At 58.9% G+C, this 115,343-nt stretch carries 93 protein-coding genes (1 of these 93 running past the window's edge); 60 read left to right on the forward strand and 33 right to left on the reverse strand.

The genetic code is table 11. The features are described from left to right. The first annotated feature begins 567 nt into the window (after window positions 1–567). Window positions 568–3,159 (forward strand): aryl-sulfate sulfotransferase, encoded by a 2,592-nt coding sequence (locus ABEA58_RS04825; RefSeq protein WP_345549374.1) that lies wholly within the window; start codon window positions 568–570, stop codon window positions 3,157–3,159. 223 nt (window positions 3,160–3,382) lie between these two features. Here the strand turns inward: ABEA58_RS04825 and ABEA58_RS04830 are convergent, their stop codons facing one another. Genes ABEA58_RS04830 through ABEA58_RS04840 form a run of 3 tightly spaced genes read right to left on the reverse strand, consistent with a single transcriptional unit; the run spans window position 3,383 to window position 7,030 of the window. Beyond that, complete coding sequence (locus tag ABEA58_RS04830; RefSeq protein ID WP_345549375.1) at window positions 3,383–5,347, reverse strand: prenyltransferase/squalene oxidase repeat-containing protein; 1,965 nt, start codon at window positions 5,345–5,347, stop codon at window positions 3,383–3,385. 13 nt (window positions 5,348–5,360) lie between these two features. After that, entirely contained in the window at window positions 5,361–6,509 is a 1,149-nt protein-coding gene (locus ABEA58_RS04835; protein WP_345549376.1) for an MvdC/MvdD family ATP grasp protein, read from the reverse strand. 44 nt (window positions 6,510–6,553) lie between these two features. Continuing rightward, on the reverse strand, window positions 6,554–7,030 hold the full coding sequence (locus ABEA58_RS04840; RefSeq protein WP_345549377.1) for a hypothetical protein: 477 nt from the start codon (window positions 7,028–7,030) through the stop codon (window positions 6,554–6,556). 812 nt (window positions 7,031–7,842) lie between these two features. Between ABEA58_RS04840 and ABEA58_RS04845 the strand changes: the two genes are divergently transcribed. From ABEA58_RS04845 to ABEA58_RS04855, 3 genes are read left to right on the forward strand one after another with little or no spacing between them, the layout of a single operon-like run. Then, entirely contained in the window at window positions 7,843–8,415 is a 573-nt protein-coding gene (locus tag ABEA58_RS04845) for a TetR/AcrR family transcriptional regulator (protein WP_345549378.1), read from the forward strand. Between the two features lie 12 nt (window positions 8,416–8,427). After that, window positions 8,428–9,612 carry an efflux RND transporter periplasmic adaptor subunit gene (locus tag ABEA58_RS04850; protein WP_345549379.1) on the forward strand — a complete coding sequence of 395 codons (1,185 nt, stop codon included), beginning with the start codon at window positions 8,428–8,430 and terminating at the stop codon, window positions 9,610–9,612. 24 nt (window positions 9,613–9,636) lie between these two features. Then, window positions 9,637–12,687 carry an efflux RND transporter permease subunit gene (locus ABEA58_RS04855; RefSeq protein WP_345549381.1) on the forward strand — a complete coding sequence of 1,017 codons (3,051 nt, stop codon included), beginning with the start codon at window positions 9,637–9,639 and terminating at the stop codon, window positions 12,685–12,687. 23 nt (window positions 12,688–12,710) lie between these two features. On the opposite strand, the gene ABEA58_RS04860 is transcribed toward ABEA58_RS04855, so the two are convergent. The 3 genes from ABEA58_RS04860 to ABEA58_RS04870 all read right to left on the reverse strand — a co-directional run bounded on the left by ABEA58_RS04860 (window position 12,711) and on the right by ABEA58_RS04870 (window position 14,373). Next, complete coding sequence (locus ABEA58_RS04860; protein ID WP_345549383.1) at window positions 12,711–13,541, reverse strand: pseudouridine synthase; 831 nt, start codon at window positions 13,539–13,541, stop codon at window positions 12,711–12,713. Window positions 13,542–13,684: 143 nt separating this feature from the next. After that, on the reverse strand, window positions 13,685–14,089 hold the full coding sequence (locus ABEA58_RS04865) for a YchJ family protein (RefSeq protein ID WP_345549385.1): 405 nt from the start codon (window positions 14,087–14,089) through the stop codon (window positions 13,685–13,687). Between the two features lie 149 nt (window positions 14,090–14,238). Then, window positions 14,239–14,373, reverse strand: coding sequence for a hypothetical protein (locus ABEA58_RS04870; protein WP_345549387.1), 135 nt, complete (start codon window positions 14,371–14,373; stop codon window positions 14,239–14,241). Window positions 14,374–14,739: 366 nt separating this feature from the next. Here ABEA58_RS04870 and ABEA58_RS04875 point away from each other — a divergent pair, with 366 nt between their 5' ends. The 3 genes from ABEA58_RS04875 to ABEA58_RS04885 all read left to right on the forward strand — a co-directional run bounded on the left by ABEA58_RS04875 (window position 14,740) and on the right by ABEA58_RS04885 (window position 18,935). Then, window positions 14,740–15,531, forward strand: a complete 792-nt coding sequence (locus tag ABEA58_RS04875) for a hypothetical protein (RefSeq protein ID WP_345549389.1) — start codon at window positions 14,740–14,742, stop codon at window positions 15,529–15,531. Between the two features lie 256 nt (window positions 15,532–15,787). Then, on the forward strand, window positions 15,788–17,194 hold the full coding sequence (locus ABEA58_RS04880) for a M14 family metallopeptidase (RefSeq protein WP_345549391.1): 1,407 nt from the start codon (window positions 15,788–15,790) through the stop codon (window positions 17,192–17,194). 286 nt (window positions 17,195–17,480) lie between these two features. Beyond that, window positions 17,481–18,935: an aminotransferase gene (locus ABEA58_RS04885; protein WP_345549393.1), complete on the forward strand. Its 1,455-nt coding sequence runs from the start codon at window positions 17,481–17,483 to the stop codon at window positions 18,933–18,935. 14 nt (window positions 18,936–18,949) lie between these two features. Here ABEA58_RS04885 and ABEA58_RS04890 read toward each other — a convergent pair whose 3' ends face one another. Then, window positions 18,950–19,867: a LysR family transcriptional regulator gene (locus ABEA58_RS04890; RefSeq protein WP_345549394.1), complete on the reverse strand. Its 918-nt coding sequence runs from the start codon at window positions 19,865–19,867 to the stop codon at window positions 18,950–18,952. A 442-nt stretch (window positions 19,868–20,309) separates the two neighbouring features. Here ABEA58_RS04890 and ABEA58_RS04895 point away from each other — a divergent pair, with 442 nt between their 5' ends. The 9 genes from ABEA58_RS04895 (at window position 20,310) to ABEA58_RS04935 (ending at window position 32,186) form a co-directional block, all read left to right on the forward strand. After that, entirely contained in the window at window positions 20,310–22,763 is a 2,454-nt protein-coding gene (locus ABEA58_RS04895; protein ID WP_345549396.1) for a TonB-dependent receptor, read from the forward strand. A gap of 265 nt (window positions 22,764–23,028) precedes the next feature. Then, window positions 23,029–24,954 carry a glycoside hydrolase family 3 protein gene (locus ABEA58_RS04900; RefSeq protein WP_345549398.1) on the forward strand — a complete coding sequence of 642 codons (1,926 nt, stop codon included), beginning with the start codon at window positions 23,029–23,031 and terminating at the stop codon, window positions 24,952–24,954. A gap of 141 nt (window positions 24,955–25,095) precedes the next feature. Further along, on the forward strand, window positions 25,096–26,562 hold the full coding sequence (locus tag ABEA58_RS04905) for an amidase (RefSeq protein ID WP_345549400.1): 1,467 nt from the start codon (window positions 25,096–25,098) through the stop codon (window positions 26,560–26,562). Window positions 26,563–26,633: 71 nt separating this feature from the next. Further along, the gene (locus tag ABEA58_RS04910; protein WP_345549401.1) at window positions 26,634–27,440 is read left to right on the forward strand and encodes a putative hydro-lyase; all 807 of its coding nucleotides are present in this window, start codon (window positions 26,634–26,636) and stop codon (window positions 27,438–27,440) included. Between the two features lie 16 nt (window positions 27,441–27,456). After that, window positions 27,457–28,263 carry a 5-oxoprolinase subunit PxpB gene (pxpB, locus tag ABEA58_RS04915; RefSeq protein ID WP_345549403.1) on the forward strand — a complete coding sequence of 269 codons (807 nt, stop codon included), beginning with the start codon at window positions 27,457–27,459 and terminating at the stop codon, window positions 28,261–28,263. Then, the gene (locus tag ABEA58_RS04920) at window positions 28,256–29,362 is read left to right on the forward strand and encodes a 5-oxoprolinase subunit C family protein (protein WP_345549404.1); all 1,107 of its coding nucleotides are present in this window, start codon (window positions 28,256–28,258) and stop codon (window positions 29,360–29,362) included. The genes pxpB and ABEA58_RS04920 overlap by 8 nt, the downstream gene beginning before the upstream one ends. Next, window positions 29,352–30,311 carry a glutamate cyclase domain-containing protein gene (locus ABEA58_RS04925; protein WP_345549406.1) on the forward strand — a complete coding sequence of 320 codons (960 nt, stop codon included), beginning with the start codon at window positions 29,352–29,354 and terminating at the stop codon, window positions 30,309–30,311. The genes ABEA58_RS04920 and ABEA58_RS04925 overlap by 11 nt, the downstream gene beginning before the upstream one ends. After that, window positions 30,308–31,417, forward strand: coding sequence for an alanine racemase (gene alr, locus ABEA58_RS04930; protein ID WP_345549408.1), 1,110 nt, complete (start codon window positions 30,308–30,310; stop codon window positions 31,415–31,417). Before ABEA58_RS04925 ends, alr begins: the two co-directional genes overlap by 4 nt. Window positions 31,418–31,451: 34 nt before the next feature. Next, window positions 31,452–32,186, forward strand: coding sequence for a 5-oxoprolinase subunit PxpA (locus ABEA58_RS04935; RefSeq protein ID WP_345549409.1), 735 nt, complete (start codon window positions 31,452–31,454; stop codon window positions 32,184–32,186). Between the two features lie 235 nt (window positions 32,187–32,421). Here ABEA58_RS04935 and ABEA58_RS04940 read toward each other — a convergent pair whose 3' ends face one another. The 5 genes from ABEA58_RS04940 to ABEA58_RS04960 form a co-directional block, all read right to left on the reverse strand. Further along, window positions 32,422–33,093 carry a C39 family peptidase gene (locus ABEA58_RS04940; protein WP_345549410.1) on the reverse strand — a complete coding sequence of 224 codons (672 nt, stop codon included), beginning with the start codon at window positions 33,091–33,093 and terminating at the stop codon, window positions 32,422–32,424. Window positions 33,094–33,161: 68 nt separating this feature from the next. Continuing rightward, a complete protein-coding gene (locus ABEA58_RS04945; protein WP_345549412.1) occupies window positions 33,162–34,154 on the reverse strand; it encodes an N-acetylmuramoyl-L-alanine amidase in 993 nt (330 codons plus the stop codon). Beyond that, on the reverse strand, window positions 34,133–34,717 hold the full coding sequence (locus ABEA58_RS04950) for an NlpC/P60 family protein (RefSeq protein WP_345549413.1): 585 nt from the start codon (window positions 34,715–34,717) through the stop codon (window positions 34,133–34,135). The genes ABEA58_RS04945 and ABEA58_RS04950 overlap by 22 nt, the downstream gene beginning before the upstream one ends. Further along, window positions 34,714–36,972, reverse strand: a complete 2,259-nt coding sequence (locus ABEA58_RS04955) for a M1 family metallopeptidase (RefSeq protein ID WP_345549415.1) — start codon at window positions 36,970–36,972, stop codon at window positions 34,714–34,716. The genes ABEA58_RS04950 and ABEA58_RS04955 overlap by 4 nt, the downstream gene beginning before the upstream one ends. Then, window positions 36,969–38,147 carry an MFS transporter gene (locus ABEA58_RS04960; RefSeq protein WP_345549416.1) on the reverse strand — a complete coding sequence of 393 codons (1,179 nt, stop codon included), beginning with the start codon at window positions 38,145–38,147 and terminating at the stop codon, window positions 36,969–36,971. Before ABEA58_RS04960 ends, ABEA58_RS04955 begins: the two co-directional genes overlap by 4 nt. Window positions 38,148–38,947: 800 nt before the next feature. Between ABEA58_RS04960 and ABEA58_RS04965 the strand changes: the two genes are divergently transcribed. Genes ABEA58_RS04965 through ABEA58_RS04975 form a run of 3 tightly spaced genes read left to right on the forward strand, consistent with a single transcriptional unit; the run spans window position 38,948 to window position 42,282 of the window. Continuing rightward, a complete protein-coding gene (locus ABEA58_RS04965) occupies window positions 38,948–40,348 on the forward strand; it encodes an SH3 domain-containing protein (protein WP_345549417.1) in 1,401 nt (466 codons plus the stop codon). A gap of 11 nt (window positions 40,349–40,359) precedes the next feature. Next, a complete protein-coding gene (locus ABEA58_RS04970; RefSeq protein ID WP_345549418.1) occupies window positions 40,360–41,454 on the forward strand; it encodes a dipeptide epimerase in 1,095 nt (364 codons plus the stop codon). A 36-nt stretch (window positions 41,455–41,490) separates the two neighbouring features. Further along, on the forward strand, window positions 41,491–42,282 hold the full coding sequence (locus ABEA58_RS04975) for a MurR/RpiR family transcriptional regulator (RefSeq protein ID WP_345549419.1): 792 nt from the start codon (window positions 41,491–41,493) through the stop codon (window positions 42,280–42,282). Window positions 42,283–42,433: 151 nt separating this feature from the next. Here the strand turns inward: ABEA58_RS04975 and ABEA58_RS04980 are convergent, their stop codons facing one another. Next, window positions 42,434–43,879, reverse strand: a complete 1,446-nt coding sequence (locus ABEA58_RS04980; RefSeq protein ID WP_345549420.1) for a transglutaminase-like domain-containing protein — start codon at window positions 43,877–43,879, stop codon at window positions 42,434–42,436. A 187-nt stretch (window positions 43,880–44,066) separates the two neighbouring features. On the opposite strand from ABEA58_RS04980, the gene ABEA58_RS04985 reads away from it, so the two are divergent. The 10 genes from ABEA58_RS04985 (at window position 44,067) to ABEA58_RS05030 (ending at window position 57,323) form a co-directional block, all read left to right on the forward strand. Continuing rightward, window positions 44,067–45,644 carry a serine hydrolase gene (locus tag ABEA58_RS04985; RefSeq protein WP_345549421.1) on the forward strand — a complete coding sequence of 526 codons (1,578 nt, stop codon included), beginning with the start codon at window positions 44,067–44,069 and terminating at the stop codon, window positions 45,642–45,644. A gap of 24 nt (window positions 45,645–45,668) precedes the next feature. Next, window positions 45,669–46,718, forward strand: a complete 1,050-nt coding sequence (locus tag ABEA58_RS04990) for a S66 peptidase family protein (protein WP_345549422.1) — start codon at window positions 45,669–45,671, stop codon at window positions 46,716–46,718. 125 nt (window positions 46,719–46,843) lie between these two features. Continuing rightward, the gene (locus ABEA58_RS04995) at window positions 46,844–48,238 is read left to right on the forward strand and encodes a Na+/H+ antiporter NhaC family protein (RefSeq protein WP_345549423.1); all 1,395 of its coding nucleotides are present in this window, start codon (window positions 46,844–46,846) and stop codon (window positions 48,236–48,238) included. Window positions 48,239–48,253: 15 nt separating this feature from the next. Continuing rightward, window positions 48,254–50,176, forward strand: a complete 1,923-nt coding sequence (locus tag ABEA58_RS05000; protein ID WP_345549424.1) for an aminotransferase class I/II-fold pyridoxal phosphate-dependent enzyme — start codon at window positions 48,254–48,256, stop codon at window positions 50,174–50,176. Window positions 50,177–50,241: 65 nt separating this feature from the next. After that, window positions 50,242–50,922: a M15 family metallopeptidase gene (locus ABEA58_RS05005; RefSeq protein ID WP_345549425.1), complete on the forward strand. Its 681-nt coding sequence runs from the start codon at window positions 50,242–50,244 to the stop codon at window positions 50,920–50,922. Between the two features lie 45 nt (window positions 50,923–50,967). After that, window positions 50,968–52,176, forward strand: a complete 1,209-nt coding sequence (locus ABEA58_RS05010) for an exo-beta-N-acetylmuramidase NamZ family protein (RefSeq protein WP_345549426.1) — start codon at window positions 50,968–50,970, stop codon at window positions 52,174–52,176. 2 nt (window positions 52,177–52,178) lie between these two features. Then, entirely contained in the window at window positions 52,179–53,369 is a 1,191-nt protein-coding gene (locus tag ABEA58_RS05015) for an acyltransferase family protein (protein WP_345549428.1), read from the forward strand. A gap of 3 nt (window positions 53,370–53,372) precedes the next feature. Then, the gene (locus tag ABEA58_RS05020; protein WP_345549429.1) at window positions 53,373–54,797 is read left to right on the forward strand and encodes an FAD-linked oxidase C-terminal domain-containing protein; all 1,425 of its coding nucleotides are present in this window, start codon (window positions 53,373–53,375) and stop codon (window positions 54,795–54,797) included. Beyond that, complete coding sequence (gene glcE, locus ABEA58_RS05025; RefSeq protein WP_345549431.1) at window positions 54,790–55,866, forward strand: glycolate oxidase subunit GlcE; 1,077 nt, start codon at window positions 54,790–54,792, stop codon at window positions 55,864–55,866. Before ABEA58_RS05020 ends, glcE begins: the two co-directional genes overlap by 8 nt. After that, on the forward strand, window positions 55,866–57,323 hold the full coding sequence (locus ABEA58_RS05030; protein ID WP_345549433.1) for a heterodisulfide reductase-related iron-sulfur binding cluster: 1,458 nt from the start codon (window positions 55,866–55,868) through the stop codon (window positions 57,321–57,323). Before glcE ends, ABEA58_RS05030 begins: the two co-directional genes overlap by 1 nt. Window positions 57,324–57,596: 273 nt before the next feature. Here ABEA58_RS05030 and murQ read toward each other — a convergent pair whose 3' ends face one another. The 3 genes from murQ to ABEA58_RS05045 form a co-directional block, all read right to left on the reverse strand. Continuing rightward, the gene (gene murQ, locus ABEA58_RS05035; protein ID WP_345549435.1) at window positions 57,597–58,547 is read right to left on the reverse strand and encodes an N-acetylmuramic acid 6-phosphate etherase; all 951 of its coding nucleotides are present in this window, start codon (window positions 58,545–58,547) and stop codon (window positions 57,597–57,599) included. Window positions 58,548–58,686: 139 nt separating this feature from the next. After that, complete coding sequence (locus tag ABEA58_RS05040) at window positions 58,687–59,565, reverse strand: glucosamine kinase nucleotide-binding domain-containing protein (RefSeq protein WP_345549437.1); 879 nt, start codon at window positions 59,563–59,565, stop codon at window positions 58,687–58,689. Continuing rightward, the gene (locus ABEA58_RS05045; protein WP_345549439.1) at window positions 59,562–61,136 is read right to left on the reverse strand and encodes a sodium:solute symporter; all 1,575 of its coding nucleotides are present in this window, start codon (window positions 61,134–61,136) and stop codon (window positions 59,562–59,564) included. Before ABEA58_RS05045 ends, ABEA58_RS05040 begins: the two co-directional genes overlap by 4 nt. 197 nt (window positions 61,137–61,333) lie before the next feature. Here ABEA58_RS05045 and ABEA58_RS05050 point away from each other — a divergent pair, with 197 nt between their 5' ends. The 4 genes from ABEA58_RS05050 (at window position 61,334) to ABEA58_RS05065 (ending at window position 64,102) form a co-directional block, all read left to right on the forward strand. Beyond that, complete coding sequence (locus ABEA58_RS05050) at window positions 61,334–62,209, forward strand: SIS domain-containing protein (protein ID WP_345549440.1); 876 nt, start codon at window positions 61,334–61,336, stop codon at window positions 62,207–62,209. A 366-nt stretch (window positions 62,210–62,575) separates the two neighbouring features. Continuing rightward, entirely contained in the window at window positions 62,576–62,878 is a 303-nt protein-coding gene (locus ABEA58_RS05055) for a hypothetical protein (protein WP_345549441.1), read from the forward strand. A 365-nt stretch (window positions 62,879–63,243) separates the two neighbouring features. Beyond that, window positions 63,244–63,585: a helix-turn-helix domain-containing protein gene (locus ABEA58_RS05060; RefSeq protein ID WP_345549443.1), complete on the forward strand. Its 342-nt coding sequence runs from the start codon at window positions 63,244–63,246 to the stop codon at window positions 63,583–63,585. Window positions 63,586–63,700: 115 nt separating this feature from the next. Next, the gene (locus tag ABEA58_RS05065) at window positions 63,701–64,102 is read left to right on the forward strand and encodes an MAPEG family protein (RefSeq protein WP_345549444.1); all 402 of its coding nucleotides are present in this window, start codon (window positions 63,701–63,703) and stop codon (window positions 64,100–64,102) included. A gap of 85 nt (window positions 64,103–64,187) precedes the next feature. Here ABEA58_RS05065 and ABEA58_RS05070 read toward each other — a convergent pair whose 3' ends face one another. The 3 genes from ABEA58_RS05070 to ABEA58_RS05080 form a co-directional block, all read right to left on the reverse strand. Further along, window positions 64,188–64,502, reverse strand: coding sequence for a YebG family protein (locus ABEA58_RS05070; protein WP_345549445.1), 315 nt, complete (start codon window positions 64,500–64,502; stop codon window positions 64,188–64,190). A gap of 576 nt (window positions 64,503–65,078) precedes the next feature. Next, window positions 65,079–65,699 (reverse strand): LysE family translocator, encoded by a 621-nt coding sequence (locus ABEA58_RS05075; RefSeq protein WP_345549447.1) that lies wholly within the window; start codon window positions 65,697–65,699, stop codon window positions 65,079–65,081. After that, window positions 65,699–66,355 carry a DUF924 family protein gene (locus tag ABEA58_RS05080; RefSeq protein WP_345549448.1) on the reverse strand — a complete coding sequence of 219 codons (657 nt, stop codon included), beginning with the start codon at window positions 66,353–66,355 and terminating at the stop codon, window positions 65,699–65,701. The genes ABEA58_RS05075 and ABEA58_RS05080 overlap by 1 nt, the downstream gene beginning before the upstream one ends. A 93-nt stretch (window positions 66,356–66,448) precedes the next feature. Here ABEA58_RS05080 and ABEA58_RS05085 point away from each other — a divergent pair, with 93 nt between their 5' ends. The 4 genes from ABEA58_RS05085 to ABEA58_RS05100 are packed head-to-tail and all read left to right on the forward strand — an operon-like array spanning window position 66,449 to window position 68,570. Then, window positions 66,449–66,745, forward strand: a complete 297-nt coding sequence (locus ABEA58_RS05085; protein WP_345549450.1) for a hypothetical protein — start codon at window positions 66,449–66,451, stop codon at window positions 66,743–66,745. A gap of 39 nt (window positions 66,746–66,784) precedes the next feature. Beyond that, entirely contained in the window at window positions 66,785–67,636 is an 852-nt protein-coding gene (locus tag ABEA58_RS05090) for a DUF6249 domain-containing protein (protein ID WP_345549451.1), read from the forward strand. A gap of 12 nt (window positions 67,637–67,648) precedes the next feature. Then, complete coding sequence (locus ABEA58_RS05095) at window positions 67,649–68,203, forward strand: sigma-70 family RNA polymerase sigma factor (protein WP_345549452.1); 555 nt, start codon at window positions 67,649–67,651, stop codon at window positions 68,201–68,203. Continuing rightward, complete coding sequence (locus ABEA58_RS05100; RefSeq protein ID WP_345549454.1) at window positions 68,196–68,570, forward strand: hypothetical protein; 375 nt, start codon at window positions 68,196–68,198, stop codon at window positions 68,568–68,570. The genes ABEA58_RS05095 and ABEA58_RS05100 overlap by 8 nt, the downstream gene beginning before the upstream one ends. A gap of 320 nt (window positions 68,571–68,890) precedes the next feature. Here ABEA58_RS05100 and ABEA58_RS05105 read toward each other — a convergent pair whose 3' ends face one another. Next, window positions 68,891–69,373 carry an LEA/WHy family protein gene (locus tag ABEA58_RS05105; protein WP_345549456.1) on the reverse strand — a complete coding sequence of 161 codons (483 nt, stop codon included), beginning with the start codon at window positions 69,371–69,373 and terminating at the stop codon, window positions 68,891–68,893. Window positions 69,374–69,493: 120 nt separating this feature from the next. On the opposite strand from ABEA58_RS05105, the gene ABEA58_RS05110 reads away from it, so the two are divergent. Then, window positions 69,494–70,669 (forward strand): dipeptidase, encoded by a 1,176-nt coding sequence (locus ABEA58_RS05110; protein WP_345549458.1) that lies wholly within the window; start codon window positions 69,494–69,496, stop codon window positions 70,667–70,669. 250 nt (window positions 70,670–70,919) lie between these two features. Here the strand turns inward: ABEA58_RS05110 and maiA are convergent, their stop codons facing one another. Then, window positions 70,920–71,621 (reverse strand): maleylacetoacetate isomerase, encoded by a 702-nt coding sequence (gene maiA, locus ABEA58_RS05115; protein ID WP_345549459.1) that lies wholly within the window; start codon window positions 71,619–71,621, stop codon window positions 70,920–70,922. 384 nt (window positions 71,622–72,005) lie between these two features. Here maiA and ABEA58_RS05120 point away from each other — a divergent pair, with 384 nt between their 5' ends. The 7 genes from ABEA58_RS05120 to ABEA58_RS05150 all read left to right on the forward strand — a co-directional run bounded on the left by ABEA58_RS05120 (window position 72,006) and on the right by ABEA58_RS05150 (window position 81,678). Beyond that, on the forward strand, window positions 72,006–72,503 hold the full coding sequence (locus ABEA58_RS05120) for a MarR family winged helix-turn-helix transcriptional regulator (protein WP_345549460.1): 498 nt from the start codon (window positions 72,006–72,008) through the stop codon (window positions 72,501–72,503). Between the two features lie 32 nt (window positions 72,504–72,535). Next, window positions 72,536–73,726, forward strand: coding sequence for an amino acid aminotransferase (locus ABEA58_RS05125; protein ID WP_345549461.1), 1,191 nt, complete (start codon window positions 72,536–72,538; stop codon window positions 73,724–73,726). A gap of 146 nt (window positions 73,727–73,872) precedes the next feature. Further along, window positions 73,873–75,240, forward strand: a complete 1,368-nt coding sequence (locus ABEA58_RS05130; protein WP_345549463.1) for a class II 3-deoxy-7-phosphoheptulonate synthase — start codon at window positions 73,873–73,875, stop codon at window positions 75,238–75,240. Window positions 75,241–76,160: 920 nt separating this feature from the next. Further along, window positions 76,161–77,201, forward strand: a complete 1,041-nt coding sequence (locus ABEA58_RS05135; RefSeq protein WP_345549465.1) for a glycosyltransferase family protein — start codon at window positions 76,161–76,163, stop codon at window positions 77,199–77,201. Beyond that, window positions 77,198–77,890 carry a YrbL family protein gene (locus tag ABEA58_RS05140; RefSeq protein WP_345549466.1) on the forward strand — a complete coding sequence of 231 codons (693 nt, stop codon included), beginning with the start codon at window positions 77,198–77,200 and terminating at the stop codon, window positions 77,888–77,890. Before ABEA58_RS05135 ends, ABEA58_RS05140 begins: the two co-directional genes overlap by 4 nt. Window positions 77,891–77,903: 13 nt before the next feature. Further along, entirely contained in the window at window positions 77,904–78,956 is a 1,053-nt protein-coding gene (locus tag ABEA58_RS05145; protein WP_345549468.1) for a glycosyltransferase, read from the forward strand. 487 nt (window positions 78,957–79,443) lie between these two features. Further along, window positions 79,444–81,678 carry a M3 family metallopeptidase gene (locus ABEA58_RS05150; RefSeq protein ID WP_345549469.1) on the forward strand — a complete coding sequence of 745 codons (2,235 nt, stop codon included), beginning with the start codon at window positions 79,444–79,446 and terminating at the stop codon, window positions 81,676–81,678. A 318-nt stretch (window positions 81,679–81,996) separates the two neighbouring features. Here ABEA58_RS05150 and ABEA58_RS05155 read toward each other — a convergent pair whose 3' ends face one another. The 3 genes from ABEA58_RS05155 to ABEA58_RS05165 all read right to left on the reverse strand — a co-directional run bounded on the left by ABEA58_RS05155 (window position 81,997) and on the right by ABEA58_RS05165 (window position 84,570). Continuing rightward, window positions 81,997–82,485 carry an Lrp/AsnC family transcriptional regulator gene (locus ABEA58_RS05155; protein ID WP_345549471.1) on the reverse strand — a complete coding sequence of 163 codons (489 nt, stop codon included), beginning with the start codon at window positions 82,483–82,485 and terminating at the stop codon, window positions 81,997–81,999. A 746-nt stretch (window positions 82,486–83,231) separates the two neighbouring features. Then, window positions 83,232–83,942: a ChrR family anti-sigma-E factor gene (locus ABEA58_RS05160; protein WP_345549472.1), complete on the reverse strand. Its 711-nt coding sequence runs from the start codon at window positions 83,940–83,942 to the stop codon at window positions 83,232–83,234. Window positions 83,943–83,949: 7 nt separating this feature from the next. Beyond that, window positions 83,950–84,570, reverse strand: coding sequence for a sigma-70 family RNA polymerase sigma factor (locus ABEA58_RS05165; RefSeq protein ID WP_345549473.1), 621 nt, complete (start codon window positions 84,568–84,570; stop codon window positions 83,950–83,952). Window positions 84,571–84,751: 181 nt separating this feature from the next. On the opposite strand from ABEA58_RS05165, the gene ABEA58_RS05170 reads away from it, so the two are divergent. The 8 genes from ABEA58_RS05170 (at window position 84,752) to ABEA58_RS05205 (ending at window position 91,570) form a co-directional block, all read left to right on the forward strand. Then, window positions 84,752–85,189 carry a nuclear transport factor 2 family protein gene (locus tag ABEA58_RS05170; protein ID WP_345549474.1) on the forward strand — a complete coding sequence of 146 codons (438 nt, stop codon included), beginning with the start codon at window positions 84,752–84,754 and terminating at the stop codon, window positions 85,187–85,189. 3 nt (window positions 85,190–85,192) lie between these two features. Continuing rightward, a complete protein-coding gene (locus ABEA58_RS05175; protein ID WP_345549476.1) occupies window positions 85,193–85,978 on the forward strand; it encodes an SDR family NAD(P)-dependent oxidoreductase in 786 nt (261 codons plus the stop codon). Further along, window positions 85,969–87,219, forward strand: a complete 1,251-nt coding sequence (locus ABEA58_RS05180) for an NAD(P)/FAD-dependent oxidoreductase (RefSeq protein ID WP_345549478.1) — start codon at window positions 85,969–85,971, stop codon at window positions 87,217–87,219. The genes ABEA58_RS05175 and ABEA58_RS05180 overlap by 10 nt, the downstream gene beginning before the upstream one ends. After that, entirely contained in the window at window positions 87,219–87,992 is a 774-nt protein-coding gene (locus ABEA58_RS05185) for a DUF1365 domain-containing protein (protein ID WP_345549480.1), read from the forward strand. Before ABEA58_RS05180 ends, ABEA58_RS05185 begins: the two co-directional genes overlap by 1 nt. Further along, window positions 87,989–89,272, forward strand: coding sequence for a class I SAM-dependent methyltransferase (locus ABEA58_RS05190; RefSeq protein ID WP_345549482.1), 1,284 nt, complete (start codon window positions 87,989–87,991; stop codon window positions 89,270–89,272). Before ABEA58_RS05185 ends, ABEA58_RS05190 begins: the two co-directional genes overlap by 4 nt. 23 nt (window positions 89,273–89,295) lie before the next feature. Beyond that, on the forward strand, window positions 89,296–89,829 hold the full coding sequence (locus tag ABEA58_RS05195) for a DUF2878 domain-containing protein (RefSeq protein ID WP_345549484.1): 534 nt from the start codon (window positions 89,296–89,298) through the stop codon (window positions 89,827–89,829). A 258-nt stretch (window positions 89,830–90,087) separates the two neighbouring features. Next, a complete protein-coding gene (locus ABEA58_RS05200) occupies window positions 90,088–90,789 on the forward strand; it encodes a hypothetical protein (RefSeq protein ID WP_345549486.1) in 702 nt (233 codons plus the stop codon). A 481-nt stretch (window positions 90,790–91,270) separates the two neighbouring features. Then, the gene (locus ABEA58_RS05205; RefSeq protein ID WP_345549488.1) at window positions 91,271–91,570 is read left to right on the forward strand and encodes a glycine zipper family protein; all 300 of its coding nucleotides are present in this window, start codon (window positions 91,271–91,273) and stop codon (window positions 91,568–91,570) included. Between the two features lie 686 nt (window positions 91,571–92,256). Here ABEA58_RS05205 and putA read toward each other — a convergent pair. After that, window positions 92,257–95,403: a bifunctional proline dehydrogenase/L-glutamate gamma-semialdehyde dehydrogenase PutA gene (gene putA, locus ABEA58_RS05210; RefSeq protein WP_345549489.1), complete on the reverse strand. Its 3,147-nt coding sequence runs from the start codon at window positions 95,401–95,403 to the stop codon at window positions 92,257–92,259. 140 nt (window positions 95,404–95,543) lie between these two features. Here putA and ABEA58_RS05215 point away from each other — a divergent pair, with 140 nt between their 5' ends. From ABEA58_RS05215 to ABEA58_RS05230, 4 genes are all read left to right on the forward strand, one after another. Further along, window positions 95,544–96,053 carry an Lrp/AsnC ligand binding domain-containing protein gene (locus tag ABEA58_RS05215; protein WP_345549491.1) on the forward strand — a complete coding sequence of 170 codons (510 nt, stop codon included), beginning with the start codon at window positions 95,544–95,546 and terminating at the stop codon, window positions 96,051–96,053. Between the two features lie 85 nt (window positions 96,054–96,138). Beyond that, window positions 96,139–97,047, forward strand: a complete 909-nt coding sequence (locus tag ABEA58_RS05220) for a DMT family transporter (RefSeq protein WP_345549492.1) — start codon at window positions 96,139–96,141, stop codon at window positions 97,045–97,047. 41 nt (window positions 97,048–97,088) lie between these two features. Beyond that, the gene (locus ABEA58_RS05225) at window positions 97,089–98,246 is read left to right on the forward strand and encodes an acyl-CoA dehydrogenase family protein (RefSeq protein ID WP_345549494.1); all 1,158 of its coding nucleotides are present in this window, start codon (window positions 97,089–97,091) and stop codon (window positions 98,244–98,246) included. Between the two features lie 475 nt (window positions 98,247–98,721). Beyond that, window positions 98,722–99,171 carry an OsmC family protein gene (locus tag ABEA58_RS05230; RefSeq protein WP_345549495.1) on the forward strand — a complete coding sequence of 150 codons (450 nt, stop codon included), beginning with the start codon at window positions 98,722–98,724 and terminating at the stop codon, window positions 99,169–99,171. Window positions 99,172–99,281: 110 nt separating this feature from the next. Here the strand turns inward: ABEA58_RS05230 and ABEA58_RS05235 are convergent, their stop codons facing one another. Continuing rightward, window positions 99,282–100,787 (reverse strand): flavin-containing monooxygenase, encoded by a 1,506-nt coding sequence (locus ABEA58_RS05235; RefSeq protein WP_345549497.1) that lies wholly within the window; start codon window positions 100,785–100,787, stop codon window positions 99,282–99,284. A 1,299-nt stretch (window positions 100,788–102,086) separates the two neighbouring features. On the opposite strand from ABEA58_RS05235, the gene ABEA58_RS05240 reads away from it, so the two are divergent. Further along, window positions 102,087–103,766: an NAD-dependent malic enzyme gene (locus ABEA58_RS05240; RefSeq protein ID WP_345549498.1), complete on the forward strand. Its 1,680-nt coding sequence runs from the start codon at window positions 102,087–102,089 to the stop codon at window positions 103,764–103,766. A gap of 209 nt (window positions 103,767–103,975) precedes the next feature. On the opposite strand, the gene ABEA58_RS05245 is transcribed toward ABEA58_RS05240, so the two are convergent. The 7 genes from ABEA58_RS05245 to ABEA58_RS05275 all read right to left on the reverse strand — a co-directional run bounded on the left by ABEA58_RS05245 (window position 103,976) and on the right by ABEA58_RS05275 (window position 114,036). Further along, window positions 103,976–104,797 (reverse strand): SDR family NAD(P)-dependent oxidoreductase, encoded by an 822-nt coding sequence (locus tag ABEA58_RS05245; protein ID WP_345549499.1) that lies wholly within the window; start codon window positions 104,795–104,797, stop codon window positions 103,976–103,978. Between the two features lie 245 nt (window positions 104,798–105,042). Then, window positions 105,043–106,251: an efflux RND transporter periplasmic adaptor subunit gene (locus ABEA58_RS05250; protein ID WP_345549501.1), complete on the reverse strand. Its 1,209-nt coding sequence runs from the start codon at window positions 106,249–106,251 to the stop codon at window positions 105,043–105,045. Between the two features lies 1 nt (window position 106,252). After that, entirely contained in the window at window positions 106,253–108,631 is a 2,379-nt protein-coding gene (locus ABEA58_RS05255) for an ABC transporter permease (RefSeq protein ID WP_345549502.1), read from the reverse strand. Window positions 108,632–108,852: 221 nt separating this feature from the next. Next, a complete protein-coding gene (locus tag ABEA58_RS05260) occupies window positions 108,853–109,569 on the reverse strand; it encodes an ABC transporter ATP-binding protein (RefSeq protein ID WP_345549504.1) in 717 nt (238 codons plus the stop codon). Between the two features lie 114 nt (window positions 109,570–109,683). Continuing rightward, window positions 109,684–111,042, reverse strand: coding sequence for an MgtC/SapB family protein (locus tag ABEA58_RS05265; RefSeq protein ID WP_345549505.1), 1,359 nt, complete (start codon window positions 111,040–111,042; stop codon window positions 109,684–109,686). A 517-nt stretch (window positions 111,043–111,559) separates the two neighbouring features. Beyond that, window positions 111,560–112,060: a transcription elongation factor GreB gene (greB, locus tag ABEA58_RS05270; protein ID WP_345549508.1), complete on the reverse strand. Its 501-nt coding sequence runs from the start codon at window positions 112,058–112,060 to the stop codon at window positions 111,560–111,562. 14 nt (window positions 112,061–112,074) lie between these two features. After that, the gene (locus ABEA58_RS05275) at window positions 112,075–114,036 is read right to left on the reverse strand and encodes a S9 family peptidase (RefSeq protein WP_345549510.1); all 1,962 of its coding nucleotides are present in this window, start codon (window positions 114,034–114,036) and stop codon (window positions 112,075–112,077) included. A gap of 250 nt (window positions 114,037–114,286) precedes the next feature. Here ABEA58_RS05275 and ABEA58_RS05280 point away from each other — a divergent pair, with 250 nt between their 5' ends. Both ABEA58_RS05280 and ABEA58_RS05285 read left to right on the forward strand, forming a co-directional pair. Continuing rightward, entirely contained in the window at window positions 114,287–115,141 is an 855-nt protein-coding gene (locus ABEA58_RS05280; RefSeq protein ID WP_345549512.1) for a beta-keto acid cleavage family enzyme, read from the forward strand. A gap of 119 nt (window positions 115,142–115,260) precedes the next feature. Next, a protein-coding gene (locus ABEA58_RS05285; protein ID WP_345549514.1) for an alanine/glycine:cation symporter family protein crosses the window boundary here: on the forward strand, window positions 115,261–115,343 show its 5' portion. Its footprint extends 1,396 nt past the window's final position; the window shows 83 of its 1,479 coding nt (coding positions 1–83); the start codon lies at window positions 115,261–115,263; its stop codon lies beyond the right edge, outside the window.

Below are 115,343 nucleotides of genomic sequence, written 5' to 3' on the forward strand. Positions count from 1 at the left end.
GCTCGGTATATTAATGATTTTTACAATCGTAAACGGCTGCATTCCGCATTAAATTATCAGTCCCCGATTGAATATGAGCGAATAGCAGCGTAAAAGATGGTGTGTCCGTTTTATCGGGGCAAGATCAGTGCGATTGTGAAAATGGTCAATTCCAGGTTGGTATGTATGGCAAATCTTAGATGGTTTCCGTTGTCAGAGGGTTAGAAGGCGGATAGGTCATAAGGCAGTGGTCTTCACGGAAAGGTGCGTATCGTATCATTTTTGAAGATGGAAAGTGAGATGCCAAATCTAAATGAGTCTGCTAGAAAAAATAGTAATCCAAATGGTAAATCTATTCTTGGTCATGACTATGTCAAGGGGTTGGTTGAAAAGGTGAAAGTGGGGAATATTGTTCGTATCAATTTTAGATTTTCTTCAGGATATCCACTCTGGTGAAATTACAGATAGGCCAGCTTAAGAGTAATCAGTCGTAATTGAATGGCGATTTCTGTATTCATCATTGATTGTGGTTTCTTTATGTGGTTGAGGAAGTTTAATTCCATTAGCAACATTTAAAGGAGTATTTTCGTGCTCAGGGAAGCGATCGGAAGATTTACATTGCTGTTCTTTATCAGTGTCTTTGTACTGGCGGGCTGTGGTGGAGGTGGTGGGTCTGCTGGTGGAAGTGACGATGCGGGGGCAGGTGGCGATACGGGCGGGTCGGAAGAGGCGGTTCCGCCATCGGCAGATGATCTCTCCGTTGGATTCACGCTGACAGCTCACGCAAGCAATGTGTTAATGGTGAATGCCAGTGTCACCACGGATGAAGTCTCCGATGTGTCCATCCGGTTTGAGTCAGAACAGACTGCGGTGCGCGAGACAGCTGTGTCCCAGTCTTCAAAGAATCACGATATTACCGTGGTTGGGTTAAGGCCCAATACGACTTACCTATTTAGCGCGGTGGTCAGGCTTGAGTCAGGAGAAACCATCACCAGCCAACCGTTGTCATACACGACTTCAGCCATCCCCTTCGCAGTACCAGATATGACCTTGGTCACGTCATCGGATCGTAGTTACGATGGTGTTACTTTTTTCGCGGTCGCAGAGTCAGATGCACAATTTATAGGCGTCGATGAATCCGGCATTCCGGTCTGGTATTTCCATAACGCCGACGTTCCCATGCTGGGCAGCTCACCTGCACTCAAATATCTGGGTGATGGCCGCCTGATGCTGATGTTGAGCCGTGAAGTGTGGGTTATCGATATGGCGGGTAACATTCTGTCCACGTACCAGTTGCCCAATTACCATCACGAAGCCACTATTCTACGCAATGGCAATATTATGGTGCTCACTAATGAGTACCAGGAGTTTAATGGCAATAAGCTAAAGGGCGACCGGATAAGGGAATATACTATTGCAGGTGCGCTCCTTTGGGAGTGGTCAAGCTTTGAACACCTCGATACTGATCGCTTTCCCGGTGCACTCTCAACCCGCATTCTGGAGGACGGCTCTTATGACTGGAGCCACTCTAACACTCTGTTTGAACAAGAGGATGGATCTATACTGCTCTCTGTTCGCAACCAGAGTTGGATTATTAATATAGATCACGATAGTGGGGAGATTAACTGGATACTGGGGAGCGCCGAAGGCGTCACAAGAGAATCCCTGCAGAATAAGTTTCTCACGCTCACCGGTGGCAGCTGGATGTCGGCGCAGCATACCCCGCTACAGTCGATTGACGGAGATTATTTGATTTACGATAACCGCAATGAGTCTGACTTTCCGGGCAGTACCTATAATAGTCGCGCCGTTAAATTTGAAGTCGATCTGGATAGTGGTAGCGCAACGCAAACCTGGGAATATGTAGTCGACAAATATACTCAGGCGATGGGGGATGTGGATGAGCTGCCGAATGGCAATGTTCTGATTACGGCAGGCGGTCCTGGGAGTAATGACAATGCCCATTTAATTGAGGTGTCGGCCGATAATCCTTCCCAGACCCTGTGGGAGTTGCATATAAACAACGCGACGATTTACCGGTCTGAGCGCGTTGGTTGGAACGACTTCCTTACCTTACATAATGCCGATGACTTGGATTGGAAGTTATCCGGAAAAATTACCGGCTTGCACTCGAATGGGTTATCCCTTAGTGATGGCTATGAGATGTTGTCACTGCCTGCGGGCGCGACGTCTTTTGAGTTTTCAAAGTCTCTGTCCGATGGTGAGCAATACCATGTGCAAATCATCAGTGAGCCAGAAAATCACAGCTGCATATTGGAGAATGCATCAGGCACAGTAAGTCAGAATTCGCAAACTGTTACTGTTCGCTGCAATGACTTTACTGTGAATGCGGATCTAACGCACCTGCCTATTGGCGATACGCTGATTTTTCAGCGCATACAGGGAGACGATGAGCCTGAGGTTGGCAAGTTGTGGCTGTGCCGTCTGCCGGAGGACGGGGCCGGTGCGGCGCCCTCCAGCGACTGGACCAATGCAGACGGTTCATGGAATTACATCCTCAAACCCCAGGTCGAAGGGGAGAATTACTACGATAGTGAACTCACGGTAACCCTAGATGGTGCGGGTAAGCGCATCATCACGGGCAATGCCCTGCCGACTACGCCTACCGGTACCTTTCCAGTCGAGCGCGGTACCACGGCATTTGAATACGATAAAAATCCCAATGAAATATCTTCGCATCAGGTTGAGATCATTTTTGATGCCATTCCCTCTGTGAACCCCAGGCCCAGCTGTGTTGGTTTTGGCGCGACCGGTATTTCACTGACCGGTGCGCCGATTTACCAGGGGTCGTCAACTGTTGGCACAGATGCATCAGCCTTTGAAATGCTGGACATGAGTGGTGGCCATACTGATGGTACAGAAACCTACCACTATCACTTCGTGGCCCAGCCTGTGCTTGAGGCGTTGGACCCCGACGATGGCGGTCACTCACGTTTGATGGGTTATATCCGCGATGGCTTTGGTATCTTTGGTCCTAGAGGGGAGGATGGTGAAATCCTGACATCGGCGGATCTGGACGAATGTCACGGCCATAGCCATGAGATCGAGTGGGATAATGAAATTCGTGAGATGTACCATTACCACTGGACATACGATTTCCCGTACAACGTGGGGTGTATTAAAGGTACGCCTCAGGACTTGGGTATCAATAGTAATTAAAGTTAAACAGTGGGGGAGCATAGTTAGACTTCAACGAGTGAAGGGAGGAGGGCAACTTTCATGCTCTCTTCTCTGGTAATCCGTCAGGGGGTTCGTCTCAATAGGGCATCGTTTTACGGCTAGATGATGCTGACTATTTTTTCAGCTATTCGGCTAGCTCGACGCAATTGTGAGCGAGAAACGATAAGCGATGAGTCTATTCATTACTGGCTCTCTACAGGGTTTATTCAGGCTCGAGCTCTGGTGCGGAGTGCACTATGGCTGACAATATGGTTGCTGATGAATAGACACCGCTAATCTCTGAGTATAAGGCCCCTGAGTTGGGTGTGTTCCATGGTTCATCGATTTCAGGCAGTGTCACTCGCAGTGCCGGAACGGTTGGCCAGAGCCCATTCGCAAGTTGGTTGTCCAAAAGAAATTCGGTAGCCAATGACGCAATATCCTGTCTCCGGTGAGCGGTAGAGAGCTCGAGTAAATATGCGGCATCAAGTGCAGAACGGCATTCATAGCCAGAACTTATCTTTGTTCTGCTCCATGAAAAGTCAGGTGGGGGAGTATTTAGAGTCTTCGAGGTTCTTGCCCAGGCCGCTGCGGTATACCAGCGCAAATCCCACCAGAATGCTGGCCAATTACCATCTTGAAGCCTGTCCAGTTCGACCCGCTGTAAAGCCATCGCGATTGCTGGCTTTACTGCATGGTTTGTAACAGATGGGGCTAGAGCCTGGATCGCAAGTGGTGTCACATCCGGGTGTGAATTACACCAGCTGTGCAGGCTCGGTATATCGTCGGTACGTTGGAAGGTTGAAAAGCCCCCATCGCTATTCTGAAACTCTAAAAGTTTACTGAGGATTTCCGGGTCAATTTCTCCCTTGACAGTTTCAATAAGTAGGATGGCATGCGCCGTTGAGTCGGCATCCACCGGGGACTGATCGTTGTAACCCCAGCCCGGGCGATTTTTTTCCAGCAAATAGTCACATGCTTTGTTGGTGGCTGTGGTTATATGATTGTTATTCCAGTTCTTGGGAAGCTGGCTCAATCGATAGGCGATATGAGCGGTCACCCAGTCGTCAGCTTTGCCGATGCCATCCACCTCGAAGTCGCTCCAAGAACCATCGCTATTTTGTTGCTCGAGAACCGCTGACAGAGCAGTTTGGACCGTCTTGGTTAATTTGTCCGTGTTGTTAAAAGAATTGCGACTGGTAGTAAATCTGGACCTGCAAAAAGTCGAGCCAATGCGGTGAGAGGTCATTCCAGAGGTGTAAGAAAAATAGTGGGTGATCGATGTTTTTTTATCGGTTAGCCTGATTGATAAGCTGTGATCTTGCATCTCAAGGCCAGCACTCATGGCTTTTTTTCTCAAGTCATCAATTGTGCCTTTTAGTGGTTGCTGGTAATCAGTTTTCTGATTTTGCGATAAGGCTTCGGGTGTTAACTCCAGCTTTAGGTACAGGAGCTCCCCACTGCCGCCAATCGCAACCCCCCATCCAAATGACTTGGCCGGGGCAGATATTTTAGTGTGTGTCGCGCAATAATCTTTAGCTTGATTTGCCGCGCTTTTTCCAAGAGGCTCGCAAATATACTCTATGAGGTCATATGACAAAGGTATGTTGGAGCTGAAGTAGAGTAAGTAACTGGTCTGCCTGCCAAGTCGCTTTGAAACCCCGATTAGGGTGCTGAATGATTTTACCCTCTCCACCAGTTCCGCAGAGCTATCGGTAAGTTTAGGTCCCCAAATGCCCGCTTGTCGGAGCGCTGATGGCAGTTCCCCCGATGCCCCTTCCTCTGTGGTTCCGACATATAAGCGAAATTCCGGCTGGTCTTTACCGAAGGCTGATCCGAGCGAAATTTGCCATTTGTCTCTTATATGCCCCGAGCCATCACCCAATATCTTGAGTTGTTCATTCGCCTCCACTCCTGCAGTTCCTGCCTGTGTCAATATATTGGACAAGGTATCTCTGCAACACTTGCTTCCTGGCTGTGTGGCTATTCTCAGTCTTTCGGGCGATTCACTATCCAGCGATACTAAAACCCCCAGTTCTGTGCCGCTCAGAGGGGAAAAACTCTCAAAGTAGGTGTTCTCCAGTAATTTCGCCAGCCAACCAGTGGTTGGAGGCGCCCCCAAGGCTCTGGCGCTTTCACTGATACAGCGGCTTACTCTTCTGGCAAGGTCTTGATCTTTGGCAAACATCGTGGGTCCATGTCTATATCACACGATTCCATTCCGTTGGAATTCTATGGCTAAGGTATGGGGCCGAGACTGTAGAAAAATGACTCATTGTCAGCGGCTCAAGTGATGTAGCATATCGATGCTCTGGACCTTCAACGAGTAGCCGTGCCCAGGCTTCGGAAATGGGGTGCTCAGATTCAAGCTCCATATCCAGCCACTGGCCAGAAGGGTTAACCTCCAGGAAATAGGGCGTGCCTTCGCCATTGACTTTGAAATCATAGACGCCAAACGTCAGGCCAAGTGCTTTGTGTAGTTGTAGGATTTTGCTTTCTATCGACTTAGGGCATTTACAGGGCCACATTCTTACGCCTTCTTCCATCCTTATATCGACTGAGTCAAAGTCGCCTTCATGGCTCCGCCACTCAGAGGAAAATATGCTGTTCCCAATCACAGCAATACGCAAATCGGTGCCACCTGTAATCCGCTCTTGAAAGGTTGTTGGTGCAAACTTGATTTCATGGCCCATTCTTTGAATATCAAATGATGTCAGTAGTCTGGTCGGGATGCCAAGGGAGGTGGCGCTGGCAGCATGTTTGTAGACAATCTGCTTACCTTGTTTCCATAATTTGTTGGCGAACCCTTCGATGAGCTTCTTGTCGCTCGAGATGATTGTTTCGGGAACCATTAGGCCATGTTTTTTAGCCATCCATATTTGATAGGGCTTTCTGTCCGCTTCTTCTTCACGATCAATATTGTTGTAGGTTGGGAGCGCAGAGAATAGTGCTTGAGATACGGACGTTGCAGTGCGTGAACAGAAAGTGTGAATTTCATCCGCAGTAACTTCCGGATGTATTTCAACAGCTCTTGGTCGCCGCCACCAAACCCCTGTGATTGAATCGCTGCTAACCCGTCTTGTATGTTGGCCAATATCAGTACGAATTTTATCGAGTAGCTTGCCAGCTGAGGCGCCAATGCTGCCTGCCAGAGGGGGGGATATCCCAAGATCTATCTCGCAGCTTTCTTTATCCAGTAGCCAGTTGATGGATGACGCTATGGGGTATGTCGCTATGTCAAACACAGTACATTCGACGTTTTGCTGATATAGCTGTGAAATTCTATCTTTCACAGCTATTGCATGAGCGTCGTCATAGGGGGCGATGATTAATACATTTTTCTTATTCAAGGTCCTATCCCGTCGTTTTTAAAGCGGTGTCTTGCTGCGGGTTACTATTTTCTGTCGGTGGTGGTTTTGTCATCATTGATCCAACCCCAGAACATCGCCCGGCATCGGGTATGAAACGTGCCAACTGTGCGGACTCCATAGCAGGCAAGATGTTCATCTGTGGCAACAGCAGGGGGCAGGGCATAAACAGCTGAGGGTTGTTCTTCTTCAGTTGAAAGGCCGCCGAGGCCAAATGGTCGGGCACAGCTATCACCACTGCCCGTGCCTTCGCTGGTCATGGTCAGGCGGGCCACTCTGGGTTGAAAGGTGGCCGAGATGGAGCAGTCAGGTTTTACCACTATGCGTATATAGGATCTGCCTGTGATCTCATCGGCAGCTTCCTCCAGGCTTTCAATATCTTCTTTTCTGATATCTACCACTAACCCCGGGTGCAGCTGAACTGAGATATGGCCTTTGTCTTTTTTAATCACGGAGCCTTCAAAAACGATGGGTTCTCCACTGATAAACTCACTGAGTTCCATTGCAATACCTCTTAAATAGGTTGAATTTGGTGATGGATGGGGTGGGCTCTCATCAGGCTATAAAGCGTTGGCTAAGTGTAGAAGAGTTGTGGTCTGACCTTATGGACAAGGCGTGTGTTGTGTTGTTTGTGCCTGTGTGGTGCTATTGCAGTTTGTCAGGCCGGTTGGTCAGTTATGAGCAACCGGCTGGGCGAACATGAAGCGACACGGATCGTGAATTGGCGCGTTGTGGATTTTCGCTTTGCTCGCCAGCTTTGCCGGTGCTTCTGTGTGTCTTCTAAAAGGCGCTGCGAATAGGCATTGCGAATAGCCGTTGCGAAAGGCGCTGCGAATAGCCGTTGTGAATCGGGCACATAGGGCGGGAGTGTGAATGCCTGCCAGTGGGGTTTGGGGCTGCCTGACCCGCGCTTTTCTTATTCTGTTGTATTGCTCAGCCGTTTATCGTCCCTGTTGCCGCCCCCTGCTCACATGGGATCTGCTGAATCACTGATCTGGCTGTTTTCTGGTCATCTGTTTCCCTCCAACCGCGCGGTTGCGTCCTTATTGGTGCTCTGCAACCGCTATTGCTGCCCTGCAACCGCTATTGCTGCCCTGCAACCGCTGCCTCGTTTAAAGACCCACTTTTGAGCGGGCGGCTTACTGTAAGAACGCTGTCACAAGCAATGCGATCGAGCGTGTGAAGGGCAGGGCCTGCCATTGCGCTCGCGCAACGCGGTTTTGGCGCGAATTTCCCCTCTGCTGACGCTATCTGAGCGGCCTTTCCTAGCTGCCTCGGTTGACCGCTTCGTCCGCGCTGCTATCATACCGTCCAGTTGGTTGGTTTTGACTGGAAGTCTCAGGAGAGTCACATCGCTAGGATCGATAAAGACACCATCATCCGCGCGGCGGAAGAGGTGGTGCGCGAGCGGGGGGCACGCCGGCTGACGCTGGATGCGGTGGCCGCCCAGTGTGGTTTGAGCAAAGGCGGCCTGTTGCATCACTTCCGCACCAAGCAGGCGCTGCTGCAGGCCATGCTGGAGTCGGCGATTGGTGCTGAAGCCGATCTGACCGCTGAATATTCGGTTGCGGGTGGCGAGACCAGCGGCCCGCTGGCATCCCGAATCTGCTCCGCTTTCGACATGATGGAGGACGACGAGGGCCTGCCCCGCGCCCTGATTGCGGCCGTGGCTGAAGATCCCGCATTGCTGGAGCCAATCCGGGCCCGGGAGCAAAGGGTCCGCGAGGAATTGGCGGAGAACTGCAGCGATCCCGATCTGGCCCTGTTGCTGCTATTGGCCACGCGCGGCCTCTTTTTCGGGCGGGTGCTGGGTGTGCTGGAATCCGGCGATCCCATTTTCCAGCGCCTGCGCACACGCCTGCTATCCCTTGCGGCCAACCTCGATTGAGGTCAGCCGCGGATGTCTTTTATTTCCCGTTCGAGTTTCTGGATATTGAATATGCAACATCCCGGTCATTCCCGTTTGACTCTGGTTTTACTGCTCGCTCTGACAGTGGCGCTCGCCGCCTGCTCGGATTCATCGGGCGACGATCAGCCGGCTGAACGTGTCTGGCCGGTAAAAATAGCCTCTGTTGCCGGTGCCGAGGAAATGTCTGCCCGTCAATTTGCCGGGCGGGTAATAGCGGTACAGACCCTCGACCTGTCATTTCAGGTGGGCGGTAAGCTCAAGGAGATGAAGTTCAGCGAAGGGGAGATTATTCCCAGGGGTAAGTTGATCGCAGCGCTGGATGATCAGGATTTTCGCCGCCGGGTGAGGGAGGCCACGGTGAATCTTGAGCTGCTGGCCAAGACTTTAGAGCGGCAGCGGGCACTGAAAGCGCGCAATGTGATTTCGGCCCAGCAACTGGACGAAACCCAATCCAACTACGATCTGGCAAAAGTGGCGCAGGAGAATGCCGAACAGGATCTTGCCTATACCCGTCTTACTGCGCCCTTCGATGCGCTGGTGACGCGCCAGCTGGTGGAAAATTTCACCAATGTGCAGCGGGGTGAAGGCGTTGTGCGTTTACAGGATGTGTCGGAAGTGCGCGTCCAGGTGTCTGTGCCGGAAAAACTGCTGGCCACAATCGATGCGGCCCATGTGGAATCGATCAGCGCGAGCTTTGATTTCCTGCCGGGCCGGGAATTTCCCCTGCAATATCGCCAGCACCAGGCCGAGGCCGACAGCGTGACCCAGACTTATGTCGTCGAGCTGGGTATGCCGCGCCCGCAAAATGTTCAGGTGCTGCCGGGCATGACCGCGCGGGTGAAGTTGCGGCTCAAGCAGGATCAGGATGCGCTGCGGGTGCCGCTGGCGGCCGTACAGACCAATGCCGATGGCACACCCTACGTGTGGCAAATCAACAGTGACCAGAGTGTTTCCCGTGTTGCCGTTGAGCTGGGGGGCACCGATGGCTCCTTTGTGGAAATCAATAATGGACTGCAGCCCGGCAGCAGGGTGGTTGCCGCCGGTGGGCAGCACCTCTATGAGGGGGCCCGGGTGCGCGACTATGCGGTTAACACAACGACCAATACGGCGCCTAACAACGCAGTAAACAATACAGATAAAAACACCGGTCAAGCGGGTTCCGAGAGCGGGCAGTAAGGCAGTTTTGCAGGGGGAGTCACGGTGAAAATTTCTGAAGTTTTTATCCGTCAGCCGGTCTACAGCTGGCTGCTGATGCTGACCTGTCTCTTGGGCGGTCTATGGGGAATAACCGATATCGGGCGGCTGGAAGACCCGGCGTTTACCATCAAGGAAGCGCGGATTTTTACCGCCTATCCGGGAGCCAGTGCCCGGCAGGTAGAGGAGGAGGTGACGGAAAAGCTGGAAGTGGCTATCCAGCAGCTGCCGCAACTCAAGGAGATTACCTCAACTTCACGTTCGGGCATGTCCGAAATCCGGGTCGAGATCAAGGATCATTATGATTCTAGCCAGCTGACGCAGATCTGGGACGAGCTGCGCCGCAAGGTGATAGATGTCGAGCGACACCTGCCCCGTGGTGCCAAGACTCCCGTAGTGAATGACGATTTCGGAGAGGTCTTCGGGATTTACTACGCCGTTACCGGAGAAGGCTTCTCGCATAGTGAGATACGCGAAATCAGCAAGGTGATTCGTCGCGAGTTGCTCACCGTGGAAGGCGTGGCCAAAGTTTCCCGTTCCGGCGCCATCGACGAGGTTGCCTATCTCGATATCGATGAATCGCGACTGGCACAGCTGGGATTCTCCCTGGATGACCTGTCACAGGTGCTGCAGGCAGAGAGTGCGGTGCAAAAAGTGGGTGAGATCGAAGGCAAGGATCTGCGCACCCGTATTGTGGTGGATAACCCGGCCAATGATCTGGAGAGTATCCGCAATATCCTTATTGGCGTTCCCGGCTCCACCGCCATGCTGGCGGTACGCGATATCGCTGATGTGTCTATCGGCTATGAGGAGAGCCCCGAATTTATCGCCCGCCATAATGGCCAGCCGGCCATTCTCCTTGGTATTGCCGGTGGGCAGGACACCAACATCGTGGATGTGGGTGCTGCCGTCGAGGAAAAACTGGCGCAGCTTGCCGATGGCCTGCCCCTTGGTATCGAGGTGTTCCCGATTTATGAGCAGCATCGCGTTGTCGATGAAAGCGTGGATGGCTTTTTGCTCAACCTGATCTCCTCGGTGGTGATCGTTATTCTGGTGTTATGCCTGTTTATGGGCTGGCGCTCCGGTGTGGTGGTGGGCACGGTACTGGCGCTTACCGTACTGGGTACCGTGTTCATCATGAATCTTATGGGGCTCAACCTGCAGCGGATCTCACTCGGTGCGCTGATTATTGCCATGGGCATGCTGGTGGACAATGCCATTGTGGTGGCCGAAGGCATGTTGATGGGGGTCGAAAGAAAAGAGAAGCCCAGCGATGCCGCCGCCCGGGTGGTGGGGCAAACTTTCTGGCCGCTGCTCGGGGCCACGATTATCGGCATCATGGCTTTCTCTGGTATTGGCCTTTCAGATGACTCCACCGGCGAGTTCCTGTTCTCGCTGTTTGCGGTGATCGCCATCTCCCTGCTGTTGAGCTGGATACTGGCGATCACCATCACCCCCTATCTGGGTTACCACCTGTTTAAACCCAGTAAGGACAGCGATTCCGACAACCCCTATGAGGGGCGCTTTTATCAGGTTTACGCCAGGGCGCTGTCCGGTGCCCTGCGCCATCGGGGGGCGACCATCGCGGCTTTGCTGGTGGTGACGGTTGTCAGCTACGCGGCATTTGGGTTTGTAAAACAGGGTTTTTTCCCCAATTCCAACTCCCCTCTGTTTTACGTCAACTATTTCATGCCCCAGGGCAGCGATATCAAGCGCACGGATAACGCGCTAAACGAGGCAGTCGATTTTTTCCGCGCTCAGGAGGGCGTTGTGTCGGTCACCGCCGTGGCTGGCCGCGGTGCCGATCGCTTTATGCTGACCTATGCACCGGAGCCGCCAAACCCATCCTATGGGCAATTGATTGTGCGCACCGAGACCCGCGAGCAGATTGCTGCCCTGATCGACAAGGCAAAACCGACCCTGCGGGAAAAACAGCCCGACGCCCTGATTATGTTCAAGCGCCTTGTATTCGGCCCCGGTGGCGGTGCCGATGTGGAAGTGCGTATTTCCGGGCCTGACTTCAATACGCTGCGTGCGTTGGCGGAGGAGGTGGAAGCGATTTTCCGCGGTGATGGCCTTGAGGACGTCCGCCATAACTGGCGTGGGCGCGAGCCGATTATTCGCACACACCTGGACGATGAGCGGGCCAGGTTGGCCGGTGTCAACAATGCGGATATCAGCCGAGCCGTGCAATTCGCCACCCAGGGCTATCGGGTGGGAGATTTTGAGCGGGGCGATCGTATTATTCCCATTATCGCGCGCCTGCCACAGGAAGATCGCAATCAGGTTGGCTCTCTGTCCGATCGACTGGTGTGGAGTCCCAACGAGCGTGGGTATATTCCCGCGGGGCAACTGGTGGAAAAGTTTGAAACCACCGCGGAAGAGGGCTTGGTGCAGCGACGTAATCGCGTTCCCACCATAACCATCAGCGGTGACGCTGCCGAGGGTGTCACGGCGATGGCGGCTTTCGCAGAGGTCCGCGCGAGAATCGATACGATCGAACTGCCAGCGGGCTACTCGCTGGAATACGGCGGTGAATACGAACGCTCTGGCGATGCACAGAGATCTCTGGGCAAGGGCCTGCCAATCGGCTTCCTGATTATGATTCTGGTGTCTGTGCTGTTGTTTGGCACTGTGCGCGAGCCGCTGATTATCTGGCTGGTGGTGCCCATGTCACTGGTGGGAGTTGTGGTGGGGCTGCTTTTAACTGGCCTGCCTTTTGGTTTTATGTCACTGCTTGGCGTATTGAGCCTGTCGGGGATGCTGATTAAAAATGCCGTGGTGCTGGTGGATGAAATTCAGGTGCAGACCCATGCCGGCTTGCCGCGCCTGAGCGCAATTCAGCTGGCCAGCGTGAGCCGCCTGCGGCCGGTTTCTCTCGCCGCTGTGACCACCATTCTCGGTATGTCGCCACTGTTGTTCGATGCTTTCTTCGCCGATATGGCGGTGACCATTATGGGCGGGTTGGGGTTCGCCACGGTACTGACGCTCATCGCCGTGCCGGTGCTCTATGCGGTGTTCCACCGGGTCAGAGCGGATGAGGTGGTGGAGCGATAATCAGGAAATTTCGCGCTGGGGCTTTACGGCTCCCAGCCGAAGTTTTGCAGCAGCGTGGCGAAGTCTCCCCGTGGGACTTCCCGCAACGTCAGGGTGTTGGCTGTGACAGGGTGGGGCAGTTGCAGCTCGATGGCGTGGAGTAACAGCCGCTGGCAGCCCAGATGTTCGGCAAAGAAGCGGTTGTGTGTCGACTTGCCGTATTTTGGGCAGCCGATCAGCGGGTGCGATATATGTTTGAAGTGTCTGCGGATCTGATGCCGGCGCCCGGTCTTTAATTGTATTTCCACCAGGGAGTAGCGGCTGCTGGGATAGCGGTCCACCGTATAGGGCAGCTCGATGGTGGCGAGGCGCCGGAATAGGGTGATGGCCTCCTGGCGGGGCTGGTCGGTCTTCGCTCGCTTCCTCTGGTGCTTAAAGTCATTCACCGGCGGCAGTGCATAGTCGATGACGCCTTCCGGCGGGCAGTAGCCCCGGCATACGGCGATATATTTCTTCACCGAGCTTTCACTTTCCAGCAGTGCCTGTGCCTTTGCCGCCACCTCGCTGCGTTTGGCAAAGAGGATAATTCCGGACGTGGGCTTGTCCAGCCGGTGGATGGGATACAGGTAAGTGCCTGTTGCATCGCGCAGGTATTGCAGCAGAAACCGGCTCTCGTGCCGATCAATGTTCGTGCGGTGAACCAGCCAGCCTTCCGGCTTGTAGGCGGCCACAAGGTCCGCGTCTTCATAAATGACTGTTGGTAGCTGTTCTGGAGTCTCTTCGCGGCTCTCTTCTCCGCTCTCTTCTCCGCTCTCTTCGCGGCTCTCTTTCCCGCTCTCTTCTCCGCTCTCTTCGCGATGATCTTGCCCGCTCATTTCCCGAATCTCTGCCAGAGATTCCTCGCGGTTCCCGCTGGCTGTTTTACCGGCTTGTGTCATCGATGGCCCCGGTCTTCTGTTGGCGTGTTGGCGTGTTGGCGTGTTGGCGTGTTGGCGTGTTGGCTTGTCGGTGAGGTGACTCAGGGCCACTCGAGGAGTGACTCGACATAGACCCAGCGTTTTTTGTACAGCTTGAACAGCGAAATTTCATGCAGGGCGCGCTCACTGTCGCTCTCACCATCACCATGATCATGAGCATCACGGAACCAGGCTCGGAACTCCACTATGGAGCGTTTCAAGCCCTGTTTACTGCGCACCACTTCCAGCCGGCACCACTGGGTATTGAGGTCTTCTGCATTGAGCTCCGGGCGGGTGTCCGGGTGCCAGGTCTGGCGAAGATAGGGTAGCTTGCCCATGACATAGGCGGTGTAGCGGCTGCGCATCAGTGCCTCGGCGGTTCGCGGGTAAGCTTCGCCGGAGAGATAGAGACCGCAGCAGCGCTCAAAGGGTTTTCCGCTGCTACAGGGGCATGGGGATTCTGTCATGACTTGCTCTCGGCTCTGTTCTCTGCTTCCGGTGTTTCTCGGCTGGCACAGGGGGGTACTGCCGTGACGGCTTGCCCGTTTGCCCGCCTGTGGCCGTGGCGCGCTCGGCGCGGCGCCATTCTGCGGCAGGGGGAATAAAATCTCCAGATTCAATCTGCACAGGTCACTTTCTCCCAGGTCACTTTCTCCCAGGTCACTTTCTCCCAGGCCGCTTTCTTCCAGGTCACTTTCTTGCAGGCCACTTTCTTACAGGTCTGCAGACAGGTTTGCCTGCAGTCCACCATGGGATATCCTCCGGGTCGATTGGGATTCCGCTTGCAGCAGTCTGAACAACAGCAGTTTGCAACAGAAGTTAGCAACAGTAGCTAGTAACAGTAGCTGAAGAACCCGCAGAGAAAAATAATCATGCTCAAGAGCAGGCGCAGAATGCTTACCTCTGTTTTTTTCATATTTTGCGCAACCCTGTGCTCCACAGCCGGTGCCTATCTCCCTGCGGGCTCCGCGCAGCTGATCACCACCCTGCCAGCGGCGCCCTGTGAGCAGCTGTGGCATGGGTGGCAGCTCCCTCCGAAGCGGTGCTCAGAGTGATTCGCCCAGAGCTGATCAGGTTGTTGCTGGCGCTCCCCCTCTTTTTGTCCGGCACTGTGGCCATGGCTGGCAGTATTGAGTGGCAAGTTGAGAGCCCGCGCTGGTCTATCGGCGCGCTGAAGAGCCAGTTGCGGGAGCACGGGGCTGGGCACGAGACGGAGCGGGGCTCTGAGAGTGCCGGGGTTCTGCTGGTGCTGTTTCCGGGTTACTCGGTACGGCGCCCCTGGGCCGAACAGTGGGCCGAGGCGATCGCCGCGAATCGCGAGGGTGGCAGGCTGTCTCAGGTCTGGGTGTTTGCCGGCCCGGAGACCGTCTTTTATGAGTCCCGCGAGCTGCCGGTGTCGGCCAGCCTCGACCGATTGCACAAGGGCAGGGCTTTCGATCGAATTTTACTGGTCGCCCATTCCAGTGGCAGTTTTCCGGCACACCTCTGGCTGAACCATTGGTCTTCACGGGAGCTATTAGCGCAGCGCTACCGGGCGCGCATCGATTATGTGAATCTCGATGGCGGCAGCGGAGAGGGGCTCGCCGGTGGCGACCTCGCCCTCGGTGAAGAGGCTCTGGCCCTGGCCGGGAATTGGCTGGCGGTGTCGGTGCGCGATAGTGCCACGGGCAGCTATTCCGCCAATCACGAAGATATGCTCGCCCTGGCCGCAAAACACCCGCAGCAGTTTGCTCACCGTCTGCTTGAGGCGGAGTCCGGATGCGCGCCCGCAGCCGAGTGGTGCCTGCACGATGTGCCCATCAATCGCCGGCCCCATAATCGCGAGACTTTTGACCTGGAGCGAGATTACACAGAATTCGGCACCGAGCACCCGGTGAATACCGACTGGTGGCCGATAGTCGCAGAATAAGCGCATATATCGTCAGGCCCGATAGATTCTATCGACGGGATTGGGTTGGCTATTGTGTGGCTGTCGAATGTTTATTGAGGGCTTGTTTTAGCGACGCCTCTCCGCTGGTCATCTCAACTTTCCCTGTCCAATTTTCTCTCAACACCACTTCCGGCCTATCGGTTATTGCATTTACTTATTGCATCTGCTGCAGGAGTTATGGAATATTTTATTCCTCGAGCCTTTTGATCAACCAATAATGCGAAGAGTGTGAAGTATGGCCAGACAATTTTCTCTGCTGCTGGGGGTATTCCTTACCCTGTGCAGCTCCCCGCTATTGGCGGCAGCCGGAGGCAAGACCTATCTGGACTACAAGGTTCCGGGGCTCGACAAGCCGGTAATTCGGCAGGCGGATATATTGCCGCTGATTCAGGAGTTGCGGCAGTCGCCGCTGCTGCGCGTTGAGGAGATCGCACATTCCTACGAAGGGCGCCCCATTGTCAGCATCGCCATTGGTGAGGGGGAGACACGTGTGATGATGTGGTCGCAGATGCATGGCGACGAACCCACGGCCACGCCGGCGCTGTTCGACCTGATCGCTTATATCAGCGCACCGGAGCAGGCCGAGTGGCGCGAGGGCTGGATGGATGACCTGACCCTGGTGATGGTGCCCATGCTCAACCCCGACGGTGCCGAGCGCAATACCCGTCACAATGCACAGAGCTTTGATGTCAACCGCGATGCCAAGGCGCTGCAATCTCCGGAAGGGCGTGCGCTGATGAGCCTGGCCAAATCTTTCCAGCCGGATTTCGGTTTCAACCTGCACGACCAGGGCCGTGACTATGGGGTTGGCTACACCGATAAGATGGCGACGATTTCGGTACTGGCTCCGGCTTACAATGAAGCCCGTGAAATCAATGCGAGCCGCGAACGGGCCATGAAGCTGATTGGTCAGCTGGTGCAGCGGATTGATCCCTTTATCGGCGATCACATCGCCAAATATGATGACACTTATGCCTGGCGCGCCTTCGGCGATACCTTTTCCGAAATGGGGATCAGCACCATCCTGATCGAGTCGGGCGCGCACCCCAACGATCCCCATCGCCAGGTCGCCCGCCACATGAATTTTGAAATGCTGGTGGCGGCCATCGACAGCATTGCCAGTGGCAGCTATGAGTCTGTTTCCGCCGAAATTTATGAGGAGATTCCTTTTAATGAGGGCGATGCGTTTGTCGATGTGAAGATCGGCAATATCCGTGCTGGCGAAGGCAATAATGGTTATCGGGCGGATATCGCCATTAATCGCCGTTATGGCTCGGTGAATGTGATTGATGTCGGTGACCTCTCCAATCTGTACGGCGCCATCAGTTTCGATGCCGGGGGCAAGCGCTATCAGGCGCCCAAAGCCTACGCTTTGCGTGAAACCCTGACATTGACCGACCAGCGTTACCTGGAACTGTTGCGCCGTGGCTACGGCTACTTTGTCGGGGATGATGCACTGCTGGTGAAGGAAACCCGTCTGCCGGTGGTCCTGAACCCCGCCAACCCCCAGGGAGAGAGGCCGGCGCGACGGCAAAACGCCACCTTCTTCCTCAGTGATGACGCGGGGGCAAAGGTTGCCGTGCTGAATGGTGCCCTGGTCGACCTGCGCAAAGGCGATCTATTGCGTGTAGCCGCTGACTGATTTTCCTTGTCCGGGGCCAGCAGGCCCCGGTTCTCTGTTTTTTGCTCTCACTTTCACTTTCACTTTCACTTTCACTTTTACTTCTCTCATTTTCACCTTAGCCGCTCCGTTTACTTCACCCCGCCCTATATCTTTTCTCAATCCGGCGTTTGAGCTCATTGATGGCCGCTCGCAACCATCGGCCGTATCGATGGCTCTAAACTGTCTCCCTCCGCTGTCTTCCCTACACTGTCGAACATCGCAAGTTTCGCCACGCTATTACCGTGGCTGTACAGGAGCCGTTCGCATGACGAACCACAAACAAATCTGGGAAGCGGACAAGCGCCATTGGATGCACCCATGGACCCACTTCGAGTCATTTCAGCAGGAGGGCTCGCTGATCCTGTCCCGCGCCAGGGGCAGCCGGCTCTGGGACAGTAACGCCAACAGTTACTTCGATGCGGTGGGAGGCCTCTGGTGCACGAATATTGGCCTGGGCCGCGAAGAGATGGCGGAAACCATCGCCGAGCAGGTGCGCCAGCTGGCCTATGCCAATCCATTCGTGGATATGGCCAATGAACCGGCAGTCGCACTGGCGGAGAAGCTGGCGCAACTGGCCCCGGGGGATATCAATCGGGTGTTTTTCACCTGCGGCGGCTCGACCGCTGTGGATACCGCTTTCCGGTTAATCCACTTCTATCAGAACTGCCGGGGCATGCCACACAAGAAACACATAATTGCCCGTCGCGGGGGCTATCACGGCAGTACCTACGCGGCCATGTCCATTACCGGAAAGAGCGGCGACAGGATCGCCGAGTTCGATTACATCAGCGATACCATCCACCATCTTTCCTGCCCGAATTACTATCGCGCGCCGGAGGGTATGGATGAGCAGCAGTTCTGTGATTCCCTGGTGGAGGAATTCCAACAGAAAATCGACCAGCTTGGCGCGGATAAAATTGCGGCGTTTTTCGCCGAGCCGATTCTCGGTTCCGGCGGTGTGATCGTGCCGCCGGCGGACTACAACCGGCGCATGTGGGAGCTGTGCAAGGCGAATGACATTCTCTATGTGGCCGATGAGGTGGTCACCGCATTCGGCCGGGTCGGGCACTGGTTTGCTTGCGAGGAAATGTTTGGCGTCCAGCCGGACATTATCACCTGTGCCAAGGGATTAACCTCGGGCTATCTGCCCCTCGGCGCGACCCTTTTTTCCGACCGTATTTACGAGGTGATTTCCTCCGGTGACAGTGACCGCTATTTCGCCAGCGGCTTTACCTATTCTGGCCACCCGGTCGCCTGCGCCGCCGCACTGAAAAATATCGAAATTATCGAGCGGGAAAACCTGCTGCAGCGGGTGGTAAAAGTGGGGGCTTATTTCGAGGAGCGCCTGCAGACCCTGCGGGAGCTGCCCCTGGTGGGCGATGTGCGTGGCAAGCGCTTCATGATGTGTGTCGAGAATGTGCGCGACAAGAATACCCGCGAAGTATTCCCGGACAGTCTCAACATCGGCAAGTGGATCTCCGACCGCGCCGAAGAGGCGGGGCTGATCGTGCGCCCCATCGTGCACCTGAATGTCATGTCACCGCCGCTGACGATGGATTATCAGGAGGTGGACTTTGTAGTGGAAAGGCTGGGGCAGGCTATTTTACAGACCCACAGCGATCTGGTGGCCGAGGGCCACCTGCCAGCGCCGTCAGGCGCGGTGGCAGGCGCAATATCGGGTTCAGCTTCGGCTTCCATAGCGGGCTCGCTGCCTGCTTAGCCTGATCCCGCCACTCAGGCGGGTTCTGCTTGCGCGGAGGCCAGCACCGCGGAGATTTCGTCGATCAGGCTCTGCCCGGCAGGGCCCAGAGCCTTGCGGCGGGACCAGATAAGATCGGTGCCGTAAGGGTAGGGGGTCAGCTGGAAGTCCGTCGGCAGGACCCTGATGCTGCCGGCTTGCAGATGCGGCCTGGCGATATGCATGGGCACGAACGCCCAGCCCAGCCCGGCGGTCAGCAGGCTCATAAACAGGGAGTAGCTCTCCAGATACCAGATGCGATCGCTGAGGTCGTTTTCGGGCAGGGAACCCATTTCAGCGGAGTTGCTGATGCGCAGATGCAGGTGGTTGTGCAGGTCCTGGCTTGAGACGGATTCCAGTTGCGCCATAGGGTGCTGAACCCCGGCCACCAGCACAAAACTGCAGCTGCCCACGCCGCGGAAGTCGAAGTCCTCCGGGTAGTCTCCCCGACTGAGGACAATGCCGATATCGGCTGTGCCTTCACGAACCATTTTCGACGCGGAGTCACCAGAGGCATGCAGGAGGTGCAGGGAGACGGTGGCGTAGCGCTGGTAGAAAGGTGCCAGGCTTAGCGCCAGTTGCTGCAGGTTGATGGCCGACTCATCGATGGCAAGTGTGATCGACTCTTCAAGCCCGGCGTTGAGGCTGCGGCTCTTGGCTTCAAAGCGCGAGTAGGAATTCAGCAGCGCCCGCACATCCTGCAGCAGTGCGCGGCCCTGGGCCGTGAGCTTGGGCTCGCGACCGGCGCGGTCAAAGAGTTGCAGGCCGGTATCGATCTCGAGATTGCTGATCAGACCGGAGACGGTGGACTGGGCTTTGCCCAGGCTGCGGGCGGCGGCGGAAAAGGAACCGCTGCGGGCGGCGGCCTCGAAGGCCTCGAGCTGTTCCGGGGCGATAAAGAAACGGGATTCCATCGGGTACTCCATACAACATTATTCTGATACCTGCCGCCCAGCGGGATCTCTAGCTGGCATCGGCACTGCCGATGGGTTTGACTGTATCAGCCCTGCAGGGTCGAGAAAAGTGTCCTCGCATTTATCGAGTCGGTTGCAGAATCCCCAACTTTTTATCCGCTGACTTGCTGATGAAGCCAGTTTCCACTGGCTTCACTGAGTAAAAAGATTGTTGACTCAAAAGGCTCTTGTGCCCCGATTGGGGGCCAAATGGCGGAATCCCGTCTTGCCGCTGCGCCAGCCCGGTGCGCAACCCATCGCGAACCGCCAGTCACATTCCATTTATCGGCTGTGCCGATGGTTGATATTTTTTGATTGCAGAACTCCTGCGCGAAGCTCTGGGCCAAGGGGCGAGGAAGTTGTGCACCCAGTTAAGGCTCAAATAATTAGAAAGGAAAAGGGTATGTTACCGTATAAGAAAAAACCGCTTGCATTCTTAATCTCTTCTCTGGCTCTCGCGCTGGCTCCTGTCGTGTATGGCCAGGTGGATACCGAAACAGACGAGTCCGAGAAAAAGTCCAGCAAGGGTTCAGCGATCGAGCAGGTTGTAGTAACAGCGAGTAAGCGTGAGTCCGCCGCTTCGGACCTGCCGATGAATATCACCGCTATTTCAGGCGAAGCCTTGCGTGAGCAAAATATTACAGATGTAAAGCGGCTGATTCAGGATAGTGTAGAGTTGAGTGCTCCGGATAGCGGCGCCCGCTTTTCTGATTCTGTGACAGTTCGAGGCTTGAATGTCTCGCCTGTCAGTGCCAACAATCTGGAACAGTTCGTCAAAACTACCCTCGCGTACTATATCGACGATACGCCACTGCCGAAATTAGGCTTCCGTATTAAGGATATACAGCGGGTTGAGAAACTGCTGGGTCCACAAGGGACTCTTTACGGTTCAGGAAGTCTTGGCGGGACGATTCGTTACATTACCAATGAACCTAACCTTGAAGAATCTCAATTTAGCCTGAATACCTCGGCCTATCAGGTAAATGGTGGGGGCGTCAGTAGTGATACCGACTTTGTTATAAATCTGCCGTTATCTGACACTTTTGCTGTTCGAGCTTCTGGCGCTTATTTGGATGAGGCGGGCTATATTGATCGAGCTGCGAATGCTCCCTGGCGTACTGGTGGTGATGCCTATATACCTGACCCTAATCCCAATCAGGTTATCTATAAGGATGACAATTGGCAGGAGGCAACTACAGCAAAGATATCGGCCCTGTGGGCGCCGGCAGATGCCGTGGAAATAAAGCTTACGCATATGCAGCAGGACCAGTTAGCGCACGGAACTCGGGGCGCAAATCTTCTACCTTTGGGTGAGGCAGATGAAAAATACGCGGATATCCAATTCGGTGATTACAAAACTCCCTATGCGATTAATGCCCACACGATCATATCCCCCCACGAGGAGTATGCCGATAAAGAGTTCTCCCTGGATGTGCTGGACATTGAAGTTGATCTGGGCTTTGCCACTCTGACCTCCAGCACTTCAAAATTCGAAGATACAAGCGTTGGTGAGGCGGATTATACCAGCCAGGGTTATGCCTATTATGGCTGGGCGGGATTTGGTGCGGCTGATACCAACATCACAGCTTACATGACATTTGACAATGCCTATGAAGGATTCAGTCATGAAACCCGCTTGGTATCCACGGCCAATGATAGCTACGAGTGGATTCTGGGCTTTTATACCACTGAACAAGAGAGCTCAATAGCATTCAGGGAGATTATCCCAACCATAGACCAAGAGTTGTCTTGGAAGCGTGTTGCGAGTGTAGCCGATGTCGGCTATGAAGAAGACTATCGCGGTATTTACTCGGAAGACGCACTATTCGGTGAGTTCTCTTATAACGTCACCGACAAGCTGACTATGACAGCCGGCGCACGTATTTTTAATTATGAGGATAAGCGCCACACAATCCTGTTGGATCATACTTTCGCCTTGCCGGATCAGGATCTGAAAACCAAAGGTGGCGAAAATGGTAAGAGCTTTTTCAAATTGAATGCTTCTTACGATTTAAATAGTGATGTTTTGGCATATGCCACTTTCTCTCAGGGGTTCCGTCGTGGTGGTCGCAATACTTTTCGCGATTACAACGGCTACGAGGTCGCTGAGGATTCAAAGTCGTTTGAGCCGGACTCTATTGATAACTTCGAGCTTGGTGTGAAGGGCTATTTCTTTGATCAGCAGTTATACGTTCAGAGCAATGTATATCAAATGAATTGGAGTGATCCTCAGACCTACCGCTCTCAGGCTGTCGAGTATGGATTTCCTATTAATGGTACTGAGAATGGGCCGGATGCAGAAACCAGAGGTTGGGAGTTTTCCTCCCGCTATCGTTTGAATGATAACTGGTCCTTGACTTACTCCACCGCAACGACAGAGGGGCGCTTCACCGATACCCTCACTCACTGCATGTACAAGAATACTGGTGGCGATAGCGGTGATGATTATGCTTGTGCTACATGGGTTAAGGGAGACTTACTGGGTGGCTCTCCAAAATGGAAGCATAATTTGGGCGTGAGCTACAGTGGTGAGCTTGCCGGTTTACCGGTGTGGGCTTCGGTGCGGGGGCGATATGTGGGTAAAACCAATACCGACCGTGAAGATACCGTCATTGTGGTTGACCAAGATACCGATGATGTGACGATGGAAACATGGAAGCCATGGGTTCGCCCCTCCTATACTCTGTTTCATGCCAGTGCGGGCATGCGCTTCGATAAGGCGGTTGCAGGACTGTGGGTAAATAACCTGCTCAATGATGATCCGATTGTTTCCAGCCAGTCTGGTGGGGTGCTCGGTCGCCGTATTTTCAATGCCACACCGCGCACTATCGGCCTGAATGTATCTTATGATTTCTAAATAGGCCATTTGCCCGGGGCGGACTTGGCCGGCCCGGGTGACACAGCGTCCAGAGTAACTTCTCTCGCGAACTTTGCTCTTACGCAATGTGCCGAGGTAGATATTTCCCCCTGACTTGGGGTCGGCTTGTCCGGCCCTTTTTTGTGCGCGTCCCCCAGCTTGGCTGGGGTGAGGCAGGCCGCGCGCCGGCGCTTGTGTGCTAGGGGCTTCTCCGGCAGAATAAAATATTCCAAAATCTAACAAGATGAATAATGGATTATCCGCAATGATGTCTCCCAGTCTTCTCCGCCTCGTGCGCCGCTCTGCGGCGCTGGTATCCGCGACCGCGCTGGTGTCTTCCCTGAGCGCCTGCGGCGGTGAGGGTGGTGACCAGCATGCCCAGGCTCTGCGCGACAAGATCGCCCAGAAGATCATGCTGGATATTCGCTACTTCTGTCCCGATCAGCAGCGAACGGAAGAAAACCAGGGGCACTGCGCCGAGCCGGTGACCCGTTTGCCGGGTGCGCTGCGGCAGATGATTACCGAGACGGGTATCGGCGGCATCATCCTGTTTGCCGATAACCTGGAGTCCGCCGAGCAGATCATCGCCCTCAACGGCGATTTGCAGGCCGCTGCGGCCAGTTCCCGCTCGGGCAGCCCGCTGCTGATTGGTATCGACCAGGAGGGTGGGCGCGTGCACCGCTTGCCGCGGGCCGAGGCGACCGCCTTTGCCGGCAATATGGCCATTGGCGCCACTTATCCGCGCCATGGTGAGCACTTTGCCGCTGAGACCGCGGCGGCTATGGCGGAACAGCTGCGCGGGCTGGGCTTTAACGTCAACTTTGCGCCCACGGTTGATGTGAACAGCAACCCGCAAAACCCGGTCATCAATGTGCGCTCCTACTCGGAAAACCCCGAAGTGGTTGCGGAGCTGGGGGTGGCGGCCATACGGGCTTTTCAGGCGCAGCAGGTGGCGGCCACGGTGAAGCACTTTCCGGGCCATGGCGATACCTCGGTGGACAGCCATACCGGCCTGCCACGGGTGGAGCGCTCTCTGCAGCAGGCCCGCGCCATTGACCTGTTGCCATTCGCCCGGGCGTTTGATCAGGCCCAGCCGGCCCTGACCATGACCGCCCATATCCAGTATCCGGCCCTCGATGACACAACGATCACCTCGCAGGACGGGGAGCAGATCGTGGTTCCGGCCACCCTGTCGCGCCGCATCCTCACCGACCTGCTGCGGGGTGAAATGGGCTACGAGGGCGTGATTGTTACCGACTCACTGGGAATGGCCGGTATCAGTGACTACTTCTCAACCGAGGAGGCGGTGGTGAACACCTTCGCCGCCGGCGCGGATATCGCGCTTATGCCATTGAAAATCCGCTTCCCGGAAGATATTGCGCGATTGCACAGGATCATTGACCACGCTGTGGCAGCGGTTCAGCGCGGGCAACTGTCGGAAGCGGAAATCGATACTTCCGTCGCCCGTATCGCTGCGCTGAAGCAGCGCTATATCGATAGTGGCTGGATAGCGGCCAGCGCCGCTGAGCGGCAGCAGATGGCGGAGCGTGTGCTGAGCAAACCGGAACACGCCCGGCTGGCGGACGCGCTCGCCAGCGCGGCGGTCAGTGTGATCTATCCGCCGGCCGCCAATATCCTTCCGGTGCTGAGCGCCGATGTGAAAAAAATTCAGGTGCTGGCCCCGAGCCCGGCCGTGGGTGAGGCCTATCGTCTGGCGTTGCAGGCGGTGACCGAGGCCAGCGTTGAGATGCTGGATGCCCATAACGCCCTCGCAAACCTGCCGGCCAGCGATGCCGATGTGCTGATCGTTGCCAGCATCGTGCCCGGCGAGAGCGCCGTGGAGCTCGGCGGCATGGAAGACCTGAATCAGCTGAACCGGCCACCGCTGCCCCTGGAAGAACTGTATGACGTGTACCGGCGCAGCCTCGCCATAGCGCGGCAGCGGGGTCAGAAAACCGTGTTTGTGAGTATGCGCTCCCCCTATGAGGCCGCCGCCTTCCAGCGCCTGGCCGACCTGCACCTGGCGACGTTTGACTACAAGGCCTTTATCGGTGACGACGATGTGTTTCAGGGGCCCATCTACCGCGCGTTGGCCGCGGCACTGGCCAGTGACAGGGCCCCAGTGGGCAGTCTGCCGGTGACGGTGCAGAGCGGCTTGGATGCTATCCCGGAAGACGCCAGCGAGAGTTAATCCTCCGATGCCGCCAGTATTCGCCCAAGGTGCGGTGCTGGCGCCTGTCTATCGGTCGCGCCATTAGTTCGTCACTTAATACCAGCATTCGCTTTGCGCAAACTGGAGCGAACCTCCAAAGACAATAAAGCAGGGTATTCCATGTCCGAGGATTTGTGTTATCTCGACGCCTGTGAGGCCATCCAGCTTTTCCGCGCAGGCGCAGTTTCGCCGGTGGAAATCCTGCGCGCCCAGCAGCAGCGTCTTGAATCCTGCGGGCAGGCGGTGAACGCATTTACCGCGCTGCATTTCGAGCGCGCGCTGGTGCAGGCGCGGCAGGCCGAGGCGGCCTATCGGCAGGGATCGGCGCGGCCCCTGGAAGGTGTCAGCACCGCCATCAAGGATGAGACCTATCTCGCCGGGGAGATCACCACCAACGGCTCGCGCCTGATGCGCGACAACCGCGCCGATGTGACCGACCCGGTACCGGAGCGCTTGCTGGCGGCGGGGGCGCTTGTGAACGGGCGCACCGCCACGCCGGAGTTTTCGGTGGCGGCTTTTACCTGGTCCGACTTGTGGGGGGTGACGCGCAACCCGTGGAACCCGGATATTACTCCCGGCGGTTCTTCCGGCGGCTCCGCCGCTGCGCTCGCCGCCGGCCTGTGCACCATTGCCAATGGCACCGACATGGGCGGTTCGGTGCGAATCCCGGCGGCGCTCTGCGGCCTTGTTGGACTCAAGGCATCCTATGGACGGGTTCCGGAAATTCCCCCCTACAATGTCGACCCCTACGTGCACCACAGTGTGTTGACCCGCAGCGTGCGCGACACCGTGCTGCTCTACAATCTGATTTCCGGCCCGCACCCGGTGGACCTGATGTCGCAGTTGCCGAAGGAGCGGGTCGCCCCGGAGCCACTGGACCTGCGCGGCATGCGGGTGGGGGTGTGTGTGGACCTGGGGTTCTTTCCCCTCGAGGAGGATGTGCGCAACAACACCCTCCAGTTTGCCGACTCGCTGCGGCAGCTCGGCGCCGAGGTGGACAGCGTATCCCTGGACTGGGATGAGCGCTGTATCCGCACCGCGCAGATTCACCAGGGGGCGCAGATGGGGCAGATGCTGCGGCAGAAATTTGGCCGCCCGGAACAGCGCGCGCAGCTGACTTCCTATGCCCGCCACTATTTCTCCCTGTCCGAACAGGCCACTCCGCAGCAGATCCTGTGGGCCAATGCCTATGCCCAGAGTATGTGGGAGTCGCTGGAGCGGGTATTCAGGGATTGCGATTTTCTCCTGTGCCCGACGGTGTGCACCACCAAAGTCCCCGCCGACTTTGATTACAGCCGCGACGAAATCCGTGTAAACGGCCGGGCCGTTGACCCGGTGAAGGGATGGTTTATGACTTACCCCTTCAATACACTGAGCCGCTGCCCGGTGCTGTCGCTGCCGAGTGGCATGGCCGACAATGCCGTACCCACCGGCGTGCAGCTTGTGGGCCGGCCCTACGGGGATGCGGCACTGTTGCGCGCCGGTCTGGCGCTGGAGCAGGCCAGCGGCCCCTTTATCAGCAACAGGCATTATCCGCAGCTGCCCGAGGCACCGGGGGCTGCGGCTCAGGCACAGCACATCAGTTAGGGCACATCACGTTGAGCACATCAGGCAGGGCAAACAGTGCAGGCAGTAAAGACGATTCAGAGAGTGGCAGCATGAACCAGCAGAGTCCCGGCGAGATACGCGCACAAATCCGTGCCGGCAGCTTTCAGGGGCCAACGTCCGGGTTCGCCCCCGGTTACGTGCAGGCCAACATTGCCATCGTACCCGCGGCTCAGGCAGAGGCCTTCGAAGCCTTCTGCCATGCCAACGCCCGCGCCTGCGCGCTGCTGTATCGCTCCCGCCCCGGCGAGTCCCTGTTAGCGCCCCTCGGCGACGATATCGATATCCGCACCGATGTGCCGCGCTACCAGCTGCTTTCACCCGGCGGTGTTGTGGAAGAGGTTCACGATATCCGCGGTCACTGGCGGGACGATCTCGTCACCTTCGCCCTCGGCTGTTCCTTTTCGTTTGAAGAGGCCTTGATCAGCCAGGGGCTTGAAGTGCGCAATATTAGCCAGCAGTGCAATGTGCCGATGTACAAAACGGCGCGCCGCTGCCAGCCGGTTGGCCCCTTCGCCGCGAACCTGGTGGTGAGTATGCGCCCCTTCCCGGCACAAGCCCTGGATCGGGTGCACTCAATCTGTGCCCGCTACCCGCTGGTGCACGGTGCGCCGGTATTTGCCGGGCCGGCCGCGGAACTGGGCATTGCGGATATCCACCGCCCGGACTTCGGCGATGCGGTGCGCATTGCACCGGATGAGGTGCCCGCATTCTGGGCCTGCGGCGTTACCGCCATTGAGGCCGTGCGCAACGCAGGGCTCGATTTCTGCATTACCCACAGTCCCGGCCATATGCTGATTACCGATCGGCTCAACGAGGATCTCGCCGGTGTCACCGCGCGGGATCAGTTGGGCTGGTAAGAGCAGGGCCGGAAGTATGTGGCGCATACAGGACTCGGGAGACGAGTCGATCACTCTTTATCTGGCGGAGCAGCCCAGCGAAGCGGTGCTGCGGCAGATTGGCCATCTGCTGGTGTACCTGCGGCGGTCCCTCGGGGAATTCCTCACCGATCTGGTGCCCTCCTATTGCAGCATTACCCTTTACTACGACCTGCTGCGCTGCGACCGGCAATTTATTATTGCGCGACTGACTTCGCTGATGGAGGCGTTTGAGGCGCAAGTCGCCATTGCCGATGCTGAAGCTGGCAGCGGGATTGCGGGTGCGGCTGAGGCAGACAGCAGAACCGGGCGCGCTATCGAATTGCCGGTCTACTACGGCAGCGAAGTGGCCCCGGACCTGCAGCGGGTGGCGGAGTTCGCCGGCCTCAGCACCGAGGAGGTGATTCGCCTGCACGGCGAAGCCCGGTTCCGTGTTTACGCGCTGGGTTTCCGGCCCGGTTTCGCCTACATGGGGGAGACGCCGGAGCAGCTGCGTGCACCGCGTCTGGACACGCCCAGGCGCCGGGTGCCCAGAGGCGCTGTCGCCATTGCCGGGGCGCAGGCGGCGGTTTATCCCTGTGCATCCCCCGGTGGCTGGAACCTGATTGGTCTCTGTCCCCTGGCCCTGTTCGACGCGCAAAAGAAGCCGCCGCAGGTGCTGTTGCAGGTGGGCGACCGGGTGCGCTTCAAGCGCATTGACCGGGACACTTTTCTAAAACTAGGTGGCGAGCTGGATGGCGGGCTAGGTAGCGAGCAGGGTAAGGAGCAGGGTAAGGAGCAGGGTAAGGAGGTGCTGGATGACTGATTGTTCCTCCGCTACCAGTGCGGTTCCCAGTACCGCTACCAGTACCGCTTTGGTCACCAGTGCCACGGTTGAAAAAGCCGGCCCCCTGACGCTGATTCAGGACAGCGGGCGGCGCGGTCAGCAGCACCTGGGAGTCAGTGTCGGCGGTTCCCTCGATCGCCACGCCGCCGGCTGGGCCAACCGCTTGCTCGGCAACAGCGCCGCCGCGGCCGTGCTCGAAATCGCACTGGGGCCCTTCGCCCTGCGTTTTGCCAGCGAGACACGCATCGCGCTCACCGGCGCCGATTGCGGCTGGCGTCTCGATGGCCGTCCGCTGCCGCCATGGGCCTCCCATCGCGTACCCGCGGGTGGCCTGTTGCAGGGCGGTATGGCCCGCACCGGGTTGCGGGCTTATCTGGCGATTGCCGGCGGCATTCTGTGTCCCCCGGTGTGGGGAAGCCGCGCCACCACCGTCGGTGAAAAACTGGGTGGTTTATGCGGGCAGGCGCTGCGGGCTGGAGATCAGCTGCCCTATCAAGCGGTCGATTATTTGCCGCAGTCGTGGCATCAACGAGGGCCGAAACCCGCGAGCCATCAGTTGCCCGGTGGGCAGAATGAAAACCCTATGCTGCGGCGGACGCCGGCGCGCTTCCAGCGCCGCTACGATGAACCGCTGGTGCTGCGGCTGGTGCCCTCGAATCAGTTTGCACAGTTTCCCCCGTCGGTGACAGAGCAGCTGTTCGCGCAGGAATACCGGGTTGCGGCGGACTCCGACCGCATGGGGGTGCGCCTGAGCGGCGATGCCCTGGGGGCTCACGGATTGACCGCGGATACGTTAGCTGGTGAGGGGCAGGCATTGCCCGGCAACCTGGTGTCCGAGGCGGTCAGTCCCGGCGCCGTGCAGGTGCCGAGCAGTGGCCTGCCCATTGTGCTGATGCGCGACTGCCAGACCATCGGCGGCTACCCAAAAATAGGCCATGTCTACAGCGTGGATCTGGACCGGCTGGCGCAGGCGCGCCCCGGATCAATCCTGCGTTTTGTGCCCGGGACTCTCGACGAGTCGCAGTCGCTGCTGCGGCAACAGCGGCAATTTTTTCTAGGAGTGACCCATGCACGCTGAGAGGTTGCCAGCCGACGCGGCGATATTGCGCGCGCTCGCCCTCGACATCGAGGAGCGCCTGGTCAGTCGCGACCAGCGCGGCATGGGGCGGGTGCGCAGCGCCTGGCAGACCGGCTATCTGCACTCTGCGGTGCAAACTTTGCTGCAGCGGCGGGCGCGGGTGATGATTGTCAGCGGTTTCCCGGTCGGGGAAACCTTCGAAACCGACGGCCCGGCGGGCGCGCTGGTATTGGCTTCGGCGCTGCGGGCGCTCGGTTCCGAGGTGCGCCTGGTGGGACTGGCGGATTTCGTCGCGCGGCTGCGCCAGGGCATGGCGCTGCTGGGGCTCGATGAACGGGTAGCGATTGCGGCAGATTTTAGCGCGGGCGCCAGCCCGGATAGTGAACCGCTGCGGGCGGTGCAGGAATTTGCCCCGACACTGGTGGTGTTTGTGGAGGTGCCGGGAGTGACCGCCGATGGCAATTATTACAATATGCGCGGTGATAATATCAGTGCCCGCACTCTCCCCTGGGAGGCGCTTTTGTCCTGCATCGATTGCCCCACGCTCGCCTTCGCCGACGGCGGCAATGAAGTGGGAATGGGGCGCGTCAAAGCCGCGCTGCGGCCGCTGGATATTGAGCCGGCGGTTTCGGTGACCGATCATCTGGTCATCTCCGATGTCTCCAACTGGGGGGTTTATGGGGCGGTGGCACTGGCCTCCGCCCACGCCGGCCGCGATCTGTTTCCGGGTGCTGATCTGAGGTCGCTTTTGCAGGCACTCAATCGCTCCGGCATCGTGGATGGTGTCACCCGGCAGGCCACGCCCACCGAGGACGGCCTGGATGCCCGGCAGGGCCAGAGACTGATTGCCCAGCTGCGCCAGCTAGCCGCAGCCATCATGACGCCGGAACCGGCGGCTGACGCTACGCCAGCCGCTGGCCGGGAATTTTTACTGGAGTCGTATTCATGAGCCGTCCACTGCGGGCGAGGGTCAACCTGGACGCTATTCGCCACAATTATGATTTTGCCCGCGCGCTGTCCGCGCCGGATGGCCGCACCGTGGCGGTCATTAAAGCCAATGGTTACGGCCATGGTTTAACCCGGGTCGCCGCTGCCCTTAAAGGCGCCGATGCGCTGGCGGTGGCGACCATCGAAGAGGCGCTGGCGCTGCGCGATGCCGGGGTTGGCAATCGCCTGCTGGTACTCGAAGGCGTGTTCGATCAGATGGCCCTGCGCGAGGCGATTCGCCAGCGGCTGGATATTGTCATTCACAGCGATTACCAGCTGGAGATGTTGGCACTGGAGCCAGGCGCCACCGCCCTTGCCCTGTGGCTTAAAATCGACACCGGCATGGGGCGGCTCGGTTTCAGCTGGCGCGAAGCCGCCGCTGTCTACCAGCGGCTGCGGGCGCTGGCGCCCGACAGCGAGATCACGCTGATGACCCATATGGCCTGTGCCGACGAGCCTGAGCGGGAGTTTAACCGCATCCAGTTACAGCGCTTCGATGAGGCCAGTGATACGGCCTTGGGCACCACGCAAGAGGTGACGGGACAGCGCCTGCCGCACAGCATCACCAATTCTGCGGCCCTGCTGGCGATCCCCCAGGCCCGCCGCCAGTGGAACCGCGCCGGCATTATGCTGTGGGGGGTAAACCCCCGCCTCGACGGTGTCGAACATCCCGAGCTGAAAAGCACCATGGAATTCGAATCGCGGCTGATTGCCGAGCGCTCTGTGGAGAAAGGGGAGAGTGTCGGTTACGGCTGCAGTTATCATTTCCAGAAGGCGGGGCGTTTCGGCATCGTCGCCTGCGGTTATGGCGATGGCTATCCGCGCCATGCGCCCACGGGAACCCCGGTGCTGGTGGGTGGACAGCGCACCCGGCTGGTTGGCCGGGTATCCATGGATATGCTGGCGGTGGACCTCAGCGATATTCCCCATGCCAAGGTGGGCACGCCGGTTACTCTCTGGGGTGCCCAGCTGCCGGTGGCGGAGGTGGCGGCCTCTGCCGGCACCATCGCCTACGAACTGCTCACCGGTCTGACCGAGCGTGTACCGCGGGTATACGAGAACGACTGAAGCGCACGCAATAATCGACGCGCACGGAGAAAAAGTGATCAAGCTCAACTGCGATCTTGGCGAGGGCTACGGCAACTGGCAATTGGTCGACGAGGCCGAAGTGATGCCGTACATCGACATGGCCAACGTGGCCTGTGGCTTCCACGCCGGCGACCCGCTGACCGTGCAGCGCACGGTGCAACTGGCCCGGGCGCACACTGTGGAGGTAGGCGCGCACCCCTCATACCCGGACCTGATGGGCTTCGGCCGCCGCTCCATGGCCTGCCCGCCGGAAGAGGTGACCGCCATGGTGCTCTACCAGGCCGGCGCCTTGCAGGGGCTGTGCGCCGCCGAGGGTACCCGGCTCAGCTACATCAAGCCCCACGGGGCGCTGTATCACGACATGATGGGGCAGGAGACCGTGTACCGGGCGATCCTCGAAGCGCTCCAACGCATGGAGCCGCAGATACCCCTGATGCTGATGGCCACGCCGGCCAGAAAACGCCATGAGGAAATCGCCGGCGAATACGCGGTGCCCCTGTTGTTCGAGGCCTTCGCCGACCGCCGCTACCACCCGGATGGCAGTCTCACGCCGCGCGGCGAGGCGGGCGCCGTGTTACAGGATGCGGAGTCTGTGGTGGAGCAGGTGAAAAATATCGCAGAGGGCTTTGTCGTCGCTAGTGATGGCCAGCGCTATCCCCTCGACGCCGATACTCTCTGCGTGCATGGGGACAATCCCCACGGCGTGGCGGTGATTCGAGAAATTCGCGGCGCTTTGACTGAGGGTTAAAGAGCCGCAAGAATTTCTTTAAACGTGCTTTTACGATCCCCTGGAAATTCCCTAAAGAGTTTTAGGGACTTTTATTGATGTCAGCCCCGGAATTGTGGGCAGGACTGTAAAGCAGGATTTATAAAATAAAATCGCCGGGCAACAGGGACGCCAGGCCAGGTCAAGGCACTTAGTCAAAGTATTAGTTGAAACACCTTGTTGAAGCCCCCGGTAAAAGCCCCCGGTAAAAGCCAAGTCAAAGCGCGCGGCGAAATATATGCAGCCACAGATCATCCCCTGAGCCATTGTCATTGATGGCCCGCTCAAACGCCTCTCTGGGGTAACGAAGCCCCTGTCCGGATACCGATGTATCGTAAGCTCCCCACTTTTTCAGATTCCAGCGCCCGTTAGGGTCGTGCACGGTGTAGTGGCTGCCATCAAATCCTGTTACTACAAGGATATGCCCGGACGGGGTGAACCAGCCGTGGATGATCACTGGATGGCCTTGGTTCAGCGCCTGCCGCACCTCCGCGATGGTGCCATCGGTTTTACTGTGGGCGCGGTATTGGCTGCCCGCAGCCTCGGCAATGCTGTTGAATGCGGACTGCAGGGCCGGGACCGTCTGGCGTACCCCACCCAGTTTTGTAAAGAGGTAGTCGGGGGTGCGGCCGTTGACATCGGGACTGGTAAGGCCCAGAGAGTCGGTGACCATGGCCAGTGAGGTGAGCGAGCAGGTGCGTTCCGGTTCGAAGCGGTTTTCAGTCTGTTGCCAGTAGGGCAGGTCGGGGGCCGCACCCGCTTGCGCTACTGTCGTTGCTTGTGTGGCATGGGCAGGCACAGGCATTAGCAGCGGCATCGCTGCGGTCGAAGCCAGAGCGGAGATCAATAAAATGACCGAAGTTGGTTTCATGCCGGTTTTTTTATCCATGCTTAACAGATCTGGTGCAGAGCCGGCGCAGGGGTGCGGGCATGGCCCGTCGCGCTCGGCTCTGTTTTTCAGCCCGGGTTCTCAAGTTCGGCAAGCAAAGTGCTTTGCAAATCCGGGTAGCCGCTCAGCTTGTCGGGAAAGTATTTCTCCAGCAGGGCGAGGAGAATCGCGCGGCTGTGGTTGTCCACTTCGCCGTCGACTTTCCAGGGGCGGAAGTGATATTGGAAAGCGCGGGTGTAGAGGGTGATGTCCTCTTCACTGGCGTTCTCCGGGTCGATGCCGTAGCCGTAGTCGGCCAGCCACTGGGCAAAACGCCGGCGGATGCTGTCGCGATCACTGCTGCTGTTGCCCTTCAGGTATTCCATATGGCGCTTGACCGCTTCCTCTTCATACCAGGCGCTGATGCCGGCTTTGGCGAGCTGCTGCCAGGGAAAGCGCGGGCCGGGATCGATCTTGCGCTCTGGCACCACGTCGCCGTGGCCCACCACGCGGGTGGGGGAAATATCCGGATAGCGGGCGAGAATATCCTGCGACAGCGCGATCACCAGCTCCATTTGCTCCGGGTCGAATTCCGGGAAGAAGCAGATTTCCTCGCCGATTTCCTCCGTGGAGGTTTCCACCGGCGGGTGGCAGTGGGCGGAGTTGACGATCTCGATACCGATGGACTGATCGTTGATCTGGTCGCGGTCCTCCCAGCGCGCCGGGCCGGCGTGCCAGGCGCGGCGGCTTTCGTCCACCAGCTGGTACACCCGCAGGTCTGGATGGGGGTAGCTGGGGTCGTTGTTTTCCGGCACCAGGTAGTGAGAACTCACCGGTGCCGAACTCGGCAGCGTCAGCGCGCGCAGTGATTCATCAAAATTGATGGTAGTGAAGTGCATGACCAGAAATCGCACCCGCTCACTGGCATTCTGGGATTCAACCCACTCCACTTTGTAGTCCCCCCGGGCGGACTTGCTGCCATTGCCGGCACAGCCCGCCAGGGTGAGGGTGCCGGCTACTGCGGCTATTGTCAGCAGGGCAAGCTTGCCGAGGCTTCGCTTTACTCGGAATGACGATGACATAGTGACTCCTTCAGGCGGATACCCGAATCAAAATCTGCAGAGGGGATGGCTTCAACTTTTACGATGCCCTTGTTGGAGGTCATGCGGTGGATATAGTCACCGTCACCAAGGGCGATCCCCACATGGGTGAGCACACCTTCCGCCCAGTCGCCGTAGGTATTTTTCAGGAAAACCAGATCACCGGGCTGCAGGTCCTTGATCGAGGTGATTTTCTGGCCGAACTCATCGGCAGCGAGGGAGTCCACATGTTCCGGCAGTAATTGGTCTCCCTCGCCCAGCAGGTGTCCGTCCCACGGCTTCTGTGTTTCCAGTGTCGCGAAATGGGCGCCGCAGGCCGCCACGAGAACTTCCCGTGTCCAGTTCATGCACTGTTCAGCAGTGCCAACCCGGTACTCCTGGTTGCTCCACTGCAGGGCTTTGGCGACGACTCTGGTGGCCATGCTCTGCATCGGGGCCACTGCCTCGGCGATGGTGCCCTCCTTTGTTTGGGCACTGGCGCACTGGGGCAGCAGCAGGGCGGCGAGCAGGCCCAGGAGTGGAGCGGCGCGGTTACTTTTTTTCATGCAGGATTGATCTCGATACAGTTGTTGCTTCGGTCGGTATCCGGTGTCAGCCAGAGCGGGTCGATGCAGATGCTGTGCAGTGCCTCGCCCTCCGGCAGTGGCAATTGCAGTTGCAGTTCTCGGTGCCATTTTGTGTGGCGAGCGGTCGCCCGCATCCAGGTTTGCGCGGGGATATTCACCCGGTAACCGGCCCCACTCGCCGTGTGAATTCGCAGCGGAAGCGGCAGTATCCCGCTGCCGGCATTGCCAATACTGAATTGGTACCAGTGCGAGTTTGCCGATGGCGCCGGCAGTGGCGCGGCAGTCTCAGCCGACAGAGTCGTATCCGGCAGCGGCTTGCTGTGTGCATCGAGGAGCGCCGGCTGTTGCTCCACCAGAAACTCGCGGATGGCGCCGGCGGTATATGCCAGAGCCGGGGGTTCCGGTTGTGTCACTGGCTGCAGGGGCAGGGTGGTGCCGCGGTGTTCTACCGCGGTGATGGCGAAGTCGACGGAACTGGCCTGGAAAAACCAGCTGCGCCAGAACCAGCTGAGATCTTCGCCGGCGGCGCTTTCCATTGCCCGGAAAAAGTCTCCGGGCATCGGGCGCTTGCCCTGCCAGTTGGCGGCGAAGCGGCGCAGGGCATGGTCAAAATCATCCGCTGACAGCACCAGGTGGCGCAGCATATTCAGTACGCTGGCGGTCTTGTTGTAGGCGTTGTCGATTTTGCGCTGCAGGCTGTCGGCGGAGGTCATGATGGGCTGATGGGCCGCCGACGCCGTATAGCCGGCGATGGAGCGGGGTTCACCGTAAATCACCTCAAAGCTCGCCTCCCAGCCGTGCTCCGCGCGGTATTCGATAAAGCTCACCAGCCCTTCATCCAGCCACGCCCATTCACGTTCGTCAGTGTTGATGGCCATGGGCAGGTAGTTGTGACCCACCTCGTGAATGATGCTGCCGATAAAATCGTACTTGCTCAGCGCATCCCAGGGGGGCTGGCGCATCAGATCCAGCGGGGTTTCTGATTGCGGGCTTTCTGGTTGTGCGTTTTGGGGGCGGGTGGCGATGGTGGCCAGCCCCGGGTATTCCATACCGATGCCGGCGGCGTTGACGACGCTGACGGTTTTGAGGGGTAGCCTGAAGGTGGCCTGGTCAAAAACCTGCAGCGTGTGGTCGATGGCCTCCAGCCCGAAGGTGCTCCAGAGGGAGGCTGCCTCCTGTGGAAAGAAAAGCTGCAGCCGGCGGCCGGCACCGTCGCGCTTCACCTGCCAGTGAAAAGCCGGCGAGGCGGCGAAGGCGAAGTCGCGCAGTGGCTGCCCGCTAAAAATCCACTGCCTGGTCGCTGTGGAATTGCGCTTGCGGTTGCGCTGGGCCTGGCTGGCATCGACAATCCAGCGCGGCTCGCGGGCCTGGCTCTGCCAGGCCTCGAACTGTTCGCGCTCGAGCACCTCTGCGGCATTCTGCAGGTCGCCGCTGGCGGCAATCACAAAATGTTGCGGTGCGCTGATTCGCACGCGGTAGCGGCCCAGTTCGGTGGAGAACTCTCCCTGCTGGAGGAAGGGTTTCAGTTGCCAGCCGGCGTAGTCGGTGTAGGCGACCGCGCGCGGAAACCACTGCGCGGCGATGTAAATGCGCTGGCCATCCGCCAGTGTTTCGTAGCCACTGCGGGCCACGGTGGCCTGCTTGTCGGTCAGCGGCAGGCTCCAGGTCATGGCGAGGCTGACTTTATCTCCGCTTTGCAGCGGTTGCGGCAACCGCACCTGCAGCAGGGTATTTTTCACCCGCCATTGCAGCGGCCTGCCAGTGGCGGTCGTTACCGATTCCACGCTGAAGCCGGTGGCGGTTTCGCTTCTGGCGAGGGCGATTCTGGAGGCTTTGGTGGGGTGGTTGACCCCCGGAGTGGTGGCCCGCTGGTTGCCGGCCAGCAGTCGGTAACCGGCTCGGCTTCCGGGTTTCAGGGCGTCGTGGTCGAGAGCGAAATACAGGGTGTCGAGGGCGTCCGGTGAGCGGTTGTGGTAGCGCAGTAGTGCGCTGGCTTGCAGTCGCCCGCGGGCCGGCAGCAGCTCAACGTCGATATCGTAATCGACCCGCTGTTGCCAATAGTTGGCTGCCGGCGCGCCGCTGGCACTGCGAAAAGCGCCGAGGCCCAGCTCGGCCTGGGTAAGGCGGGCAAACGGGTCTGCGTTCGCCATTGTCTGCGCGCTGGTGCCGCTGCCAAACAGGGAGAAGGCAGCGGCGATGCCGCAAAGCCGGCCAAGTAGACGAAGACCGCTCACAGGCTTGCCGGGGCTGGCGCGGTGGCCGGCTCTCCGCTCCGGGTTTCGGTCATCAGGGCCATTGCCAGCGCGGCAATCACGCTGGCGATACCCAGTGTCAGTACGCCGGTGTATCCGAAGGGCTGGATCAGGCTGGCCGCCAGCGGTGGGCCGATAATCTCCCCCACCTTGAAAGCGCTGGCGCAGAGCACGATAAAACGGCCACTGTCGTCGACGCGGTTGAACTGATCCATTAACAGGGGAATGGTGAAGCTCCAGAAAAACTGGAACACAACCGACGTAAGGGCATAAAGAAGGTAGGCGTCGCCACTGTGCTGGCCGATCAGCACTGACATGGTGCCCACCTGTACGGCAATGGAGGCAGTGAGGGTCAATGCCCGACCGATGCGCTTTGCGATCAGTGGGGTTGCCAGTGAACCAAGCCCGCTGATGGCGAAGCCGATACCGAGCAGGTCGCCGACCTCCGCGCCCGACAGCCCCATGTCGATACCGATTCTCTCCAGATACGCCCACACGGCCGAAACGCCGCAGTAATAGATCACGGTGGTGGCGAATACCAGCAGTGATCTGCCGGTGAGCAGGCTGAAAATACCGGCAGCGTTATCGGACTCACTGTTTCGCTGTGAGCGGGGGAAGGTGATGGCGCAGAGCAAAAGGGTGATGGCCAGCCAGCCGTTCAAATAGTGGAAGAAGCCGTTCACCTGCCACCATTCCATAAGCCGCGGCACCGCAAAGAAACCGATGGTGCCGAAGGTCACCTGTGCGGTGACCATCATGCCAAACGCCAGTGGCGGGCGCCGGTGGTCCCCCAGTCCCGCCAGCGCCACCGCATAGGCTGCGCCACAGCCGAGGCCGGCGAGGATGCGCAGCCCCATCAGCTGAGCAAAGTCAGTGGTGCCCAGGCTGAGCAGGTTGCCGATCAGGAATACGCTGAGGCCGATGAGCGTCACCGGTTTCCAGGCTACCCGGCGCACCCAGAAAAGAGCTGATGCCGAGCTGGCAAAGATGCCGATCACATCCGCTGCCGCCAGCCATCCGATTTGGGTCTCAGAGAACAGCCCCTGGTCACTGAGGCCGCCAACCCATAGCGGCAGCAGGGTAAGCACGGCGGCGCCCATCATGGAAACCATCAGGAGACTGGCGAGATTGGTCCAGCGGTCGGGGGTCGGCTGCATGGCAAATGTCTTCGTTATTATTGGCTTCGGGGCAGTTTAAGCCTTTGCCTGCGGTAATCGAGATACCGCCAATCGGCGCTGGCGATAGATCCCAGCGATAGATCCCGGCGGCAAATTGCCCGCAATATTCATGACTGCCCGATGAAATGTGCGCCAGTTCGGCCCCAGGGTCAAATCCACGATGAATATTAAAGCTAAAAAATTCTTGACGGTCCATGAGTGGGCGAATATTTTATTCGCGTGTTTGTTGACGGTATCCCCCGGTGGTGGATTGAGTTGGCGCGGTGAGCGGCTGTGAGGCGATCTCGCGGCGCCTTGCTTTTGCCTGCGCTGCTTCTCTCCGGCCTGCGGGGTCTCTCAGCTGCTGGAGCACTTTTCGCCAGTTGCGGAGCCTGGCATTTCCTGGTGCCCCTCGTCGATGCGCAGTGCATGTCGCTTTGAGGGCGCTGGGCGGTGGAGGTTGGCTGAGGGTTGAGGCTTGAGGCTTGAGGCTTGAGGGTCGGGCGTTAGGAGTTAAGGCTGCGTCGCGGGTATCGCTTGATGCCTGGGGGTGACGCCTTTGGATAGAGTTCCCACCGAGAAGGCTGGGGCAAAGAGTTGCCCCGTGATCTTCTCTGCACTATTTGCCGGCACACTGTGCCGGCTTTTTTTTACCGCGCATTTACACTTTTATTCTGTGTTGTTGGCTCTGATTGAATAATGTATTCTTGTGCCAATGACCCTGCCAATGTTGTGAGTTTGAGGGGAGGTTGGCTTCTTACCGGTAGTCATTTTTCCCGATGGGTTAATGGAGCGATTGCATGAGAATAAGAACGATGTTGCCGGCGCTGCTGTTTGCGCTGGTGTTACCGGTCTGCGCGGATCAGCCGCAAGTGCCGGCAGCGGGTGGCGATGGCACTTTTATTTCCGATGTGCCGGGGGTGCGGGAAGAGATGCTCTCCCCGTCTTTCTGGATTTCCCGCCTGCAGCAGGACTCGGTGCGCCTAGACCGGAAAGCGATCCGGCAGTTCAACGCAGTGAATTTCGCCCGGGGTGAATATCTTCATCCTCTCAGTCAGTTCCCGCAGTCGCTTCCCCGGCAGCGCGTGCTTGAGCTGCTCGACGGCATCAGCCGTCCGGCATCGGCGCCCCGCTATCACGTGAACGGCAGCCTGGTATCGGATGACGATTACCGGCAGTGGGAGGCCGCGGTGCAGCGGGACCGCCTGCCCGCGCAGATAAAGGTTAAGTGGGGGCTTGCTGTTCAGCGTGCAAGTATGCGCAGCTATCCCACCGATACCCGCATCTATAAGCACCCCGACGATACCGATCTGGATCGCCTGCAGGAAACCGGCGTCTTCCCCGGCCAGCGCCTGGCGCTGTTGCATGAAAGCGCCGACGGCAAATGGTGGTTTGCGCTGAATTATCACTACGCCGCCTGGGTGCCCAAGTCCGCCGTGGCGGTGGGCGAGCGCGCGGTGATCGAACGCTGGCACGCCGCTGGGCCGCGGCTCACGGTTACAGGCTCGCAGGTGCGCACCAACTACAACCCGGTCGATCCCCGCACTTCCGAAGTCGTGCTGGATATGGGGGTCACTCTGCCGCTGCTGACGGCGGGCGAAGTGGGTCACAGCATCAACGGCCAGAATCCTTATGCTAGCTATGTGGTGAATTTACCGGTGCGCGACGAGGATGGCGCACTGGAATTCGCTCCCACCCTGATCGCCCGCAGCCGCGACGTCAGTGTCGGCTCATTGGAATATCGCCCGGCGCTGGTTTTGCAGCAGGCTTTCAAGTTTCTCGGTGAACGCTATGGCTGGGGGCACGACTATAACGGCCGCGACTGCACGGGTTTTGTCGGTGAGGTTTACAAATCCTTTGGCATTTTCATGCCGCGCAATTCCGGCCAGCAGGGGCGCAGTGCCTTTGCGCCGACGCGCCGCCTCGATGATGCCAGTCGCGAGCAGAAGCTGAGCGCGCTGGAGGAGCTGCAGGTGGGTGACCTCATCTACATCCCGGGCCATGTGATGATGTTTATCGGGCACGTGGATGGTGAGCCCTACGTGATACACGATGTTACCGGCCTGAGCTATAAAGATGGCCAGGGCGATTTTTATAAAGGAACACTGTCAGGCGTCTCCGTTACCCCGCTGACGCCTCTCTGGCTCGGTCGGAGCCAGGATTTTGTTGACAGTATCTACGCAATAAAAACCATTATTTGATCGGTACTTCCATGAAAATTGTTGACGTGAAGCTTGGCATGCTGAGAGTGCCGTTGATCACTCCCTTCAAGACGGCGCTGCGCACTGTGGAGTGCGTGGAGGATGTGGTGGTGATGCTGGAGACAGACACCGGCCATATCGGCTACGGCAATGCGCCGGCCACTGCGGTCATTACCGGCGATACCCACGGTTCTGTGATCGAGGCGGTGCGCACGGTGTTTACCCCGCTGCTGCTGAACCGCGATGTCGCTGACCTGAACCGCCTTACCCGTGAAATCGGCGGGGCGATGATCAATAACACCAGCGCCAAGGCGGCGGTGGAGATCGCGCTTTACGACCTCTTTGCACAGAGCTATAAAACCCCGCTCTATCGCATCCTCGGTGGTGGTGAAAACAGCCTGACAACCGATATTACGATCAGTGTCGATTACATCGACAAAATGGTGGCGGATGCGGAGCGCGCGGTGGAGCGCGGCTTTGAAATTCTGAAGCTTAAAGTGGGCAAGGATATTCGCCTGGATATTGAGCGCATCAAAGCGGTGTACGCGGCGGTGAAGGGTCGCGCTCTGCTGCGCCTGGATGCCAACCAGGGCTGGAGCCCCAAGCAGGCGGTGCTGGCCATTCGCAGCCTTGAAGATGCCGGGGTCGTGCTGGAGCTGGTGGAGCAGCCGGTGAAGGCCAATAACCTAGAGGGCATGCGTTACATTTCCGAGCGGGTGAAAACCCCCATCATGGCTGATGAGAGTATTTTTGGCCCGCTGGAGGTGATGGATGTAATCGAGCGTCAGGCGGCGGAAATCATCAATATCAAACTGATGAAGACCGGTGGTATTTCCGGTGCGCTCAAAATCGCCGACCTGGCCGGCCTGTATGATCTGGATTGCATGGTGGGCTGCATGCTGGAGACCAGCATCGGCGTTTCCGCAGCTGCGCACGTGGCCGCGGCCAAGTCTCCGGTGGTGTCCAAGCTCGACCTGGATGTGCCGTCCCTGTGCCAGCATGACCCGGTAATTGGTGGCGCAACCTATAAGGATGCGGATATTATTCTGAATGAAACCCCGGGATTGGGTATTAAAAAAATTGAAGGACTGGAGTTACTGGTGTAATAGCTTCATGTTCAGCTTCAGGCGGAGCCCCAAAGCATGACATGTCTTTTGAAGATGCGCGCAATGCGCGATCAGATGTCGGTTAATGAGCGCAAGCTCGCTGAATTTATTCTCGAAAATACCAAACTGCTGCGTGACTATTCCTCGCAGCAGCTGGCGGATGTGGTGGGTGTCAGCCAGTCGAGTGTGGTGAAGTTCTCACAGAAGCTGGGCTACAAGGGGTATCCGAGTCTCAAGCTGGCTGTGTATGAAACCTATGCCGAGGCGGCCCGCGCCCAGTCAGGGCATGGCGAGGGAGAGGGGGGCTTTTTCCGGCCCGATAACCCCCTTAGCAAGCTGGGGCAGAAAAAGCTCGAGGTATTGGAGAATACCGCCGGTATCAATGAGGCCGAGCATCTCGCCGCGGCAATCGCGGCGATTCGCGGTGCGCGCTGTATTCAGGTTTCTGCCTGCTCGGGCTCCGTGGCCGTGGCGAAATACCTCACTTACCAGTTGCTGGAACTCGGTTGCTGGGCGGTGTTTGTAGAGGGCAGCCAGGTTCAGCAGCGCATTGCCGGCTCTCTGGGCGGGGAAGACCTGCTGTGCATCATCTGTGATTTCGGTGGTGAGGAGTCTCTGGTCGAGGTGGCGAATCATGCCCGTGAGCAGGGGGTCAAGGTGCTGAGCCTGACCCGCTACAACTACAATGCGGCCAGCATTCACTCTGATATTCGCCTTTTTGTCGTGCCCGCGGATGAAGACGAGCAGATGCAGAGGCTGCTGTTTCGCTCCGGCCAGTTGCACCTGGTTGAGGGGCTGGTGAGCGGCCTGCTGTCACAGGAAGCCTGATCCTATCTGGCGTTTTTGCTCTTCGCCGTAAGCGTTTGCGGCAATCCCAAGCGTAAAAAAGGCCGAAGTCCCGATGGGGCTTCGGCCTTTTTTGTCGCTGCTTTTCAACTGTTTTTCAGCTGATTACTGCCGCTGGGGCAGGTTGCCGGTCCTAGTCGAGGATTTCCCATTCGAGGCTGTAGTCCCACTGATCGAAATACAGGTTGCCGCCGCTCCATTCCACTTCGCCGCGCTGTGAGTCGACCGTTTCGGAGCGGAAGTGCTCTTTGGCCGGCTCGAAGGGTTGGCTGTAATCCGTATTGAAGATCAGGCGGTAGGCATCGATGCCGCCGAGGTAAAACCAGGTTTCGCTGTCGCTGATGCCGGCAAGCTTGCCGTGGGTTACATCCATGGGCAGCCAGCCGTAGGGCTCCAGGTAGAACTCGCCCCAGTCGTGCATGGTGTCGAAGCCGGACGGGGAAAACTCCCAGCCGGATTGCCAGCGCGCGGGGATACCGTTCATGCGCATCAGGGTTATCAGCAGCAGCGTCTGCTGTCCGCAATCCGCATGGCCGGCTTTCGCCGCATATTCGCTGATATTGCGGATGGTGGAGTACTCCCGTGCGCCCGCCCAGGGAATGCTGTCCACATAGGCGAAGAGCTTCTGCGCGATGCGGTAGGGGTTGCTTTCATCACCGACAATCTGTTCAGACAGTTTGCGCAGGTAGGGTGTGAACTGCACATGGGGTGGGCGCTCCTGCAGGTGGGGCGCCAGGGCTTCATTGGGGGCGGGCGCCTGTACCCGCTCCGGCTCGATCGCGGTGGACCTGCCAAGGCTGTCGAACTCATAGCTCACGGCAAACTCCACCGGTCTGCCGGCTTCCGCCTGCTTTTCAAAATAGATGGTGCGCTGCGGCTGAGTTTCCGCTGCCAGCACATATTGCTCCGGTGAGGAGGCGAGCAGGGAGATATTTTCCTGGCGCCCCAAAACCGGCTTGGGGAAGGGCAGCCAGGCGCGCACTGTCTCGCCGGCGGGCACCGCGTCCGGGTCTACGGTCAGTGCGTAGCTGATGCGAATGCGCTTGCGCACCGGTCCGTCCGCCATGGAGACGTCCCGGTGATGCTGGTGCAGGGTGTAGAGTGGCGCTTTCTCGCTAAAGCGGCGGTAGCCGTCGGTGCGGGCGGCAGCATCATCGGATATATGCACCAGGTTGTAGGCGGTTTTGCGGAAGAAACGCCGCTCACCATCGATCACCTTGGACTCAAGCAGGCCGGCCTTGTCCCACTGTGTTAGGTCGGATTCCGTGGCGTCGGGTATGTAGCGCTGAATCGACTGCAGGAGTTGGTCGCGGCTCAGGGTGAATTCCATTTCAATACGGCGCATACGCTCCGCCTCGAACTTAAGCGACGGATGCTCCTGTTTCAGTCGGTCTTCTTGCAGCAGGCGCTGAATATGCTGGCGGGCGTCGGTGTAGTGGCCGTCGTCGACCATATTCTGCACATCCTGCAGTGATTCGGGGGTTTCGGGGGTGCTGGGAGTGCAGGCACCGAGCGAGGAGAAAGCAACCGCGACGGAAAGCAGTAGCGTGAGTCTGCAGGGAAGTTTGGGTGGTGACACGGTGTGCTCCTTCTTATTGAAGAGTTCGAAATTCAGCTTAACGGAATAAATTATATTTACAGCTATTTTATGAGTTGATAAATTATTCTACTGTGTGTTGGTCGTCAAGGACGGCGGGCACCTGTGCGGATGCTTTGTCCTTGGGGCCTTTTTGTGTTCGCAGCGGTTTACTGGCAGAGGTACCACAATGAGAATAAAAAAATTCACCCGCAGGCTGGCCACCCGAGCCACTGCGGCCGCAGCGGCAGTGCTACTGGCCGCCTGCAGCGATTCCCCCCCCTCTTCAAGCGAGATCGAGGCTCTGGTCGAGCGGGTGCTCGAGCAGGAGCAGGTACCCGGTGCGGCCGTGGGGGTCTGGCATCGCGGTGAACCTGTGCTGTTGCGCGGCTTTGGTGTCACCAATGTGCAGAGCCCGCGCCCGGTCGACAGCGAAACCCTGTTCAAGCTGGCATCCACCACCAAAGCCTTTACCACCGCTGCGCTGGCGCTGCTGGTGGAAGAGGGCAAGCTGGAGTGGGACGGCCGGGTGGTGGACTACCTGCCCGGGTTCAAGTTGGGCGACCCCTGGATTACCGCCGAATTCCAGGTTGTCGATCTGCTGACGCACCGCTCCGGCCTCGGCGCCGGCGCCGGCGACCTGATGCTGTGGCCGCAACCGAACTCCTTTAGCCGCACGGATGTCCTGTCCGGGCTGGAATACCTACCCATCACTAAAAGTTTCCGCGCCGATTACGCCTACGACAACCTGCTTTACATCGTCGCCGGTGAATTGATCGCGGCGGTGTCCGGGCAGAGTTATGAGGACTTTGTCCAGACCCGCCTGCTGAAGGCGCTCGGCCTCGACAACTGTTACGCCGGGCCGGTGCCGCGGTCTGCGCGGGACAACCTGGCCGACCCGCACCGTCTCGAAGCTGAGGGGCTGGTGGTGGATACGCCCAACCTGGCCGGTGACGACCCCATAGTGCTCGCCGCCGCCGGCGGTATGCACTGCAGTGCCGGCGATATGCTGACCTGGCTGCGCACGCTGCTGGCGGGGGGAGTTTCGCCCTCCGGTGAGCGCCTGCTGAGCGAGGAAACCCGCAATCACCTGTGGCGGCCGGTCACGCTGATGCCGTTTTCCGAGTCGCGCTCGGAGAGGGATGCGGGTCACTTTTATGCCTATGCCCTGGGTTGGCGTGTGCAGGACATGCACGGCAAGCGGGTGATTCACCACACCGGATCGCTCTCCGGCATGTACGCCTGGGCGGCGCTGGTGCCGGAGGAGGAGCTGGCGATTGTGGTGCTGATGAACCGCAGCGCAGGCGTTGCCCGCCAGTCCCTGATCTATGGCCTGCTCAAGCCCTACCTGGGCGCCGATGAGCGCGACTGGCTGGCGTACTTCCAGGATTTATATGGCGGTGCCGCAGAGCCTTTTGAACCGGAGTTGTTGCCGGCCCCGGAGAGCATGGCGGACATCGCCGACAGCGAGGTGATCGGCAGTTATCGCGACCCCTGGTTTGGCACTATCGAAATTGCCCGGGGGGATGAGGGGCTGCGCTGGCGATCCCTCAAGTCGCCGCGTCTTACTGGCACCATGCAGGCCGCTGCCCCGGGCGTATGGAGCGTGAAGTGGGATGATCGCAGCCTCGATGCCGACGCGTGGATGCGGGCGGAGCGCGATGAGTCCGGCAGGCTGATGCTGACACTGGTGCCGCAGTCCCGCGGTGTGGATTTTAGTTACGATTTTCAGGACCTGCGCTTTGAGCGTGTGACTGAAGACGGTTGAGCTTAGGTGTAAGGAGATTCTCCCGTGGAAAGAAGAACGCTAATCAAATCCCTGGTGGCGGCGCCGCTGCTTGGTGGCCTCGCCGCCGCCGGCAGCAGCGCCGGCGCTGCACCCTCAACCGGCGAGCTGCTGCGGCCGGCGCGCTTGCGTAAAGGCATGACCGTGGGGCTGGTCACGCCGGCCAGTAATGTCTGGGAAGACGAGGATGTCCGCTTTGCCGGCGACGTGGTCAAGTCCCTCGGCTTCAAGGTGAAGGAGGGGGCCAACCTCTACCAGCGCTCCCAGTACCTGGCAGGCCCGGACGCGGCCCGCGCGGACGACTTCAACCGCATGTTCGCAGACCCGGAGGTGGACGCGGTTTTCTGTCTGCGCGGCGGTTACGGCACCCCGCGTATTCTGCCGATGCTGGACTACGCAACCATCCGCAAGAATCCCAAGGTGCTGCTGGGTTACAGCGATATCACCGCGCTGCTCAACGCCATTTACCAGCGCTGCGGCCTGATTACCTTCCACGGCCCGATCGCTGCGCAGAACTTTACCGATTACACGCTGGAAGAGTTTTCGCGGGTGCTGGTGCATGGAGAATCTCCGACGCGTCTGGGCGAGGCCCCTGCCTTTGAGGGTGGCCCCGGCCGGGTGGAGCGTCACAACCGACTCACCACCTTCCGTGGCGGTCGTGCCCGCGGGCGGCTGATCGGTGGCAACCTGAGCCTGATCTGCACCTTGCTGGGCACCCCCTATGAGCCCGACTTCCGCGGCAAGATTCTGTTTCTGGAAGATGTGGGCGAGGCCCCATACCGCATCGATCGCATGCTGACTCAGCTGTGGTTGGCGGGCAAGCTGGATGAGGTGGCCGGAATCGCCTTTGGCAAGTTCACCGAAGCGGAGACCAGCGGCAATACCTTCAGCGTCGAGCACGTGTTGCGCGAGCGCTGCGCTGGACTGGAGGTGCCGGTGGTGCGCGGCCTGATGATCGGCCATGTGGATGATCAGACCGTGGTTCCGGTTGGCGCCATGGCCGAGCTGGACGGCGACGCCGGCACCCTGATTCTGCAGGAACCTGTGGTGAGCTGAGGCGTGATGCCACCCCGCCCGTTGCCACAAGCCGGAAGCGGTTATCGGTTGCGGCGATGAAAGCTGTTTCGGCAGGCCCCCGCGGGCCTGTCAGCATATGAAAAACAATAATCAAATGATGCTGTATGACTGAATTATCCTGGATTACCCTGCTGCCTCCCTTCCTCGCCATTGGTCTGGCGCTTTTTACCCGACAGGTCTACCTGGCATTGTTTGCCGGAATCTGGCTTGGTTATTTTTTGCTCAATCAGTCCGGTTTTTTCCCCTCTCTCGCCGAGGCTTTGGATGCGGTGATTGGCGTACTGGCCAGCCCGGGGGATGCGCGGGTGGTGGTTTTTACCCTGGTGATTGGTGCTTTTATCATCACTTTGGAGCGCAGTGGCGCGGTCAGCGGCTTTGTGCGCTTTCTCGAGCGCAGCCGCTGGGTGACCAACGGCAAACGGGCCCAGTGGATGGCCTGGCTGGTGGGTATTGTGATTTTTATTGAGTCCAATATCACCGTGCTTGTTGCCGGTACTGTTTCGCGCCCGTTGTTTGATCGTTTCCGGATTGCGCGGGAAAAACTCGCCTATATTATCGACTCCACTTCGGCGCCCATCTGTATGCTGATTCCGCTGAACGCCTGGGGCGCGTTTAATCTGGGGCTGCTCGACGGGCTCGGGGTGGAGGAGCCTCTCAAGGTGCTGCTCGCGAGTATTCCATTGAATCTCTACGCCATTACCGCGGTTGCCCTGACGGCCTACACCATCACCCGCAACTACAACCCGGGCCCGATGGCCAAGGCCGAGGCCCGCACCCACAGTGGCGAGGTAGACGGTATTGATATTGCCGCCTCCACCGGTGAGGCCAAACATATTAAGCCGCGGCTGATGAACATGCTGCTGCCGGTGCTGACGCTGATTGTGGCGATGCCGGTGGGATTGTGGATTACCGGTGATGGTGAAATTTTCGCCGGTTCCGGTTCCACCTCGGTTCTGTGGGCCTCTGTTGCGGCGTTGGCGGTGATCTCGCTGTTGGTCATTTTCCAGCGCAGCATGACCCTCGACGAGTTGAGCCACACCTGGATGGAAGGGGCGGGGCGCATGTTGCCGCTGGCGGTGATCCTGGTGCTGGCGCTGGCTCTGGGCGCGGTTTCCAAGACCCTCGGCACCGGCGCCTATGTGGCCGGTATGGTGGGCGATGCAATTCCCGTGGCTTTGCTGCCGCTGGTGATTTTTCTGGTTGCCGCTGTAATCGCTTTCTCGGTGGGCTCCAGCTGGGGGACATTTTCCATCATGCTTCCCATCGCCATTCCGGTGGCGGCGGCGCTGGGTGCCGAGCCGACCTTGTTTGTGGCGGCGGTGCTTTCCGGTGGCATTTTTGGTGACCATGCCTCCCCCATATCGGATACCACCATTGTTTCCTCGCTTGCGTCGGGGACCGAACATATTGAACACGTGCGAACCCAGTTGCCCTACGCCTTGATAGCCGGTGGCATCAGCGCGGCGGGGTTTGTCGCCCTGGGTTTACTACTGCTGTAATTTATGAGAGCGCAGATGACTGAATGTAAGATTGTGCTGGTTACCGCGGAGCCCCGTTTTGGCGCCCGCTGGGTATCTGAGCTGGGCCATGTTGCCGAGAGCGACCACGACTCGCCGGTGAAGCTGTCTTTCAGCCACACGCTGGTGGAAGACCTGGAGGTTTTTCTCGCCCGTGGTGATACGCAGATTGTCGCGCTCGATGACGCCAGTCTGGGCAGCGACACCCTGACTGCCGCCTACACCACGCTGCGCAGCTGGCGGGCTGAAATCGATTGCGTGCTGCTCACCAGCGGCAGCTCCGCTGCCGCCGAGCGCAGTTACGAGAGCGTTATCTCCCGCAGTGAATCCAACTACGGCGTGGTCTACCGCACCTTGCGCCGCATACTGCTGGAACGGATCGCCACCCCATTTGCCGACGCCCTGCGGGAGTACGTTTACGCGGCCCGGGACTCCTGGCATACGCCGGGGCACTCCAGCGGCGACAGCCTGAGCACCAGCCCCTGGGTGGTGGATTTCTACCGCTTTATGGGTGAGCATATTTTCAGCACCGACCTGTCCGTGAGCGTGAAGATGCTCGATTCCCTGATGGACCCCATCAGTGTGATTCGCCAGGCCCAGCAGCTGACCGCCAAGACCTTCGGCGCCGCGCACAGTTATTTCGTCACCAACGGCACTTCCACCTCCAACAAGATTGTGCTGCAGCACCTGCTGCGCAGTGGTGATCGGGCAATTGTCGATCGCAACTGCCATAAGTCCGTGCACCACGCGATGATTATGAGTGGCGCCTTGCCGGTATACCTGGAGTCATCGGTCAATCAGCGCTACGGCATTTACGGACCGGTATCCAAGGCGAAAATCTTCGAGGCCATCGACCGCAACCCCAGCGCCCGGCTGCTGGTGCTGACCTCCTGTACCTACGACGGCCTGCGCTATGACCTCAAGCCGATTATCGACTATGCCCACGAGCACGGTATCTATGTGCTGATCGATGAGGCCTGGTATGCCCACGGGCGTTTCCACCCGCAGCTGCGTCCCACCGCCATCGAGTGCGGCGCCGACTTCGTGACCCAGTCCACTCACAAGATGCTGTCGGCTCTTTCCCAGGCCAGCATGATTCATGTGGGGGAGGGGGTTGAGGCCTTTGATGCGGCGGGTTTCCGTGAAGACATCAATATGCACACCTCCACCAGCCCGCAGTACGGCATGATCGCCAGCCTGGATGTGGCGCGCAAGCAGATGAGTATCGAGGGTTTCGAGGTATTGAGCCGCACCCTGGCGTTTGCCGACGATCTTCGCCAGTTCGTCAACGAGTCCACCCGCTTTGTCAGCCTCACTGTTGAGGATCTCTGCAGTGAGGAGGTGGCCGGCGACGGTATCCTGCTCGACCCCACCAAGGTGACCATCGATGTGGGCTGCGCTGGAGTTTCTGCCCCCCAGGCCCAGCAGATGCTGTTCAACCAGTACGGCATTCAGGTGGAGAAAAATACCCACAACACCCTGTCTTTCCTCGTTACCATCGGCACCACGGAGAGCAAGATCCTGCGTCTCAAGGAGGCGCTGCGGCGCTTGTCCGAGGGCGGTGTCGAGACCGGCTCTGCTGAGAACGGCCAGTCTTTGCCGCCGCTCAGCGAAATTCGCGTACTGCCTCGGGCCGCTTACTTCGCCCGCGGAGAAAAACTGCCCCTGACTGGCAGCGGGGAAATGAGCCTGGTCGGGCGCATTGCCTGTGATGAGGTGGTGCCATACCCGCCGGGTATCCCCCTGCTGGTGCCGGGCCAGGAGGTGAGCGCTGAAATTCTCGCCGCGATTCGCTCCTATGTGGAGGATCGCGAGGATCTGGAGATGCACGGGTTGCGTAAGGTGAATGGCGCCCCGGCAATCCGCGTCATGTGCCCGCAAGAGGTGGAAGCGGGCGTGCGGGAACTGGAAGCCCTGTGATGGGCTTCCGTCTCTTATAAAAAGAACATTTTTTAGTATCACGCAGCTGCCGAGGGGATAGGGCAATGCATTCGGAAAAAGTCCGGCTACTGATGTTGTCGCTGCTGCTGTTGAGCGGCTGTGCCGGTGAGGAAAGCACCAAGGCGCCGGTGCCAATGGAATCCGTCGCCGCGCCGAGTATTCGCGTGGATATGAAATACTTCAGCGGTGACAACCTGGTGGGCGAGCCCCTCGACGGCTATGAGTCCAATCGCTGCCTGCTGGCCCCGGAGGCGGCCCGCGCGCTGATGGCCGTGGCCGAGGATCTGTCGACCCAGGGGCTGGGGCTTGAGGTGTTCGATTGCTATCGCCCACAGAGGGCGGTCAATCATTTCGTGCGCTGGGCGGCAGAGCCGGAAGATTTTTCCACCAAGCCGGATTTTTATCCCCGCGAAGAGAAATCACAGATGTTTGAGCGGGGTTATATTGCCGAGCGCTCCGGCCACAGCCGCGGTGCCACCGTGGATCTGGGGCTCTTCCGCCTCGAGAGCGGCGCCTCTCTCGATATGGGCACCAGTTTCGATTTTATGGATGAGCGCTCCGCCACCGAGTTTCCACTGGAGAATGTTCAGGCGCAACAGAACCGCCTGCTCCTGCGCGAAGCGATGGAGTCGCGGGGTTTTGTCAACTATACGCAGGAATGGTGGCACTACACCTTCAAGCCGGAGCCCTGGCCCGAACAGTATTTCGATTTTCCGGTGCGTTAGGCCCCGGAGCGCCATTTAAAAATTGCTAAAAAAGACAGCGCTATCATGAAGGCATTTTCTTTTCGCCGCTCTTTCTCACCGCGCAGTGCAGTGTTGCTGCTGATACTCGGCCTGCTATCGGTTGCCGGTTGCAGTAAGGATCAACCGCTGCCGGCCATGCTGAACGGCGCGGAGCAGCCCGAGCGCTATCTGCCGCTGCTCGGTGAGCAGCGGGTGGGGCTGGTGGTCAACCAGACATCGCAGGTGGGCCAGCAGCACCTGGTGGACTTCCTGCGTGCCGAGGGCGTTGAAATCGCGCGAATTTTCGCCCTGGAACATGGCATCCGCGGTGATGTGGAGAACGGCGGCAAGGTGGCGGATGGCGTTGATGGCCCCACGGGGCTGCCGATCGTTTCCCTGTATGGTGGCCAGTACGCGCCCTCGCGGGAGAGTGTGGCCGACCTGGACTGGCTGCTGTTCGATATTCAGGATGTGGGGGTGCGCTTTTATACCTACATCAGTTCCCTGCATTACCTGATGCAGGCCTGCGCCGACTTCGATGTGCCGCTGATGGTTCTGGATAGGCCCAACCCCAACGGTGACTATATCGATGGGCCTGTGCTGGAGGCGGAATTTCGCAGCTTCATCGGCATGCACCCGATTCCCCTAGTGCACGGCATGACCGTGGGCGAACTGGCACAGATGATTAACGGCGAGGGCTGGCTGGACGGCGGCGCTCACTGTGACCTCACCGTGATGCCGGTGGCCAATTACCGCAAGAGCGATGCCTATTCTTTGCCGGTCAAGCCATCGCCGAACCTGCCCAATGATCTGTCCATCCGCCTCTACCCGTCGCTGGGGCTGTTCGAAGGCACCACCGTCAGCATCGGGCGCGGTACCGCTTTCCCGTTTCAGGTGGTGGGGCATCCGGCGGATAGCGACGGCAAATTCCAGTTCACGCCGCAGCCGATTGCCGGTGCCAGTGAAAACCCCAAGCATCGCGGGACTCTGGTAACGGGGGATGATCTGCGCACAAAGGATGCGCGGCCGCGTTTTTCTCTGCAACCACTGTTGGACTGGGGTACGCGCACCGGTGAACCGCTGGAGGAATTTTTCTCCCGCGCCGGCTTCTTCGACAAGCTGGCCGGTACGGACAAGCTGCGCAAGGCCATTTTGGCCGGGCAGGGCGAAGAGCAAATTCGCCACAGCTGGAGCGAGAGGCACCAGCAGTTCAGAGAACAGCGCAAGCCCTACCTTCTGTATCCGGAGAACTGAACGTGCTGCGCGCCCACAGCGAGCATATTCTCGCACTCAACCCCGAGGGCCGGCTGATGTCGGTGGACCTGCTGCGGGGGCTGGCCATCGCCGCCATGGTGCTGGTCAACAACCCCGGCAGCTGGTCCTATGTTTACGCCCCCATGGCCCATGCCGAGTGGCACGGGTGGACGCCGACGGATGTGATTTTCCCGCTGTTTCTGTTTGTGGTGGGGATGTCGATAGTGCTGGCCAACGGGCGCCGTGAAACTTTTCCCCGGGTGGCTTGGCCACAGTGGTCGCGGGCGCTCAAGCTGTATGGCCTGGGGCTTTTTCTCGCGGTCTTTTATTACAATTTTCGCGACCCGGGGTACGACTGGTTTGCGGACCGTCTCGCCGGCGTCCGCTTTCTCGGGGTACTGCAGCGAATCGCGCTGGTGTACATCCTCTGCTGCTACCTGGTGTCCTGGCTGTCCACACGCGGTCTGATCGTCGCCGCGGCGCTGGGTATTCTGCTGCCCTGGTTGATGATGCTGTGGATTCCCTACAGTAGTGATAATGGCGAGGTGTTCCGTGGCCAGCTGCTGTTCGGCAACCACTTTTCCGCCTGGCTGGACCAGTGGCTGCTGGGCCGCGAGCATGTTTATTACCGCACTGCCGAGCCCTTTGCATTCGATCCCGAAGGGGTGCTGACAACCCTGCCCGCTGTCTCCACCTGTCTGCTGGGGGTGCTGGCGGCGCTGGCCTGGAAATCCTCTGACGGCTCAGCAGCTGCGCGCATAAAACTGTGCCGGTGCTGGCTGGCTGCCGGTGCCATTCTTTTGCTCGCCGGCCAGCTGCTGCATCCCTGGGTGCCCATCAACAAGGCACTCTGGTCGCCGACGTTTGTACTGGTCAGCGCCGGCGTCTCCCTGTTGCTGCTGGCTACACTGTTTTATCTCGTGGATATCCGCCGTATGCGAGCGCCGCTGGCGCCACTGCTGGTCTTTGGTGTCAACGCCATCGCCCTGTTTATGCTGGCGGGTGTTGTGGGCCGTTTGCTGATTATGATTCCGGTGGGGGAGATGAGCCTGAAGGGATGGCTGTTCAGCAATCTGTTCCAGCCGCTGTTCGGCAGCTACGGAGGATCACTGGCCTTCGCCATCAGCTGTCTGGCACTCTTCTATCTGGTGATGTGGCAGATGTACCGCCGCAGGATTATCTGGAAGGTATAGCCCATGTCAGCAGAAGCCCTGTTAAAGGAATTGCGCACCCAGTTACCGGCGCAGCGGCTGCTGACGCAGCGGGAGCAGATCGCCCCCTTCGAGTGCGATGCCCTATCTGTTTACTGTGCGCGACCGCAGGCGGTGGTGCTGGCGCAGTGTGAAGCGGATGTCATTGCGGTGGCCAGGGCCTGTCACCGCCACAGGGTACCGCTTGTTACCCGCGGTGCCGGCACCGGCCTCTCCGCCGGCGCCAAGCCGATCGAGTGCGGGGTACTGCTGGTTACCGCGGCGATGAACCGCATCCTTGAACTGGATAGCGAGGCCATGACCGCCCGGGTCGAGCCGGGAGCCGTCAACCTGCAGGTCTCCCGCGCCGCGGCGCCCATGGGACTCTATTACGCTCCCGATCCCTCCTCGCAGATCGCCTGCTCTATCGGCGGCAACGTGGCCGAGAATGCCGGCGGCGTGCACTGCCTCAAATACGGCGTCACGGTGCAGAATGTGGCGGCGCTCAGGGTAGTGACCAGCGAGGGGGAGTTGCTCACCATCGGCGGCCAGTGCCTGGCGCAACCCGGTTACGACCTGCTGGCGCTGATGCACGGTTCCGAGGGCTGTCTCGGTATCATTACCGAAGTGACGGTTAAGCTGACTCCGCTGCCCGCCACCACCCGAACCCTGATGGCGGACTTTGCCTGTGTGCGGGCCGCTTCCGATGCGGTCTCGGCCATCGTGCGCGCGGGCGTGATACCCGCCGCGCTGGAAATGATGGATGCACTGGCGATTTCCGCCACCGAGGCCTTCTGTCACGCCGGTTATGGGCTGGATGCGGCGGCGATTCTGATCATCGACCTGGACGGGCACCCGCGCGAAGTGGAAGCGGAGCTGGAGCTGGTCAAAGGGGTTCTGGGCCGCTCCGGTGCCACGCGGGTGCAGCTTGCCGCTGACGATGCCCAGCGCGCTCTGTGGTGGAAGGGGCGCAAGAGCGCCTTCCCCGCGATTGGCCGCCTGTCGCCGGATTATTACTGTATCGACGGCACCGTGCCCCGCCACCGCATTGGCGATGTGCTCGAGGCGATCCAGTCTTTCGCGCAGAACTATGAGCTGCGGGTGGCGAATGTTTTTCATGCGGGGGACGGCAACCTGCATCCCATCATCATGTTTGACGGCGGCGAGGACGGCGCGCTGGAGCGAGTGGAAAAACTGGCCGCGGATATCCTCGAATACTGTATTGCCGTGGGCGGCACCATTACCGGTGAGCACGGTGTGGGGCTGGAGAAGATCAATCAGATGGCTGTGCAGTTCAGCGATGCGGAGATCAGTCAGTTTATCGCCATCAAGCAAGCGCTGGACCCGCTCAATCTGCTCAACCCGGATAAGCAGATTCCCGAGCTGGCCCGCTGTCAGGAATACCGCGCCTTGAGAGGTTCCCATGGCTGATCTGCCCGCGGCACAGGACCGCAGCAGCGAGCTGCAGCAGCAGGTCCAGGCGGCTTTCGCCGTGCAGCATCCACTGGCTATCCAAGGCTCCGGCAGCCGGGCCGGGTTTGGACTGTCACCTTCAAGACAATATCTGCAACAGCAGCCGCTCGCTGTCGCCGCCCATCGCGGCGTGATCGATTACCAGCCGGACGAACTGGTGATCCGGGCGCGGGCGGGCACCCGTCTGGTGGAGCTGGAGCATTTACTCGCCAGCCACGGCCAGCGCTTTGCGGCGGATATCCCCGTCCCCTCGGCGGAGAGTACTCTCGGCGGCGCCGTCGCCAGTGGCTGGGATGGCCCGGGGCGCTCACTCGGGGTTTCCCTGCGCGATACGGTGCTCGGCTGCCGCCTGATCAACGGGCGCGGCGACATAGTGCATTTTGGTGGCCAGGTGATGAAGAACGTGGCCGGCTACGACCTGTCCCGCTTGCAGGTGGGCGCCCTCGGCACCCTGGGAGTGATTCTCGATGTGGCCCTGCGCCTGGCGCCATTGCCGGAAACACAGGTGAGCCGTTGTTTTGCTGTGCAGCCCGACGAGGTGGACTCCTGGTGGCGCCGCAGCAAGGAGCTGCGCCCGCTGCTCAGTGCCAGCTGTTACCACCGTGGCAGATTACAGCTGCGACTCAGCGGCCGCACGGCGGCGCTGGAGGATCTACTGCCGGCGCTGGGCGGCGAGGCTTCCGATTTCGACTGGCAGGCACTGCGCAACCTCCGCGGTGATTTCTTTAACGGGCGGCAACTGGCCTGCCTGTATGTGCCACCGCGCAGCCGGGTTGACATTGAACAGGGTGAAGTACTGCTGGACTGGGAGGGGGCGCGGCTCTGGGTGAAGGACGGCGATCACCAGCAATTGCAGCACACCGCCAAAGCCGCCAATGGCTTTCTGCGGGTGCTGCGTGGCGATGGGGCTGCGCCGCTGCTTCCCGCCGAGCATTGGCATCGTCGCCTCAGGGGGGCATTGGACCCCGCGGGCATCTTAAATCCGGCAATCTTCCGCGAACAGTTTACCGCCGCAGGAGGGCGCTGATGCAGGTCAGAATCGTCGACGACTTGTTGCACCCGGGGGAGGCCAAGCGCGCTGAAGCGGTGCTGAATGCCTGTGTGCACTGTGGATTTTGCACGGCCACCTGTCCCACTTATCTGCAGGGCGGCAATGAACTGGACAGCCCGCGCGGTCGCATTTACCTGATCAAGGAAATGTTCGAAACCGGCGAAGCTTCCGAGATCACCCGCACCCATCTGGATCGGTGCCTGACCTGCTTGAGCTGTGAAACTACCTGCCCGTCCGGGGTGGAATACCACAAGCTGGTGGCGCTGGGACGGGCCACCAGTGAGCGCCTAGCGCCCCGAAGCCTGGCGCAGAAAAGCCTGCGCTTTTTGCTGCGCAACCTGATGGTGACCCGGGGACTCTTTCCGGCGCTGATTGCCCTCGGCCGACCCTTTGCGGCGCTGCTGCCGGAAACCCTGCGGCGGGTTTATTTTCCCCGGCGCGACAGGCCCGCCGAGTCCCCCGCAGGCAGCCCGAGCGCAGAGCCGGCTGCTAAGACGGCAGTAGCGGCGACAGTTGAGCCGGCAGAACCGGCACCACTGCTGCCCGGCATCGAAGAGGGCAAAGCAGAGGGCAAAACAGAGGGCAAAGTCCTGCTGGTGCGCGGCTGTGTGCAGCCCTCGCTGCGCCCGCAGACCGACGCGGCCTTTGTGCGCATCCTGAAGGCGCTGGCAGTGCCTGTGGAGGAATCCGCGGCAGCGAACTGTTGCGGCGCCGCCAGCTTTCATACCAGCGGCGAAGAGCAGGCCCGGTCACTGGCGCGCACACAGGTGGATTATTGGTGGCAGCGCCTCAGTGAAGAGCCGCTGCGGGCAATCGTGTCCACTGCCAGCGGCTGTGGTGTGCATATCAAGGACTACGCCACAGTGCTGGCGGATGATCCCGAGTACTGTCAGCGGGCGGAGCAGATCGTCAGCCTCGTTCGCGATCCGGTCGAGGTGCTGGAGCAGGTATTTGACCAGCTGCAGGTGTTTGAGCAGGTAGCTGAGCAGGATTTAGAAAAGCACCGGCATTTAAAAAGGGGCCGGAATTTAGAGGCTGGCATAGAGCAGCAGCCCCAGGGAGCCACGGCTGCCGAATCCGCTAGCCGCTTTGTCTTTCACTGCCCCTGCACGCTGCAGCACGGGCAGGGGCTGAGCGGGCGTGTCGAGCAGCTGCTAGGCAGGCTCGGTTTCAAGCTGCCAGCGGTGGAGGATGCCCATCTCTGCTGCGGCTCTGCCGGCACCTATTCGGTGTTGCAGCCGTCCACCGCGCGGGCATTGCGGGCGGAAAAACTCGAGCGCCTGCAGGCTGGCAATCCAAAGGTCATTCTCACAGCGAATATCGGTTGCCAGCTGCACCTGCAGGGCGGCACCGAAACCCCGGTTCGCCACTGGCTGGAAGTTGTCGCTGATCTGCTGGAGGAGGGTGGCCGCAAAAATTCAGTTGCAAGCTAGTGGGCTTGTGGCGGGTTCAAGAGGTTTAAAGAGGGGCTTAAAGAGAGGCTTGAAATGAGGCGGCTGCAGATATTGCCCGCGCTGTGCTGGCCTCTGTGGGAATCAAGCAGCGGGGATTTAAAGCCGCCAACGGGCAATGAAATTCCCGTTGCTGTTTCCAGTCCTGTGATGGCTGTCGCCAGCATTGCAGTTTTCCGTCGTTAAACCCTGCAACCCTGCAACCCTGCAATCCGAGCGGTTGCACATGGGAATCCCTTCCCGCTGATCTGTGGCTCAGACCGGTGCTGCCTCAGCTTGCCAGTTCGGCTTGACCTGCTGTAACGCCGGTCGCAGGAAGCCATTGGCCCCTTGCAGGGCACGCTCGGCCGCGCCGCGGTCGAGACCGCTCAGGATCATCATGATGGCCAGCTTGGCGTTGTGGTCGCACTGCCCCAGCACCTGATCCGCCTCTTCCAGACTGGCTCCGGTCGCTTCCATCACGATGCGTCGAGTGCGGCCGATTAGTTTTGCGTTGGTTGCCTTCACGTCCACCATCAGGTTGTAGAAACTTTTACCGAGGCGGATCATGCTGGCGGTGGTCAACATATTGAGCACCAGTTTTTGCGCGGTTCCCGCTTTCATGCGGGTGGAGCCGGTGAGGATTTCCGGGCCGACTTCCGGCAGGATGGCGATATCCGCTTCATCGGCGATTGCCGCGGTCCGGTTGCAGGACAGGGCGACCGTGGCGCAACCCAGCTTGCGCGCATAGCGGAGACCGCCAATCACATAGGGGGTGCGGCCGCTGGCGGCGATACCGACCACCACATCTTTATCGCTCAGCTGGATTTTCTGCAGGTCTGTGGCGCCCAGTTCGGGGTTATCCTCCGCGCCTTCCTGGGCCCGGTACACCGCATCGGCGCCACCGGCGATCAGTGCTACCACCATGTCCTCGCCGACACCGTAGGTGGGAGGGCATTCCACGGCGTCGAGAATCCCCAGGCGGCCACTGGTGCCGGCACCCATATAGACGAGCCTGCCCCCGGATTTGAACGCCTCGACAATTTTCTCCACCGCCTCGGCCACCTGCGGCAGAACACGGTCCACCGCGACGGGGACTTCGCGATCCGCCGTATTGATTTTTTCCAGAATGGCCTCGGTGGGCAGCAGATCGATATCCTGCGTGTCCGGGTTGCGCGCCTCGCTGGTGAGGCGGCTCAGCTCCTGAATCAGGTCTTGGTTCATCATCAATTTCCAGTGTTTGGGCAATGCGGGTGATTAAGCCTGTTATAACGCCGGCGTAATCAAACCCAAATTCGCCCGTTTGCCACGGTTTCCTGGAAACTCTGGCTCCAGGATCCTTCCTTTTGAGATCTTTCGCCTAGTTTCAGGCGAGGCTCGCGCTGCTGGTGTCGCCCCGCGCCATAATGCAGGCGCCGTCGAGGGCGTTGCCGAGCGGCGCGGTCAGCCGCTCCTGCAGGTCCTCTGAAAGATAGGGCACCAGTGTGTCGGCGAGTCCGCCCAGCAATGCCAGCGGCAGTGGCTCGGCTGCGGATGCGGCGCGAATCAGGCGCTCAACCTCCGCGGTGGTACTGCCGACAATGTCCCGCGCCAGCGGGCAGTCGGGCAGGTGGGAAAACACCAGCGGAGCCAGTGATGCGTATTCCCGTGAGCCGGCCTTCTGTAACCAGTTGAGGATCGGGGCGCGGTGCTGGCCCACCTCCGCCATTACCTGCTGGCACAGCGGTGTCTGCGGGACACCGTGCATATCCAGCTCCCAGAGGAGTGCGCGCACGGCGCTTTTGCCGATAGCCGCGCCGCTGCCCTCATCGCCAACCGCCAGCCCCCAGCCACCGAACTGCCGGATTTGGCCATCGCTGGCCAGCCGCATCACCACTGACCCGGTACCGATGGCGGCCATCACCAGTGGATTGCCGCCACCGGCACCGATCAGTGAAGTGAGCGCGTCGGAGGTGACGGTGACCCGGGCGAAGCCGAGAGATTCGAGGGCTGCGGTGAGCTTCGCCGCTGCCGCGGGGTTACCGGCGCCTGCAACCCCGCATACCAGACGGGTGCGCGCCGCGCTCAGGCGTGAGTGGGACAGCAGTTCATGGCAGAGCCCCATCACAGTGCTGATGGCGCCGCTGGTGTCCTGGGTGAGGGAGCTGGGGCCGGCGCGCAGCTCCAGCGGGGGCACCCCGGGGCCACTGATACGCCCCAGGGTCTTGGTGCCGCCGCCATCGATGCCCAGAAAGCAGTCGCTCATGCGCGCACTTCCTCTGGCGCCTCATCGGACAGCTGTGGCGAGGGCCTGCCGAGACAGCAGATGGAGAAGGCAATGGTGGTGCCCAGACACAGCTGCCACGGGAAGGCCAGTGTCAGAGGGTCTTCGTTGCCGGTCAGCATGGTGATCATCCACGGCTGCAGCAGCAGGGTAACCACGAAACCGCTGACCAGGGCCAGGGTGACACTCAGGCCATTGCCCCGCCGGGTAAAGAGAACGGTAAAGAAAACCCCCAGCAGTCCGGAGTAGGCGAACACCATCACCGACAGGGCAAAGGTAATCAGTGGCAGATCGCTGATCTGCTGCCAGTAGAAGCACAGGATGGCCATGGCGCTGAGGGTTGCGGCGATCAGCGCCATGGCGCTGCGGCCGGCGACCACGAAATGATGGGCGGGTTTGCTGATGCCGCGCTTTTCAAGCCAGTTGCGGTAGAGGTCTTCGGTGAGCACGCTGGCCATGGAGTTGAGGCTGGAATTGAGCGTGGAAAGCGCAGCGGCAATCACGCCGATGGTGACCAGGCCGCGCAGCCCCGCCGGCATCTCATTGAGCACATAGTGCATGAATACGGTGACGTCGCCGCCAGAGGGGGAGGACACCTCGGCGCTGCCCATCAGTTCCGGTACCTGATAGAAGATATACAGCAGTAGGCCGATTCCCATGAAAATGGCCATCACCGGCGCCACCATCACCACCGACAGCAGCATGGCCCGGGCGCCGTCGCGTGGCGTCTTGCAGGTGAGAAGCCGCTGGGTCACATCCTGGTCCAGCCCGAAAGCGGCGATGTTCAGCAGCACAAAGCCGGTGAAAGTGGCCCACAGGTTGAATGGGTCCTGCAGGTTCCAGCCGGTATCCACGATGGCGAGTTTTGAACCGCTGCCATCCGCCGGGCTCTGCAGGGCGGAAACGATTGCCGACAGGTCGGCGGGTATTTGCCAGAACAGCACGCCCACCACCGCGATGGCGGCACTGACGTAGACGATACATTGCAGTACATCACTCTGGATTACGGAGCGGACGCCGCCGACCAGCGTCTGCAACAGGCCGGCAGCGGTCAAGACCAGAACAGCCAGCACCACATGGTTCGCGTCGATATCCTGAAAAAGAATCATCGAGACCGCGATGGCGGCCATATAAAGGCGGGCGCCACTGGCGAATACCCGCCCGAGCAGATACATGGCTCCGGCTTTCTGCTTTGCGCCCTCGCCAAAACGGCTCTGCAGTAATTCGTAGACGGTGGTGACACGCTGGGCGTAAAAGCGCGGAATCAGGTGCCGGGCAACCAGAAACGCGGCCAGAATAGCGCCGAGATTGGTGAACAGGTAAGTGAGATCCCCGCGATAACCCAGGTCCGGGCCACCGAGGAATGTGGCGGCAGATTGGGTGGTTGCCAGAGTCGAGATGGCCACCATCCACATGGGCATGCTGTTGTGGGCGAGAAAATAGTCGCGGCTGTCTGCGGACCGGCTGCGGCTGAAGTACCAGCCACTGCCAACGAGGATGGCTCCGTAAAGTGCAAAAATTGCCCAGTCGAGCCCTGTGAACTGCAATTCCATCAATGCCCACCCGTTGTTATTCTGAACCGCGCCGGCGGCGCCAGTACTCAATTATTCCTAATATTTACCCATATTGGTATCATTTATTCCTGCGCGGGGCAAAATGGTTTGCTATCGGCGGGGCCTATTGCCGTCGTCCGCGTCATTCAACTAGCGGTAAAAAGGGCGAGGTGGGCGTTTTTTTACAGGGAAACACTATGGGCTCCATTGCCAAAATTCGCGCCATGCGCGATTCGATGTCCAATCACGAACGGCGTATCGCGGATTTTCTGCTGGAAAATGTCGAGGAGATTCGCGGGCGCTCCTCCAAGGCCCTGGCGGATCGGATCGGCGTCTCCCAGTCCAGCGTGGTCAAATTCAGTCAGAAGCTGGGTTACCGCGGCTACTCAGACCTGAAGTTGGCGCTGAGCGAATCCCTGGCTCGCACAGCGCTGCTGCCAAAGGCGATTCATGGCGATATCGCTATTGGTGATAGCGTCACCACCGTTGCGCAAAAGCTGATTGCCCGCAAAACGGTTTCCCTGAATGAGAGCCTGGCGGTCAATCCCGAGGAGCAACTGCTGAAGGCGGTGGCGCTGCTGGCCGGCGCCGGGCGTATCCTGATGGCGGGGGTGGGGGCATCCTCGCTGGTGGGTAAGGATCTGGCCTTCAAACTGATGAAGCTGGGCAAGCCGGTGCTGGTGGAGAGCGATACCCACGTGCAAATGGCCAACGCTGCCACACTGGGCGCGGGCGACGTCATCTTTGCAATCTCCGAATCCGGTCAGACCCGGGAGGTGTTGCGGGTGGCGGAGACCGGCCTGGCCCAGGGCGCCGAGGTGGTATCCCTGACCAGCTTTTCCCGCAATCCCCTGGAGGGGCTGGCGGGCGTCAGCCTTTTCTGTGTCGCCGATGAGGCGGGAACCCGCAGCTCCTCGATTCTGGCCCGCACCGCTCAGTTAATGGTCACCGACCTTTTATTCCTGTTGATCTCGCAGCGTGATGAAAAGGCCAAGGAGCTGTTTGAGCGCAGCCGCGAGGCGGTGGCGGTGTTTCGCGAGCAAGACCACTCGTACAAATCCCGCAATGGCTGATTTGAGCATTTTGGCCATTTGAAAGGTTTACCCGCTTTCTACGCCGAATCTCTCCGCCTGGTCGTTCAACCTCCGTTCTGCTTGTGACGGCTACCTGTATCTGTGCACATGCTGAGGCCGCTGGTCGCCCTGTGGGACTGGGGCGCTCACCATTCGTTCAGGAATAATAGATTCCCATGCGCCGGCTGCTTTTTAACCGGCACTTCTCGTCGAGCCGTCGAGCCGCCGAGCCGCCGAGGCTGGGCGGGAGTGACAGGGGGCTGTGGTTAACAGGATGGAATCAGCGTCACTGGCGGCGCCGGGAGGAAAGAGACGCAAGTGCTTGCTATGCTGGATTTACAGGCAGGTTGAAATGCGAGTGTGGTTATGCGGTGGTTACTGGCGTTGGTGTTCTGCTTGCCGGTCAGCATTTTCGCCCTCTCGGACGAAAAAGAGGCGACGCAAGAGGCCGGTGGTGGCTCCAGCCCCTATCTCTCCTTCTGCCAGAAGCGTTTCTATGAAGAGAAGGAGGGCCGGCTGCTCTGCAACTGGGCGGTCAACTTTAACTTCGCCTGCTTTGTTTCCTACCCCTCGAACAAGGTCATTCAGGCGGGTGCGAAGATATCCGACCCGCAGGTGGTCGGGAAATGCGATAACGGCGAGCCGATCATCAAGCTCTTCCACTACTGAAGCTTATTTCCCCCAAGCCTCCTCAAGTTTTTTTCTGGTTGCTCTCTCTGAAGCTCCTTGCTCTCGCTGCGGGGTTGGCTTTCTCTTCTTCCGTGCCGGCCCTGCACCGCCGGGAAATTGAGGGGCTTGTGATTCCTTCATCCCTTCATCCCTTCATCCCCTCATTTCTTCATTCCCTCACCCCACAGCTCCATTATCCCGTTACCCCGTCATTGTTTGGCCCTTCACTCCTTGTGACGGGCTGCCCGGACATTCATTCCGCCAGCGCGACCGGGGCTTCTCTCTGTTCCTGAAGATGACTCGATACCGGGGCGCTGGCAGTATAATGCGTCCACTTTGATTGGCGGCTGGGCGGGAGCGGTATCATGCGGAACACAGGTGCAGCCGGCGAGGCTGCGAAAAAATCAGACAGGTCGGAGCAGTCCGCGATGTTGTTGCGAGTACTGGGCGAGCAGTTGCGGCGCCTGCGTTTAGCGGAAAACTGTTCACAGGAAGAGCTTGCCTGTGCGAGCGGTATCGGCATGAGCACTCTGAAACGGCTTGAAGGCGGCCGGGGCTGCCACCTGTCTTCACTGGCTGACGTGCTGGTGCAGCTCGGGCTTGCGGACCCGTTGCTGGATTTTTTCCAGGAGCAGGTGCGGGAAGCGCAAGCCGCCGATACCTCCCGGCGCCGTGCCTCCAGGTCCAGAGCCTCTTCACCGGAATGATCAGCGGGTTGTCGGGCTCGCAGGCCCGGTGCTACCGGAAATCTGAGGCTGGCGATAACTTTATCCGCAGCGCTGAAGCTGATTTTGAAATGGAAATAGTGACAGGAAATCCAATATGGCAACCGTAACGGCTTTTTATGCGGCGCTCTGCGCGCTGCTGATTCTGGCTCTGGCATTTCGAGTGGTGCGGTTTCGCCGCACGGCAAAGGTCGGGCTCGGCAGTGGCGGCAAGCACGCGGCCAATATTCTTATCCGGGCTCACGCCAATGCCGTGGAGTATGTGCCGCTGGCGCTGCTGCTGTTACTGCTGGCGGAACTCAATGGCCTGGCGGCGAGCTGGCTGCATGTACTGGGAGGTACCCTGGTCATCGCGCGGCTTTTGCATGTTGTTGGTCTGAGCGCGGGGAAGGGTGGGTATCACCCCGGCCGTTTCTGGGGCACGGCATTGACCTGGGCGGTGATCCTGGTGTTGGCGCTGGTGCTGCTTGTGGAGACTTTCCGTGCGCTCAGTTTCTAGCGCTTTTATTGCCTGTCTGTCGCAATAATAAAAAAAGCCCGGCAGGGCCGGGCGGAGTACAGGGATGGTAAGCGGTCAGTGGTTGTTACAGGTTCGCTGCCAGGGGGGTCACGCTGCCCTCATGAGATGACATTTCGTCATTGCGCTGAACTGGTGCCTCATCTTCCTCCAGCAGCGCTTCCGGCTTGCCCTTGCAGGCTTTAGCCAGTACTTCGCGGCGCTTGGCCAGCAGTAAGCCGATCTCCTCGCCCATGGCTTCACTGAGGCCATCCACGTGGCGTTCGATCAGGGAAGTGATGTTGGCGGCGAGTTCCAGCATCTTGTCGTGTTCTTCGGCATCTTTTTTGTTGTCGAACATTGCTCCGTCTCTATCGCATTTCCATACAGCTACTACGGCCATGGTTGCCTCCGGTTTTTTTGAAGCCAGTTGGTTATATGTATGGGTGTACAGTAATTGGATGGATGTACAGTGTCAAGCGCCGTTCGCTGTGATGTGCCGGATGAGGAGGGTTTGGCTGCTGGGGCGTCGCTTTTTTGCAGGGAGCGTGGCTGATCAGGCGGGCTGTGAGTGTGGGCTGTGAGTGAGGGCTGTGACGGTGGGCTGTGACGGTGGGCTGTGACGGTGGGCTGTGAGGGTGGGCTGTGAGGGGGTCGCGGGTACTGCTTTTAGGTGATCTGTCGATCGATCAGTGTCTCTCTCAACGCTCTCTCAACGCTCTCTCAACGCTCTCTCAACGCTCTTTCAGAGCCTCTCGGTGCCTCTCAGGGCCTCTCTCGCACGGCGGCTCTGCACGGTCTGGCCGGGGATCGCTTAAGGACCTTTATCAAAGTTTTCTCTGTGGGATTTGTCGCGTGTTGGCGGCAACTATATATGGGCCCGCTGTGTGGCCGATATAGTGCCGGTTAGCTCTGTGCTTATCTCTGCCTTTATCGCTGCTCTTATTACGGCACTTATGTGACATTCAGGAGTGTAGGGTTACAGGCTCAAAACCAGTCGCGCCGCGAGTGCCAGCAGCAATACGCCAAACAGCTGCTGCAGCCGGTGTGCGGTGGTTGCGCCCAGCCATCCGCGACCATTGCCCAGCGTCACAAAGGCTGTGATGAGTGCATACCAGGCGGCGTCGATACCAGCGGCCAGGCCCGCCATTGCCAGTCTTGTGGTCAGTTCCTGTTCGACAGAGACGAACTGGCTGAACAGTGCGGTGAAGAATATCGCCACCTTGGGATTGAAGAACGCGATGCCGAAGCCCTGCAAGGCTGCGCGGCGGACAGAGATGGGTTCAACCGCTTTCTGCGAATCACTGGTGCTGCCCGGGGCTGGTGCGCGCAGGGCTTTCCAGCCGAGGTACAGCAGCATGGCGGCACCGGCCCACTGCAGCAGGGAAAAAATCAGCGGTGTATGGGTAACGAGTACCGCCAGGCCGAAAGCGGTGAGGCCCGCGTAGAGGGCAACGGCCGCGCCGTGGGCGATGGCGCTGGCCAGCCCCTGGCGCGGGCCAGCCGCCGCGCAGCGCAATATGATCAGCAGGCTCGGTCCCGGGCTCATTGCGCCCAAGGCACAAATACCCGCCAGTGACAGCCAGGAAAGAAAATCCATCAGAAGCCGCCCCCCTGGTTCAGCCAGGCTTGCTCTGCGGCGGTGGTTGCGCGGCCGAGAGCGGCATTGCGATGGGGGAAGCGTCCGAATTCGTCGATGACTTTCTGATGGGCGAGGGCGTATTGATAGAAGCTTTCAGTTTGTGCGGCCTGAGCAGACTGGCTGGCGTCGGTAGTGGCATCGCTGCTGCCAGCGGTGGTGCAGTCAGTGGTAATAGCAACGTAGTCATCACGCAGGCGCTTGAAGTAGTCCACCGAGCGGCGCTGAATCTGCGCCCGCTCGTCGTGCTCCAGCGGAAGGCCCAGAAATGCCCGCTGGGATAGGCCCAGTTTGCGATCATCCCCTCGATCAATCGCCGCAAGGGCCACTTCCAGAGCCAGGGCGTCGCCGGCGAATGCACGCGCCGTGCCGCGGTAAATATTGCGGGTGAACTGGTCGCACACCAGCACAAGCGCCAGTTCGCCCATTAAGGTGTCCCGCCAGTCATTCAGTTTCCCAGCCAGCGCCGACTCCACCAGGTGGCCGAAGCGTTGTTCGATTTCGCTATCGAAGGCTTCACTGCGGGCAAACCATCGCTGTCGCAGTGACTTGTCTGAGGTGGCCTGCAACTGCTCGCTGCCGAACCAGAATTTCAGGACTTCTGCGGGCTGGCTCATGGCTTCTCCCAATTTTTTTACCGCTGCTGCATCCAAATGGTGATGTGGCCACATCTTACTGTTGTACGAGGAAATCAGCTAGGAGCCCAAGCCATGAAAAGCAATGAGACAGGAAGTTTTAACAAGGTACAATTTTGTGCCGCGCTGGCCCTTCTTGTGGCGGCGTTGCAGGTTGCGGCCACTGAGCTGTCCATCCCCATGGACAAGGTGGAGCGAGAGCTTGCGGAGAAAACCGAGGAGATTTTCTCGCGCAAACACAATGCCTGCCGCCGGGCGCCCAGGGACGAGGGGGTGAGCAAGCCCCGCTTCCCGGTGCGTATCGCCAGCAGCATGGAGGTCAGCGGCGGGGGGCTGGGTTATCCGCTGGGCCTGCCGCTGGTGGCACGGTAATAAGTTCGACAACACGTAATACTGGTTGAGAGCACCATAATGAGAGCGAGAAACAATTATTCTGTCGCAGTCGGTTTCCGGCTGTTTATCGGCCTGCTAATGGCATTGCCGCTGGCTGGCCAGGCCCAGGAAACGCCGCAGTCACCGGCCGGGGTCGAGGCCAGCGAAGCTGTGCAGCGCGAGCGAGAGATGCAGCGCCTTGAGCTGGAAAGCCACGCGCAACAGATCCAGCAAGAGCAGATGGAGAAGCAGGTGCGCATCCTCCGTGGGGGTGACGGCACACTGCGGATTACCACCCGTGACGAGAACGGCGACCGCAGCGAGGTGCAGGTCGATCTTGGCGAGGAGTTTGGCGGCGCGGTGACCCGGCGCATCTACGAAAAACTCGAAAAGCAGGGCATTCTGGATGAAAAGGGGCTGGTGATTGAGGAGTCCCTCAATGGTGTGCCAAAAAATATCCAGATCGGTATCAGCGGTGAGATCGATCGCCATCACGACCGGGAATCCAGAGGCAAGGATGGCGTTGATATGGATTGGCTGATCGCCATTGTCACGGTGCTGGCGGTTTTCGGTACTCCGGTGCTCATCGTCTGGCTGGTTACCCGCAACAGCTACCGCAAAAAGCAGCTGCTGATGGACAACATCAATCGCCTGGTGGCTGAGGGCCGCGATATTCCGCCGGAGCTGCTGGATGCGATGGAGGGCGAGTCGCCGAGCAGGGCCCGTGACCGGGGTTTTACCCAGATCGCCGTTGGTCTCGCCGTGTTTATCTGGTTGACCACCGCCTTTGGTGTGGGTGTCGGCAGTCTGGGGCTGATCCCGCTCTTTATCGGTGTGGCCCGGTTTATCAACTGGAAGCTGGATAACCGCTCCGAAAGCCAGTTGGGTTAAGGGCTGGGAACTATGGACCTCAATGACGAGGAACTGATCCGCAGGATCGTCGAGGATGGGGACCAGCGGGCATATGCCCAGCTGGTCCGCCGCTATCAGTCACAGCTGCGTTTCTCGCTCCGCCAGCTGTGCGATGGCGACCAGGGCCTCGCTGACGATATGGCGCAGGAGGCTTTTATCAAAGCCTACAAAGCGCTGCCTGCGTTTCGCGGTGACGCGCGCTTCAGCACCTGGCTGTACCGCATCGCCTATAACCTTGTCATGAGCCACAAGCGCAAGAACACTCCGGAAGTCAATCAGGAGCTGGTGGATCGCGCCCAGGCGGAGGAGTCGGTTGAGGAGGCCCGGCAGTTGGGTATGGCCCGTGACCTGAATTCCGCCATGGAGGAACTGAGCGAAGCCCAGCGGCAGGCAGTGCACTTGTGTATGCAGCGGGGCTTCTCCCATGAGGAGGCGGCGAGCATTATGAAGTTGCCACTCGGTACGGTAAAATCCCACGTTAATCGCGCGCGAACAAAGCTGCAGACTCTGTTGCAGGCGTGGCGCGAGGAGGCAGTCAGTGGATAGTTTTGATCATAAAACCAGCAGGGCGGCGGGTCTGACAGATTCGCAGCTGACGGGTAACGATCCGGAGTTCGATGCCTGGCTCAGTCGTGAGCTGCGCTTCGATGAACCTTATCTCGATGATGACGGCTTCTGCGAGCAGGTGATGGCGAAACTCCCCGCCCCCTCGAAACGCTCGGAGAAGCGCGCTACCCGTATTCAATACGCCGCTGTGGTTGCCGCTTCCGCCATTGTTGCCTGGCAATTTCCCGTTGACGAAGTGCTGACCGAGGCGGTGCGTCAATCCGTCAGCCTCTACACACTGTTGGGCGCCGGGCTGCTGGCGTCTCTGGTGGCGATGGCAGGGGGTATCCTCGCGGCGCGGCGCTAGCCGTGAGGTATCTTCGCCCTGAGCGTCACTGGGCGAGGGTGTCTTTTATTGCTTCTTATGCTTATGCATAAGCACTGGGCCTGCCACCCTCTGGCGGCCCAGCTTACCTTCTCCGTCTCCGTCTCCGTCTCCGTCTCCTTCTCCTTCCTGTTCATTTTCGCCCGCAATGTACTTTTCCCCACATCTTCACCGCCTGGGCAGCTGATTCCTTACGGGGCTGCTTCCGAATGGGTACTGGAAGTGAGTGCCCGAAGGTTGTGAAGCCCAGGGCGTCTTCTGTTGTCGGATAGCACTCCGGTGAGCGGTCGCAAGTAAGGGGATTAGCGATTGCCGAACTGGTTGAGCGGAATCTCTCCGCGCCGAGTGACCCTGATATTTGGCAGGATCGAGTGGCGCAGGCCGAGCTTGGCCTCCAGTTCATAGGGGACCGAGTTTCGCGGCTTCCCAAGCAGGTCGGCGGCGGCCATCAGCGAGCCAACCAGGCTGGCGGTAGCGTCCAGGGAGATATCCTCCTGGCCATAGGGGGGAACCGGTTTCAGGTCGTTGGCGGTGCCGGTTAGCACCTTGTGCCCCGCCAGGCGCAGTGTGTAGTAAAGACCCGACAGGTTCAGCTGCGAATCGTTGGGGTTGAACACCCGCAGGCGGATGCGAAAGCGCAGCTGGTTGTTGGCTGACGGGAGAGGCTCCAGTGCAACCACCTCTACCTCTGGCTGCTGAAAAGCGGGGGAAAGTGCGGCGCATGCGGTGAGGCCCATGAGCATCAGCAGGTACAGGGGGAGTGCGAACGGCAGACTTCTTGGCATCCATGACCTCCACGGCGGCTTGGCGTAAAATTCTTCTCGGGGTCGGGTTCTTCTGGGTTGTTCCAGGTGAGAACACCGTGAATGACGATAAAAACGATAATACGCAGGTACCTGTTATCCATGAAGACAAAACTTTCCTATTTCATGCTCTCGGTTCTGGTCCTGCTCGGCGTCTGGCGCTGGTGGCTTCTGCCGGCTGTCGACGCCGGTCTCAACCAATATCTCGGCGAGGGGCAGCCGCCTATCTCCAGCGAGGCGGAGCGATTGCACCGTTCCCTGCTGGTGGGTGATTTGCACGCGGACAGCTTTCTGTGGGCCCGGAACCTGGCCGACCTGTCGGGCTATGGCCATCTGGATCTGCCGCGCGCCCGTGCCGGTAATCTGGGCATTCAGGTGTTCACCGCTGTTACCAAGTCTCCGCGGGGGCTGAATTACCACGAGAATGCCGCAGACGCTGTAGACAACATTACGCTGCTTGCCGTTGCCCAGGGCTGGCCAGTGCGCACCTGGGACAGCCTGTTGCAGCGGGCTCTCTATCAGGGGGAAAGGCTGCATAAGCTGGCGGCGGCGGTTCCCGAACGCGTGGTTCCAGTTGCGTCGGCGGCAGAGCTGCGCGAGGTGCTTGCCCGGCGCGACGAAGGCGAGGGGCCGCTGGCGGCGATACTGGGGATAGAGGGCGCGCACCCTTTGGAGGGCAAGCTGGAGAATATCGGAGTGCTCTATGACGCGGGCTTTCGCGTAATGGGGCTGCAGCATTTCTTCGATAATGAGCTGGGAGGCTCCCTGCACGGCGAGAGTGGAGCCGGCCTGACGGACTTCGGGCGGCGCGCGGTGCTGGAAATGGCGCGCCGCTCCATCATTATCGATGTGGCGCACTCTTCAGAGGCGGTTGTACGGGAGGTGCTCGCGCTTACCGAGCGGCCGCTGATGATTTCCCATACCGGCCTCAAGGGCCACTGTGATTCCGCGCGCAATATCCCTGACGCGCTGATGCAGGCAATTGCCGCAGGTGGTGGTCTGGTGGGGGTGGGGTTCTGGGATGGCGCCATCTGCGACCCCAGCCCGGTGAGCGTGGTGCAGGCTATCCGCTACGCTGTCGACCTCCTCGGCGTAGAGCATGTGGCGCTTGGATCCGATTACGATGGCACGGTAGCGGTTACTTTCGATGCCGGTGAGCTGGGGGTGTTAACCGAAGAGATGCTTCGCCAGGGTTTCAGCGAGTATGAAATTCGCCGGGTTATGGGGGAAAACCTGCGGGATTTCCTGTTGAATCAGTTGCCCGGGGGCAGAGGCTGACGGGGCCTGGCGTATCTGGCCTGTGGCGTATATAGAATGGGGAAATAGCTAGCGGTGCGCTGTTTTACCTGACCGCCGGCCCGGCGCATTTTCGTTATCGCTATCGCCATCGCGAGAAGGGCGCAGCCACTGTTTCTCTCAGGTGGTAACTTGTCCCGGGGCAGGTTGCCGCTGCATCCTCTAAGTGAGCTTTCTTAGTGAACTTGCTGGGGGGCTTTCTATGGGGCTTTCTATGGGTTGGGGGAGTGCTTTAAAGCGTGCTGTCGGGCTGGTTTTCCGGGCGCGCCTGGATGAATGCGGGGTTTTCGTTGCAGGCCAGCAGGATGCGATGGATCGCCGGGTACTCGGTAATGTCCATGCCAAAGCGCTCGGCACTGTAGATTTGCGGTATCAGGCAGCACTCGAACAGGCCGGGTTTCTCGCCGGCGGCGAAAGGGCCTGCCTCCGGTTGTTGATCCGGCTGTCGCTGAAGTTTGCTATCAATATGCCTTTCAGCCTGTCTCTCAAGCTGTCTCTCTAGTTGTTTTTCCAGTGCGACAAAACCTTCGTGAATCCAGTGGCGAATCCAGCGGTTTTTTTCCTCCTCGCTAAGCCCATACTCTGCTTGTAAGTAGCGCAGAGTGCGCAGGTTCTGGATTGGCTGAATATCACAGGCAATACCGTAGGCAAGTGCGCGGATACGGGCCCGTTCGACCGGAGCCTGTGGCAGCAGTGGCGGCTCGGGATGGGTTTCCTCAAGCCATTCCAGAATGGCCAGGGACTGGGTCAGAACGGTGCCATCGTCCACCAGCGCGGGAACCAGACCCTGTGGGTTCAGGTGGGTGTAGCCCTCCGCTCTGTGCTCATTTTGCAGCAGGTTCACCGCCCGATAGTCGTAATTCAACCCTTTCAGGTTGAGCCCGATGCGAACCCGGTAGCTGGCCGAGGAGCGGAAGTAGCCGTGCAGTTCCATAGCGTATTGAATTCCTAATCCTGTGGGTGTGCTCGGGGGTGCGATTTTTGTCTGCACTCACAAGCTGTGCCCTTTATGGATGATGGAGCCGTTACCGCGCAAATAAAGCGCGCAAGGTGCGGTATCCGCCAACAAAAATGGCGCGTGAGATCGTATAATGCGTGACCCATTATCTCCGGATCTAGGCCCGGTCGGGGCGGAGTTGGCGGAATTTTGACTGTGGGCTTGGCCGTGGATCACGGCGCGCCGCATCAGGCTCAAGACCGCGCGCCCTCGATGGTGGTTACAATTGAAACCAATGTTAGTTACATTTGTAGCCTCGGACAACCCGGCGGCCGCCATAGTCGGTGCCGGAAAGGCAGGCAGGAGAGGCAGAGCAACTGCATGAACAGTGATAAGAACCGGTTCGAAGAGATCGGTACCCCGGACGATTTGCGTCTGGAAAAGTTTTTACCCTACCGACTTTCGGTGCTTTCTAACCGGGTGAGCAACGCCATTGCCCAGGCCTATGGCCAGCGGTTTGAGCTGACCATTCCCGCGTGGCGGGTTATGGCGATTCTCGGGCGTTTCCCGGATCTTTCCGCCGCCGACCTGGTCGAGCAGACCGCGATGGACAAGGTGGCCATCAGCCGGGCGGTATCGGCGTTGTTCCGCAACGACTATATCACCCGCAGCGAAGACCCCGGGGACCGTCGCCGCCAGGTGCTGAACCTCTCCCCCCTTGGCCGCGATGTCTACGAGCGTATCGTGCCCCTCGCGCAGCAATACGAGAACGACCTGATGGCCTCTCTCAGTGTGGAAGAGCGCCAGCAGCTGGACAGTATCATCGAAAAACTGATGGGCCGCGCGCAGACCTGGGCCGAGCGCGGGCTGATCGACTGAAGTGAAAAATTGAAGGAAAAGAGCAAAGAGCCATGTTTGAGAAGTTCAGCAGTCTCCCTCCCGATCCCATCCTGGGGCTCCTCGCCAGCTATCGCCTGGACGACAATCCGCAAAAGATTGATCTCGGCGTGGGGGTTTATAAGGATGAGAGCGGCCACACCCCGGTGCTGCAGTCGGTCAAAGAGGCGGAGACCAGGCTGCTGAACAGCGAGGAAAGCAAAGCCTATATCGGCCCGGCCGGTACTCCGGGTTTTAACAGCGCCATGCAGGAGCTGGCGCTGGGCGCAGGTCATCCGGCGCTGGTGGCGAACCGTGTGCGCTCCGCTCAGACTCCAGGTGGTTGTGGTGCCCTGCGGGTATTGGCCGAGCTGGTCAATCGGGCCAGCGCGGGGGCTCGCATATGGGTGAGTGATCCCACCTGGGCCAACCATGTCCCGCTTTTGGGCAATGCCGGCCTCAAGATCGAAAGTTACCCCTATTACGATCGCGCCAGCAGCAGCCTGCGTTTCGACGCGATGGTGGAAACCCTCAAAGGCGTGGGGCAGGGCGACCTGGTGCTCCTGCATGCCTGTTGTCACAACCCCTGTGGCGCCGACCTGAATCGTGAGCAGTGGAAGGTCATCGTTGAGATGGCACAGCAGCAGGGTTTTACCCCCTTTATCGATATGGCCTACCAGGGCTTTGGCGACAGCCTCAACGATGACGCCTGGGGGCTGCGACTGATGGCGGAGTCGGTGCCGGAAATGCTGCTGGCGGTTTCCTGTTCCAAGAATTTTGGCCTCTACCGTGAGCGCGTCGGTATGGCGCTGGTGGTCTATAACGATGCAGTCGCCGCTGACAAGGGGCAGAGTCAGCTTCTCAATGTGGTGCGGGGGAACTACTCCATGCCGCCGTCCCACGGTGCCGCGATTGTCGAATCCATCCTCACCGATGCCGGTCTGCGGGCGAACTGGGAAGGTGAGCTGACCGAGATGCGCGAGCGGATCAACGGTCTGCGTACTGGCGTGGTGCAGAGTCTGGCGGCCGCAGGCGCAGCCGGAGACTTCTCCTTTATTCAGCGGCAGAAGGGCATGTTCTCATTTCTGGGCATTACCCCCGAACAGGTGCAGAGGCTCCACGACGAGTACTCAATTTATATGGTGGACTCCAGCCGTATCAGTATTGCCGGACTCAGCCGTGACAATATGGAGTACTTCAGCAAGGCGGTCGCCGCTGTACTCTGAGGCTTTGTAATTTTAGCTATAACCGGTGTGCAATTTTGACTGCCCGACCGGTTATCAGCTCTGGCTAAAAGCCATAAAAGTCCCGTGCGACTCGTCCGGGACTTTTTATTTCACGAAGATAAATGGAATTTTGAGGTACGCAACTCGTGTCAAATGCTGCGAAAAACTGGACCCCTGCAAGCTGGCGCAATCTGCAAGCGTTGCAGCAGCCAAGCTATGAGTCGGTGGAGAGCGTTGAGCGGGTGCGACAACAGCTGTCGGCTTACCCGCCATTGGTTTTCGCTCAGGAGGCGCGGGACCTGCGCCGGCAGCTGGCGCAGGTGGCTGAGGGCAAGGCGTTTCTTTTACAGGGCGGCGACTGCGCCGAATCCTTCGCAGACTTCAACGCCAACCGTATCCGCGATACTTTCAAGGTCTTGCTGCAGATGGCCGTGGTGCTTACCTTTGCCGGCAACATGCCGGTGGTGAAGGTGGCCCGCATGGCCGGTCAGTATGCCAAGCCGCGCTCTGCCGATACGGAAACCGTGGGGGGTGTGGAGTTGCCAAGCTACCGTGGCGATATCATCAACGGTATCGATTTTACGGCCGCAGCGCGACGCCCTGACCCCGAGCGTATGCTCACCGCCTACAACCAGTCGGCAGCCACCCTCAACCTGTTGCGCGCATTCGCCCAGGGCGGCTTGGCCGATCTTCATCAGGTGCATGGCTGGAATCTGAGTTTTCTGGAAAACAATCCGCAGCGTGAAAACTACGCCCAGTTGGCCGAGCGCCTGCAGGACGCCCTCGAGTTTATGGCTGTCTGTGGAGTGACTTCCGAGAATACCCCCGCGATTCGTGAAACGGTGCTGTATACCTCCCATGAGGCTTTGTTGCTGGATTATGAGCAGGCCCTGACCCGCACCGACAGCCTCACCGGAAAGTGGTATGACTGCTCCGCGCATATGTTGTGGATTGGGGAGCGCACGCGCCAGCTGGACGGCGCCCACGTGGAATTCCTGTCTGGAGTCTGCAACCCCATCGGCGTCAAGGTGGGGCCCGGAATGCAGCCCGATGAACTGTTGCGCCTGATTGACCGCCTGAATCCTGCCAATGAAGCCGGCCGTCTCACTCTGATTACCCGCATGGGTGCCGATCAGCTGGGGGATAGGCTGCCGCCTCTGGTTCAGGCGGTGCAGCGAGAGGGGCGCAAGGTGGTATGGAGCGCTGATCCAATGCATGGCAATACCGTGAAGGCCAGCAGCGGTTACAAGACGCGGGACTTTGACAAGATCCTCAGGGAGATCCGCGAGTTCTTCGCCGTGCATCGCGCCGAGGGCAGCCATCCCGGCGGCATTCACCTGGAGATGACCGGGCAGCACGTTACAGAATGCACTGGGGGTGCCTGGAAAATTTCAGAAGAGGATCTGGCCACCTGCTATGAGACCCAGTGCGACCCGCGCCTGAATGCCGATCAGGTGCTGGAGCTGGCGTTTCGCGTGTCGGACTGGTTGCGCAGCGGTCGGGCCTCGTCATAGCTTGATATTTCTGCGGGGGCAGGGTGTGTCTGTATCAGCTCATTATCGGCAGAAGAAGTCGCGGTAGAAGAAATTGGTAACACAAAGTATTCCGCGTGGGCATTGCTGGCCTGATTTTGCCTTGGCCAGTTGAATACCCCCCTTTTTTAAGCGCCGCCGGCCCCTTTTCATCGAGAAAGCAGCTGGCGGAAGCTCCGCGCCTTTGACCTCAGTGGCCTGTTGCGCTGCCCGCTGTTCCGGCCTGGTACCCTGGCTGGTACATAGCGCGCTGACAGTTTGGGGGTGCCTGTCGATTGTGGATTCCCCCGCCGAGTAGTATCCGCGAATGTGGCCAGATTCCACTGCGGCCCGCGCATGGTCGCGCTGTGCAGCGGCAGAAATGCATTCGTTTTTTTCCGTACTCCGTGACCTTGTCCCATGCACCCCGGCGTCACCATCTCTCCGCGATAGCTGCCCGGCACACGGATAGCCCAGGCCTCCGTCTATGCCCCTAGTCTGCTCGATTTCCCGGCAACACTGAATGGCTGGCTGAGAGCTACCGGAAACTCTGGCGCGAGGCTGATTCCAAACGGGTTTTACTGCGTTTCGGCACCCTAGTGGAGGATCGGCGCGTGCCTGCTGTGTGAATTCTCCTGCCACCGCTTATCTGCGGAATTTGCAAGGGGCAGATTCAACGCGCAACCCGTTGCCTTATCTGGTCCTTTAACTAACCCCTCTAATAAGTCGTTATCATTTTCAGGATGATATAGGCGCCACTCAAAGGGATATTGGTAATCGGAACCTTTCGGTCAACAGGTTGGAAGGAAAATTGAAGGGAAGATATAGCGTTAGTTTGCGCTGCGAAGTGGCATTTCGCGCAAAAATTCGGTTAAATTGCCGCAGGGATTACATCTACTTACACCGTAAAGGGATCACGGGTTATGCGTGTACTGCACATCGCGTACCAACAGCTGCGACGCTACGGCAAAACCCGAATAAGCTGGGCGCAGAAGCTGACCGACGGGTTGATCAAAAATGATCACTTTGTCCACACCTTCAGCGACCGCGATGTCGCGGCCTTTGAGGCTCCGCTGGGTATACGTGACCTGGGTAAGGCAAAAGCCAACCGCAGGCTGCTGGAAACGGTAGAAGCGGTCGACCCGGATCTGGTCATTGCCGGCCATTGCGACATCATCAGCAACGACACTTTGGCCGAGATTCGCAAGCGCAATCCCTCCGTCGCCATCGCGCACTGTAATAATGATCCTCTTTTTGTCCCCAGTAATGTCGCGCGTATCAAACATCGTGCACAGGTTGTCGATGCGGTTTTTGTATCTACGGGCCGCCCGGAACTGAAGCAGTTCGACGGGCTGGGTGCCAGGGTATATCACATGCCCAACCCTGTAGATCCTGCCAGGGAGGGGATGAACAATGCAGCCAGGACTGACCTTAAGACCGACCTGCTGTTTTGCAGCAACAGCACTGACCTGACTAAGCGCCTGCAGCTGGTGAAGCGTCTTAAAGACTCCCTGCAGGGTGAGCTGGTTTTCAGAACCTACGGCAGCTTTGGTGAGCCACCGGTTTGGGGGCGTGACTATGACCGTGCGCTAGCGAATACGCGTATGGGTCTGAACCTGAACCGTCAGGAGGGGCATTACTGGTATTCCTCTGCGCGCATGGCTCAGTTGGCCGGTAACGGTATTCTCCAGTTTACGCACAGCAGCCCGCGCTTTGACGAGTTGTTGCCGGAGGAGTCCCTTGTCTACTTTGATGATGAGCAGGACCTGCTGCGCAAAGTACGTGAGTTTCACGCTGATGATGCGAAGCGCCGCTCGTGGGCTGCCAGGGCGCGTGACTTTTTCCATAAGGAAATGAATTCCCGTCTGTACGCGCAATACATAGTCGAGGCATCGCTGTTGCAGCCATTCTCCCATGATTATGTTTGGGCACGTGATGTGCTCCAGGATGGAACAGGGCGATGATCATCCGGCTGTCCGGCCAACAACCCTTTGCTCAAGGTGGCAATCGCCTCTGCTATGTCCACCCGGCAGATGCCGATCGTTGCATCAAAGTGCGTCGGCCGGATTTCACCCTGGCCGACCGCCGTCGCAAGAAAGGTTTCCCCAAGAGTCTAAAGCCCCTCTCTTCATTTGATGATAACCGCGAAGAAGCTCGGGTGATGGAATCCCTCGAGAAGCGCTACGGCGACCGTGTATTCCAACATGTAAGCCGGTGCTTCGGTTTTGTCGATACGGATATGGGAGTCGGGCTCGTCTCTGAAATGATCCGTGATGCCAATGGAAAAATCTCCCAGACATTGAAGAAAGTTATCTGGGATGAGGGTTTTACCGCTGAGTGCCGCCAGGCTGTAGAGGCCCTGACCCAGTTCTGGCTCGATAACCTAGTCCCTTCCCGCCAGCTCCTTCTCCACAATATTGTGGTGCAGCGTGATAGTCGGGGCGCTATCGAGCGGCTTGTCGTGATCGATGGGCTCGGTAGCGCAGGTCTGCTTCCTTCGCCGCTGTTACCTTCGTTTATACAGCGCAGGAAAATCAAAAAGAAAATTGGCGTTATGCATGGGCGCATCAAGGTGTTGCTTGGGCAACGAGATCAGGCCCGCTTTCCGGGTTATCACGGTTTGCTGATGCACGATGGGGTGTCGTCCCGATGATAAGGAGATCATTATGGCTGTTAATACAGGATCACTGCGAGTGGCCCAGACCCTTGCAGGAGCAAGCCAGGGGGGAGCGGAGAATTTTTTCTCGCGTCTGGCAAAGGGCTTGCAGGGGACCGGTGCCATTACCCAAAAAGCCTTTATTCGAGGTCATGAGCATCGCCTGCAGTCGCTGAGAAGCGGTGGTGTTGCAGTAGAAGGATTCCGCTTTGGCGGCCCACTCAATCAGGTTGACCACTTTCGGTTTCGGCGCGCCTTGCGCACTTTCCAGCCTGATATTGTGCTCAGCTGGATGAACCGCGCCAGCAAGCTGACTCCCAAGGGAGATTACACCCTGGTCAGTCGTCTCGGGCACTACTACAACCTCAAATATTATCGTCACTGCGACTACTGGCTGGGGATTTCCCGAGGCATATGTGATTACCTGGTCCGTGGCGGTATGCCGGCCAATCGCGTATTTCACATTCCTAACTTTGCTGACGAGGCAGAGGTGGAGCCTTTGCCTCGCGACAGTTTCGATACCCCCGTTGATCGTCCTTTGTTGCTGGCAGCGGGGCGGCTGCACATTAACAAGGGGTTCGATACTCTGCTGCAGGCGCTGTCCAAAGTGCCGGATGCCGTTCTCTGGCTTGCCGGTGCCGGGCCTGAAGAGGGAGCATTGAAAGAGTTGTGCAGCGAGCTTGGGCTTTCTGAGCGTGTGCGTTTCCTGGGCTGGCGCGCTGATGTGACCGCATTGATGCGGACTGCCGATATTTTTATCTGTCCATCACGCCATGAGGGGCTGGGGTCTGTGATTATGGAGTCATGGGCGCATGGTTGTCCTGTGATCGCCACGGACTCTCAGGGACCGGGTGAGCTAATCGAGTCAGGAGTCACCGGCATTGTGACCCCCGTGGACCAGCCGGGTCCTCTGGCGGAAGCCATCAGCAGTCTGGTCACAGACGAGGTGGCGCGCAACCAACTCGCTGCTACCGCTCAGTCGCATTACCGCAAGCACTTCAGCCGTTCAGTCGTGCTGGACCAATATATCGACCTGTTCGACCAGCTGAAGCGCACCACCTGATCGCTGATCGCTGATCGCCACCGTATCCGCAATCAGCGTTTTCCGTACCGGCCTATATCATGATCTTTTCAGGTCTGCCGGCACCTCATCGATTCGAGTCCAACGCGTTGCCCGGCCCCTGTATTCATCAGGGGCTAGGGCGAACACATGGCCATGGGTTGAATAAGGGTTGAGGCGGGACTGGGGCTAGACGGACTCTCGCCGTCTTTCTCTTTCTCTTTCTCTTTCTCGGGCAGACACCCGCATTCGATTGAATATCTGCACTTTATAAGTCGTTATCATGTGGTGGAAAAATCTATTAAATCCACCTCATGGAAAATTTTTAACCAATGTGGGGAGGGTTATCCAAGGAAACTGGCATTTTTGTGTGTAACCGGGCCTATCCCTCTCTGGGCGTTGGCAGGGGGTCTAAAAAGCCGGTTAAACTCAGTCGCTTGTCTGTCAGCCAGTTTCAAGCACATTTTCAATATAAGAGAGGAATGAGCCAATGCGTCAATCACTCATCGCGCTTTCCATCGCTGCAGCAATTGCCGCTGCCACAGGCTGTGGCAAGGAGGCAGGCCAGGCCTCATCTTTGGATACCAGCACCCAGCCGCAGGCTAGCATTACCGCCGATGTAAACGCCGAGCTTGCCAATAACCCTCTGCTTGCCGAATGGGGTGGCCCCTACGGCGGTGTGCCGGCCTTCGACCAGATGCGCGTGGAAGATTTGAAGCCGGCGATGGAATTTGCCATGGCCGAAAACCTCCGGGAAATCGACGCAATCACCGCTAACCCCGAGCCGCCCACATTCGAGAACACCATTGCGGCGCTGGAACGCAGTGGCGCCGAGTTGGATCGCTTGTTCACCTATTACGGTATCTGGGCTGCCAATATGTCCTCTCCTGAATTCCGCAAGGTTCAGGGTGAGTTGGCCCCTAAGCTGGCTGACTTCCAGTCCAAGATTATCCAGAATGACGCGCTTTTTCAGCGCGTGAAGGCCATTTATGCAGTTCGCACTGCGTCTGATCTGAATGCCGAACAGCAGCGTGTGGTAGAGCTGATTTATAACCAGTTTGCCAATAATGGCGCCACTCTGTCCGGTAAGGCCAAGCAGCGCTATGCGGAGATCAACAAACGCCTGGCGGAGCTGCACACCCAGTTTGCTAACAATGTGTTGGCTGATGAAGAGGGCTACACCCTTTTCCTGACGGCCGACCAGCTGAGCGGTTTGCCGGACTCCTTTATCAAGGCGGCTGCGGCCCTCGCGGAAGAAAAGGGCCAGAAGGGCAGCTATGCCATTACCAATACTCGATCCTCCATGGACCCATTCCTGACCTATTCCGACAACCGTGCACTGCGCGAGAAGGTCTGGCGCAACTACTACAACCGCGGGGATAACGGCGACGAGCATGACAACAACGCCATCATCGCCGAAATACTGCAGTTGCGTGACGAGCGGGTCGAATTACTTGGCTTTGACAACTATGCCCAGTGGCGATTGCAGGACCGCATGGCGAAAATGCCAGAGCGCGCCATTGAGCTGATGGAAGCCGTGTGGCCTGCGGCTGTTGCTCGGGTTAAGGAAGAAGTGGCCGATATGCAGGCACTCGCGGATCAGTCCGGTGCCGATATCACCATCGAGCCCTGGGACTACCGCTATTACGCCGAGAAGGTGCGCAAAGCCAAATACGACCTGGATTCCGACGAGGTCAAGCAGTATCTGCAGCTCGACAATTTGCGTGAAGCCATGTTTTACGTCGCCGGTGAATTGTTTAATTACAGCTTTACCCCTGTGAAAGAGGGGGCCGTGCCGGTCTTCCACGAAGATGTGAAAGTCTGGGAGGTCACAGATAAGAAAACCGGTGCGCATATCGGCCTTTGGTACCTTGATCCCTTTGCCCGCAGCGGCAAGCGTTCAGGCGCCTGGGCGACCATGTACCGGGATCACACCACCTTCGATGGCAAAACCAACGTGCTGTCCTCCAACAATTCCAACTTCATCAAAGGCGCTCCGGGTGAGCCAGTGCTGGTGAGCTGGGATGATGCGTCTACCTTCTTCCACGAGTTCGGTCATGCGCTGCACTTCCTGGCCTCCAATGTTAGCTATCCAACATTGAATGGTGGTGTGCGTGACTACACCGAATTCCAGTCGCAGCTATTGGAGCGCTGGCTGTCCACCGATGAGGTCATCGACAACTATCTGGTACATTACAAGACTGGTGAGCCAATCCCGCAAGAACTGGTGAGCAAAATTAAAAAGGCTTCCAAGTTCAACCAGGGCTTCGCTACCACCGAATACCTGGCCTCTGCACTGGTGGATATGAAGTTTCACACGGCAGATCCACAGGGTATCGACCCGGATGCCTTTGAGCGTGAAACACTTGAAAAACTGGGGATGCCTGACGAACTGGTGATGCGCCACCGCACGCCACACTTCGGTCATATTTTCTCTGGCGAAGGCTATTCCGCCGGTTACTACGGCTACATGTGGGCAGACGTTTTAACGTCCGATGCATCGGAAGCTTTCGCTGAAGCCGAAGGTGGTTTTTACGATAAGGAGGTGGCGGAAAAACTCGTTAAGCACCTGTTCGCGCCGCGTAACGCCGTAGACCCCGCCGATGCTTACCGTGCATTCCGTGGCCGTGATGCCGAAATCGGTGCATTGATGCGCGACCGTGGCTTCCCGGTTGCGGAAAGTAAGTCCGAAGGTAAGTCGAATACGGTTGCGAGCAAGGATTGATTTTCGCTTTGGGCAGGTAGTCTGGGCTGCGGCAAACACAGCTGCCGGGAAATAAGCCCCTAGCTGGCAAAGCCCAGACTAATGCCAAAGCCAAAGCATTCAACTTTGGCAGCCTTCCACAGGCCGCGATGCCTAAGCATCGCGGCTTTTTTGTGATTTCCAGTTGGAAATATCGCCGCTTTTCACACTGCTAGACATGGAGTGCAGCAGTGGCCGCCGAACATGTATTGCAGAGGAGTTGAGCAGGTCGGGGGGCGAGTTGCGAGCCTATGCAGGTTTGCGCTGGCCAGGACAGGGATAGGTTGGTCATCGATAATTCTACCGGGCCTGCTCGAGCAGTTGCTCCAAAGGCAGCTCGGTGCGGTAGCGTACCTGTTTGAGGGAAAAGCTGCTCTTGATGTGATCGATACCCGGCAACTCGGTAAGTTTCTTGTCGAGGAATTCCTGGTAGGCCTGCAGATTGGGAACCACCACCCTCAGGAGGTAATCGAAATCCCCGGTCATCAGGTAGCACTCCATCACTTCCGGCCACTGCGCGATAACGGACTCAAAACCCTGCAGCTCTTTCTTGACCTGGTGGTTGAGGGTCACCTGAATAAATACGCTCACCGGCAGGCCCACCTTCTGTGGTTCCAAGAGGGTGACGGCGCGCTTGATAAAACCCTGTTCGTGCAGGTTTTTCACTCTGCGTGAGCAGGGTGAGGGCGACAGGCACACCTTTTCCGCCAGTTCTATGTTGGGGATAGTGGCGTCTTCCTGGAGGATCTCCAGAATCTTCTTGTCGGTGGCGTCCAGTGAATAAGCCATATTGGGCTCGCTCTTATTCGGCGCTTGCGCCGGCTAACTAGGGGGTTACGGGCGGCTTGGCCGGGTCTGAACCGCTGATTGCGGTGGTTATCCATGCCGCCTGAGTGACTGCGCTGCTTAACTGGCAGCACTGCTTTGCTGACAGGCGACCGCCGGCTTTACTCTGGCCGGTTTTGTTCTGGGTTGTCTCCAGGCTTTCCCCGGCTTCCCCCGGCTTCCCCCGGTTTTCCCCGGCTTCTCCTGGCTCTCCCAGCTCCACCCGGGGGTTAGAGTCTATCCGGGGCCTCGGGATAGACTCCGGGGATTGTTGCGCACGGTGTCACTATTTTTCATGATAGTGGTGATTTGTTGCTCTCAGCCATTCTTAATTGGTGACTTGTGGCGGGATTATGCCTCATAACGGACGCCTTGGGTATGACCTGTCCGTTATCCGGTCGGTAGGTTTCTTCAGGACCAATCAACACAAGCAGATCCCCCATGGCGGTGGGCGAATGCGATCAGGTTGAGGGTATAGCGGGCCGCTAGCTCTACGGATATTGCCCGCGACTTCGGTTGGGGCTTTATGCTGGGTGGCTAGAGGAGTTTGCGGGGGGCGGTGTTCAGGGTCGGTGTTCAAAGTTTCGCGCTGGCGCCACTATGGCCGTGCATGGGGAAGGCCGGCCCACCAAGCCCCCCTTTTCTTGGAAGGCGCGGTATTGAAATATCAGCCCCGCCTGGACTTGGGGGATGTCCAGGCGGCGGCCACTTCAGTTGGGGCGGAAGGACAGAAAGGGGTTGACCAGCCAGCCCAGTGGTCCGGTCACCTTTACCGGCGCTTCCAGCACGGAAAGGCAAAGGCATTCCTGATCCTGGGTGGCTATCGGGCGGTGCACATCACCGGGTTCCCGCAAGAGGAAGTCGCCGCGACAGTAGACGCCGTCAGCATCGGAGAAGCTGCCCACCAGAACCACGGTTACCTCACGGCCGCGATGGTCGTGCTCCGCAACCCGGCCACCCCGGCAAATCCGCTGGAAGGCGACTTCATAGCGATCCTGGCCGGTCGCAAGGCGGGAGGTGCGCAAGGCGCTGGATACCCGCTTCCATTTCAGCGGTCGGTTTGAGCTCACCAGCTTTCCCACCACCTTGGGCAGGTTCGCCAGAATGGGGTCTGCGCCGGCCTTTTTGGGCTGCGTCGGCACCGGCGGTTCTTCAACCTCGGTGGGGCCCGTATCCTCGTCTTGTGCCTGGTGCTGCTCCTGGTCCAGGCGCCCCATCAGCTTTGCGAATGCGTCTGTCTCAACGATCTGTGGCTCGCTCTCATTCAGCAGGGCTCCACCAATATCGTTAAGGTCTTCATGTTGCTGGCGGCACTGAGGGCACAGCTGGAGGTGGGAGGATACAGCCAGGCTCATGCCCCAGGGCAGGGAACCCGCAGCGTATTCCAGCAACATATTTTGGTCGGGATGATGACGTATCATGGTCCACCTAATTACTCAAACTTGCCTGCAACTTCTTCAGTGCCAGTCGCACACGGGACTTTACGGTGCCGAGGGGCAGGCCCAACTCGGCAGAGATTTCACTGTGTGATTTACCTTCCATATACGCCTTTTCGAGCACATGGCTCTGCTCTGGCGGTAAACTTGCAAGTCCCTTTGCCACCGCCTCCTCGCCGCGCTTGCGCTGCAAAAACAGCAGCGGTTGCGTGTCGGGGGTATCGTCCCAGATATCATCCACATCGATATCGCCGCTATCGGAGTCCTGACGGCGGTTATTACGCCGCAACATATCGATGCGGCAGTTGCGCATGATCGTGTAGACCCAGGTATTGGCCGAAGCTCTGGAAGGGTCGAAGCTTGGCGCCTTTCTCCACACGCGGATCATTACTTCCTGTACAAGCTCGTCGGCGGCTTCAGCACAGAACGCCTGGGTATTGCGACTGTAATGAAACCCCTTAATCAGGGGGGCGAAATGGCGGAACAGTTGCTCAAAAGCTCTTTTGTCCTGATCCTTACCGACCCGAACCAGTAGCAGGCTCCAGTCGTCATCACGATTCTTGGGGACTTCCACGGGGTTATCTGCTCTTTTAATCGATGTCACTTGCGCCATGGTAACGATCTTTTGATACTTGTTCGAACACTCTTTACGGCGTTGTGGAACACTCGGATCTCTCGATAGGTTCGTTAGAAGGATTTTTTTGCCGTTTAGCGTTCCTTTAATACAGGTGAATCCGCCTGTGCCCGAGCGGCGTACAAGTCCCCAAATCTCCATCAGGGAAGTAATAGAGCAAATGAGCGGACTTATAGAAGAACTTCAGCAGTACTACAGTGACTTTTCTGCGGTGGCGGGGGATTCATCGTTGCTGGACAGCCTTTACGATGAAAAAGTGGTTTTTCGCGACCCGGTACACCAGGTGGAGGGGCTGCCAGCCCTGAAGCGCTATTTCTCCGATATGAGCGGTGGCCTGACCAGCTGCAGGTTTGAGTTTGACCGTTCGGTATTATCCGAGGGCGGTGCCTGCCTGCCGTGGCAAATGCACTTCAGTCACCGGCAGCTCCAGGGGGGGAGGGAGCTTAGCCTGCGCGGCTGCAGCCTGCTGCACTTCAACGACCGGGTTTACTATCACGAGGATTTTTACGACTTGGGCGCCATGGTCTACGAGCAGGTTCCCCTGCTGGGATCTGTGGTGCGCGGTATCAAAAAGCGCCTCGGTGGCGCGGGGAGCTAGGGAATGAAAGCGATTCGCGATAAGACCATCTGGATTACCGGTGCCAGTTCTGGGATCGGCAAGGCTCTGGCCCTGCGCCTGGCCAAAAACAATAACTTTGTCATCGTCAGCAGCCGCGGTAGGGATAGCCTGCTTGAACTGCAGAAAACGGCGCCAAAAAACATCCGAGTGCTCGACTGTGATGTGGGCGACGACAAAGCCATGGAGGAGGCTGGTGATCGCCTTGCGAGCCTTACCGATCACCTGGATATGGTGTTTGCCTGTGCCGGCACCTGTGAATATGACGATGGCCTGAAATTAAAACTGGAGAGCTATCGACGCGTATTCGATGCGAATTTCTTCGGTGTGGTGAATACCCTGCGCCAGGCGTTGCCGCTCCTCTCGCACAGCAAGCAGCCAGTTTTTGCCGCAGTGGGGAGTTTGTCCTCAGTGGTGGGTTTCCCGCGGGCGGAAGCCTATGGCGCCTCGAAGGCTGCACTGGGGTACTTCCTCGATTCTGTTCGTGCCGATACCTCCCGGGTGCGCCTGCATGTGGCCCACATTCGCCCGGGGTTTATCGATACCCCACTTACCAAATCCAATGACTTCGATATGCCCTTTATGATGACCCCGGATGCGGCGGCTGAAAGCATCGAAAAGGGTGTATTGCGGGGCAGGCATATTATTGATTTTCCACGCCGGCTGAGTTGGCCATTGCGTTTCCTTGGCTTTTTCAGCAGCCTCTGGTTTGGGATCTGTACACCAAGAATGACAAGAATACGATCACTAAGGAAAACTAAATGCGCATAGCGATTGTGGGCAGTGGTATTGCGGGACTGACGTCTGCCTACCTCCTGAATAAAAAGTACGATATTACTCTTTTTGAATCTGCGGACAGGCTAGGCGGGCATACCGCCACCATCGACGTCCAGGAAGGAGACAAAACACTGGCCATCGATACTGGCTTTATTGTTTACAACGACTGGACCTATCCGAATTTCATCAAGCTTATGGAGCAGCTGGGTATCGAGTCGCAGCCTACTGACATGGGTTTCAGTGTCTGCTCCGACAGCGAAACATTCGAATACGCCGGCAACAACCTCAATAGCCTTTTCGGCCAGCGCTCTAATCTGTTGCGCCCAGGTCACTGGCGGATGTTACGGGATATTCTTCGCTTCAACCGCGAAGCCGTGCGCGACTGGAAGGAAGGTCGTCTTGCCGAGGGGATGACGCTTGGACAGTACCTCGAAGACAATGCCTACTCTGCCGAGTTCTGCGACCGTTATCTGGTGCCCATGGGCTCTGCGATATGGTCCGCAAGCCTGTCGCAGATGCGGGATTTCTCTGTGGACTTCTTTGTTCGTTTCTTCTTTAATCACGGGCTTTTGAATATCTTCAATCGGCCGCAGTGGCGAGTGATTAAAGGAGGCTCGCGGGAGTACATCCAGCCGATGACCGCAGGTTTCGCGGACAAGATTCGACTGTCGACCCCGATTGCTTCCGTGCTGCGCACTGCCGATGGTGTCGAGTTGCACACAGCTGCCGGGGAAAAGCTGCACTATGATGCGGTGATCTTCGCCTGCCATTCCGACCAGGCCCTTGCCTGCCTTGCGGATGCCAGTGCCGATGAACAGTCGGTTCTCGGCGCCATCCCCTATGCGCCAAATTCCGTTGTGCTGCACACAGATACCCGGCTGCTGCCAAGCCGTGAGCGCTGTTGGGCCAGCTGGAACTATCGCCTGCAGAAGGGCTCTGATCAGCTCCCGGTACTGACGTACAACATGAATATTCTGCAGCGGCTCGACACCGACAAGACCTACTGCGTGACCTTGAACGCAGACGACGCAATAGCACCGGAAAAAATTATCGGGCGCTACCAGTATGAGCACCCGCAGTTTTCTGTGGCGGGTATGCAGGCTCAGCAGCAGTGGGGAAAAATTAATGGCGTCAACAAGACTTGGTACTGCGGTGCTTACTGGGCCAATGGCTTTCATGAGGACGGTGTGAAAAGTGCACTGCGGGTTTGTGAGGCATTGGGAGTGACACTCTGATGGAGAGTGCCATTTACAGTGGCTTGGTCAGGCACCGGCGTTTTTCCCCGCGAGAGCACCAGTTTCAGTACCATGTTTTCATGATGTATCTGGACCTGGCGGAACTGGAGCAGGTCGTCTCCAAGTCCCGTTTCTGGTCGGCTGGTAAATGGGCCCCGGCAAGGTTTTGTCGTGAAGATTTTATGGGGGATCCTGCAGTGCCCCTCGACGAAGCCGTCAGAAGTCGTATCGCCGAGGTCGGTGGTGAGCGGCCTCTGGGGCCGATTCGGTTGCTGGCCAACTGGCGTTATTTCGGTTACAACATGAACCCGATCAGCACTTACTATTGTTTCGATAGTAAAGGCGAGGAGGTGCGCTGGATCTTATTGGATGTGCACAATACGCCGTGGAATGAACGCCACACTTATGTGCTGGACTGCAGGGAAATGAATGGCGTGCAGAAAGCCGCTTTCAGCAAAGACTTTCATGTATCGCCGTTTATGCCTATGGACCAGGTTTATCGCTGGCGCAGTGTCACACCCGGGGAGCGGTTGACCGTTCATTTGCAGAATTTTGATAAAAAACAATGCGTTTTTGACGCGACCATGAGTCTCACGCGGCAGGAAATTTCTACCGCGAACCTTAATAAAATCCTGATCCGTTATCCGCTGATGACCGTAAAAGTGATCATCGCAATATACTGGCAGGCATTCAGGTTGTGGCTCAAGCGCGTCCCTATCTTTACACATCAGGTGGCCGTGGTTAGGGCCGATGCAGGAGAAAATCGCCGATGAAATCCATAGAAGCAAGTTCTACCACCGCAACAGGCGCTGAGAGCCTTTCACAATTTTCCGAAAAAGAATCCTGGCTTGTGGCACTGGCCCGGCGCCTGGTGCTGGCAAAAATGGGGGGCATTCGCAACGGACGTCTTGTTGTTGAAGAGGGCGGTGAGCGTTATGAGTTTGGCCAGCCGGCAGATGCCGCTGAAGTGAGTGCGACCATTCGTATTCACGATGCCAGCACATACTCACATGTGTTGCTGAACGGCACCGTGGGTTCTGGTGAGGCTTATATGCAGGGGGCCTGGAGTTCCCCTTCTCTTGTAGACGTGATCCGCTTAATGGTCAGCAACATGGCTATGCTGGAGAACCTGGACTCACGCTGGAGTTTCCTGCACAAGGCTTTTCTCAAAGTTCTGCATAGCCTCAATGCCAACACCCGCAATGGCTCACGCAAAAACATCGCCGCACACTATGACCTCGGCAATGATTTTTTCCGGCTTTTCCTCGATGAGAGCATGATGTATTCCTCGGCGATTTTTCCTCGCGAGGATGCCACCCTTGCCGAGGCGTCCGTGCACAAGCTGGAGCGAATCTGCCAGAAACTGGACCTGAGCCCTACCGACCACCTGCTGGAAATTGGCACCGGTTGGGGAGCCATGGCGATTCACGCGGCCAAGCGTTACGGTTGCCGTGTAACCACTACAACGATTTCCCGCGAGCAGTATGAATATGCGAAGGCCTGGGTTGCGAGAGAGGGGCTGGAGGACAGGATTACTCTGCTGCTCAAGGATTATCGCGATCTGGAAGGGCAGTACGACAAGCTGGTATCCATCGAAATGATTGAGGCCGTTGGCCACGATTATCACCGCAACTTCTTCTCCCGCTGCAGCCATCTGCTCAAGGAAGACGGCCTTATGGTGATGCAGGCCATTACCATCCAGGATCAGCGCTATGATCGTTATCGCAAGCAGGTGGACTTTATTCAGCGCTATATCTTCCCCGGTGGCTGCCTCCCTTCCAATCAGGTTGTGGCAGACCATATCGCCGACAATACGGATATGCAGATTGTCGGTCTCGAAGATATTACCTTCCATTATGCCCGCACACTGGAAGCCTGGCGCGAGGCGTTTTTCGAGCGTCTTGAGGAAGTCAAGAGACAGGGGTTTGACAGCCGCTTTATCCGTATGTGGGATTTCTATCTCTGCTACTGCGAAGGTGGATTTCTTGAGCGCGCGATCAGCACCGCGCAATTCGTGTTCGCCAAACCGCGCTGCAAAGCGCTGCCGGTCTGAAGACGTCAATCGACAAGGGGCTTGTGTGGCGGTTTGTCGTCAACGCCGTGTTGTTCGACATCGCCTGGCCCCTGTGCGTTTTAGTTGACAGTGTGGCGATTATCGCCAGCTTTACGCTGGCGAATCTTCTGGTCCACCTGTTTATTGTCGCCGACAAGCCGAAGGAGTGGCTGTGGGTCGCCGCCATCTGGTTTTGTGGCGCGGCCATGGATACCGCGGTATTTGCCAGTGGCCTGCTGGTGAACGAAAGCGGATCTCCTTTCCCGCCTGCCTGGCTGCTGTTGCTCTGGGTGAATTTCGCCACGGCTCTTCGCTATAGCATGTTCTTTCTGCAGAAGAACGCCTGGCTTGCCGCACTGGTCGGCGGCATCTTTGGGCCTTTCAGCTACTGGACGGGCTCCTGGCTCAATGGAACCGTGGATTTCTCTCAGCCGGTCATCTTGCCTATTATTGTGCTGGTCGCACTCTGGGCGCTTTTTATGCCATTTACCACTTGGCTTTCCAGGCGCCGGATTTTCACCGAGGTGCCTCAGGGGCAAGTCGTGCGTGAGAGTTAATGCGGTGCGTGGTAATGAGATTCAGGCGGTAAGCATCTGCCTGCTAAACGGCTACATGTAAAAGGCCTGTGTTAAAGCGCTAGGTGATAAACCGCTACCCGATAAAGAGCCACGTGGTAAATAGCTGCTTGGTGCTTGGTGCTTGGTGCTTGGTGCTTGGTGCTTGGTAAAGGCCTACATGGTAAAGAGCTACATTGTAAAGAGCACATGGTAAAGAGCACATGGTAAAGAGTTGCGTCATGGTTAAGGAGGTGCACCATGGGTAAGTTGCTTGTATTGCTGGCGTTTTTAATCTCCGCTGCCAGTGGAAATGCCGCAGCGAGCTGCGGTTATCAAGGTGAGGTATTTGCCACTGGGCTGGCCCGCGACCCGCGCAGTGGGGCTCTTGTGTATTGCGAATACCACCTGCCAGCGCAGGGCAATCAACGCAGGGTGCTTTACTATTCTCCAGGTGGTCACCGCATCGCCGAAAAACAACTTGGTGGTGTGAACTCGACCATCCCCTCCGTTGCCCAGCAGGACTATCGACACGGGGAAGAGCGTGTCCTCAACCCACGTGGTGGTCAGATTGAAATGCGCTATCGGGAAAAATCCGGCAGCGGCTGGGAGGCTGAAATCCTTCCCTCCTCGGCGGTAGATGTTGCCGATGCCGGCTTCGACGCCTTTGTTCGCAACAACTGGGCTCGCCTTTCTGCTGGGCAGTCTGTCAGCTTTAACTTCGCTTCACCGGTACACGGCCGTGCGATTCCACTGCGTGCGCGCAAGGTGGCGTGCACTGGTGGTGCAGGCAGGTTGTGCCTGCAGGTAGATCTTGACCAGGCGTTTCTGCGGTTATTTGCCGGGGCGCTTTACCTGGAGTACGACCCCGACAGTCGCAGGCTGCTGCTCTTTGATGGGGTGACCAACCTGCTCGATACCCGTGGTGGCAGCCAGCGCTTAAGGATCAATTACCAATATTGATATTGAGACTGTGCGCACAGAGCTCATTTAGCTGGCCTTTTGGTCAGCTTTTTTTTGGTCTGAGACTGGCGCGACATGCCACATAAGGCTAAACCTAAGTGGAAAGAGGCGTCATTTGTTCGCCGGCAGTATTCGAGGGTCTGTGGCTTTCGCAGCCGACCCTATCGGTTGGGTCATTTCCGATGGCTCATTTCTGGATTGTGCGACTGCTGCGGCAGATGAGCCGCTGGACCAGTAAGGCGCACTCACCACAAAGCGAGGTCGTGGTATGAACCTAAAGGGTGAATTCAGCAACATGAGCAGTATGGGGGAGTCACAACCCCGTACTTTAAACTCTCGTACATCCCAGTCTCTTATATCTGAGTCTCGTATATCGAACTCCCGTACTGGGAAACTTGCACTTGCTACAGCCTTGGGGCTTTGTGCCGTTCTTGCGACGGGTTGCGTTACGCAGGAACAGGTACCCGGTGCCGGAGGCGTGGTGATCGATACTCAGGGTGTGAACATGACTCAGTACCAGAGGGACCTTATGGACTGCCGCTCCAATGCCTACTATGCCCGGGCTGATGCGGGGCGAAGGGGCGTGACACAAGCTGCAGGCGGTGCCCTGCTGGGTGGTGCGCTGGGTGCAATTGTTGGCGATAGCAGCCGCGCAGCGGCGGCTGGCGCAGGCGCGGGCGCTCTACTGGGTGGGGTGTCCGGCGTTGGCAGCTCACACCGGGAGGAAGACCGTATTGTCAAAAGCTGTCTGCGTTTCCGCGGCTACCACGTTTTAAATTGATCCACTGTGAACTTTTCGCGCCAGGGCGCGGTCAAAGAGTTCATGTGAAATTCATCTCCTGAGGGAATACAACGGACCTGTTGATATTCGGCAATCTCACAGGACTTAGCTTACGCCGGGCCACGTGCCCGGCTTTTTTATTCCTGTTATCCCGTCATGTTCGCAAAGGCTGTTTATGGGATCGTCGCTACCTTACCGGGAAGCGTCGTCTCAACCTTTACAAAGCCGTGGTGGTGCGGGCAGGGAAAAGGTGGAAAGCGCAAAAGCCCAAAGCGACTAAAAGGGGGCGGAGAAAAGAGGGGGAAGACAGGAGGCAGGAGACAGGAAACAGGAAACAGGAAAGAAAGCAGAGGCCGAGGGGAAGGGCTGCGGTCTTCGCTAGCGCCAGCGGGCATCAACGACATTGGCAAGTGCAATGATCTGTAGTAGTTCAGACTTGATCTGACAGTTACCGATTTCTCAAGCTGTATGCTTCCGGAAACAGAAGTCAAAAGAGCGGCTTTAAGCCGCTCTTTTCCTTTGGGTTTTCCCGTGGGGCTTATCCCTGCTGCTTTCTCAGGAAGCTTTTCCTCGAAATTTTTCCGTAAAGCTTTTCCGTGAAGCTTTCCCTGTAGCGCTTTCCCGCAAAGCTTCTCCCCTAGGCTTTTCCCCTAGGCCTTCGCCCTAAGCCTGTCCTGCGGGCAAAGTTACTGTTGTAGAGAGAAGAGCTGGGTGTTGCCCCCTGTGGCAACCGTGTTGATGGTTTTGGTTTTCTCCTCTGCGAAGCGGTACAGGTAAAGCGGGCCGCCCGCTTTGGGGCCGGTGCCGGAGAGGCCCTGGCCGCCGAACGGATTTACGCCCACCACGGCACCAATCATGTTTCGGTTGACGTAGACGTTGCCTACATTGACCCGCTTAAACACCGCGTGGGCGCGGCCCTCGATCCGCGAGTGCAGGCCGAAGGTCAGGCCATAGCCCGTGGCATTGATACGGCGAATGGTGTCTTCCAGCTCTTCCGCCTTAAAGCGTATAACGTGCAGGAAGGGGCCGAACACCTCGCGCTTCAACAGTGAAAAGTCCTCGATTTCGACTACCTGCGGACCAAAGAAGGTGCCGTTCTCCGGCATCTTGCTCTCGTCGAAGGCGAACAGTGGCTTGGCCTCGGCGGCCATGCGCTCACGATGCTTTTCCAGCGTGGCGAGCGCTTTCTCATCGATGACCGGGCCGATATCGGTGGCCAGCTTGGAGGGGTCTCCCAGGCTCAGCTCCTCACAGGCGCCTTTGAGCATCTTCAGCAGGTTGTCGGCGATCACGTCCTGCACACACAGGATACGCAGGGCCGAGCAGCGCTGACCGGCGCTCAGGAAGGCGGACTGGATCACATCATCCACCACCTGTTCCGGCAGGGCGGTGGAGTCGACGATCATCACATTCTGGCCGCCGGTCTCGGCGATCAGGGGGGCGATGGGGCCTTCCTTGTCCGCCAGCTGTTTGTTGATCAACCGCGCGGTTTCGGTGGAGCCGGTAAAGGCCACGCCACACAGGCGCGGGTCCTGGATCAGCGCTTCGCCGACAGCGGCGCCGGTGCCGGTAATCAGGTGCAGAACCTCCTTGGGCACACCGGCCTCGTGCATCAGTTCCACGGCGCGGGCGGCGGTCAGCGGCGTCTGTTCGGCGGGTTTGGCCAGCACTGCGTTACCGGCTGCCAGCGCGGCCACTACCTGGCCGGTAAAGATCGCCAGTGGGAAGTTCCACGGGCTGATGGCAACGAATACCCCGCGGCCGGTGAGATAGAGCTGGTTGCTCTCGCCGGTGGGGCCGGGCAGGTCGACTGGCTCGCCAAAGTGCTGGCGGGCGCCGTTGCCGTAGTAACGACAGAAATCGACCGCTTCGCGCACTTCGGAAATACCGTCGTTCAGCGTGCGGCCCGCCTCCAGGCATATCAGCGCCGTCAGGTCATTCATGTGCTGTTCGTAGAGGTCGGCAATGCGGTCGAGAATCCGGGCACGGGCTTCGCCGCCCAGGCGGTCCCAAGCCACCTGGGCTTCGGTGGCGGCGCGATAGGCTGCATCGATCTGGTGCTTGTCGGCGTTGGCGGTATGGCCAATCACTTCGCCAGTGGCGGGGTTGAGCACCGGTTCATTGGCCTCGCCCATCACGCCATTGATGATGGGGCCGCCCTTGAATTGTCTGCCGTGAATTTGGTCAACGGTCTCCAGCAGTGGCGCCGCCGCCAGCGGGTCCGTCAGTTCGATGCCGTGGGAGTTCTTGCGGGGCAGCGGTTCGCCGCCCAGCAGGATATCCGCCGGCACCGGGATTTGCGGGTGGCGGAAGGGTTTGCAGTGTTCACTCTGCTCGATGGTGTCCTGCACCAGCTCTTCCACCGGTGTCGCTTCGTCCATAAAGCGGTTGACGAAGGAGCTGTTGGCGCCGTTTTCCAGTAGCCGCCGCACCAGGTAGGGCAGCAGGTCCTTGTGCGCACCCACTGGTGCGTAGACACGCACCGGCACACGTTTGCCGTGCACGGCTTCCAGCTGCGCATACAGCAGGTGGCCCATGCCGTGCAGGCGCTGGAACTCGTAGTTGCCTTCGTCGCCGGCCATTTCAAGAATCAGGCCGACGGTATAGGCGTTGTGGGTGGCGAATTGCGGGTAGATGGCGTCGCGGGCATCCAGCAGCTTTTTGGCGCACACCTGATAAGAGAGGTCGGTGTGGCACTTGCGGGTATAGACCGGGTAATCGCTCAGGCCCATCTGCTGGGCGTGCTTGATCTCGCTGTCCCAGTAGGCGCCTTTTACCAGGCGCACCATGAGCTTGCGGCCGGTATCGCGGCCAAGGGCGATCAGCCAGTCGGCCACGTGCGGAGCGCGCTTCTGGTAGGCCTGAAGGACAAAGCCCAGCCCCTGCCAGTCCCGCAGCTCCGGGTCGCGGGCCAGTGCCTCGAAGATGTCCAATGAGATATCCAGCCGATCCGCTTCTTCGGCGTCGATATTGAGGCCCATGTCGTATTGCGCCGCCGCCAGACACAGCGCCTTCACTTTCGGCAGCAGCTCGGTCATGACCCGATCCCGCTGCAGGGCGCTGTAGCGCGGGTGCAGGGCGGACAGTTTGATGGAGATACCGTTGGCCTCCACCACATCGCGCTTGTCATTGTCCTTGCCGATGGCCTCGATCGCCATCATGTAGGCGTCGAAGTAACGCTGGGCATCCGCCATGGTGCGGGCGCCTTCCCCGAGCATATCGAAGGAGAAGCGGGTGCCGGGCTGGTTTTCCGCCGGGCCGCGTTTCAGCGCCTCCTTGATGCTGCGGCCCAGTACATACTGGCCGCCCATGATTTTCATGGCCTGCATCATCGAGGCGCGCACCATCGGCTCCCCCATGCGGCTGACGAGGCGCTTCATCCAGTTGGAGGGTTTCTCGGTGATGTCCGGGTCCAGCTCGACGATATTGCCGGTCAGCATCAGCCCCCAGGTGGAAGCGTTGACGAACAGGGAGTCAGATTGCCCCCGGTGGCTGGACCAGTTACCGGAGTGCACTTTCTCGGCGATCAGTTTGTCGGCGGTTTCCGCATCCGGTACCCGCAGCAGCGACTCCGCCAGGCACATCAGTGCCACGCCTTCTTTATTGGAAAGGCCAAACTGTTGCAGGAATGCGTCCAGGGTGCCGCGCTTGCTGCGCTGTTTGCGCGAGGCGCGCACCAGCTCGCGTGAGGTTTCCAGAATCCTCTGGCGCGTGGTCTCGCTGGGGCGGGGTGCCGCCAGCAGCTCACTGACGCACTGGTTTTCGTCGGCGTGCAGGTACTGTCGGGCCAGCTGGCGCGCGCTGTGCAGTTCTCCGGCGAATGGTTTCGACATGGTGACTCCCGAACTCTAAAAATTGGGCCAGAATAAAAGTCGGATTATGGGGGAAATGCCTCAGAATTAATCGCCAATTTGCCGTGAAGTGTGGTTAAATCTAGCGCGAATTTGCCTAAACACCAGTAGGGTATGTTGCCATGTCTCGCCAGTTGGAAGATCTAGACCGCATCGACCGCCAGATCCTGCGCATCCTGCAGCGCGAGGGGCGCCTGCCCAATGTGGAACTGGCCCGGCGGGTGAACCTGAGCCCAACCCCGTGTCTCGAGCGGGTCAAGCGCCTGGAGCGGGAAGGCTTTATCCGCGACTATGTGGCGCTGCTGGACCCCCTCAAGGTGCACGCGGGCCTGGTTGTCTACATCCAGGTGACCCTCACCGATACGGCGACCTCCGCGCTCGAGGCCTTCAATGACTACGTCTCCAACCTGGAGGAAGTGCAGGAGTGCCATATGGTCGCCGGTGGTTTCGATTACCTGGTGAAAATCCGCATCAAGGATATGCTCGGTTACCGGCGCTTCCTCGGCGAGAAGCTCGCCTCCATTCCCGGCGTGCGCGAGACCCACACCTATGTGGTGATCGAGGAGGTGAAAACCGATACCGCCGTAGCCGTTCCCGATCCCGACCCCAAAGCCAAGTCCGGCAAGCGCTGATAAAAGCTTAGACGCTCCGCGCGGAGTGCCCGCTGCGCGTATCCTGAGAGGCGCGCTTGAGAGGTACATTGAGAGGTACATAGAGGTGGCAGCTTTGCCAGACAGCAATAACCGCAAAGCCTATATTCTCGCGCTGGCCGCGGTGCTCTGCTGGTCCACGGTGGCCAGTGCATTCAAACTTTCCCTGCAGTATTTATCGCCGTTACAGCTGGTCACCATTGCCGCTGTGGTTTCGACCCTGTTGATGGCGATGGTGGTGACCCACCGGCACTTGTGGCCGGAACTCCGCCAGCGCTGGCGGCAGGATTACCGCTGGTACCTGGCGCTCGGGTTCTGTAACCCCTTTCTTTATTACCTGGTGCTGTTCAATGCCTATGACCTGCTGCCGGCGCAGCAGGCGCAGCCACTCAATTACACCTGGGGCGTGGTTCTGGCGTTGCTGTCGGTGCCATTGCTTGGTCAGCGCCTGCGGGTGGTGGATGTTGTGGCCGGGCTTATCTGCTACAGCGGAGTGCTGGTCATTGTCACCCGCGGTGATCCGTTCGGGCTCCATTTCGAATCGCTGACCGGCGTCGCGCTGGCGCTTTTCAGCACCTTTATCTGGGCTGGTTACTGGCTCTTGAACACCCGTGTGCAGGGCAGTGCGCCGGTCAATCTGCTGCTGGGTTTTCTCTGTGGTCTGCCGTGGCTCTTGGGCGTGGTACTGTGGCAGGGGAACTGGCAGTGGCCACCCCTGCAGGGCTGGCTGGGTGCCATTTATGTGGGCCTGTTCGAGATGGGAATCGCCTTTCTGCTTTGGCAGGGCGCACTGCGGGCCTGCGACAATACTGCGCGCATCAGTAATCTGATTTACCTTTCGCCGCCTATATCACTAGTACTGATTGCTTGGCTGGTGGGGGAGACCATCCACCCCGCGACAGCGGTGGGGCTGGTGCTTATCATGACCGGTGTGGCTGTGCAGCAGGGGTTCGCGCGGCGTCTTTTCCGCAAGTGAATCACGACAGCAGTACAAGGATAAACAGACTGAGGTGATCCATGGACTTTGCACTCACGGATGAACAGCAGATGATTCGGGAGGCTGCCCGCCAGTTTGCCGACAGCGAGCTGAAGCCCGTTGCCGCCGAGCTGGACAGGACCGGCGACCGGGCATTGCTGCTGGAAAAACTCAGCGCGCTGGCCGGGCTCGGATTCATGGGCATCAACATCGCCCCGGAATACGGCGGCACTGGCGCCGGTACTGTCGCCTTCAGTCTTGCCATCACCGAACTTGCCCGCGGCTGCGCCTCCACCGCCACCACCACTTCTGTCACCAATATGGTGGCGGAGGTGATTCAGGCGGTGGGCAGTGACGAGCAGCGCAACAAGTACCTGCCGCGAATCTGCAGTGGGGAATACGCGGCGGGATCTTTCTGTCTGACCGAATCCAGCTCTGGTTCCGATGCCGCCGCAATGCGCACCCGCGCAGTCAGGGATGGCGACGAGTATGTGCTGAATGGCAGCAAGCTCTATATCTCCAGCGCCGATTTTGCCGGTGTGTTCGTGGTCTGGGCGGTAACCGATGCGCAAGCGCCCAAGGGCAAGGGCATTTCCTGCTTTCTGGTGGAGGCCGGCACACCGGGACTCGTGATCGGCAAGGCCGAGGAGAAAATGGGCCAGAAGGCCTCCATCACCAGCGAAGTGTCCTTCGACAACTGCCGGATACCGGCTTCGAACCTGATGGGCGAGGAAAACCGGGGCTTTCGTATCGCCGTCGGCGAGCTTGCCGGTGGCCGTATCGGCATCGGTTCGCTGGCGCTGGGAATTGGGCTTGAGGCGCTGGACTGTGCCCGCGCTTTTATTCAGGAGCGCGAGCAGTTCGGTCAAAAGCTGGCAAGCTTCCAGGGGCTGCAGTGGCAGTTGGCCGACCGGTACACGGAAATGGAAGCGGCGCGCCTGCTGCTGTTGCAGGCAGCCTGGCAGAAGGATGCCGGGCTGGCATTCGGTCCCGCCGCGTCCATGGCCAAGCTGTATGCCACGGAGAAAGCCAACGAGGCCTGCTACACCGCGCTGCAGATGCATGGCGGTGCCGGCTATACCCGCGATTACCCGCTGGAACGTATGGCCCGCGATGTGCGCATTACCACCATCTATGAGGGCACCAGTGAGATCCAGCGCCTGATCATTGCCCGCCACCTGCTGGACGGCATGCGCTGATCGGCGCTGACCTGGTCTCGCTAGAGTGCCCTCATTAACCTGCCCCTGAGTCCGCGCTCTTGATCGCCTCCACTGTCAGCGAGTTGGCCGCTGCCACGGTGGCTGCTATTCATTGATGCATTGCGGCTAGCACGGTTGCCTGTTGCTGCCCCCAGTTTGCGGGTTAATGCGCAGAGCTGGCATCCGCCCGTCTAGACTGAAACTATCCCATTTTCCTGTATGTGCTGCCGCTCCTTACCAGTGGCCCCATGGGCAGGTTAGGCAACGGTTGCTGCTGTTATCTGCAGCCCTGAGTCGTTCGTTCGCTGGTGTTGGCAGGAAAGACTTTTGCGGTAGCAGTCTGGGTAACAGCTCGGGCTGGCAGTCAGGCAAGACCTGCTCGTGATTAAAAGTGCGAGAAGGCTCGTTCAGGTAGACGTGCGCGTAAGGTGGAGCCTGGCAGGTTCGGAAAAGTTGCAGAACGGAGAAAGATTTCATGAGTGGGCCCACACCAACGGTCGTCACCGTCGAAGAGCGAGGCGATGGCAAATTCACCCAGAGTCTGCATTCCGGGCCGCACCAGCTGGTGGCTGACGAACCGGAGGCGTTCGGTGGAAGTAATCTGGGGCCGGGTCCTTACGAATATCTGCTGATGGCTCTGGGCGCCTGTACCAATATGACCATTCGTATGTATGCGGATCGCAACAATATTCCCTTGAAGCGGGTACGGGTGATTCTCTCCCACCAGAAAGTGCACGCGCAGGACTGCGCTGACTGTGCAACGGGAGAGGGCAAGGTCGATGAGATAGTGCGGGAAATCACTCTGGAAGGTCAGCTGACCGGTGAGCAGCGCGGCAGACTGCTGGATATCGCCAACCGCTGCCCGGTGGAGCGCACCCTGACTTCCGAAATCAAAATTCGCTCGCGCCTCTCATCGGCGTCCTAGGGGCTGGTGTTCCAACATCTATCCGCTTGGCGGTCGTCCAACCGTCAAAATAAGCCCGCTTTGCCCCGGCGGGTAACCGGGGCAGGGGGCACCTCTACTGCTACTGCGAGTCAGGCCTCTTCAGGTTGAGGGTGGCTGGCAGCCTGAGTGGGTTTTGCGGATGTTGGGCTGGGGAAAAAATTGAGGATGCCGTCATCGATGGGTGACTCCAGCAAAATCTTGGCATCCTTTTCATAGTCGTTCATCAGGCGCCAGGGGTACTTGGTGCCCTGGCGAGGCAACAGGTGATCTGCCCGATCGACATAGCCGGATTTCAGCGCCGCCATCACGGACTCCTGTTCCGCGCAGCCCTCCCGGTCGAGGGGAATAAACACACCCTGATTGACGGTTTTCATATGGTTGAGGAGGCGGCAGATATAGTCGGCTGACAGGTCGGCTTTCAGCGTCCAGGACGCATTGGTATAGCCAAATACCCAGGCCATATTGGGCACGCCCTCCATCAGAACACCCTTGTAGACTAGGCGCTGGTTAAGCGGCACTGCCTGATCGTCGACTTTCAATGCCATGCCCCCGAGCACCTGGACCTTGAGGCCGGTGGCGGTAACGATAATGTCCGCCTGCAGTTCGGCGCCACTCTTGAGACGCACCCCCTGCTCGGTAAAGGTATCGATCTCATCGGTGACCACCGACGCCTTGCCAGATTTGATGACCTCGAACAGATCACCGTCCGGCACTGCGCACAGGCGCTGGTCCCAGGGTTTGTAGGTTGGCGAAAAGTGACTCATATCGAAGCCCTTGCCAAGGCTTTTGCGCACCCCGCGCAGCATCATCCGCCGGGTGAATTCGGGCCAGCGCTTTGCGGCCTTGAAGATCCAGCGGTGCAGCTTGATGTTGCGTTTGCGGGCCATGCGGTAAACCCACTGCTCCGGCAGCCACTTCTTGAGGAAGGCCGAGATCTTGTCCTCCGAGGGCACAGACAACACATAGGTGGGGGAGCGCTGCAGCATGGTGACATGGGCGGCTTTTTCCGCCATGGCGGGCACCAGGGTGACGGCGGTGGCGCCGCTGCCGATCACGATAACCCGCTTGCCCTCATAATCCAGGTTTTCCGGCCACTGCTGCGGGTGAATGATCTGCCCCTGGAAAAGCTCGGTACCGGCGAATTCCGGCAGGTAGCCCTGCTGGTAGTCGTAATAACCGGTGCAGGAGATTAGCACGTTACAGGTATAGGTCACCGGCTCGCCATTGTGGCTACCGCGCAGTGTCCACAGGCCGCGGGCGCTGTCCCAGTTGGCCTCCTGCAAGTCCACGCCGAACTGGATGTGGTCGGTGACATTGAACTCTGCGGCGGTTTCGGCGATATAGCTGCGGATGGACTCGCCGTCTGCCAGTACCTTGAGACCGTTCCAGGGCCGGAAGTTGAAGCCAAAACTGAACATATCGGAGTCGGAGCGAATGCCGGGGTAGCGGAACAGATCCCAGGTGCCACCGATCCGCTCTCGGCGCTCGAGAATGGCAAATTTGCGCTCGGGGCTTGTCTGGCGCAGATGGCACGCTGTTCCGATACCGGACAGGCCGGCACCGATAATCAGGATGTCGAAATGTTGCTGATTCATGGCAATCAGGGGCTCCCTTCCACTCTTATTTTTAATTCTTGATTGTTATGTCTGTTGTTATGTCTTGTATTTAGTCGCAAGTACCATAATCGATCCTGGCCCGTGGTAATAGCACCAGGTGGCGGGCGGCGCCTCGGTTTTGGACTGGTCGGTCATGCCTGTGTTGCTCAGGCTTCACTTGGGTGCAGCCTGCCCTTGGGCGCAGCCTTTAACCCCTCTGGAGGCTGAAAGAGCCTGCTCCAGGGTTACTTTAGCTTCCTGTTACTCTGGCTTCCGCTTACGTTGGCGGCCTGTTACTGGTGGAAAACAGCTTCTTGTACCAGAACTTGGAACCTGTACCTCTTGCCTTATACGCTTTTTAAATGGTGGTTGGATGGTAAAAAGCCGCTTTTCTCTTTGCATATGCGGCTCTATTGCAGAGGGCTGAGATTGTGGGGGGGAGGCGCAGATTGCAAAAATACTTGCGGGGGCAGTTTCTTCCCGGCAAACAGAGTTCAGCCCCAGCCCCAGCCCCAGCCTCGCGTAGTTGGGGTGTTTGCCGCTGCGGCGTTTTTCTGGTGCATTCAGAGTCACTTTCTGTGTTCTTTTCATCAGCACTTTTTATCAGCAGTTTTCATCAGCACTTTTCATCACCACATTTCATCACCGCATTTCATTGCTGCATTTCATTGCTGCTTTTCATCGCTACGCTCAATCTTAGCTTTCAATCACTATTTGCGGTCGCAGCTTTCGATTCTCACGCTCAATCCATTTTTCATTGTTTTTTCCATCATTCCTTCCATCACTGCTAGCATCGTTCCGTTTGATCACGCCTTTCCATCACTTCTCTCCATCACACCTCTCAATCGCTCCTTATTCATCATGGTTTTCAATCGCTGCTTTCGATCAGAGCTTTCAGGCACATTTTAATCATCATTTTCTGTTCGGGTTTAATGCTGGATTTGCAGGCATTCGCCTGTGAAAAGCTGTGTTGCAAGCCGCTGATGCTGCGCTTTTAGGCTGGGCGCGACGGGACTGCGAAGCTGGTCATACTGCTGTGCCCGCATATGGCTGTGCTATAGAAATTATGCCGGGGGTCCGCAGCGGGGTGCCTGCTTGTTTAATTTCGCGCCAAAGTGTAGGCTGCGTGCCTGCGCAGGCGATGGGGGTTCATCAGGAATTCCGTGAAATTGGCGCAATTTATGACTGCCAAAGGCTCGCTGTTCTTCGGGCCGCAAAACCTTCTGCACAGACTCCAATTCCAAGAATTTTATGCCGCCGGTGACCCTGTCCCCGCGCATATGCCTACTATGTGAAGCGATGACCAACGAAGATAAACGCCCCCTCTATATTCCCCATGCCGGCCCCTCCCTGTTGGAAATGCCCCTGCTCAACAAGGGCAGTGCATTCACCCGCAAGGAGCGCCTTGAGTTCAATCTGGTGGGCCTGCTGCCCAACAATGTCGAGTCCATCGAGGAACAGGCCCGCCGCGCCTACCACCAGTACCAGCAGTGCAAGACCGACCTGGACCGGCATATCTATCTGCGCGCTATTCAGGATGACAACGAGACGCTGTTCTTCCGCCTGATCGAGGAACATATTGAGGAGATGTTGCCGATCATCTACACACCGACGGTTGGCGAGGCCTGTGAGGAGTTTTCCAATATCTATCGCAACCACCGCGGTCTGTTCGTGTCCTATCCGGATCGCGAGCATATGGATGACATCCTGCGCAGCGCCACCAAAGACAATGTGAAAGTGATTGTGGTCACCGACGGTGAACGTATTCTCGGTCTCGGCGATCAGGGTATCGGCGGTATGGGTATCCCCATCGGCAAGCTGTCCCTCTACACCGCCTGCGGCGGCATCAGCCCGGCCTACACCTTGCCGGTGACCTTGGATGTGGGCACCAACAACCGCACATTGCTGAACGACCCCATGTATATGGGCTGGCGACACGAGCGTATTGCCAAGGAAGAGTACGACGAATTTGTGGCGGAGTTCATCGCCGCGGTGAAGCGTCGCTGGCCGAAAGTACTGGTGCAGTTTGAAGACTTTGCCCAGACCAATGCCATGCCGCTGCTGGAAAAGTACCGCGACGAATTGTGTTGCTTCAACGACGATATTCAGGGCACCGCGGCGGTCTGTCTCGGTACGGTGCTGGCGGCGTGCAAGGCCAAGGGTGAGCCCCTGAGCGAACAGCGGGTGATGGTGGTCGGTGCCGGCTCCGCCGGATGCGGCATCGCCGAACAGATTGTGATGGCCATGGTGGGCGAGGGGCTTACCGAGGCGCAGGCTCGGGAGCGGCTGTTGATGTTCGACCGCTACGGTCTTGTCACCAGCAATATGAAAGGGTTGCACGGCTTCCAGCAGCGCCTGGCGCAGAACCCGGAAAAGTTCCCCGGGGTGAGCGAATGGGACTTGCTGCAGCTGGTGCAGAATACCAAGCCCACCATCATGATCGGGGTTTCCGGTCAGGGCGGCCTGTTTACCCAGGAGGTGATCGAGGCCCTGCACGCGGGCTGCCCGCGCCCGCTGGTGCTGCCGCTGTCCAACCCCACATCCCGCGCCGAAGCCACACCGCAGGAAATCCTGACCTGGACAAAAGGCGAGGCACTGGTGGCCACTGGCAGCCCCTTTGCGCCGGTGGAGCTGGATGGCAGGGTTTATCCCATCGCCCAGTGCAACAATGTGTATATCTTCCCGGGCATTGGCCTCGGCGTTATCGCCGCCGGTGCCAACCGGGTGACGGACGATATGCTGATGGCCGCGTCCTATGCGCTGGCGGAACACGCCCCGGTGGTGAAAAAAGGGCAGGGCGCCTTGCTGCCGGATCTGGGCGACATCCGCGAGATTACCCAGTACATCGCCCTCAAGGTCGGTCTGCAGGCGCAGGCGGACGGCGTGGCGCCGGGCGTGACGGAGGAAAAGCTGAGCGCGTCCATCGAGCGCAACTTCTGGTATCCGGGTTACCGCAAGTATCGCCGCCGGTCCTTCTGATCAGTGCAATCAGTGTGGCAAGAGGGGCAACTAGAGCAAGGCGTACAAGAAGCGTAAAAGCCTGAGAAGGCTGGCAGGGCTGTCAGGCCAGCAGGGCCATCAGGTAAGAAAGCACCGGACCCTCGCAATCGAGGGTCCGGTTGCCGGTTGGCTTTGGCAGTGTGAAACCGCGGCCGGCCAATCAGGGAGATAGGAACGACAGACTGCCATCAAGAGCTGGTAACGGAGCTCTCTTTGCTCAGTATTTTTTTCAGCCAGATACCGCTCAGGCTGAACACGATGCCCGGGATCAAGCGATAGGCCATGGCCACGGCTTTGGCGCGCACCCCCGGGATAATCTGCCACTTGCCCCGTTGCAGGCCGCTGAAGATCTGGTCGCATGCGGTATCCACATCCAGCGAACCGGCCGCCTTGCGCAATTCCAGCGAGGCCGGGTGAGCATCCACCTTTTCCTGAGCCACCATCGGCGTGCGGATTTCTCCCGGGCAGATGCAGCTGACGTTGATGCCCAGCGGTTCAAGTTCAAAGCGCAGGTTGGTGGCCAGGCCGACAACCCCGAACTTGGAGGCCGAGTAGCCAGCGTAGCCGTAGTTGCTGGTGAGTCCTGCCAGGGAGGCAATCAGGGCCAGGCGGCTGCCCGGCTGCAGGTGTGGCACTGCCGCGCGGGCGAAATGGAAACTGCCATTCAGGTTGACGTTGACAACCCGATGGAACTCTTCGGGAGTGAGATCGACGAAAGGACGATTGATGAGGATGCCGGCGCAGTTGAGTGCCAGATCCGGTGAACCGAATGCGCGCACGGCCTTTGCGACCGCCTGATCCACTTCCTGAACGGTGCAGATATCCATGGGAAAATACTCCCAACGTCCGCCGCCGGCCTTCGCTGCGCTATCCAGCGCTGCCTTTTTTTCTTCGGGCAGATTCAGGTCGAGGATCGATACCTGAGTTCCGCGCTTAAGCATCCTCAGGGTCAGTCCATAGCCAATACCACTTCCCCCGCCGGTAATCATCGCGTGCTTCCAGGCAGTCATGGGCTTCTCCGTGTCCGTGTTTATTATTTATTCCGCCCCGATGTATCAGGGCAGTTTGTTTTGGATTGATATGGGCTCGGGTGCGGGGGTGTATCGGAGGTGATCATTGCTCCGGAGACATAGAACCCGACAGACGAGCTTTTCGACAATAACATGACCGGTGACCCGGGCAAGAGGGAGAAAGGCCAGTATTTGCAGAGGTCGGCGGGAATTTCAACGAAAGTGGGTCTTGCCGGCGCTGATCTCTATTGCTGGCGCTGCTGGACTTTCACGCCATCGGAAATGCGCTCGCTGGGATGGAGCACCAGCACCTGGCCATTTTCCAGTCCGTCCAATATTTCCGCCTGCAGGCCGTTGTTCCTGCCCACTTTGACCAGCACGCGCTCCACCCGCTCACCATTGACCCGGAATACCGCCCAATCGCCCCGATGGCGAAACAGCGCACCGGTCGGTATCTGCAGAATATCCTCGCCGCGCCAGATGCGAATGGCGGCATCGACCCGGTAGCCGTGGCCGAGGCGCGACCAGCGCTCTCGCGGCTCGGTAAAGTCGACGATCACATTGACCCTCTGCTCCTCGATGCCCAGCGCGGAGAACTTGGTGAAACCAAAAGGCTCTATCAAACGCACGCTTCCGCTGAGCGGCCGGTCGCCGCCCCAGCTGGTGAATTCCACCGGCGCTCCCGGCTCTACCTGCACCGCATCGCGGGATAGCAGATCCACCACTACTTCAAGCTTCGCGGCGTTGCCGATTTCCACCAGCGGGGTGCCGGCAAGCACCACCCGCTCGCTCTCCTGCTGCAGCCGCAGCACCCGACCGCTCACGGGCGCGGTGACCTGCACTATGTCTTTCGGGTCGCTGACGCTGCCGGGCTCCGGGGCGATCAGCAGGGCGCGGGCGCTGTCCACATCGCCGGCGCGGGCACGCTCCGCGGCCTTGGCGGTGTCCACTGCGGCCACGGCGCTGTCGAGGGCCAACTCGGCGCGCTCAAGCTCCGATTGCGAGACATAGTTTTTCACGGCCATGGCCCGGATGCGGCGCACATCGGCGCGGGCAAATGCCAGCCGGGCTTCGGCATCCCGGCGCTCGGCATGGGCGAGGTTCAGCGCGGCCTCGGCGCTCTGGATCGCCGCCAGAGCCTGGGTGCGGCCGCGTTTATCCAGAAAGGCCGGGCTTGCGGGCAGCATTTGCGCCACCAGTGTTTTGCCGGCGCTGACTTCGTCACCCACTTCGCGGTTGATGCGCAGCAGGTATCCGGTTACCGGCGCCGAGACCACATAAACATCGTGCACCCGGGTATAGCCCTCATCGCGAACCTGGACTTCGAGCGGCCCCCGCGACACCTCGGCGAGATCGACCGGCACCGGATCTGGCAGGTACGCATAGACGAAGAACAGCCCCAGCGCGCCGAGCAGGGCGCCGATCACGATTTTCCGCAGCAGCTTCTTGCGCATATCACTCCCGTGTTTTCAGGACCGCGATCAGGTCGAGGTGGTCGATTCGTCTGCGCACCAGCAACCCGGATGCCACCGCCGCCAGCACGACCACCAGCGCGGCGTAGCCATAGGTGGAATCGCTGATGACCAGCGGGATGCGAAACAGCTCGGTATCGAAGGACCGTACCAGCAGGGCGGCCAGTGCATAGCCGAACAGCGCGCCCAGCGGCAGGGCCAGCAGGGTAAGCAGCGCCAGCTCTCCCAGCAGGATATACGAAACCTCGCCGCGGGTGAGGCCCAGCACCCGCAGGCTCGCCAGCTCGCGCCCCCGTTCCGAGAGGGAAATACGCGCGTTGTTATACACAACGCCGACAGCGATCAGGCCTGCGAACAGGGTGTTGAAAAAAACAAAGGTGCCCAGACTGTCCTGCAGCGTTTCATAGAAGGCGTTCTGAGCCTGCTCCTGCAGGCTGACGCCGGCCACCACCGGGGTATTTTTTAAAGCCTGGTAAAGGCGCTCGGTCTTGTCCGGGTCGACCAGCAGGTAGGCGCCGCTGATGGCGCTGTCCTCCTTGAGCATGCGGTTGAGGGCATCCAGGTGCATATAGGCGGCGGTGCCCATGTAGGTTTTTACGATGCCGCTGACCGGAATGTCCAGCTCCGGCCGCCGGCCGCTGCGCACTTCGACCCGCAGCAGGTCGCCACTGCCGACATCCAACAGCTCCGCCAGCTTGTCCGAGAGCACCAGTCCGTGCTCGGGCAGTGGCACCGGCCGAAACTCGGTATCGACGACGCGGCTCAGCTGTGGCGCGGTTTCAAGGCCAAGGATCGCCTCCCGGCGCACATGCGCGCCGTTGCGAAAGACCACCGGAATGGCGCGGAACGGCTCTGCCGCCATCACACCGGGGGCGTGCAATACATCTTCAAGGGCGCGCTTATTGCGCGGCTCAACAAAATTCACCGTGACGTCCTGGCGGTCGATCACGTTGAAGCTGATGTCCACCATGTACATCATCGCGTCCATGGAAAAGCTGGCGCCGATCAAAAGCCCCATGGACATGGCGATGCCGAGTACCGTCATGGCGGCGCGTTTGGGCCAGCGGTAGAGATGCCTGAGGATCATGCGGCTGGGCTGATCCACCCACGGGGATAAGCGCTGCAGCCAGTTGGCGGCAAGGCTGTAGTCCGCCGGAGGGGGAGGGACCATGGCCACGGCGGGTTCGAGCTGCATCACCCGGCGCACGGAAGCGGCGGTTCCGACCCCGGCAACCAGCAGGCTGAAGCCCACCGACACCAGATAAACCCCGGGGGGCGGGCGGAACAGCAGAAACGGAAATTTGAAAAAGTCCTGGTACATATGGGCGAGGCCGCGACCGAGCCAGATGCCAAGCAGGATGCCGAGGATTGCCCCAAGCAGGGTAATCACACCGATCATCTTCAGGTAATGGGTGGCCACGGTCCGGTTGCCATAGCCAAATGCCTTCAGCAGGCCGATCTGTTCCCGCTCTGTATCGATCAGGCGGCCGACCACCACGTTGAGCAGAAAAGCCGCCACCAGCAGGAAAATGGGCGGCAGTATGCGGCCGATGGTTTGCAGCTGGTTGATCTCGTTGGTAAGAAACTGGTCGGAAATCTGCTGGTCGCGCCCGTAGGCACCGGTGGCCCCGTAGCGTTTCAGCAGGGTATCGAGGCGCTGGATCAGGGCATCCTCGTCGGTGCCCGCCGAGGTGAGGATCAGCGCTTCGTTAAAGGCGCCGTCCAGGTCGAAGGCGTGGGCCAGGGCCTTGCGGTTCATCCACAACACGCCGAAACGCTTCTTGTCCGGCACGATTTCGCCTGGCGAGATGGCATACACATATTCCGGTGACAGCACGATGCCTGTGACGGTAAGGCGCTTTTTGGTGCCGTTGAGGATGGCGTATAGATGGTCACCCGGTTCCAGCCCATGCGCTTCCGAAAAGGCGTCCAGCACCAGCACCTCGTCTTCGTGTTGCGCATCGAAATAGCGCCCCCGACGCAGCACTATGTCATTGATGCGCGGCTGGGCCCGGGGGGGCAGGGACTGAATTTCACCGGTAATCGGTGCTGGCGCCCCTTCAACGTCGAGAATGACACCGGCGCGTATGCGGGTCTCCGCCCGTCGCACACCCGCAAGCGCGCTGATCTCTTCCAGCAGTGCATTGGGGGCGCGCTTGACCGGCGCTACCACGTCCGCGAAGCGATAGCGCTCGTAATAGGCGCTGCGGGTTTCTGCCAGCGAAACCAGCATACCCTTGGACATGACGTACATCCCGATCCCACAGCCGATCACGATGGCGATGGCCAGCGCCTGGCCCTTGATGGACCAGAGATCCCGCACCAGCTTGCGGTCGAGTGGGCGCAACCAGTTGATCCACATATTCCGGCGGCTATCCTCTCAGCGGGGTTGAGTTGGGTTGGGACTGGGACTTGGACTGGGACTTGGACTGGGACTTGGATTGGGACTTGGACTGGGATTGGGATTGGGACAGTCGGCGGCCTTTTCCCACGGCGCTGCCTTGTTGATTTTTCCCCGCTGCAGCGAGCGCACTCGCCAGCGTATTCTCGGCCACCAACAGGAAATCCATTGCGCCGCCTCCTCTACCAGCTCAGGTCCGAGGGCGCACAGGGCGACTCGTTGACCCGGCTTTCCTGAATCTGGCCATCGGCCATGTACAGCACACGATCCGCCATATCCGCTATGCCCGCATTGTGGGTAATCACCATGGTGGTGGTATTCAGCTCGCGGTTGACCCGGGCGATGGCCTCCAGCACCACGATGCCGGTCTTGCTGTCCAGGGCGCCGGTGGGTTCATCGCAGAAGAGTACCGTGGGCTGCTTGGCAATGGCGCGGGCGATGGCAACCCGCTGCTGTTCGCCGCCGGACAGCTGGGCCGGGAAGTGGTGCATGCGCTGCTCCAGCCCCACCAGTCGCAGCGCGGTCTCTGGCTCCATCGGATTGCTGGCGATCTCGGTGACCAGTGCCACATTTTCCCTGGCGGTGAGGCTTGGAATCAGGTTGTAGAACTGGAATACAAAACCCACGTGCTCGCGCCGGAATTGGGTGAGGTGGCGGTCGTCAAAGGCGGTGAGTTCCCAGTGGTCGAAGAAAACGCGCCCTGCGGTGGGGAAATCCAGGCCGCCGAGAATATTCAGCAGGGTGGATTTTCCACTGCCGGACGGGCCCAGCAGCACCACCATCTCCCCCCGCGGCACTTCCAGATCCACACCGCGCAGGGCGAACACGCGGGTATCGCCACTGCCGTAGATCTTGGTGAGTCCCTCCGCGCGAAAAGCCGGGTAGTTATTGTCATCCATGGTGCACTCAATATAACCTCGCCTTAGCGCAGGCCAAAGTGGTGGCGCTGGAGTCGTCCCGGTTTCGCGGAATGCGATTGCCGGGCCGGCGGCCTAATACACGGCGGCCCCGCGTTAGCCTGCGGGCCAGAAAAAGACCACGGCGAGACCGGCAATAAACGGCACAATAAACAGCACCAGCACCCGGGAAAACAACTGCCTGCCCCCGAGGATGCCCGCCGCGCCCACCTTGAAAACCATGTTCGAGAGGGTGGCGATAATCATCGAGCGCCAGGCGGTATCGATTTGCAGCGTGCCCTGATTCGCCAGGTTGGCGGTGGACAGGGTAATGGCGTCGACATCGGTGAAACCGGAGATCAGTGCCACCACATAGATGCCACTGCTGCCAAAGTATTCCCGCGCCGCAGCGATCGCCACCAGTACCAGCGCATACAGCCCTCCGAAAATCAGTGCCGGCCCCAACTCTGCCGGGTTGCCGTGTTCCGGCATCTGGTATTCCCGCTGGCCGACAAAGCGGTAGCCAAGCGCACAGATGATAATACTGACAACCAGCAGAGCGGCCAGGGGTGGCACAAACTTCAAGACGATTGCCGGCGCAACCACGGCAATTTCCACCAGCATACGCACGAGGATGGTGGTCGAGGCGATCAATATCACCAGCGAGGCCAGATCCGAAATGGCCGGGTTTTCCCGCGCCCTGCGTGCGTAACTCACCGTGGTGGCGGTTGAGGAAATCAGCCCGCCGATGATGCCGCTCAGCAGTGTGCCGGCACGCGCTCCCGCCAGTTTATAGGCCGCATAGCCGCCGAGGGCGATACCGACAATCAGTACCACCAAGAGCCAGATCTTGAACGGGTTCAAAACCCCGTAGGGGCCGAAGGTCTGGTTGGGAAGCACCGGCAGGATAATCAGCGAGATCAGGGCAAACTGCATGATCGCGCGGAGATCCTTTTCCGGCAGCGTTTTGGCGAACCTGTGCATACTGGGTTTGAGGTGCAGCAGGATAGCGATGGTGCCGCCGAGGGCAACCGCCAGCATCTTGTCGCCGGATACCAGGAAGATACCCAGCAGGTACATCAGCAGCGCGGTGATTTCGGTGGTGATACCGCTGCTTTCACTCTCGCCGCGCAGCCGTTCCAGGTTCCCCAGTAGAATCAGCATGGTCATGCACAGGAAACCCGCCAGCAGCAGCCAGGGTGTGCTGAAAACCTGCGCCAGCTGCGCAGTCAGGGCCCCGAACAGGCCAATCAATGGGAAGGTGCGAATGCCGCCGAGGCGGTCGGTACTGCGCTCGCGCTGCAGGCCGATCAGCAACCCAAGCCCCAGGGCAATCGCGAAGGCGGTGATGGTGTCCAGATCGGTAACGCCGTCTAACCGGCCCGCCAGCGCCGCCGGGCTGGGCTCGGCTGCGCTTTGCGGTGCGGCGACAGAGGTGTTGCTCAAAGATGCCTGCAAGAATATCCAGCCTGTCATTATTTTGCTCTAGCCTTGAATGAGAAAAGCCCCTAGCGCCAATACCCCCCAGATACGCCAGTCTCTTACTCCCCTGCGTCTCAGTAGCTGCGCCTGCAGACTACTTTGCTGCCGCCGCTAGACGCTACAGCCACTAAACGCTACCGCAGCTAAGCAGTACCGTCTCTTCAATAATAGTCACAACGGAGGCACACCAGAGACTGCGGAGCTACTGTTCCCGCTTTGCAGATGAAGAGGAGGCCAGAAATTTGAGGGAAGTGCCAGCCTGAGCGGGGTGAAATGTATCCTGAGGGAAGGCGTCAGCTGGGCTGTATCCAGCTTTGGGGCTGGAGGAGCAGAGGTGCGTTTTGGTGTCGGTTACGCATTGCCGGCCGCGGTATCGGCAGGCGACGTTGACACGAAATTTACGCGCGGGTCGATGCGGACTTCTATAGCTGGCCCCAGTCTCCAGCCCAGGCTCAAAAGCAGATTGGATAACGACGATGTGCTGGACAATTCCCGCTAAAAATCGCCGTTGTTATTCCTCATAACGGATGTCGATCACGTAGTAGGTGATCCAGCTCTCGCCAATTTTCAGGTCCACTTCATCATCCAGTCGTCGACCAAGCAGGCGCCGGGCTACCGGGGAGTCCATGGAGATGAGCCCCTGTTTCACATCGAACTCATCGGGTCCGACAATGCGGTAGGTGAGGGCGTTGCCGTCTTCATCCTCAAGGCTGACCCAGGCGCCGAAGAAGACTTTTTCCCGGTCTTCCGGTATGCGGTCAACAACGGTCACTTCTTCGAGACGCTTGGTGAGAAAGCGCACGCGGCTGTCGATTTCCCGCAGGCGTTTTTTGCCATAGATATAGTCGGCGTTCTCGGAGCGGTCTCCCAGCTTTGCCGCCTCGCTGACGGCATTGGTGACCCGGGGCCGCTCCTCTTCCCACAGGTGCTTGAGTTCGGCGCGCATGCGCCGCGCACCCTCGGGAGTGATGTAGCGGGAACCTCGGGGGCGCGGTGGCCTGTATCTGCCCATGCCTCTGCCCATGCTCAATGGTCCAGGTTGTCGATGGTAATACCGGGGCCGGGTTCGGCCAGCGCAAAGCCGAATATGCGGCTGTAAAATTCCAGCTCGCCTTGCATGGCCATTTTGATGCTGTCTGCGCCGCGGAAACCGTGTCCCTCATCGGCGAAGGTCACGTAGGCGACCGGGATTCCCCGGCCGCGCAGGGCTTGCACCATGGCCTCGGCCTGATTGGGTGGCACCACTTTGTCTTCCATGCCCTGGAAGAAAATTACCGGGCAGGACAGCTGGTCCACATGGTTGATGGGTGAGCGGGCGCGGTAGGTTGCTTCGGCCTCCGGCCAGGGACCAACCAGACGGTCGAGGTAGCGCGATTCAAACTTGTGGGTGTCGCGGGCGAGGGTGGTGAGATCGCCGATGCCGTAGTGGCTGGCGCCCGCTTTGAACGTGCTGTGGAAAGTCAGTGCCGCCAGTACGGTATAGCCGCCGGCGCTACCGCCTTTGATCAGCAGGCGCTGGGGATCGGCAAGCCCTTTGGCGACGAGATATTCGGCGCCGGCGCAGACATCCTCCACATCCATGATGCCCCAGTTATCCCGCAGCCTATCCCGGTAGCTGCGGCCATAGCCGGTGCTGCCGGAATAGTTGACATCGAGGATGGCGAAGCCGCGGCTGGTCCAGTACTGGACTTTGAGGTTGAGGCCGGTGGAAGTGGCGCCGGTGGGGCCGCCGTGGCTGAGCACGATCAAGGGGGGCAGATCGCCCTCGGGCGCGGTGCAGGCGGGGTTTTGCGGGGCGTAGTAGAAGCCGTGCACGGTTCTGTCCCCGGCGGGGAATTCGACCGCCTGCGCGGAGGAAAACACCTCCTGCGGCAGCTGGCTGTCGTTGCTGCTGGCGATCCGCTGGAATCTGCCGGTGTGATCATCGAAAGACACCACGGCGGGAAAGCGGTCGCCGGCGGCGGCAATCATGATCGCTTTGTGGCTTTCGCAGCGCACACTTTCGATATCGCAGTAGGGCTGCTCGATCAGTTTGTGGTTGCCACTGCTGAGGTCGATCACACCCAGCCGCCAGCGGCCGTTTTCGGTAAAGGTGCAGAGAATCTGGTCTGAGGTGATAAATCCATAGGTGGACATGCCGAACACCCACTGGGGTGTGGCGAACTCGGCTTCCCGTGCCCACAGTGGCTCGCTGTCGCCGAGGCGATACAGATTCCACCAGTTGCTGCGGTCAGAAACGTAAAACAGTTCGCCGGCCGGTGACCACTGGGGCTGGAAGATGGATTCACCATCCCCTCCGGCGACCACCTCGACACTGGTCGGGTTGCCGTCACTGTCCAGCTCGGCCAGGCACAGCTGGGTGGCGTCCCAGGGCATATCGGGATGGAACCAGCGCAGGAAGCTCAGCTGCTTGCCGTCGGGGCTCAGTGCCGGGTTGGAATAAAAGTCGGCGCCCTCCGCAATGACCTTTGCGGGTTGCGGTTCATCGGCGGCCGGGTCGGTGGCCAGGTCAACAGCCACGATGCGGGCCTTGGCTTCGCCGCCGGTGGCACAGGGGGAGTAGTCCTCCTGTACGCACAACAGGCGATTGTGGCGTTGATCCAGATGCAGGTCGGCGTGCCGGTATGGCCCTTCGACGGTCAGTGCTTGCGGTGTTTTATCACCGAGGCCCATGCGGTAAATGCGCTGGTCATCCGCCAGTACAAAGTACACCACCCCGTCACGCACGAGATAGCTGGCGCCACCATATTCATGAGCTTTCGAGCGCACACTGAGGGGGGCCGGTATCACATCGCGGCGATCCCCCGCGGGGGTGCACTGCACCAGTACGGAGCGGCCTTTTTCCTGCGGGCGCGATTCCAGCCAGTAGAAATTGCCATCGGCGACGGTGGCTTCACTCAGCCGAACACTGCCAGCGACCAGCAGATCGGCACTGATCGCCGACTTCCAGCTGCCGTAGGGCACTTTGTTGACTGCGGAATCGCTCATCGGTGAACTCTCTGTCCGTGAATATGCGGGGCATTTTGCCGATGCCTTATTGCCGACACAAGAAAGTGTGGCCTGACGGGGCTTAGAGAAGCAAAGAGGCACAAAAAGGGTTCTGTCCCGGGAGACAGTATGATAGCTTCTCGTTAGCAAAACCAAGCAAGTGCTTGGTTGCTCTTCGCGCTTTCGATGCGGTCCCGGTTGAAGGCTGGTAACGGCGGCATAGGCCGCCACGATGAAAGAGGAAATAGGAATGTCCGATGAGGTCGTGATTACCTGCGCCCTGACTGGGGTGCTTACCAACCCCAGTCAACACCCCGTACCTGTGACACCGGAGCAGATGGCCCAGGCGGCCAAAGAGGCTTATGACGCCGGCGCTTCGGTAATGCATGTGCATTTTCGCTCGCAGGAGCCCGGTTTGGGTCACCTGCCCAGCTGGGACCCCGAGGTGGCGACAGCCATTGCCGAGGCCATTCGTGGCGCCTGCCCGGGTGTCATCATGAATTTCACCACCGGCACCATTGGCCGCGATCAGGCCGGTGCGCTGGAGTGCATTCGCGCCGGCCGGCCGGAGATTGCGGCCTGTAATGCCGGCAGCCTGAATTACCTCAAGGCTCGCTCTAACGGCACCTGGGCCTGGCCGCCGATGCTGTTTGAGAACCCGGTAGACAAGGTCGAAGAGCTGCTTGCAGTCTGTGCCGAGACCGGTACCCGCCCGGAATTCGAGTGCTTCGATGTGGGTATTGTGCGTTCCGTGGGGATGTTTGCCGATGTGGGTCTGGTGGACCGGGCCAATTACAACCTGGTTATGGGGGTTGCCTCGGGTATGCCCGCGGACGCCGACCTGCTGGCCCTGCTGCCGCGCTACATGAAGCCCGGTGCCCTGTGGCAGACCACCGTGATCGGCCGGGAGGAAATCTGGCCGGTACACCGTCGCACCGCCGAGCTGGGTGGTCACCTGCGCACCGGGGTGGAGGACACCTTCTACCTGCCGGGCGGTGAGCGAACGTCCGGTAACGGTCAGCTGATCGATGCACTGGTCGAAGTGGCTCAGCAGGCCGGCCGCAAAGTGGTATCACCTGAGCGGGCACGTGAGATTTTTCTCTAAGTAAAATGCGCCCAGACGCTTCCCGCTTGATCTAAGCTAAATAGATCGGTGGATCTGCCCGCCACAAGCCCGTGCCTCAGTGCGCGGGTTTGCGGGCTAAGAAGTGTCTGGAGCGCTGCATGCAAGCCTTTCTCGATAGCCTGTCTAGTTTCGTCAGTTGGGGTAATGCCATTACCTGGGGCGGGCTCGGAGGCTTCTGGTG

Origin of the sequence: Microbulbifer aestuariivivens (genome assembly GCF_039545115.1) — a bacterium.
Lineage (GTDB): Bacteria > Pseudomonadota > Gammaproteobacteria > Pseudomonadales > Cellvibrionaceae > Microbulbifer > Microbulbifer aestuariivivens.

Bases quoted from the DNA above. Each gene is read 5' to 3' on its own strand.
- maiA (WP_345549459.1), bottom strand. From the start codon at position 71,621: ATGGAACTGCACGGCTACTTCCGCTCCTCGGCCAGCTACCGGGTTCGC.
- ABEA58_RS05110 (WP_345549458.1), top strand. From the start codon at position 69,494: ATGAAGACAAAACTTTCCTATTTCATGCTCTCGGTTCTGGTCCTGCTC.
- ABEA58_RS05135 (WP_345549465.1), top strand. From the start codon at position 76,161: ATGCGTGTACTGCACATCGCGTACCAACAGCTGCGACGCTACGGCAAA.
- ABEA58_RS04885 (WP_345549393.1), top strand. From the start codon at position 17,481: ATGACGAACCACAAACAAATCTGGGAAGCGGACAAGCGCCATTGGATG.
- alr (WP_345549408.1), top strand. From the start codon at position 30,308: ATGAGCCGTCCACTGCGGGCGAGGGTCAACCTGGACGCTATTCGCCAC.
- ABEA58_RS05225 (WP_345549494.1), top strand. From the start codon at position 97,089: ATGGACTTTGCACTCACGGATGAACAGCAGATGATTCGGGAGGCTGCC.
- ABEA58_RS05140 (WP_345549466.1), top strand. From the start codon at position 77,198: ATGATCATCCGGCTGTCCGGCCAACAACCCTTTGCTCAAGGTGGCAAT.
- ABEA58_RS05085 (WP_345549450.1), top strand. From the start codon at position 66,449: ATGAAAAGCAATGAGACAGGAAGTTTTAACAAGGTACAATTTTGTGCC.
- ABEA58_RS05030 (WP_345549433.1), top strand. From the start codon at position 55,866: ATGCAGGTCAGAATCGTCGACGACTTGTTGCACCCGGGGGAGGCCAAG.
- ABEA58_RS05260 (WP_345549504.1), bottom strand. From the start codon at position 109,569: ATGGATGACAATAACTACCCGGCTTTTCGCGCGGAGGGACTCACCAAG.
- murQ (WP_345549435.1), bottom strand. From the start codon at position 58,547: ATGATGAACCAAGACCTGATTCAGGAGCTGAGCCGCCTCACCAGCGAG.
- ABEA58_RS05240 (WP_345549498.1), top strand. From the start codon at position 102,087: ATGACCAACGAAGATAAACGCCCCCTCTATATTCCCCATGCCGGCCCC.
- greB (WP_345549508.1), bottom strand. From the start codon at position 112,060: ATGGGCAGATACAGGCCACCGCGCCCCCGAGGTTCCCGCTACATCACT.
- ABEA58_RS05055 (WP_345549441.1), top strand. From the start codon at position 62,576: ATGCGGTGGTTACTGGCGTTGGTGTTCTGCTTGCCGGTCAGCATTTTC.
- ABEA58_RS05275 (WP_345549510.1), bottom strand. From the start codon at position 114,036: ATGAGCGATTCCGCAGTCAACAAAGTGCCCTACGGCAGCTGGAAGTCG.
- ABEA58_RS04895 (WP_345549396.1), top strand. From the start codon at position 20,310: ATGTTACCGTATAAGAAAAAACCGCTTGCATTCTTAATCTCTTCTCTG.
- ABEA58_RS05050 (WP_345549440.1), top strand. From the start codon at position 61,334: ATGGGCTCCATTGCCAAAATTCGCGCCATGCGCGATTCGATGTCCAAT.
- glcE (WP_345549431.1), top strand. From the start codon at position 54,790: ATGGCTGATCTGCCCGCGGCACAGGACCGCAGCAGCGAGCTGCAGCAG.
- ABEA58_RS04950 (WP_345549413.1), bottom strand. From the start codon at position 34,717: ATGAAAAAAAGTAACCGCGCCGCTCCACTCCTGGGCCTGCTCGCCGCC.
- pxpB (WP_345549403.1), top strand. From the start codon at position 27,457: ATGTGGCGCATACAGGACTCGGGAGACGAGTCGATCACTCTTTATCTG.
- ABEA58_RS04830 (WP_345549375.1), bottom strand. From the start codon at position 5,347: ATGTTTGCCAAAGATCAAGACCTTGCCAGAAGAGTAAGCCGCTGTATC.
- ABEA58_RS05180 (WP_345549478.1), top strand. From the start codon at position 85,969: ATGCGCATAGCGATTGTGGGCAGTGGTATTGCGGGACTGACGTCTGCC.
- ABEA58_RS04910 (WP_345549401.1), top strand. From the start codon at position 26,634: ATGAACCAGCAGAGTCCCGGCGAGATACGCGCACAAATCCGTGCCGGC.
- ABEA58_RS05020 (WP_345549429.1), top strand. From the start codon at position 53,373: ATGTCAGCAGAAGCCCTGTTAAAGGAATTGCGCACCCAGTTACCGGCG.
- ABEA58_RS04970 (WP_345549418.1), top strand. From the start codon at position 40,360: ATGAAAATTGTTGACGTGAAGCTTGGCATGCTGAGAGTGCCGTTGATC.
- ABEA58_RS04860 (WP_345549383.1), bottom strand. From the start codon at position 13,541: ATGAGCGGGCAAGATCATCGCGAAGAGAGCGGAGAAGAGAGCGGGAAA.
- ABEA58_RS05045 (WP_345549439.1), bottom strand. From the start codon at position 61,136: ATGGAATTGCAGTTCACAGGGCTCGACTGGGCAATTTTTGCACTTTAC.
- ABEA58_RS04905 (WP_345549400.1), top strand. From the start codon at position 25,096: ATGTCCGAGGATTTGTGTTATCTCGACGCCTGTGAGGCCATCCAGCTT.
- ABEA58_RS05165 (WP_345549473.1), bottom strand. From the start codon at position 84,570: ATGGCGCAAGTGACATCGATTAAAAGAGCAGATAACCCCGTGGAAGTC.
- ABEA58_RS05040 (WP_345549437.1), bottom strand. From the start codon at position 59,565: ATGAGCGACTGCTTTCTGGGCATCGATGGCGGCGGCACCAAGACCCTG.
- ABEA58_RS04840 (WP_345549377.1), bottom strand. From the start codon at position 7,030: ATGGAACTCAGTGAGTTTATCAGTGGAGAACCCATCGTTTTTGAAGGC.
- ABEA58_RS05075 (WP_345549447.1), bottom strand. From the start codon at position 65,699: ATGGATTTTCTTTCCTGGCTGTCACTGGCGGGTATTTGTGCCTTGGGC.
- ABEA58_RS05080 (WP_345549448.1), bottom strand. From the start codon at position 66,355: ATGAGCCAGCCCGCAGAAGTCCTGAAATTCTGGTTCGGCAGCGAGCAG.
- ABEA58_RS05230 (WP_345549495.1), top strand. From the start codon at position 98,722: ATGAGTGGGCCCACACCAACGGTCGTCACCGTCGAAGAGCGAGGCGAT.
- ABEA58_RS05105 (WP_345549456.1), bottom strand. From the start codon at position 69,373: ATGCCAAGAAGTCTGCCGTTCGCACTCCCCCTGTACCTGCTGATGCTC.
- ABEA58_RS04875 (WP_345549389.1), top strand. From the start codon at position 14,740: ATGGCTGGCAGTATTGAGTGGCAAGTTGAGAGCCCGCGCTGGTCTATC.
- ABEA58_RS04925 (WP_345549406.1), top strand. From the start codon at position 29,352: ATGCACGCTGAGAGGTTGCCAGCCGACGCGGCGATATTGCGCGCGCTC.
- ABEA58_RS05190 (WP_345549482.1), top strand. From the start codon at position 87,989: ATGAAATCCATAGAAGCAAGTTCTACCACCGCAACAGGCGCTGAGAGC.
- ABEA58_RS05060 (WP_345549443.1), top strand. From the start codon at position 63,244: ATGCGGAACACAGGTGCAGCCGGCGAGGCTGCGAAAAAATCAGACAGG.
- ABEA58_RS05155 (WP_345549471.1), bottom strand. From the start codon at position 82,485: ATGGCTTATTCACTGGACGCCACCGACAAGAAGATTCTGGAGATCCTC.
- ABEA58_RS04975 (WP_345549419.1), top strand. From the start codon at position 41,491: ATGACATGTCTTTTGAAGATGCGCGCAATGCGCGATCAGATGTCGGTT.
- ABEA58_RS05235 (WP_345549497.1), bottom strand. From the start codon at position 100,787: ATGAATCAGCAACATTTCGACATCCTGATTATCGGTGCCGGCCTGTCC.
- ABEA58_RS05145 (WP_345549468.1), top strand. From the start codon at position 77,904: ATGGCTGTTAATACAGGATCACTGCGAGTGGCCCAGACCCTTGCAGGA.
- ABEA58_RS05280 (WP_345549512.1), top strand. From the start codon at position 114,287: ATGTCCGATGAGGTCGTGATTACCTGCGCCCTGACTGGGGTGCTTACC.
- ABEA58_RS05255 (WP_345549502.1), bottom strand. From the start codon at position 108,631: ATGTGGATCAACTGGTTGCGCCCACTCGACCGCAAGCTGGTGCGGGAT.
- ABEA58_RS05090 (WP_345549451.1), top strand. From the start codon at position 66,785: ATGAGAGCGAGAAACAATTATTCTGTCGCAGTCGGTTTCCGGCTGTTT.
- ABEA58_RS04900 (WP_345549398.1), top strand. From the start codon at position 23,029: ATGATGTCTCCCAGTCTTCTCCGCCTCGTGCGCCGCTCTGCGGCGCTG.
- ABEA58_RS05010 (WP_345549426.1), top strand. From the start codon at position 50,968: ATGAAGGCATTTTCTTTTCGCCGCTCTTTCTCACCGCGCAGTGCAGTG.
- ABEA58_RS05185 (WP_345549480.1), top strand. From the start codon at position 87,219: ATGGAGAGTGCCATTTACAGTGGCTTGGTCAGGCACCGGCGTTTTTCC.
- ABEA58_RS05065 (WP_345549444.1), top strand. From the start codon at position 63,701: ATGGCAACCGTAACGGCTTTTTATGCGGCGCTCTGCGCGCTGCTGATT.
- ABEA58_RS05170 (WP_345549474.1), top strand. From the start codon at position 84,752: ATGAGCGGACTTATAGAAGAACTTCAGCAGTACTACAGTGACTTTTCT.
- ABEA58_RS04865 (WP_345549385.1), bottom strand. From the start codon at position 14,089: ATGACAGAATCCCCATGCCCCTGTAGCAGCGGAAAACCCTTTGAGCGC.
- ABEA58_RS04945 (WP_345549412.1), bottom strand. From the start codon at position 34,154: ATGTCATCGTCATTCCGAGTAAAGCGAAGCCTCGGCAAGCTTGCCCTG.
- ABEA58_RS05005 (WP_345549425.1), top strand. From the start codon at position 50,242: ATGCATTCGGAAAAAGTCCGGCTACTGATGTTGTCGCTGCTGCTGTTG.
- ABEA58_RS05120 (WP_345549460.1), top strand. From the start codon at position 72,006: ATGAACAGTGATAAGAACCGGTTCGAAGAGATCGGTACCCCGGACGAT.
- ABEA58_RS05095 (WP_345549452.1), top strand. From the start codon at position 67,649: ATGGACCTCAATGACGAGGAACTGATCCGCAGGATCGTCGAGGATGGG.
- ABEA58_RS04940 (WP_345549410.1), bottom strand. From the start codon at position 33,093: ATGGATAAAAAAACCGGCATGAAACCAACTTCGGTCATTTTATTGATC.
- ABEA58_RS05200 (WP_345549486.1), top strand. From the start codon at position 90,088: ATGGGTAAGTTGCTTGTATTGCTGGCGTTTTTAATCTCCGCTGCCAGT.
- ABEA58_RS04960 (WP_345549416.1), bottom strand. From the start codon at position 38,147: ATGCAGCCGACCCCCGACCGCTGGACCAATCTCGCCAGTCTCCTGATG.
- ABEA58_RS05215 (WP_345549491.1), top strand. From the start codon at position 95,544: ATGTCTCGCCAGTTGGAAGATCTAGACCGCATCGACCGCCAGATCCTG.
- ABEA58_RS04870 (WP_345549387.1), bottom strand. From the start codon at position 14,373: ATGGTGGACTGCAGGCAAACCTGTCTGCAGACCTGTAAGAAAGTGGCC.
- ABEA58_RS05150 (WP_345549469.1), top strand. From the start codon at position 79,444: ATGCGTCAATCACTCATCGCGCTTTCCATCGCTGCAGCAATTGCCGCT.
- putA (WP_345549489.1), bottom strand. From the start codon at position 95,403: ATGTCGAAACCATTCGCCGGAGAACTGCACAGCGCGCGCCAGCTGGCC.
- ABEA58_RS05125 (WP_345549461.1), top strand. From the start codon at position 72,536: ATGTTTGAGAAGTTCAGCAGTCTCCCTCCCGATCCCATCCTGGGGCTC.
- ABEA58_RS05245 (WP_345549499.1), bottom strand. From the start codon at position 104,797: ATGACTGCCTGGAAGCACGCGATGATTACCGGCGGGGGAAGTGGTATT.
- ABEA58_RS04850 (WP_345549379.1), top strand. From the start codon at position 8,428: ATGTCTTTTATTTCCCGTTCGAGTTTCTGGATATTGAATATGCAACAT.
- ABEA58_RS05265 (WP_345549505.1), bottom strand. From the start codon at position 111,042: ATGACAGGCTGGATATTCTTGCAGGCATCTTTGAGCAACACCTCTGTC.
- ABEA58_RS04965 (WP_345549417.1), top strand. From the start codon at position 38,948: ATGAGAATAAGAACGATGTTGCCGGCGCTGCTGTTTGCGCTGGTGTTA.
- ABEA58_RS04920 (WP_345549404.1), top strand. From the start codon at position 28,256: ATGACTGATTGTTCCTCCGCTACCAGTGCGGTTCCCAGTACCGCTACC.
- ABEA58_RS05160 (WP_345549472.1), bottom strand. From the start codon at position 83,942: ATGATACGTCATCATCCCGACCAAAATATGTTGCTGGAATACGCTGCG.
- ABEA58_RS04985 (WP_345549421.1), top strand. From the start codon at position 44,067: ATGAGAATAAAAAAATTCACCCGCAGGCTGGCCACCCGAGCCACTGCG.
- ABEA58_RS04995 (WP_345549423.1), top strand. From the start codon at position 46,844: ATGACTGAATTATCCTGGATTACCCTGCTGCCTCCCTTCCTCGCCATT.
- ABEA58_RS04880 (WP_345549391.1), top strand. From the start codon at position 15,788: ATGGCCAGACAATTTTCTCTGCTGCTGGGGGTATTCCTTACCCTGTGC.
- ABEA58_RS05000 (WP_345549424.1), top strand. From the start codon at position 48,254: ATGACTGAATGTAAGATTGTGCTGGTTACCGCGGAGCCCCGTTTTGGC.
- ABEA58_RS05250 (WP_345549501.1), bottom strand. From the start codon at position 106,251: ATGCGCAAGAAGCTGCTGCGGAAAATCGTGATCGGCGCCCTGCTCGGC.
- ABEA58_RS04890 (WP_345549394.1), bottom strand. From the start codon at position 19,867: ATGGAATCCCGTTTCTTTATCGCCCCGGAACAGCTCGAGGCCTTCGAG.
- ABEA58_RS05175 (WP_345549476.1), top strand. From the start codon at position 85,193: ATGAAAGCGATTCGCGATAAGACCATCTGGATTACCGGTGCCAGTTCT.
- ABEA58_RS05070 (WP_345549445.1), bottom strand. From the start codon at position 64,502: ATGGCCGTAGTAGCTGTATGGAAATGCGATAGAGACGGAGCAATGTTC.